This is a genomic window from Saccharopolyspora indica, from assembly GCF_027853965.1.
GTDB classification, from domain to species: domain Bacteria; phylum Actinomycetota; class Actinomycetes; order Mycobacteriales; family Pseudonocardiaceae; genus Saccharopolyspora; species Saccharopolyspora indica.
Window position 1 is genome coordinate 55405 of sequence record NZ_JAQGLB010000014.1, and the last position, 112464, is coordinate 167868.

At 70.5% G+C, this 112464-nt stretch carries 113 protein-coding genes (2 of these 113 cut by a window edge); 59 read left to right on the forward strand and 54 right to left on the reverse strand.

Translation table 11 applies throughout. The features are described 5' to 3' along the window. Window positions 1–294: the 3' portion of an RICIN domain-containing protein gene (locus tag OU416_RS26770; protein ID WP_270929787.1), read on the forward strand. 54 nt of this gene lie to the left of the window's left edge; only the last 294 of its 348 coding nucleotides appear in the window; the start codon falls outside the window, past its left edge; its stop codon occupies window positions 292–294. Between the two features lie 276 nt (window positions 295–570). Further along, on the forward strand, window positions 571–867 hold the full coding sequence (locus OU416_RS26775; RefSeq protein ID WP_270929788.1) for a hypothetical protein: 297 nt from the start codon (window positions 571–573) through the stop codon (window positions 865–867). Window positions 868–1047: 180 nt separating this feature from the next. On the opposite strand, the gene OU416_RS26780 is transcribed toward OU416_RS26775, so the two are convergent. Further along, on the reverse strand, window positions 1048–1338 hold the full coding sequence (locus tag OU416_RS26780; RefSeq protein WP_270929789.1) for a hypothetical protein: 291 nt from the start codon (window positions 1336–1338) through the stop codon (window positions 1048–1050). Between the two features lie 684 nt (window positions 1339–2022). On the opposite strand from OU416_RS26780, the gene OU416_RS26785 reads away from it, so the two are divergent. Beyond that, entirely contained in the window at window positions 2023–2415 is a 393-nt protein-coding gene (locus OU416_RS26785; RefSeq protein ID WP_270929790.1) for an SSI family serine proteinase inhibitor, read from the forward strand. 290 nt (window positions 2416–2705) lie between these two features. On the opposite strand, the gene OU416_RS26790 is transcribed toward OU416_RS26785, so the two are convergent. Then, window positions 2706–3101, reverse strand: a complete 396-nt coding sequence (locus tag OU416_RS26790; RefSeq protein ID WP_270929791.1) for a hypothetical protein — start codon at window positions 3099–3101, stop codon at window positions 2706–2708. A gap of 257 nt (window positions 3102–3358) precedes the next feature. On the opposite strand from OU416_RS26790, the gene OU416_RS26795 reads away from it, so the two are divergent. Together OU416_RS26795 and OU416_RS26800 are read left to right on the forward strand one after the other, a co-directional pair. After that, window positions 3359–3814, forward strand: a complete 456-nt coding sequence (locus OU416_RS26795; protein ID WP_270929792.1) for a hypothetical protein — start codon at window positions 3359–3361, stop codon at window positions 3812–3814. A 279-nt stretch (window positions 3815–4093) separates the two neighbouring features. Continuing rightward, window positions 4094–4411: a hypothetical protein gene (locus OU416_RS26800; protein WP_270929793.1), complete on the forward strand. Its 318-nt coding sequence runs from the start codon at window positions 4094–4096 to the stop codon at window positions 4409–4411. Between the two features lie 117 nt (window positions 4412–4528). Here OU416_RS26800 and OU416_RS26805 read toward each other — a convergent pair whose 3' ends face one another. From OU416_RS26805 to OU416_RS26820, 4 genes are all read right to left on the reverse strand, one after another. After that, window positions 4529–4813 (reverse strand): hypothetical protein, encoded by a 285-nt coding sequence (locus OU416_RS26805; RefSeq protein WP_270929794.1) that lies wholly within the window; start codon window positions 4811–4813, stop codon window positions 4529–4531. Window positions 4814–4821: 8 nt separating this feature from the next. Next, the gene (locus OU416_RS26810) at window positions 4822–5130 is read right to left on the reverse strand and encodes a hypothetical protein (RefSeq protein ID WP_270929795.1); all 309 of its coding nucleotides are present in this window, start codon (window positions 5128–5130) and stop codon (window positions 4822–4824) included. A 184-nt stretch (window positions 5131–5314) separates the two neighbouring features. Beyond that, on the reverse strand, window positions 5315–5614 hold the full coding sequence (locus OU416_RS26815) for a MoaD/ThiS family protein (RefSeq protein WP_270929796.1): 300 nt from the start codon (window positions 5612–5614) through the stop codon (window positions 5315–5317). Beyond that, window positions 5611–6726, reverse strand: coding sequence for a WD40/YVTN/BNR-like repeat-containing protein (locus tag OU416_RS26820; RefSeq protein ID WP_270929797.1), 1116 nt, complete (start codon window positions 6724–6726; stop codon window positions 5611–5613). Before OU416_RS26820 ends, OU416_RS26815 begins: the two co-directional genes overlap by 4 nt. 241 nt (window positions 6727–6967) lie before the next feature. Between OU416_RS26820 and OU416_RS26825 the strand changes: the two genes are divergently transcribed. Together OU416_RS26825 and OU416_RS26830 are read left to right on the forward strand one after the other, a co-directional pair. Beyond that, window positions 6968–7705 carry a GntR family transcriptional regulator gene (locus OU416_RS26825; protein ID WP_270929798.1) on the forward strand — a complete coding sequence of 246 codons (738 nt, stop codon included), beginning with the start codon at window positions 6968–6970 and terminating at the stop codon, window positions 7703–7705. Beyond that, complete coding sequence (locus OU416_RS26830; protein ID WP_270929799.1) at window positions 7702–8709, forward strand: nucleoside hydrolase; 1008 nt, start codon at window positions 7702–7704, stop codon at window positions 8707–8709. Before OU416_RS26825 ends, OU416_RS26830 begins: the two co-directional genes overlap by 4 nt. A gap of 80 nt (window positions 8710–8789) precedes the next feature. Here OU416_RS26830 and OU416_RS26835 read toward each other — a convergent pair whose 3' ends face one another. Next, the gene (locus tag OU416_RS26835) at window positions 8790–9905 is read right to left on the reverse strand and encodes a serine hydrolase domain-containing protein (protein ID WP_372907267.1); all 1116 of its coding nucleotides are present in this window, start codon (window positions 9903–9905) and stop codon (window positions 8790–8792) included. 180 nt (window positions 9906–10085) lie between these two features. Here OU416_RS26835 and OU416_RS26840 point away from each other — a divergent pair, with 180 nt between their 5' ends. Continuing rightward, a complete protein-coding gene (locus OU416_RS26840; protein ID WP_270929801.1) occupies window positions 10086–10793 on the forward strand; it encodes a MerR family transcriptional regulator in 708 nt (235 codons plus the stop codon). 130 nt (window positions 10794–10923) lie between these two features. Here the strand turns inward: OU416_RS26840 and OU416_RS26845 are convergent, their stop codons facing one another. From OU416_RS26845 to OU416_RS26855, 3 genes are all read right to left on the reverse strand, one after another. Further along, window positions 10924–11280, reverse strand: a complete 357-nt coding sequence (locus tag OU416_RS26845; RefSeq protein WP_093157305.1) for a hypothetical protein — start codon at window positions 11278–11280, stop codon at window positions 10924–10926. A gap of 59 nt (window positions 11281–11339) precedes the next feature. Further along, window positions 11340–11576 carry a DUF397 domain-containing protein gene (locus OU416_RS26850; protein WP_093157303.1) on the reverse strand — a complete coding sequence of 79 codons (237 nt, stop codon included), beginning with the start codon at window positions 11574–11576 and terminating at the stop codon, window positions 11340–11342. Window positions 11577–11863: 287 nt separating this feature from the next. After that, a complete protein-coding gene (locus OU416_RS26855; RefSeq protein WP_270929802.1) occupies window positions 11864–12730 on the reverse strand; it encodes a helix-turn-helix domain-containing protein in 867 nt (288 codons plus the stop codon). A 195-nt stretch (window positions 12731–12925) separates the two neighbouring features. Between OU416_RS26855 and OU416_RS26860 the strand changes: the two genes are divergently transcribed. Beyond that, a complete protein-coding gene (locus OU416_RS26860) occupies window positions 12926–13756 on the forward strand; it encodes an SAM-dependent methyltransferase (protein WP_270929803.1) in 831 nt (276 codons plus the stop codon). Between the two features lie 16 nt (window positions 13757–13772). Here the strand turns inward: OU416_RS26860 and OU416_RS26865 are convergent, their stop codons facing one another. Next, window positions 13773–14234, reverse strand: a complete 462-nt coding sequence (locus OU416_RS26865) for a hypothetical protein (RefSeq protein ID WP_270929804.1) — start codon at window positions 14232–14234, stop codon at window positions 13773–13775. Between the two features lie 122 nt (window positions 14235–14356). Here OU416_RS26865 and OU416_RS26870 point away from each other — a divergent pair, with 122 nt between their 5' ends. From OU416_RS26870 to OU416_RS26885, 4 genes are all read left to right on the forward strand, one after another. Then, the gene (locus OU416_RS26870) at window positions 14357–15034 is read left to right on the forward strand and encodes a response regulator transcription factor (protein WP_270929805.1); all 678 of its coding nucleotides are present in this window, start codon (window positions 14357–14359) and stop codon (window positions 15032–15034) included. Then, window positions 15031–16368 (forward strand): sensor histidine kinase, encoded by a 1338-nt coding sequence (locus tag OU416_RS26875; RefSeq protein ID WP_270929806.1) that lies wholly within the window; start codon window positions 15031–15033, stop codon window positions 16366–16368. Before OU416_RS26870 ends, OU416_RS26875 begins: the two co-directional genes overlap by 4 nt. Window positions 16369–16475: 107 nt before the next feature. Then, window positions 16476–19559 carry a discoidin domain-containing protein gene (locus OU416_RS26880; protein ID WP_270929807.1) on the forward strand — a complete coding sequence of 1028 codons (3084 nt, stop codon included), beginning with the start codon at window positions 16476–16478 and terminating at the stop codon, window positions 19557–19559. 116 nt (window positions 19560–19675) lie between these two features. Continuing rightward, window positions 19676–20470 (forward strand): exodeoxyribonuclease III, encoded by a 795-nt coding sequence (locus OU416_RS26885; protein WP_270929808.1) that lies wholly within the window; start codon window positions 19676–19678, stop codon window positions 20468–20470. A gap of 60 nt (window positions 20471–20530) precedes the next feature. Here the strand turns inward: OU416_RS26885 and OU416_RS26890 are convergent, their stop codons facing one another. From OU416_RS26890 to OU416_RS26900, 3 genes are all read right to left on the reverse strand, one after another. After that, window positions 20531–20971 carry an SgcJ/EcaC family oxidoreductase gene (locus OU416_RS26890; protein WP_270929809.1) on the reverse strand — a complete coding sequence of 147 codons (441 nt, stop codon included), beginning with the start codon at window positions 20969–20971 and terminating at the stop codon, window positions 20531–20533. 74 nt (window positions 20972–21045) lie between these two features. After that, the gene (locus OU416_RS26895) at window positions 21046–21630 is read right to left on the reverse strand and encodes a dihydrofolate reductase family protein (protein WP_270929810.1); all 585 of its coding nucleotides are present in this window, start codon (window positions 21628–21630) and stop codon (window positions 21046–21048) included. 14 nt (window positions 21631–21644) lie between these two features. After that, on the reverse strand, window positions 21645–22220 hold the full coding sequence (locus OU416_RS26900) for a dihydrofolate reductase family protein (RefSeq protein ID WP_270929811.1): 576 nt from the start codon (window positions 22218–22220) through the stop codon (window positions 21645–21647). A gap of 88 nt (window positions 22221–22308) precedes the next feature. Here OU416_RS26900 and OU416_RS26905 point away from each other — a divergent pair, with 88 nt between their 5' ends. Continuing rightward, entirely contained in the window at window positions 22309–22878 is a 570-nt protein-coding gene (locus tag OU416_RS26905; protein ID WP_270929812.1) for a TetR/AcrR family transcriptional regulator, read from the forward strand. Between the two features lie 16 nt (window positions 22879–22894). Here OU416_RS26905 and OU416_RS26910 read toward each other — a convergent pair whose 3' ends face one another. Both OU416_RS26910 and OU416_RS26915 read right to left on the reverse strand, forming a co-directional pair. Next, window positions 22895–24163, reverse strand: a complete 1269-nt coding sequence (locus OU416_RS26910; protein WP_270929813.1) for an NAD(P)/FAD-dependent oxidoreductase — start codon at window positions 24161–24163, stop codon at window positions 22895–22897. Between the two features lie 253 nt (window positions 24164–24416). After that, on the reverse strand, window positions 24417–25907 hold the full coding sequence (locus OU416_RS26915; protein ID WP_270929814.1) for a S8 family peptidase: 1491 nt from the start codon (window positions 25905–25907) through the stop codon (window positions 24417–24419). Window positions 25908–26080: 173 nt separating this feature from the next. Here OU416_RS26915 and OU416_RS26920 point away from each other — a divergent pair, with 173 nt between their 5' ends. The 4 genes from OU416_RS26920 (at window position 26081) to yhjD (ending at window position 31403) form a co-directional block, all read left to right on the forward strand. Further along, window positions 26081–28666: a bifunctional FO biosynthesis protein CofGH gene (locus OU416_RS26920; RefSeq protein WP_372907262.1), complete on the forward strand. Its 2586-nt coding sequence runs from the start codon at window positions 26081–26083 to the stop codon at window positions 28664–28666. 346 nt (window positions 28667–29012) lie between these two features. Next, window positions 29013–29237, forward strand: coding sequence for a hypothetical protein (locus tag OU416_RS26925; RefSeq protein WP_270929815.1), 225 nt, complete (start codon window positions 29013–29015; stop codon window positions 29235–29237). 49 nt (window positions 29238–29286) lie between these two features. Further along, window positions 29287–30324, forward strand: coding sequence for a tryptophan--tRNA ligase (gene trpS, locus OU416_RS26930; protein ID WP_270929816.1), 1038 nt, complete (start codon window positions 29287–29289; stop codon window positions 30322–30324). A 62-nt stretch (window positions 30325–30386) separates the two neighbouring features. Then, window positions 30387–31403 (forward strand): inner membrane protein YhjD, encoded by a 1017-nt coding sequence (yhjD, locus tag OU416_RS26935; RefSeq protein ID WP_270929817.1) that lies wholly within the window; start codon window positions 30387–30389, stop codon window positions 31401–31403. 58 nt (window positions 31404–31461) lie between these two features. On the opposite strand, the gene OU416_RS26940 is transcribed toward yhjD, so the two are convergent. The 3 genes from OU416_RS26940 to OU416_RS26950 all read right to left on the reverse strand — a co-directional run bounded on the left by OU416_RS26940 (window position 31462) and on the right by OU416_RS26950 (window position 34839). Beyond that, entirely contained in the window at window positions 31462–32061 is a 600-nt protein-coding gene (locus tag OU416_RS26940; RefSeq protein ID WP_333779662.1) for a TetR/AcrR family transcriptional regulator, read from the reverse strand. A 95-nt stretch (window positions 32062–32156) separates the two neighbouring features. After that, entirely contained in the window at window positions 32157–33596 is a 1440-nt protein-coding gene (locus tag OU416_RS26945) for an FAD-dependent monooxygenase (protein WP_270929818.1), read from the reverse strand. A gap of 79 nt (window positions 33597–33675) precedes the next feature. Next, window positions 33676–34839 (reverse strand): D-alanyl-D-alanine carboxypeptidase family protein, encoded by a 1164-nt coding sequence (locus tag OU416_RS26950; RefSeq protein WP_270929819.1) that lies wholly within the window; start codon window positions 34837–34839, stop codon window positions 33676–33678. A 151-nt stretch (window positions 34840–34990) separates the two neighbouring features. On the opposite strand from OU416_RS26950, the gene OU416_RS26955 reads away from it, so the two are divergent. Then, on the forward strand, window positions 34991–35227 hold the full coding sequence (locus tag OU416_RS26955; protein ID WP_270929820.1) for an SCO4848 family membrane protein: 237 nt from the start codon (window positions 34991–34993) through the stop codon (window positions 35225–35227). A gap of 6 nt (window positions 35228–35233) precedes the next feature. Here the strand turns inward: OU416_RS26955 and OU416_RS26960 are convergent, their stop codons facing one another. The 7 genes from OU416_RS26960 to sdhC all read right to left on the reverse strand — a co-directional run bounded on the left by OU416_RS26960 (window position 35234) and on the right by sdhC (window position 40486). Further along, complete coding sequence (locus OU416_RS26960) at window positions 35234–35623, reverse strand: hypothetical protein (protein WP_270929821.1); 390 nt, start codon at window positions 35621–35623, stop codon at window positions 35234–35236. Window positions 35624–35646: 23 nt separating this feature from the next. Next, complete coding sequence (locus OU416_RS26965) at window positions 35647–36426, reverse strand: hypothetical protein (protein ID WP_270929822.1); 780 nt, start codon at window positions 36424–36426, stop codon at window positions 35647–35649. Window positions 36427–36431: 5 nt separating this feature from the next. Then, entirely contained in the window at window positions 36432–36776 is a 345-nt protein-coding gene (locus OU416_RS26970; RefSeq protein WP_270929823.1) for a hypothetical protein, read from the reverse strand. Window positions 36777–36981: 205 nt separating this feature from the next. Then, entirely contained in the window at window positions 36982–37767 is a 786-nt protein-coding gene (locus tag OU416_RS26975; protein ID WP_270929824.1) for a succinate dehydrogenase iron-sulfur subunit, read from the reverse strand. Continuing rightward, window positions 37767–39557 (reverse strand): succinate dehydrogenase flavoprotein subunit, encoded by a 1791-nt coding sequence (gene sdhA, locus OU416_RS26980; protein ID WP_270929825.1) that lies wholly within the window; start codon window positions 39555–39557, stop codon window positions 37767–37769. The genes OU416_RS26975 and sdhA overlap by 1 nt, the downstream gene beginning before the upstream one ends. Before the next feature lie 69 nt (window positions 39558–39626). After that, entirely contained in the window at window positions 39627–40046 is a 420-nt protein-coding gene (locus OU416_RS26985) for a succinate dehydrogenase hydrophobic membrane anchor subunit (protein ID WP_093157274.1), read from the reverse strand. Window positions 40047–40051: 5 nt separating this feature from the next. Next, complete coding sequence (sdhC, locus tag OU416_RS26990) at window positions 40052–40486, reverse strand: succinate dehydrogenase, cytochrome b556 subunit (RefSeq protein ID WP_270929826.1); 435 nt, start codon at window positions 40484–40486, stop codon at window positions 40052–40054. A 436-nt stretch (window positions 40487–40922) separates the two neighbouring features. On the opposite strand from sdhC, the gene OU416_RS26995 reads away from it, so the two are divergent. The 5 genes from OU416_RS26995 (at window position 40923) to OU416_RS27015 (ending at window position 46667) form a co-directional block, all read left to right on the forward strand. Then, window positions 40923–42086, forward strand: coding sequence for a BMP family lipoprotein (locus OU416_RS26995; RefSeq protein WP_270929827.1), 1164 nt, complete (start codon window positions 40923–40925; stop codon window positions 42084–42086). 157 nt (window positions 42087–42243) lie between these two features. Then, window positions 42244–43782, forward strand: coding sequence for an ABC transporter ATP-binding protein (locus tag OU416_RS27000; protein WP_270929828.1), 1539 nt, complete (start codon window positions 42244–42246; stop codon window positions 43780–43782). Window positions 43783–43939: 157 nt separating this feature from the next. Then, on the forward strand, window positions 43940–45031 hold the full coding sequence (locus OU416_RS27005; RefSeq protein WP_270929829.1) for an ABC transporter permease: 1092 nt from the start codon (window positions 43940–43942) through the stop codon (window positions 45029–45031). After that, window positions 45028–46290, forward strand: a complete 1263-nt coding sequence (locus tag OU416_RS27010) for an ABC transporter permease (RefSeq protein ID WP_372907263.1) — start codon at window positions 45028–45030, stop codon at window positions 46288–46290. The genes OU416_RS27005 and OU416_RS27010 overlap by 4 nt, the downstream gene beginning before the upstream one ends. Then, window positions 46290–46667: a cytidine deaminase gene (locus OU416_RS27015; RefSeq protein WP_270929830.1), complete on the forward strand. Its 378-nt coding sequence runs from the start codon at window positions 46290–46292 to the stop codon at window positions 46665–46667. Before OU416_RS27010 ends, OU416_RS27015 begins: the two co-directional genes overlap by 1 nt. A 122-nt stretch (window positions 46668–46789) precedes the next feature. Here OU416_RS27015 and OU416_RS27020 read toward each other — a convergent pair whose 3' ends face one another. Beyond that, window positions 46790–47380, reverse strand: a complete 591-nt coding sequence (locus tag OU416_RS27020) for a hypothetical protein (protein ID WP_270929831.1) — start codon at window positions 47378–47380, stop codon at window positions 46790–46792. 243 nt (window positions 47381–47623) lie between these two features. Between OU416_RS27020 and OU416_RS27025 the strand changes: the two genes are divergently transcribed. Continuing rightward, window positions 47624–48904, forward strand: coding sequence for a thymidine phosphorylase (locus OU416_RS27025; RefSeq protein WP_270929832.1), 1281 nt, complete (start codon window positions 47624–47626; stop codon window positions 48902–48904). 288 nt (window positions 48905–49192) lie between these two features. Here the strand turns inward: OU416_RS27025 and OU416_RS27030 are convergent, their stop codons facing one another. Continuing rightward, window positions 49193–50386: a hypothetical protein gene (locus OU416_RS27030; RefSeq protein WP_270929833.1), complete on the reverse strand. Its 1194-nt coding sequence runs from the start codon at window positions 50384–50386 to the stop codon at window positions 49193–49195. 323 nt (window positions 50387–50709) lie between these two features. Between OU416_RS27030 and OU416_RS27035 the strand changes: the two genes are divergently transcribed. From OU416_RS27035 to OU416_RS27045, 3 genes are all read left to right on the forward strand, one after another. Beyond that, complete coding sequence (locus OU416_RS27035; protein WP_270929834.1) at window positions 50710–51798, forward strand: adenosine deaminase; 1089 nt, start codon at window positions 50710–50712, stop codon at window positions 51796–51798. 161 nt (window positions 51799–51959) lie between these two features. Continuing rightward, window positions 51960–52685 carry an IclR family transcriptional regulator gene (locus OU416_RS27040; protein WP_270929835.1) on the forward strand — a complete coding sequence of 242 codons (726 nt, stop codon included), beginning with the start codon at window positions 51960–51962 and terminating at the stop codon, window positions 52683–52685. A gap of 168 nt (window positions 52686–52853) precedes the next feature. Next, window positions 52854–53456 carry an RNA polymerase sigma factor gene (locus OU416_RS27045; protein ID WP_270929836.1) on the forward strand — a complete coding sequence of 201 codons (603 nt, stop codon included), beginning with the start codon at window positions 52854–52856 and terminating at the stop codon, window positions 53454–53456. Between the two features lie 142 nt (window positions 53457–53598). Here the strand turns inward: OU416_RS27045 and OU416_RS27050 are convergent, their stop codons facing one another. Further along, complete coding sequence (locus tag OU416_RS27050) at window positions 53599–54831, reverse strand: primosomal protein (protein ID WP_270929837.1); 1233 nt, start codon at window positions 54829–54831, stop codon at window positions 53599–53601. A gap of 258 nt (window positions 54832–55089) precedes the next feature. On the opposite strand from OU416_RS27050, the gene OU416_RS27055 reads away from it, so the two are divergent. Then, window positions 55090–55671, forward strand: coding sequence for an SMI1/KNR4 family protein (locus tag OU416_RS27055; protein ID WP_270929838.1), 582 nt, complete (start codon window positions 55090–55092; stop codon window positions 55669–55671). A gap of 1 nt (window position 55672) precedes the next feature. On the opposite strand, the gene OU416_RS27060 is transcribed toward OU416_RS27055, so the two are convergent. Further along, entirely contained in the window at window positions 55673–55843 is a 171-nt protein-coding gene (locus OU416_RS27060) for a hypothetical protein (protein ID WP_270929839.1), read from the reverse strand. 140 nt (window positions 55844–55983) lie between these two features. On the opposite strand from OU416_RS27060, the gene OU416_RS27065 reads away from it, so the two are divergent. Both OU416_RS27065 and OU416_RS27070 read left to right on the forward strand, forming a co-directional pair. Beyond that, the gene (locus tag OU416_RS27065; protein WP_093157256.1) at window positions 55984–56337 is read left to right on the forward strand and encodes a PadR family transcriptional regulator; all 354 of its coding nucleotides are present in this window, start codon (window positions 55984–55986) and stop codon (window positions 56335–56337) included. Beyond that, window positions 56337–56954 (forward strand): HAAS signaling domain-containing protein, encoded by a 618-nt coding sequence (locus tag OU416_RS27070; RefSeq protein ID WP_270929840.1) that lies wholly within the window; start codon window positions 56337–56339, stop codon window positions 56952–56954. Before OU416_RS27065 ends, OU416_RS27070 begins: the two co-directional genes overlap by 1 nt. 69 nt (window positions 56955–57023) lie before the next feature. Here OU416_RS27070 and OU416_RS27075 read toward each other — a convergent pair whose 3' ends face one another. The 3 genes from OU416_RS27075 to deoC are packed head-to-tail and all read right to left on the reverse strand — an operon-like array spanning window position 57024 to window position 60281. Continuing rightward, window positions 57024–57896, reverse strand: a complete 873-nt coding sequence (locus tag OU416_RS27075) for an aldehyde dehydrogenase family protein (protein ID WP_270929841.1) — start codon at window positions 57894–57896, stop codon at window positions 57024–57026. Beyond that, complete coding sequence (locus OU416_RS27080; RefSeq protein ID WP_270929842.1) at window positions 57889–59328, reverse strand: aldehyde dehydrogenase family protein; 1440 nt, start codon at window positions 59326–59328, stop codon at window positions 57889–57891. The genes OU416_RS27075 and OU416_RS27080 overlap by 8 nt, the downstream gene beginning before the upstream one ends. After that, the gene (deoC, locus tag OU416_RS27085; RefSeq protein WP_270929843.1) at window positions 59328–60281 is read right to left on the reverse strand and encodes a deoxyribose-phosphate aldolase; all 954 of its coding nucleotides are present in this window, start codon (window positions 60279–60281) and stop codon (window positions 59328–59330) included. Before deoC ends, OU416_RS27080 begins: the two co-directional genes overlap by 1 nt. A 128-nt stretch (window positions 60282–60409) precedes the next feature. Between deoC and OU416_RS27090 the strand changes: the two genes are divergently transcribed. Next, window positions 60410–61228, forward strand: a complete 819-nt coding sequence (locus tag OU416_RS27090) for an alpha/beta fold hydrolase (RefSeq protein ID WP_270929844.1) — start codon at window positions 60410–60412, stop codon at window positions 61226–61228. Between the two features lie 86 nt (window positions 61229–61314). Then, entirely contained in the window at window positions 61315–61659 is a 345-nt protein-coding gene (locus OU416_RS27095; protein WP_270929845.1) for a MerR family transcriptional regulator, read from the forward strand. A gap of 1 nt (window position 61660) precedes the next feature. Here the strand turns inward: OU416_RS27095 and OU416_RS27100 are convergent, their stop codons facing one another. Beyond that, a complete protein-coding gene (locus tag OU416_RS27100; protein ID WP_270929846.1) occupies window positions 61661–62458 on the reverse strand; it encodes an aminotransferase class IV family protein in 798 nt (265 codons plus the stop codon). 117 nt (window positions 62459–62575) lie between these two features. Between OU416_RS27100 and OU416_RS27105 the strand changes: the two genes are divergently transcribed. The 4 genes from OU416_RS27105 (at window position 62576) to OU416_RS27120 (ending at window position 66066) form a co-directional block, all read left to right on the forward strand. After that, on the forward strand, window positions 62576–63172 hold the full coding sequence (locus tag OU416_RS27105) for a nucleotidyltransferase domain-containing protein (protein WP_270929847.1): 597 nt from the start codon (window positions 62576–62578) through the stop codon (window positions 63170–63172). A gap of 44 nt (window positions 63173–63216) precedes the next feature. Next, on the forward strand, window positions 63217–63546 hold the full coding sequence (locus OU416_RS27110) for an ArsR/SmtB family transcription factor (RefSeq protein ID WP_270929848.1): 330 nt from the start codon (window positions 63217–63219) through the stop codon (window positions 63544–63546). Next, the gene (locus OU416_RS27115) at window positions 63543–63776 is read left to right on the forward strand and encodes a hypothetical protein (protein ID WP_270929849.1); all 234 of its coding nucleotides are present in this window, start codon (window positions 63543–63545) and stop codon (window positions 63774–63776) included. The genes OU416_RS27110 and OU416_RS27115 overlap by 4 nt, the downstream gene beginning before the upstream one ends. Window positions 63777–63927: 151 nt before the next feature. Then, window positions 63928–66066 carry an MMPL family transporter gene (locus OU416_RS27120; RefSeq protein ID WP_270929850.1) on the forward strand — a complete coding sequence of 713 codons (2139 nt, stop codon included), beginning with the start codon at window positions 63928–63930 and terminating at the stop codon, window positions 66064–66066. Between the two features lie 68 nt (window positions 66067–66134). Here the strand turns inward: OU416_RS27120 and OU416_RS27125 are convergent, their stop codons facing one another. The 5 genes from OU416_RS27125 to OU416_RS27145 are packed head-to-tail and all read right to left on the reverse strand — an operon-like array spanning window position 66135 to window position 71395. Next, on the reverse strand, window positions 66135–67304 hold the full coding sequence (locus tag OU416_RS27125; RefSeq protein WP_270929851.1) for a hypothetical protein: 1170 nt from the start codon (window positions 67302–67304) through the stop codon (window positions 66135–66137). A 30-nt stretch (window positions 67305–67334) separates the two neighbouring features. After that, window positions 67335–68747, reverse strand: coding sequence for a hypothetical protein (locus OU416_RS27130; protein ID WP_270929852.1), 1413 nt, complete (start codon window positions 68745–68747; stop codon window positions 67335–67337). Beyond that, complete coding sequence (locus OU416_RS27135; RefSeq protein ID WP_270929853.1) at window positions 68744–69220, reverse strand: hypothetical protein; 477 nt, start codon at window positions 69218–69220, stop codon at window positions 68744–68746. Before OU416_RS27135 ends, OU416_RS27130 begins: the two co-directional genes overlap by 4 nt. Then, the gene (locus OU416_RS27140; protein WP_270929854.1) at window positions 69217–70548 is read right to left on the reverse strand and encodes a hypothetical protein; all 1332 of its coding nucleotides are present in this window, start codon (window positions 70546–70548) and stop codon (window positions 69217–69219) included. The genes OU416_RS27135 and OU416_RS27140 overlap by 4 nt, the downstream gene beginning before the upstream one ends. Then, window positions 70532–71395: a hypothetical protein gene (locus OU416_RS27145; RefSeq protein ID WP_270929855.1), complete on the reverse strand. Its 864-nt coding sequence runs from the start codon at window positions 71393–71395 to the stop codon at window positions 70532–70534. The genes OU416_RS27140 and OU416_RS27145 overlap by 17 nt, the downstream gene beginning before the upstream one ends. A gap of 321 nt (window positions 71396–71716) precedes the next feature. Here OU416_RS27145 and OU416_RS27150 point away from each other — a divergent pair, with 321 nt between their 5' ends. From OU416_RS27150 to OU416_RS27160, 3 genes are all read left to right on the forward strand, one after another. Further along, complete coding sequence (locus tag OU416_RS27150; protein WP_270929856.1) at window positions 71717–72118, forward strand: helix-turn-helix transcriptional regulator; 402 nt, start codon at window positions 71717–71719, stop codon at window positions 72116–72118. A 98-nt stretch (window positions 72119–72216) separates the two neighbouring features. Then, window positions 72217–73671 (forward strand): alpha/beta hydrolase, encoded by a 1455-nt coding sequence (locus tag OU416_RS27155; protein ID WP_270929857.1) that lies wholly within the window; start codon window positions 72217–72219, stop codon window positions 73669–73671. A gap of 269 nt (window positions 73672–73940) precedes the next feature. After that, complete coding sequence (locus tag OU416_RS27160; protein ID WP_270929858.1) at window positions 73941–74567, forward strand: class I SAM-dependent methyltransferase; 627 nt, start codon at window positions 73941–73943, stop codon at window positions 74565–74567. Between the two features lie 104 nt (window positions 74568–74671). On the opposite strand, the gene OU416_RS27165 is transcribed toward OU416_RS27160, so the two are convergent. Continuing rightward, window positions 74672–74875 (reverse strand): DUF397 domain-containing protein, encoded by a 204-nt coding sequence (locus OU416_RS27165; protein WP_270929859.1) that lies wholly within the window; start codon window positions 74873–74875, stop codon window positions 74672–74674. Window positions 74876–74896: 21 nt separating this feature from the next. After that, on the reverse strand, window positions 74897–75757 hold the full coding sequence (locus OU416_RS27170; protein WP_270929860.1) for a helix-turn-helix domain-containing protein: 861 nt from the start codon (window positions 75755–75757) through the stop codon (window positions 74897–74899). Window positions 75758–75977: 220 nt separating this feature from the next. Between OU416_RS27170 and OU416_RS27175 the strand changes: the two genes are divergently transcribed. After that, window positions 75978–76214 carry a zinc finger protein gene (locus tag OU416_RS27175; protein WP_270929861.1) on the forward strand — a complete coding sequence of 79 codons (237 nt, stop codon included), beginning with the start codon at window positions 75978–75980 and terminating at the stop codon, window positions 76212–76214. Then, window positions 76211–76663, forward strand: coding sequence for a hypothetical protein (locus tag OU416_RS27180; protein WP_270929862.1), 453 nt, complete (start codon window positions 76211–76213; stop codon window positions 76661–76663). The genes OU416_RS27175 and OU416_RS27180 overlap by 4 nt, the downstream gene beginning before the upstream one ends. Here the strand turns inward: OU416_RS27180 and OU416_RS27185 are convergent. The 4 genes from OU416_RS27185 to OU416_RS27200 form a co-directional block, all read right to left on the reverse strand. Further along, window positions 76641–77792: an alkaline phosphatase PhoX gene (locus tag OU416_RS27185; protein ID WP_270929863.1), complete on the reverse strand. Its 1152-nt coding sequence runs from the start codon at window positions 77790–77792 to the stop codon at window positions 76641–76643. The genes OU416_RS27180 and OU416_RS27185 overlap by 23 nt on opposite strands. An 81-nt stretch (window positions 77793–77873) precedes the next feature. Next, window positions 77874–81878 carry an nSTAND1 domain-containing NTPase gene (locus OU416_RS27190; RefSeq protein WP_270929864.1) on the reverse strand — a complete coding sequence of 1335 codons (4005 nt, stop codon included), beginning with the start codon at window positions 81876–81878 and terminating at the stop codon, window positions 77874–77876. Beyond that, complete coding sequence (locus OU416_RS27195; protein WP_270929865.1) at window positions 81794–85612, reverse strand: nSTAND1 domain-containing NTPase; 3819 nt, start codon at window positions 85610–85612, stop codon at window positions 81794–81796. Before OU416_RS27195 ends, OU416_RS27190 begins: the two co-directional genes overlap by 85 nt. After that, on the reverse strand, window positions 85612–85929 hold the full coding sequence (locus OU416_RS27200) for a CU044_2847 family protein (RefSeq protein WP_270929866.1): 318 nt from the start codon (window positions 85927–85929) through the stop codon (window positions 85612–85614). Before OU416_RS27200 ends, OU416_RS27195 begins: the two co-directional genes overlap by 1 nt. A 194-nt stretch (window positions 85930–86123) precedes the next feature. Here OU416_RS27200 and OU416_RS27205 point away from each other — a divergent pair, with 194 nt between their 5' ends. Next, window positions 86124–87257, forward strand: a complete 1134-nt coding sequence (locus OU416_RS27205; protein ID WP_270929867.1) for a glutathione-independent formaldehyde dehydrogenase — start codon at window positions 86124–86126, stop codon at window positions 87255–87257. A 36-nt stretch (window positions 87258–87293) separates the two neighbouring features. Here the strand turns inward: OU416_RS27205 and OU416_RS27210 are convergent, their stop codons facing one another. Continuing rightward, window positions 87294–88112, reverse strand: a complete 819-nt coding sequence (locus OU416_RS27210) for an endonuclease/exonuclease/phosphatase family protein (RefSeq protein WP_270929868.1) — start codon at window positions 88110–88112, stop codon at window positions 87294–87296. Window positions 88113–88411: 299 nt separating this feature from the next. Next, window positions 88412–89974, reverse strand: coding sequence for an FAD-dependent monooxygenase (locus OU416_RS27215; RefSeq protein WP_270929869.1), 1563 nt, complete (start codon window positions 89972–89974; stop codon window positions 88412–88414). Window positions 89975–90080: 106 nt separating this feature from the next. Between OU416_RS27215 and OU416_RS27220 the strand changes: the two genes are divergently transcribed. From OU416_RS27220 to OU416_RS27230, 3 genes are all read left to right on the forward strand, one after another. After that, complete coding sequence (locus OU416_RS27220) at window positions 90081–90776, forward strand: TetR/AcrR family transcriptional regulator (RefSeq protein WP_270929870.1); 696 nt, start codon at window positions 90081–90083, stop codon at window positions 90774–90776. A gap of 114 nt (window positions 90777–90890) precedes the next feature. Beyond that, complete coding sequence (gene upp / locus OU416_RS27225) at window positions 90891–91514, forward strand: uracil phosphoribosyltransferase (protein ID WP_270929871.1); 624 nt, start codon at window positions 90891–90893, stop codon at window positions 91512–91514. A gap of 254 nt (window positions 91515–91768) precedes the next feature. Then, window positions 91769–93148, forward strand: coding sequence for a glycoside hydrolase family 18 protein (locus tag OU416_RS27230; RefSeq protein WP_270929872.1), 1380 nt, complete (start codon window positions 91769–91771; stop codon window positions 93146–93148). A gap of 88 nt (window positions 93149–93236) precedes the next feature. On the opposite strand, the gene OU416_RS27235 is transcribed toward OU416_RS27230, so the two are convergent. Then, window positions 93237–93824, reverse strand: a complete 588-nt coding sequence (locus OU416_RS27235) for a TetR/AcrR family transcriptional regulator (RefSeq protein WP_270929873.1) — start codon at window positions 93822–93824, stop codon at window positions 93237–93239. Between the two features lie 52 nt (window positions 93825–93876). Between OU416_RS27235 and OU416_RS27240 the strand changes: the two genes are divergently transcribed. Both OU416_RS27240 and OU416_RS27245 read left to right on the forward strand, forming a co-directional pair. Then, a complete protein-coding gene (locus tag OU416_RS27240; protein ID WP_270929874.1) occupies window positions 93877–94083 on the forward strand; it encodes a type II toxin-antitoxin system VapB family antitoxin in 207 nt (68 codons plus the stop codon). A gap of 15 nt (window positions 94084–94098) precedes the next feature. Further along, the gene (locus OU416_RS27245) at window positions 94099–94479 is read left to right on the forward strand and encodes a type II toxin-antitoxin system death-on-curing family toxin (protein WP_270929875.1); all 381 of its coding nucleotides are present in this window, start codon (window positions 94099–94101) and stop codon (window positions 94477–94479) included. Between the two features lie 67 nt (window positions 94480–94546). Here OU416_RS27245 and OU416_RS27250 read toward each other — a convergent pair whose 3' ends face one another. From OU416_RS27250 to OU416_RS27270, 5 genes are all read right to left on the reverse strand, one after another. Continuing rightward, window positions 94547–94882 (reverse strand): hypothetical protein, encoded by a 336-nt coding sequence (locus OU416_RS27250; RefSeq protein ID WP_270929876.1) that lies wholly within the window; start codon window positions 94880–94882, stop codon window positions 94547–94549. 286 nt (window positions 94883–95168) lie between these two features. Then, window positions 95169–95624, reverse strand: coding sequence for a flavodoxin family protein (locus OU416_RS27255; protein WP_270929877.1), 456 nt, complete (start codon window positions 95622–95624; stop codon window positions 95169–95171). 1 nt (window position 95625) lies between these two features. Further along, window positions 95626–97272 carry a phospho-sugar mutase gene (locus OU416_RS27260; protein WP_270929878.1) on the reverse strand — a complete coding sequence of 549 codons (1647 nt, stop codon included), beginning with the start codon at window positions 97270–97272 and terminating at the stop codon, window positions 95626–95628. Window positions 97273–97377: 105 nt separating this feature from the next. Beyond that, window positions 97378–98187, reverse strand: a complete 810-nt coding sequence (locus tag OU416_RS27265; protein ID WP_270929879.1) for a purine-nucleoside phosphorylase — start codon at window positions 98185–98187, stop codon at window positions 97378–97380. A 51-nt stretch (window positions 98188–98238) separates the two neighbouring features. Then, a complete protein-coding gene (locus OU416_RS27270) occupies window positions 98239–99951 on the reverse strand; it encodes a serine/threonine-protein kinase (protein WP_270929880.1) in 1713 nt (570 codons plus the stop codon). A 447-nt stretch (window positions 99952–100398) separates the two neighbouring features. Between OU416_RS27270 and mbhE the strand changes: the two genes are divergently transcribed. From mbhE to OU416_RS27325, 11 genes are all read left to right on the forward strand, one after another. Then, entirely contained in the window at window positions 100399–102762 is a 2364-nt protein-coding gene (mbhE, locus tag OU416_RS27275; protein WP_270929881.1) for a hydrogen gas-evolving membrane-bound hydrogenase subunit E, read from the forward strand. Next, complete coding sequence (locus OU416_RS27280) at window positions 102759–103304, forward strand: MnhB domain-containing protein (protein WP_270929882.1); 546 nt, start codon at window positions 102759–102761, stop codon at window positions 103302–103304. Before mbhE ends, OU416_RS27280 begins: the two co-directional genes overlap by 4 nt. Further along, complete coding sequence (locus OU416_RS27285; protein ID WP_270929883.1) at window positions 103301–103717, forward strand: Na(+)/H(+) antiporter subunit C; 417 nt, start codon at window positions 103301–103303, stop codon at window positions 103715–103717. The genes OU416_RS27280 and OU416_RS27285 overlap by 4 nt, the downstream gene beginning before the upstream one ends. Then, entirely contained in the window at window positions 103714–105246 is a 1533-nt protein-coding gene (locus OU416_RS27290; protein ID WP_270929884.1) for a Na+/H+ antiporter subunit D, read from the forward strand. The genes OU416_RS27285 and OU416_RS27290 overlap by 4 nt, the downstream gene beginning before the upstream one ends. Beyond that, window positions 105243–105797 (forward strand): Na+/H+ antiporter subunit E, encoded by a 555-nt coding sequence (locus tag OU416_RS27295; protein ID WP_270929885.1) that lies wholly within the window; start codon window positions 105243–105245, stop codon window positions 105795–105797. Before OU416_RS27290 ends, OU416_RS27295 begins: the two co-directional genes overlap by 4 nt. Before the next feature lie 214 nt (window positions 105798–106011). Then, window positions 106012–106278 carry a monovalent cation/H+ antiporter complex subunit F gene (locus OU416_RS27300; protein WP_270929886.1) on the forward strand — a complete coding sequence of 89 codons (267 nt, stop codon included), beginning with the start codon at window positions 106012–106014 and terminating at the stop codon, window positions 106276–106278. Continuing rightward, on the forward strand, window positions 106275–106622 hold the full coding sequence (mnhG, locus tag OU416_RS27305; RefSeq protein ID WP_093352759.1) for a monovalent cation/H(+) antiporter subunit G: 348 nt from the start codon (window positions 106275–106277) through the stop codon (window positions 106620–106622). Before OU416_RS27300 ends, mnhG begins: the two co-directional genes overlap by 4 nt. Before the next feature lie 125 nt (window positions 106623–106747). Further along, window positions 106748–107035 carry a hypothetical protein gene (locus OU416_RS27310; RefSeq protein ID WP_270929887.1) on the forward strand — a complete coding sequence of 96 codons (288 nt, stop codon included), beginning with the start codon at window positions 106748–106750 and terminating at the stop codon, window positions 107033–107035. Window positions 107036–107632: 597 nt separating this feature from the next. Continuing rightward, window positions 107633–108922, forward strand: a complete 1290-nt coding sequence (locus tag OU416_RS27315) for a M20 family metallopeptidase (protein ID WP_270929888.1) — start codon at window positions 107633–107635, stop codon at window positions 108920–108922. 205 nt (window positions 108923–109127) lie between these two features. Then, window positions 109128–110366 (forward strand): M20 family metallopeptidase, encoded by a 1239-nt coding sequence (locus OU416_RS27320; protein ID WP_372907268.1) that lies wholly within the window; start codon window positions 109128–109130, stop codon window positions 110364–110366. 79 nt (window positions 110367–110445) lie between these two features. Then, window positions 110446–111105 (forward strand): hypothetical protein, encoded by a 660-nt coding sequence (locus OU416_RS27325; RefSeq protein ID WP_270929889.1) that lies wholly within the window; start codon window positions 110446–110448, stop codon window positions 111103–111105. A 5-nt stretch (window positions 111106–111110) separates the two neighbouring features. On the opposite strand, the gene OU416_RS27330 is transcribed toward OU416_RS27325, so the two are convergent. Further along, window positions 111111–112464 carry the 3' portion of an FGGY-family carbohydrate kinase gene (locus OU416_RS27330; protein ID WP_270929890.1) on the reverse strand. 116 nt of this gene lie beyond the right edge of the window, so only the last 1354 of its 1470 coding nucleotides appear in the window; its start codon lies beyond the right edge, outside the window; its stop codon occupies window positions 111111–111113.

The window sequence follows — 112464 nt, forward strand, 5'->3', positions numbered from 1 at the left end:
GAACGGCAGGAGGACGGCACGGTCACCATCCGCAACATGGCGTCGAACCAGTGTGCGCAGACCTGGTCGGAGCCCAACGCGGTGGTCTTCACCGCGGAGTGCAACAAGTGGGACGAAGCTCAGCGGTGGAGCCTGACGCACCAGTGGGACGGCTTCGTCATCACGCCGGCGGCGACGCCGCACCTGGCGGTCGTCGCGAGCTCTGACGAGTACCGCAGCAGCCAGCTGGTGCTCGGCGTCCGGCCGTTCGGCGGCGAGGACACCCCCAACGCGGTGTTCCGCTTCAACTCCTGAGTTCTGCCCGCATTACCCCGGGGCGCTCCCGTTATCCGCCCCAGTCGGCTCTGAAGCCCGTTGGCCCGGCGCGGTCGTGCCGGACCAACGGGCTTCGTCGTGTCCGGATCACCGGTTGGAGTGATCACTGGTGTCGCTGCCGGGGCGGCGGCGGTGCTTCCCGGTACGGTCCTGCTGCCCGTTCGGCCGAATGAGGCGACCGGAATTCCATTGGCATATTCCTGCCGAGGCCGTTCCGGTAAATCGGAAGTGCAGTGCGATGAAGGGGAGCAATTGATGCTTACTGCCAAGCGCGTGGTCACCGCGGCGGTTCTGGGGCTGCCACTGCTGCTGGGCGTCGCGAGCCCGGCGCTGGCCGCCGACGGCAAGGCCCGGCCGCCGAAGGCGTCGGAAATCCTGAAGCAGCTGCAGTCGCAGGAGACGCAGAACCACACGGTGCAGAACAACATCAACGTCTCGCCGATCACCCAGATCAACAACGGCAAGGGCGAGCAGAACGCGGTGAACTGGGTCGACCAGAGCAACGAGAACGACACCGAGCAGAACGAAGCCGCGATCCAGGACGAATCCTGATTCGCGGCTCGGTTCGGTGAGTCTCGCTGCGCGGCGGTGACTGTTGCGAGTCGGCTACCGGCTCGGGCATCGGCCGTGGTGAGAAGGGCTCAGCACGCGAACTGCTTGGCCCGGCGATCTGTTTCGCCGGGCCAAGCAGTCATTACCACTGTGCTGACTCAGTGGCGGTCAGGAACGACCTCAGTCCTCGTCGTTCTCGTACGCACCGGCGTTCTGCTCCTGCCCGGTGTAGCTCGCGTTGGTCTGGTCGACCACGGGCACCGCGTTCTGCTCGCCGCCGCTACCGACGTGGAACTGGTAGATCGGGGAGTAGTTGGTGTTCGCCTGCTCGGTGCTGGCGCCCTGGTCCTGGTCCTGGACCTGGGTCTGGTCGTCGCTGTAGTCACCGTGGGCGAGCGCCATGGCCGGGGCGCCGAGCATGATCGGCAGGCCGAGGGCAGTAGCAGCAATGGCGCGCTTGACAGAACGCATATCAGTAAAACCTTTCCTGCAGAAATGCTGAATGGTGGCGGGTGAAAACCGCGCGGCAATGCGGTGGCACTGATCGCGCGGCTCCTGGGTTGGGATTCGAGAAATCCCGCAGGCGGCGGGATCACTCAAAACATTAGCGCCTCGTGATCCAGGTGCAACCCGGAAATAACTCCTCTCACCTCATGTGGTGATCGAGAAGCGGGATATTCCAGTGGTCATTTCGCGGTGATTACCGCCGTCCGAGGAGGGATGCTGGCGGTCCGCAGTCGCTGCCCGCGAAAAATCCGCCCCGCGTTCAGGCGATCGAAAATCCGTCACCGTGCTGGTGGGCGGGGTGATCACCGTGCGTCAACCGGGTGCGATGTGCATTCGATTTGCGTCCCGAAAGCTTCCGAAGCCGATTCGCGAATCCCTGGCCGGATTCCTCCCCGATCCCGCTATCGGGGTAGATTTGATCACCGGTTGTCGTTCCGGGCGCGGGATCCGCCGCTGGATCGGGTTGGTCGTCGTGCTCCTGGATGACGGACGGCGTCGGTCGGTCCGGCTGATTCTCGGCGGTGAGTTGCGATCACCGGATCGGGGCCGCTCGATCGGTGATCGTTTCTTGCTCACCCGGAGAGATCGTCTGCGGTGCGGTAGAGAAGAAAAGGGTTTCTTTTCCGCTCGGACGGAGGATGACGCGAAATGTCCGAAATTCGGTTGCTCGGCCGGGCCGCAGCGGGTGTGGCGTGCGCGGTGGCAGTGCTGATCCCCGGGGCCGCCGCGGCCGCCGGCGAGCAGAGCACGGTGACGCTGTCGGTCACCGAGACCAACCAGCAGACCAGGTCGGTGACGCTGAACTGCGATCCGGTCGGCGGCGACCACCCGCAGGCGGGCGCGGCGTGCCACCAGCTCCAGCTCGTCGACGGGAACTTCCAGCGCCTGGACGCGCGCACCGCGAGCAACTGCACGAAGGACCGCCGGGCCGTCAGCGCGGAGGCGAAGGGCAACTGGCGGGGGAAGCCGGTGGAATTCCGGCTCACGGCGGCGAACTCGTGCTCGCTCAAGGCGCGCACCGGCGCGCTGTTCGACTTCTGACCGACGCAATCCCCAGGCTTGCCGCGAACGGCAAGGAACGAGGCGTGAAAGCCGCCGTCCCGTGGGCCCCCCTCGCGCACTCCACGGGCCGGAGCCAAGGCGGGTTCCAGCGCCGGGCGTGACTCGGCCCGGCGAGCTGCCTGCGTCCCGTTCTCGGTGGCTCCACCGCGAGGTGGAGCCACCACCACTCGTCGTTCCCGGTGCGGTGGTGAGAGGAGAAGAGCCCGGTCACAACGCGAATCGGGGAGCAGATCCGTGGTCTGCTCCCCGATTCGCGTTGTCGTGCTGGATCAGCAGCGGCCGGTCAGCACCCGGTCGACGACGACAGCGCCGCCGCTGGTGACGACGAGCCGGGAATCCCGGCCGTTGTCGATGCTGATGGCGTTGACGGACGTTCCGCTGCCGGTGACCTCGCCCGCCGCGCGCTCGGTCCCGTCCACTGCGACCGAATAGCCGACCCGCTGATCGTCCCTGGCCGTGCTGTGCATCTTCAGCTCGACCGTCGGGTAGGTCTGCCTCAAGTGCTCCGGGATGAGCGGTGAGTCGAGGCGCAGGCACTGCACCTGGCCCACCTCGACGTGCAGCGGTGGTCCGACGGGCCCGGTCGTTGCGGCGAACGCCGAGCCGCCGGCGGTCAGCGCTCCCAACGCGGCCAGCAAGACTGCTGCCTCGCGGCGAATTCCCATGATCTGCCTCCTCGCAGTACGTCCGTGCCGGGATCGCTAACGAACGCTAGGGGCGCTCCGCCCGGCGCGCACGGCGAAATCGTTCGAGCTGCGTTCGCGCGAAAACCCTTGACCGAGGTGGATTTCCCCGTGATCCGTTCTTGATCGTTTCGTGATCGGGCGCGATCTTACTTCGTGATCTTTGTTGCGGCAGGCGGGTTTCTTCATCTGATCAGTTAACTCGTGCTCGCGAAAAGCGATGCGTTGAACGACGCAGGGTGATCGCGCAGCCGCCCGGGTGGCGACTGGTCCTCTTTGGTGTGGCAGGCAATGCGGAGCGGGCTGAATCGATGGCAACGTATGTCGTGCCGGTCGGCGCACCCCCCAAATCCCGGAAAAGCCCCGGGAATACTGCCGATCCGGTGATGATCAGATCATGGATGGGAGTCAAAGGAATGCGTACTTCGCTTCGTCTTATCGGTGTCACCGCTGCCTGCGCCGCTGCCCTCGCCATCGGTTCGCCGGCGTTCGCTGGTGGGCACGGAAAGGACCACGGCGACAACGCGTCGTCCGAGGCCGTCGGCGGCAGCGGCCAGGGCGGCAACGGTGGTGTGGGTGTGAACGTTCTCAGCGGTCTGAGCGTCCTGTCGAGCGGTGACGGCGGGAACGCCTCGGCCGGTAACGGTGGCGCGGGTGTCGGCGGCGACGCCTCCTCCATCGCGGGCAACGACTGACGCTGGCGGACATCGTCCTGGCGTCCGGTTGACGAGATGTGCCGATCCGCTCCGCGCGGGTCGGCACATCTCGCTTTTCCTGAAGCTCCTTGCGGTTTCGTTGCGGTGGCAAGGAAGATCGTTCGCTCCTACGGGTGATCGGCGCTGCGCGTCGCATGTCGATGTGCTTGTCCTGCGCGCTCCGGTGGGAAGGTCCACGCGTCGGTTCAGGTGGTTCCCGCGCCGAAGAGGTGCGGAGGGCCTGACGGCACGGGTCCCCAATTCGATTGGAGTCATGCAGTGCGCAGTTCTGTGCGTGTCCTGTTCGCCGGTCTCTCCGCTGCCGGAGTGCTCGTCCTCGCGGCGTCCCCGGCCTTCGCGGCGAAGAAGGACAAGGAGTCCGACGACGACTCCACGGTCACCGCGGCCGCCGAAGGCGGCAACGGCGGTCACGCGGGCAACGGTGGCTTCGGCATCAACGTCTGCCCGGCGATCGGTGTGCTGGCCCCGGCTTCTGCCGAGTGCGGCGCGGGCAACGGCGGCAGCGCCAACGGTGGCGACGCCGACGCCTACGCCGAGGACGACAGCAAGGACAGGGTGTACAAGCGCGGCAAGTGAGCGTTGCGACCCGGGTGCTGGTTCGCACTGTCCGCACCGGGCTCCGCAGCGGAAATGGGTCGGCCTCCCGTTGGGAAGCCGACCCATTCTCGTGTCGGGGCGCGGGAGTTCCGCGGTTCAGTCGTTCTCGTCGCCGCTGTGGGCGGAGCTCGACTCGGAGCCGTCCGCGCTCGTGCCGTTCGCCCCGCCCTCGCACTGGATCGTGATCGGGTTGCTGGACGAGATCAGCCGGCAGATGCCGAGCCCGCCGCCTTCTTCGCCGGGGCTGCCCGCGGTGCCGCGCTTGGCGTCGGCGGAAGACTCGGCGAGGCCATCAGGAGCGATGACGAGGCTCGGAGCGATCACACCGAGACCCAGCACAGCGGCGCTGCCGAGCAGGCGGAATGCAGTGGTTGCTCGCACGGGGAAGCTCACTCTTCCTCTTCTTCGTCGCGGCTGTCGTCCTCGGCGTAGGCGTCCGCGTAGCCGCCGTCGGCGCTGCCGCCGTTGCCCGCGCCGCAGCTGGCCTCGGCCTTGGCGAGCAGGCCGATCGCCGGGCAGACGTTGGCGCCGAAGCCGCCGTTGCCCGCGTGGCCGCCGTTGCCGCCCTGGGCAGCCGCGGTGACGGTCGAGTCGTCGTCGGACTTCTTGTCCTTCGCGGCGAGCGCCGGGCTGGCGCCCATCGCGAGCAGCCCGGTGGCGGCTGCGCCTGCGAGGAGGACACGAATCGTGGTGCGCACTTCGGAAACTCCGATCTGACTGAGTGCCGTTCGGTGTCGAACCGGCCGGGAGTCCCGGCTTCCGGGCCTGGCCGCGTGAGACGCGGACAACCTTCCACCGGCGCGATCGAGCGCCCGGCCAACACGCCGGTGCGCGTTGGCCGACCACACTTTCGTTTACCTGGTCGCGCTATGCGTAGCGGGCTCAGCCCCCGGCCATGGCGCCGACGATCAAGTACGGCTCCGCGCCGGTGGCGACCTCCGTCGGGAGCGGGGCGTCCGGTGATTCGTGCGAGAGGTCCTGCTCGCAGGCGAAGAAGCGGATGAACGCGCGGCGCTGCTTGGTCTCGCGATCGCGAACGGCGCCGCGCAGCACGGGATATCGCGATTCCAGTGCGTCGAGCACCGTGCGCTGCGTCGGTCGCCCGTCGACGTCCAGGACGACCTCGCGGTCGGTGATCCCGGCCAGCGTGCGCAGGTGGTTGGGGAGCCGGACGCGGATCATGGCAGCGTTTGCACCTCCACGGAGAGCACCGACGGCAGGTCGCGGACGATCGGCCGCCAGCTGTCGCCGGCATCGGCCGAGGCGTAGACCTGGCCGCCGGTGGTGCCGAAGTAGACACCGCACTCGTCGAGCGAGTCGACCGCCATCGCATCGCGGAGAACGTTGACGTAGCAATGGCTTTGCGGCAGCCCGTCGGTCAGCGGCTCCCACTCGCCGCCGCCGGTCCGGCTGCGGTACACGCGCAGCTTGCCCTCCGGCGGGTAGTGCTGCTCGTCGCTCTTGATCGGCACCACGTAGACGGTGTCCGGCTCGTGCGCGTGCACGTCGATCGGGAAGCCGAAGTCGGTGGGCAGATCGCCGCTGATCTCGTACCAGGACTCCCCGGCGTCATCGCTGCGCATCACGTCCCAGTGCTTCTGCATGAACAGCACGTCCGGGCGCTCGCGGTGCACGGCGAGGCGGTGCACGCAGTGGCCGACCTCGGCATCCGGGGACGGGATGCCCTCCGAGCGCAGGCCGCGGTTGATCGGCTTCCAGGTCCGGCCGCCGTCATCGGTGCGGAAGGCACCCGCCGCGGAGATGGCGGTGTAGAAGCGGTTCGCGTCGTCCGGCGCCTGGATGATCGTGTGCAGGCACATGCCGCCTGCGCCCGGCTGCCAGCCGGAGGCCGATCCGTGCTGCCGCAGGCCGGGCAGCTCGTGCCAGCTCTGACCGCCGTCGGTGGTGCGGAACAGGGCGGCGTCCTCGGCGCCGGCGTAGGCGGTGTCCGGATCGGTGGGCGACGGTTCGAGGTGCCAGATGCGGGTGAACTTCCACGGCTGCTGGCTGCCGTCGAACCACTGGTGGGTGCCGGGCGTTCCTTCGTAGGAGAAGTGGTTGTCGACCGGCTGCCAGCTCCGGCCGCCGTCGTCGGAGCGCTGGATCTGCTGGCCGAACCAGCCCAGCGACATCGCGGCGTAGAGCCGGTCGGGGTCGGCGGGGGAGCCCTTGAGGTGGTAGAGCTCCCAGCCGCCGAAGTGCGGACCGCTGATGTCCCACTCCCGCCGCTTGCCGTCCGCGGTCAGGATGAACGCACCCTTGCGGGTGCCCACGAGTACTCGGACGCGACTCATCGCTAGCTCCCTGGAAGCTCGTCGGCCCGAACGGTTCGGATCGATCAGACCGCTCGGGGGTACTGTCTACTCCGTTCGCGCGCATCTCGCGCGGTCGTTCCGCCCAGGTAGACCTGCTCCGGGTGCGTTTCTCATCGCTCTCCGTCGTTGTCAGACAAGTCGGCCGTGATGTGCCGCATACCTGTTTGACTGCTGGGAGAGGCCTCTCCTAACTTGTCTGACAACAGCGAGGGAGTTCGGCATGGCGGCCAGGCGTCCGCAGCGGCGACCGGTCGTGGAGCTCTACGAGCGGATCGTCGAGGCGATCCGGCGGGGGACCTACCCGCCGGGCTCGACGCTGCCCGCCGAACCGGAGCTCGCCGCCGACCTCGGGGTGAGCAGGCCTGCGCTGCGCGAAGCGCTGATCCTGCTGCAGGAGGACGGGGTGATCACCGTCCGGCGCGGCGTCGGGCGCACCGTCAACGCCCGCCCGGCCCGGCGCGGGTTCGAGCGGCTGCAACCGGTCGAGCAGCTGCTCGGCGGGGACGGCGTGGTGGTCCGGCCGCTGGTCCGGGCGGTGGAGGAGCCGACCGACCTGGTCATGCAGCACCTGCCGGTCCCGGGGCGCTGCGAGATCAGGTTCTGGGAGAGCGCCGTCGCCGTCGACGGGGTGCCGAGCTGCCTGGTGGAGGAGTGGTGCGTGCCCGATGCGGCGCTGGCCGCCGTCGACCCGGCCCTGCCCGGCGCGCTGATCGCCGCCGGTGCGCAACCGCGCACGATGCTGCACGCGGTCACCGCCCTGCACCTGCCGCTCAGCGGCACGAGCTCGCTGACGGCGACCGTGCTCGGACGGCGTCGCGGCGAGGTCCTGGGACGGTCGGCGGACACCCCGGTCGTGCTGATCACCCAGGTCGTGTCGGTGGAGAGCACTCCGCTGATCGCGGCGAAGTACGCGCTGCCCAGCGGCGCGCCGGGCATCCCGGTGCGCCAGTCCCGATGACCCGAAGCAGAAAGGCGCGGCAACCGATGGCGTCCGAGGAAACCCTGATCGTCGACTGCGACACCGGTATCGACGACGCGCTGGCGCTGCTGTACCTGCTCGCCGATCCCGGTGTGCGGATCGGCGCGGTGACCACGGTGTTCGGCAACACCGATCCCGCCACGGCGGCGCTCAACACGCTGCGGGTGCTGGAGCTGGTCGGCCGGTCGGACATCCCGGTGGCCGTCGGCGCCGAGCGCAACTGGCGCGGCACCAGGCACCTCGCGCCGGACGTGCACGGCGCGGACGGCCTGGGCAACACCGACCTGCCTGCGCCCCGGACCTCGCCGGTCGCGGAACCGGCCGCCGAGCTGATCGTGCGCACGGCCCGGGAGAACCCCGGCACCGTGCACCTGCTCGCGGTCGGTCCGCTGACGAACCTGGCCGCCGCGCTGCGGCTGGAGCCGGAACTGCCCCGGCTGGTCAAGCGCGTCACGATCATGGGCGGTGCCATGCTGCACCCGGGCAACGTCACCCCGGTCGCCGAGGCGAACATCAGCAACGACCCGGAAGCGGCGCGGATCGTGCTGCGGGCCGGCTGGCCGGTGACCCTGGTCCCGCTCGACGCCACGATGACCGAGGCGATCACCGAGGAGCAGCGGCGGCGACTGGCCGAGTTCGGCTCGCCGGTCACCAGCTTCACCGCCGCGATCCTGGACCTCTACCTGGGCTTCTACGCGCAGCACGCCTTCGGCGAGCGCAAGGCCGCCTGCCACGACCCGCTGGCCGCGGCGATCGCGGTGGGCGACGTCGAGCCGCTGCTGGCCCCGGTCGTGCCCGTCGACGTGGAGACCGGCGACGGGCCCGCGCGCGGGATGACGGTCGCGGACCTGCGCGGGCAGTACCGCGGCTTCCCGGAGAGCGGGGAGGCGACGGTGCGGGTGGTGCTGGAAACGGACCGCACCTTCGGCGACCGGCTGGTCGACCGGCTCTGCGCGGAGGCGCCGAACCTGGGCGCGGCGTAGCGGTTTCGCTGGTGGCGGCACGTGAGTGCTTTGGGGCGCTGGAGCACCCCGAAGCACTCACGGCACCTGACCAGCGCGGCTCAGCGGCCTTCGCACAGGGCGGTGTCGACCGCGGCGTGCACCGCTCGGAGGTTCTGCTCGGCGTCGTCCTCGCCGAAGGTGCCGGGGAGCGCGGTGACCGCGACGCCGGCCGAGCGACCGTCGTCGGTGACGCCACCGCGGGTCTCGTAGCCGAAGATGTCACCGCCGTGGCCCCAGTACTCGCCACCGCAGGACAGCGGCGTCTTCGACAGGCCGAGCCCGTACTCCGTGCCGTCCGCCAGGTCGGCGGGAACGGTGGTGCGCATCTGCGCGAGCTGCTCGGCGGGCAGCAGCTTCCCGTCGAGCAGGGCGCGGTAGAACTGGTTCAGGTCGCCGTTGGTGCTGATCAGCGCCCCGGCCGCCCAGGCCCAGCCCGGGTCGACCTCGGTGGCGTCCACGACCCGGCCGTCCGCGGTGGCGGCGTAGCCGCGCGGGTGCGGCCCCTGGACGGTCCGGTCCCCGATGCCGGGCCAGTAGGTGTCGCGCAGCCCGATCGGCCGGATCACCCGGTCCGTCACCTGCTCGGACACCGGTCGGCCGGTGACCCGCTCGATCAGCAGTCCCGCCAGCACGTAGTTGGTGTTGCTGTACTCCCAGCGCTCGCCGGGCGGGAAGCTCGCGGGGTGGGCGAGCGCGATGTCGAGCAGCTCCCGCGGCTGCAGGTAGCGGTCGCGCAGTTCTCCCAGGTCGCCGACGCCGAGGTACGCGGTGTAGTTCGGCACACCGCTGGTGTGTTGCAGCAGCTGGCGGACGGTGATCTGCCGCCCGTCCACGCCCTCGCCGCGGACGAGGCCGGGCAGGTGTTCCTCGATCGGCGCGTCGAGGCCGACCTTCCCCTCGGCGACCAGCTGCAGCACGACGACCGAGACGAACGCCTTGGTGTTGCTGCCCGCCCGGACCCGCCCGTCCAGCGGCGGCGGCGTCCGCCCGCCGAGCTCCGCGGTGCCCGCGACGTAGGACCGGGCCTGGTCGCCGATGCCCGTGGTGGCGAGCGCGGCGGGGAACTCCTCGTCGCGGACGAGCCCGTCCAGGCTCTGCTGGACCGGCGTGCTCTCGCCGGTGGTGGCGAGCGCGGGCACGATCGCGCCACCGGTCAGCAGGCTCGCGGCGGCCATCCCGGCGAGCAGTGTCTTCTTCACGTCGTCCTCCCTTTCGCTGCGTGCCGAGAGATTCGCAGCGCGGGCAGGTGCCGCACGATGGCGCGGGAACCCCGGTGCGAGGTGTCGTCGGCGACACCTCCGACCGGAGCGGCGAAACCCGTTGCCGGGGTGGCTTCGTTGGATAGCCTTCCACCGATGACGACGCCGAAGGAGCGGTTGCGCCCGGTCGACCTGGCCCGGGCGGCGGGCATCTCCACCCAGCAGGTCCGCAACTACCTGGACGACGGGGTGCTGCCGCCCGCGGAGCGCACCGAGGCCGGCTACCGCAGCTTCCGCCCCCGGCACCTGCGGGCGCTGCTCACCTACCGGGCGCTGGTCAGGGGATTCGGCATCGGTGCGGCGCAGGAGATCATGCGCGCGGTGCACGCGGACGAGCTGCCGAAGGCGCTGGAGCTGATCGACGCGGGGCACGCGGCCTTGCACGAGCAGCGGCGCGGCCTGGACGAGACCGGGGAGGCGCTGGAAGCGGTGGCCGAGCAGGTCCGCGCGCCGAAGGCGGATCTGCGCATCGGGGAACTGGCCGGTCATCTGGGCGTGCGCACCTCGGCGCTGCGCGTCTGGGAAGCCGAGGGGCTGCTGGCGCCGGACCGGGAGCGGGGCACCGGATACCGCTGCTACCGCGCCGCCGACGTCCGCGACGCGCAGATGATCAACATGCTCCGCCAGGGCCGGTACCCGCTCCCGCAGGTCCGCCACGTCCTGGACGAGCTGCGCCGGACCGGCAGCCGCGACGCCCTGCGCGATGCGATCGCCCAGCGCCGGGCGGAGATCACCGCCCGTGCCGGGGCGATGCTCGAAGCGGCGAGCCACCTGCACGCCTACACCACCGCGGCGGCCGACTAGTCCACTGCGGACCCCGATCGAGTTCCCGCGGCACACCGCGGGAACTCGATCTCTTCGGGGGTACCCGGTCGCAGTCCGCTGAGGACGCAGGCACCGGGGTCGGGGCGGGGTCTGTGCCGGCTTCGCCGGGTCAGGCGGGGACCGCGAGCCAGGTCGAGCGGCCGGCGTGCGTCGGCATCCAGCAGCCCGCGGCGGGCGAACCCATGTCCGGGGCCGGGTCGGCGAGGCCCAGCAGCTCGTTGATCACGTCGCGCGCCGAGCCGTTGGTGCGCCACAGCACCTTGCTCGGGAAGAGCACGTCCGGCTCGTCGCCGGGGACCCGGGCCGCGTCGGCGTCGTTCTCCCCGAAGAGCTGCAGGATGTCGAAAACACCCCGGTGCACCCGGATGCCGACCACGGCGACGAGGCCACCGTCGGCATCACGCGGGTGCGCGAACTGGAAGTCGCGCGCGACCAGCGCTTGCAGGCCGTTCGTAATGTCGTACATGGCGCCACCGATATCCGTCGTGCGGTTCAGGTTTCCGCTGCCGCGGAAGTCCTGATCCGTCAGGCGATCAGGTCGTCGAACTCGCCGTCCTTGGCTCCGTGCAGGAAGGCGGCGATCTCGTCCCGGCTGTAGACCAGTGCTGGTCCCTCCGGGTAGCGGGAATTCCGGACCGCCACCCCACCATCGACCAGTGGTGCCAGTTCGACGCAGTTGCCCACTGCTCCGCTGTGACGGCTCTTGCGCCACGCCGCGTTGGGCAGCTGCTTCGCGGGCATCCCGTTCTGGATGTTCGGCATCCGAACCCCCCGATTTCCCCGACTAACGCTGCACGATCATCTGCACGTGCAGTTGATCGTGCAGTCAAGTTAGCAGGTGCAGATGCACGATTGAATGCACGTGCACGTCAGTGAGACGTTGATCACTGTGGTCTAGACCGCGTTACCGATCGTGTGCTTGGTCGTTTGCGCGCGCGAGCATGCCCCATGACCTGCGCTTTTTCCGCGCACGACGAAGAGGGGTGCGGAGTCGGCTGTTCCAGGCGGGTGAACGGCGTGTCTAGAAGTGGCCAGCGCGGGCCGGTGGCTCAGGCCTGGGCGAGGGCGGCTTTGAGCGTCTTGCGGGTCTGCTCCGGGGTCTGCGCGTCGACCGCGAGCCGGTGGCTGACCTTGCTGTAGACCTCGACCTCGTCCGGTTTGTCCAGGTACAGCGCACCGCAGAGGTGCTCCAGGTAGACGATGTCCGGCAGCTCCGGTTCGGCGAAGCGCAGGATGGTGAACGCGCCCTCCGCGCCCGACCGGCCCAGCTCGAACGGCAGGATCTGCAGCGTCACCGAGGCCAGGCTGGTCGCTTCGAGCAGGAACTCGATCTGCTCGCGCAGCACCTCGCGGCCGCCGATCGGGCGGTGCAGCACCGATTCGTCGAGCACCGCCCACACCCGCGGCGCCTTGGGCTGGCTGAACAGCTTCTGCCGCTGCATCCGCAACCGGACCCGGCGGTCCAGCTCGTCCTCGGTGAACTCCGGACGGCCCTGGGTGGCCACCGCGCGGGCGTAGCCCTCGGTCTGCAGCAGGCCCGGCACGAACTGGATCTCGTAGGTCTGGATCCGGGAGGCCGATTCCTCCAGCCCGACGTAGTCCTGGAACCAGCCCGGCATCAGGTCGTTGTAGCGGTGCCACCAGCCCGGCTCGTTGGAGCGGCGCACCAGGTCCAAAAAGGACTCGCGCTCGGCGTCGTCGGAGATGCCGTAGAGCGTCAGCAGGTCGACGACGTCGCGTTCCTTGAAGCCGACCCGGCCGAGCTCCAGCCTGGAGATCTTCGAGCCCGAACCGCGGATCGCGTACCCGGCGTCCTCGCGGGAGATCCCGCTGGCCTCTCGCAACCGGCGCAGCTGGCTGCCGAGCACGAGGCGGCGCGCAGTGGGACCGCTGCTCGTGGCGCTGTCCGGGGCCACGCGAGACCTCCTGGGGAATGGACACTACGACGACTAGTCGCGATCCGGCTTGAGAACGTTACGGGACGGCATAGTAGTGGAATCGGGCCGCAGGTCGAGCGGCTTGCCCGGATTGGACCAGCCTACCCGGCCGTAACCAGGCGAAATCGATCAAATACCCTGAGTGCGTCGAGGCGCTGTCGATCGGGGGAGCTCATGACGCGGACCGGTGAGGCGATTTCCGGCGGAATCAACCCCGAGCGACCGAGCATCGCCCGGGTCTACGACGCCGTGCTGGGTGGCAAGGACAACTACGCGTCCGATCGAGCGGTGGCGGGCGAACTGCTCTCGGTCGCGCCGGGACTCGGCGAGCTCGCCCGCGACAACCGGGCCTTCCTGGTGCGCGCCACCCGGTACCTGGCCGGGACGGTCGGGATCGACCAGTTCCTGGACTGCGGCGGCGGGCTGCCCATGGACGACAACCTCCACCAGGTGGCGCAGCGCGCGAACCCGGACGCCACCGTGGTCTACGTCGACAACGATCCGATGGTGGTGGCGCACGGCAGGGCGCTGCTCACGGAGAACGAGGACGTCCGGTTCGTGGCCGGTGATCTGGCGGATCCGGCCGGACTGCTCGCCGATCCGGTCGTCGCCCGCGGGCTCGACTGGTCGCGCCCGATCGCGCTGCTCCAGCTCTGCACCCTGCACCACCTGCCGGACGAAGCCGGGGTGGCGGAGCTGATGGCGCGCTACTTCGACGCGCTGCCCGCGGGTTCCTACCTGGTGCTGAGCCACTTGTTCCGGCCCGGCGCGGAAGATCCGGAGGCCGCGGAGCTGGCCGAGCGGCTGGAACCGGTCTTCCTGCGCAGCGCGCTGGGCTCCGGCCGGTTCCGCACCCGCGAGGAGATCGCCGCCTGCTTCGCGGGCGCGGAACTCGTCGACCCCGGCTTGGTGACGCTGTCCGACTGGTGGCCCGACGGCCCGCGCGCGCAGCGGCCGACGCCGGTGCGGCGGCTCCTCCTCGGCGGCATCGCCCGGAAGCCGTGACCGCCGGGCGTTCCGCCTAGTGCTCGAAGATCTCGACGGTGGTCGGGCCTGCGTGCCAGGTGGCGATCAGCGTGGAGGCGTCCTCGGAGGCGGTGAACTCCACCCGCAGCCAGCCGTCCGGGTGCTCCCAGGTCTGCACCGTGTAGCCGCGGCGCGGCGTGGCCGAGATCAGCTCCGCTTCCTCCGGGCGCACCGCGAGGACGGCCGTGCCGCCGTCCAGCTCGAAGGTTCGCACGTCGTCGACGTCTTCGGCCTCCGGCACCGGTTCGGCATCCGGAGTGTCCACTGTGGTCGACGGTGCGGTGCCGGGTGGCGGGAGCGGGAGGCTGGGCGGCGTGACGACGGGGCGGGCCGACTTCGGCACCGGCTGGTCGAACACCGCGTCCTGGATGATGTCGCGCACGCCGAGCCAGGTCACCGTGACGGCGGCGGTGGTCGCCACCAGCCACACGCCGACGTAGGTGAAAGCTCGATGCATTCGCACGGGAGCGCAATCTTCCACGTCCGCACCGACTTCGCGCAACCACCCGGCCGAACCGGCGACGTGGCGAGGTTCACCGGAGCACGAACCGGTCCCACCGCCCGGTTATGGTGCCCGCCATGGCTGTGGTGCTGGTTGTCGAGGACGATCCGGTGGTGCGCGCTGCCCTGATCCGCGACCTGACCGCGCGCGACTGGGTGGTCCGCAGCGTCGGAACCGCGCTCGACTCGCTGCGGGAGGTCGCCGAGCACCCGCCGGACGTCATCATCCTCGACCTCGGGCTCCCGGACCTCGACGGCGGCGAGACCCTCAAGATGATCCGCGGCGTCTCCGACGTGCCGACCATCGTCGCGACCGCCCGCGACGACGAGACCGAGATCGTCCGCCTGCTGCGCGCCGGTGCAGACGACTACCTCGTCAAGCCGTTCTCCAGCGAGCACCTCAACGCCCGCATCGAAGCGGTCCTGCGCCGCGCTCGCGGTGCGCAGCCGACCCAGCTGATCACCGTGGGCAGGTTGCGCATCGACGTCGAGAGCCGGGTGGCGGTGCTCGACGAAGACGAGCTGGAGCTGACCCGCCGCGAGTTCGACCTGCTCAGCTACCTGGCTTCGCGGCCGGGGCGGGTGGTGCCGCGCCGCGAGCTGCTGTCCCAGGTGTGGCGGCAGTCCTACGGCGACGACCAGACCATCGACGTCCACCTGTCCTGGCTGCGGCGCAAGCTGGGGGAGAGCGCCGCCGAACCCCGCTACCTGCACACCGTGCGCGGCGTCGGGGTCAAGCTCGTGGAACCGGAATGAGGCGCACCGTCGTGCTGGTCGCGCTGGCGGTGACCTCGATGGTCGCGCTGGCGTTCCTCATCCCGCTCGGCCTGATGATCCGCGAGATGGCCCGGGACGAGGCGATGTCCGACGCCGACCGGCAGGCCGTCGCGCTCGCGCCGGTGCTGGCCACCACGGACGATCGCGGACTGGTCGGCAAGGCGGTGGCCAGCACCCAGGCCGGTCAGCTGCGGCGGATCGCGGTGCACCTGCCGGGCGTCGAGGTGGTCGGCACCACCCGGGTGAGCGCGGCCGAACTGGCGGAGGGCCGATCGCGCGCCGCGACCGTCGAGGTGCCGGGCGGGACGGCGTTCGTGCAGCCGATCGCGCTGGGCGGCGGGCGCACCGCGGTCGTCGAGGTCTTCGTGCCGGAGGACGAGCAGGTCCGCGGCGTGGCGCGGTCCTGGCTGGTGCTGGGCGCCGTCGGGTTGTTGCTGGTCATCGGTTCCCTGCTGGTCGCCGACCGGTTGGCGGCGCAGACGGTGCGCGCGACGATCCGGCTGGCCGACGCCTCGTCGGCGCTGGGCGCGGGAGACCTCGGCGTCCGGGTGGATCCCAGCGGCCCGCCGGAGCTGGTGGCGGCGGGCCGGGCGTTCAACACCATGGCCGACCGGGTGCGCCAGCTGCTGGCCGCCGAGCGGGAGATGGCGGCGGACCTCTCGCACCGGCTGCGCACCCCGCTGACCGCGCTGCGGCTCAACGCCGAAGCGCTCGGCGACGACCAGGCCGCGGAGCAGACCAGGATCGCCATCGACCGGCTGGAGCGCGAGGTGGACCTGGTGATCACCAGCGCCCGCCGGGCGGGACCGGGCGAGGACGCCGATTGCGACGTGGCGGCGCTGCTGCGCGAGCGGCTCGAGTTCTGGTCGGCGCTGGCCGAGGACCAGCAGCGGCCGTGGAACCTGCGCGGCGCGGACGGATCGGTCAGCGTCCCGGTGCCCGCCGCGGAACTGGCGGCGTCGGTGGACGCGGTGGTGGGCAACGTCTTCCGGCACACCCCGGAGCGCACCGAGTTCGTGGTGTCGTTGCAGTGCAACGACGGTGTGGTCGGCGTGATCGTGGAGGACGCGGGACCGGGCGTGGCGGAGCTCTCCGAAGCCGTGGAACGCGGCCGCAGCAGCGCCGGATCGACCGGCCTGGGCCTGGACATCGCCCGCCGCGTCGCGGAGTCCACCGGTGGCAGGCTCGCGGTGGACCGCTCCAGCCTCGGCGGTGCCCGGGTGTGCATGTGGCTCTGGCAGCGCCCGGCGGCACCGAGGGCCAACCGCCGCCGGGACCGGCGTCGCACCCGCTCGATCCGGGTCCCCCGGTAGTTGTCCGAAAGCGGACAGGTTCGGACCAGGACGTTGCTCCTGCGCTCCGGGGAGATCCAGAATCGGCGGTGGCCGCTGACACCGTTGTCAACCCCGGGTGGTGGGCATTGGGCACCGAGCACTCACGTCGACGGGTACTCCAGGCGCTCGGCGCCGGCGGACTCGCACTCGCCGCCACCGCACTGGTGCTGCCGCCGTCCTCGGCGCAGCCCCGAGGCGCCCCGGACGACGTGGCGGCGACGTACTGGGAGGTGCTGCTGCGGCACACCCGCTGGGTCGAGCGGCAATTCGACCCGACCGCGCGGATCTACCCGGCCCGGGACTTCACCTTCGCCGTGGTCCTCGGCAACGCCGTCCTGCTGACCGGGGAGGGCTACGACGCGACGCTCGCGGGCGTCGAGCGGGAGGTGCTGCACCGGCACACCGTCGACACGATCCGGCACTTCGCCGCCTCGAACGCGATCGCAGGCGGGACCGAGTGGGGCCGCCGGTTGTTCTTCGACACCACGTTCCAGTCCTACTTCCAGCTCGCGGGGCGCCTGCTGTGGAACGACCTGGACGGGGCCACCCGGGCGAACCTGGACCGGATCGCGATCGGCCAAGCGGTCTACACGGCGGGGCTGGGCCTGGGCGACGACCCGCTGTCGGGCGACTGGACGCCGAACGGATCGGCCGGCGGGTACGCCGGGGACACCAAGCTGGAGGAAATGGGCGTCTACGCCCAGGCGCTGAGCCCGGGAATCGCCTGGGCGCCGGGTGATCCGCGAGCGGCGGCGTGGCGCGAGTGGTTCGGCACGTGGAGCCGCAACGAGACGGGGCTCCCCGCCGCGGACCTGGCCAACCCGCGCCCGGTGGACGGCGCGCCGATCTCGGCGAACACCGCGGAGAACCTGCACGGCACGTTCCTGGTCGAGAACCACGGTTCGTTCGGCCCGCACTACCAGGAGGAGCTGTGGCGCACCTCCGGCCGCAACGCGATGCACTTCCTGCTGGCGGGGCAACCGCTGCCGGAAGTGCTCACCGCGCAGCCCAACGGCGAGCGGCTGTGGCACACCATGCTGCTGATGGCCAGCGACGCGGGAGAACCGCTGATGCCGATGGTGGCGGACCGCGAACACCTCTACGGCCGCGACGTCCTGCCCCTCGCCTTCCGCGCCCAAGTGCTCGGGGACCGGTTCGCCGCCCGGGCCGAGGCGCAGCTCGCCGAGCGGCTGTTGCCCTACCAGGCGTACCCGCCCGCCGAACGCGTCACGAAGTTCTCCGGTGAGCCGAAGTACGAGCCGGAGGCGCGCGCGGAGATCGCGATCGGCTACCTGCTGCACGAGTGGCGCGCGGATCACGGCGGCCCGGTCCGGCCGGTGAGCCAGGCCGAGTTCAACGCGCACGCGGTGGGCGTGCGCGATTTCGGCGCGGAGCCCGGGTTGCTGGCGCACCGGACGTCGTCGGCCTGGGCGGCATCGGTGAGCAAGCCGGGCTACGTCAAGTTCGCCTGGCAACCGCACCACGACGACTGGCTGTTCACCGTGAGCGGTGCGACGCCGATGCTCTTGCCGTCGACGGAGTTCGCGGCGCGGAACCGGAGCGCTGCGACCTGGACGAAGGTGCGCGACGGCTTCGACGCGACCGCGGCGGTGCTGGAATTCGACGGCGGCTACGCCGGTTTCGCTTCGCTGCCCTCGGGTGCCGCGGTGTACGCGACGACCGGTCTGGCCGCGGGCGAGGGCGTCGTATCGGTCCGCAACCTCGACATGCCCGGCGTGCCGGGGCTCAACGGGGAACGCACCTACCGCACCGCCGAAGGCGCGGTGACCGTCCCGGCCGCACCCGGCGGCGAGCGGACCGACGACGTCGTCTTCCCCGCTGTCACGGCACGCCACGTCCGGATGCTCGGCGTGCAGCCGGATCCGGCGTACGGCTATTCGGTGTGGTCCTTCGAAGTTCGCGACAGCACCGGTGGGACCGACCTCGCCCGCGCAGGTACCGCGTCGGCGGCGCCGGGCAGGGAGGCGCAGCGCGCGATCGACGGCGACGCGTCCACGCGCTGGGCGGTCGCCACGGCCGACCGCCCGCGCGCCGACAGCTGGCTCGCCGTCGACCTCGGTGCGGCGCAGCGCTTCGACCGCGTCGCGATCGCGTGGGAAGCGGCGGCCGGGCGGCGCTACCGCATCGAGACCTCGCAGGACGGGATCACCTGGACCGCCGTCGCAACCCACCCGCGACCGGCGGTCAGCACCGGCGGGGGCTGGCTCGACGTCGACGGGCGCGCCGGGTTCGTCGTGACCGGCTCGCCGAACCCGATCACCGTCACCGGCGACCAGATCCTGCTCTCCGACGGCAGGGCGGCGCCGCTGCTGGTCGAGTGCCACCCGGACCCGCGCGCGCTGGCCGCCGCGGCGACGGCCCCGCGTCCGGCCTCCGATGTCCCGGCGGTGCGCGCTTCCGCGGTCGACGGGCACCTCGTGCTGCTCAACCTGTCCGGCTCGGCGGTGCGCGGGACCGTCGCACTGCCCGGAACCGGGGGCGTCATCCCGTTGCACCGCGGCGTCCAGGTGATCACCGAGAGCGGCAGCGAACTCGCGATCTCGCTGGCCGGAGCGGAAGGGCGAGTCGAACCGGCTTGGTTCACCGCGGGCCCGGACCTGCCCGTCGGCCTGCGAGCGACCGTCACCGACGCCGCGACGCTCCAGCTCACCGCACCTGCCGGGCCGCCGCTGCGCCTCCGGGTGCAGCCCGCCGGGGAGCCCCCGCGCCACGTGGTGGTGCCCGGCGGCCGCACGACGACGATCAACGCGCGCCACACCCCGCCCTACCCGCTGGACGATCTCGCGCTCGGCGCGACGACGTTCCCGACCGAACCGCTGCCCGCGGGGATGTCCGCGCCGAGCGCGGCGGTCGACGGGGACGAGAGGACTTCCTGGTACCCGGGCTCCGACGGCCGGATGGTCGTCGACCTCGGCACCGTGCACCGGATCGGCGAGGTCGAACTGACGTGGGCCGACGGCCGGAGACCCACCGTCACGGTCGAAACGAGCACCGACGGGCGCACCTACGCACCGGCCCCGCCGACCTCGGGCACCGTGCTGCGCTCGGCCGTCGCCGCGCGCTACGTGGCGGTCCGCGCCCGCGGCGGCCGCGCCGGTCTCACCAGGCTGGGGATCCGCCGGGCAACCGCTCGATCAGGTGAGGGGTGAAGGGCACCTTTTAGCAAGTAACTTGCTGAAAGGTGCCCTTCACCACGATAAAGATCATCCGGGTGGGTGGTGGCCGCGTGAGTGGGTCGTCGGGGGTGGTGGTTACCCTCGCGGGCGTGCTGACTGTGTCGAGCGTGAACGTCAACGGCCTGCGCGCGGCCGCCAAGAAGGGTTTCGTGGAGTGGCTGGGCGCCACCGGTGCCGATGTCATCTGCATGCAGGAGACGCGAGCGGAGCCCGACCAGCTCACCGCCGCCGTCCGGGAGCCCGAGGGCTGGCACGCGCTGCTCGTGCCGAGCTCCGCGAAGGGCCGTGCCGGGGTGGCGATCTACAGCCGGACCGAGCCCGAGGCGGTGCGCACCGGCTTCGGCTCGGCGGAGTTCGACGAGAGCGGCCGGTACGCCGAGATCGACCTGCCGGGGCTGGTGATCGGCAGCCTGTACCTGCCCAGCGGCGAGGTCGGCACCGAGCGCCAGGACGAGAAGGAACGCTTCATGAAGGAGTTCCGCCAGTACCTGGACGGACTCCGCGAGCGCGCCGCCGCCGACGGTCGCGAGGTGCTGGTGTGCGGTGACTGGAACATCGCGCACCAGGAGGTCGACCTGAAGAACTGGAAGGCCAACCGGAAGGAAGCGGGCTTCCTCCCGGAGGAGCGGGCCTGGCTGACCGGCCTGTACGAGAGCGGCTACACCGACGTGGTCCGCCACCTCCACCCGGAGGGCCCCGGCCCGTACTCCTGGTGGTCCTACCGCGGCAAGGCCTTCGACAACGACTCGGGCTGGCGGATCGACCTCCACGTGGCCACCGACGGCCTGCTGGAGAGCGCGACCGAGGCGGTGGTGGAACGCGCCGAGACCTACGACCAGCGCTGGTCCGACCACGCCCCGGTCACCGTGACCTACCAGCTCTGACCGGGATTCGTCGCTCAACAGCGGGTCAGGTGCTGAGTTCCGCTGTTGAGCGGCGCTGGTTCAGGACCGGGTGGGGGTGTTCTGGCGGGCTGCGACCCACCAGCGGCCCTGCTCCTTAACCAGGACGTAGAGGGCGATCATCGCGGGGTCGACGTCGACGAGCTCGCCGTCGGCCGTGGCCGCCCGGGCGTGCTTGTGCGCGATGGCGACGTCCGGGCGCAGGAAGGTGATGTCGCTGACCTCGTACTTCGCGTACTCATCGCGCAGGAAACCGGCCAGGCCCTTTCGGTTGGACTCCAGCAGGGCGTCCCAGCCGGAGATCTGCACGCCGACGGCGTTGACGACCGTGGCGTTCCGGGTGAATTGCGCGGTCAGGAGATCGGGATCGTTGGTGTTGAAGGCGGTCTCGGTATCGGCGATCACCTGCTCGATCGCGGCCACGTCCTGTTCGTGATCGGTGGTGGTGTCCTCGATGACGGGGTTCGGAATCTCGTCGCTCATGGCACTGAGCTTGCGACTTCGAGCTATGTAGAAGTCTTTGTGATGTGTGCCAGGCCACTCCGGGTGTTCGCCGATCAGCGCTTGGCGTAGGTCAGGTGGACGACTCCGCCGGGGAGGGGTTCGGCGCTGGTCAGGTCGAACTGCTCGGGGCGGAATTCCCCGTCGAACAGCGGGATTCCGGCGCCGGCGACGACCGGGTTGAGCTTGATGATCAGCTCGTCGATCTCCGGGCGCAGGGCTGCCGCCAGCTTCGCGCCGCCGACCAGCCAGATCTTCTTGCCCGGCTCGGCTTTCAGCTCGCGGATCTTCGCGATGGGATCCGTCGCGACGAGCTGAACGCCGGGGTCCGGGCTTTCGGTCAGGGTTCGCGAGAACACGTAGTGCCTGAGGTGCGCGTAGGCGTTGGTCATGCCCGCGTTCAGGCCGTTCTCGTAGGACTTCCGCCCTTCGACGACGGTGTCGAAGTGCTTCGGTTCGACGTCGGCGATGCCGAGCGGTTCGCGCAGGTGGGTGGGCACGATCTCCGGCAGTTCGGCGAGCAGTCGCGGCAGGTATTCGGGTTTGGGCTCCATGAGGCCGGTGGTGCTCGGGTCCGAGCGGTCGGGTGCGGCGATGAAGCCGTCGATCGTCGTGGCGACGCAGTAGGTGAGCTTTCGCAAGGTGTCCTCCGGGTTCAGCGCTTGGTGTAGGTCAGGTAGACGACGCCGTTGTCGAAGACCTGGGTGTTGGCCAGGTCGAACTGCTCGGGGCTGAATTCGCCGTCGAACAGCGGGATTCCGGCTCCGGCGACGACCGGGTGCAGCTTGATGACCAGCTCGTCGATCTCCGGGCGCAGGGCTGCCGCGAGCTTTCCGCCGCCGCAGAGCCAGATCCCCATGCCCTCTTCCCGCTTGAGCGCGCGCACCTTCTCCAGCGGATCGGTGGCGACGAATTCCACCGTGGGGTCGGTGCTTTCGTCGACGGTGCGGGTGAACACGATGTTGCGCAGGTGCTGGTAGGCGTTCGTCATGCCGTCGCCCACACCCATCTCCCAGGTGTTGCGCCCCTGCAGGACGGTGTCGAAGTGCTTGTTCGGCACGCCTTCGAGCCCGAGCAGCGGGCGGAAGTGCGTCGGCATGATCTCCGGGTACTCCTCGCGGGTCGGCTGGGCGTGGGCGCCCTCGATCAGGAAGAAGTCCGGGTTGTCACCGGCCGGTCCGGTGATGAAGCCGTCGATGGTCGAGGCGATCAGGTAGGTGAGCTTTCGCATGGGTCCTCCGGTTAACCACTGTTCCTGTAGTGCTTCAAATGTAGTACTCTGACCGTAGTGGTTGTCAAGCGGCAATTCAGGAGGAGTCATGGTGCAGAACACGGAGCGGCGGATCGCCCTGGTGGACGCGGCGATCGAAGTGCTGGCGCGGGATGGCGCGCGCGGGCTGACCTTCCGCGCGGTGGACGCCGAGGCGGGCGTGCCGAAGGGCACCGCGTCCAACTACTTCGCCAACCGGGACGACCTGCTCAACCAGGTCGGCGCGCACATCCACCGGAAGCTGGCCCTGGACCCGGCGGATCCGGCCGCGACGCAGCTGCCGCCGTCACCGGAGCTGCTCACCGAGCTGATGCGCGCGCTCTACCGCATCATCTCCGAGGACCGCACCGGCTGGCTGGCGCTGCTGGAGCTCCGCCTGGAGGCCACCCGGCGGCCGGAACTCCAAGCAGCGCTGACGAAAACCCTGCGCGACAACCTGCGCCTCAACGTCGAAGGCCACCACGGGTCGGGCATGCCCGGCGACGAGATGACCACCGTGCTGCTCTACTACGCGATGTCCGGCCTGATCCTGGAGCACCTGACGGTCCCGGAGGTCCTGTCGTCCTACGACGAGGACGCCCTGATCGAAACCTTCGTCCAGCGCTCCATCGGGACCTGACCCGGTGGTTCCCGGGTCAGCGGGCGATGAGGTCGTTGAGCGCGGTGCCCGGGTCGGCGAGGGCTGCCGGGTCGACCGTGGTTCCCGAGGTGATCAGGGTTCTGAGCTGGTCCTGGACGTCCCAGACGTTCACGTTCATCCCGGCCAGGACCCGGCCGCCGTCCAGCCAGAAGGCGATGAACTCGCGGCCGGGCACGTCACCGCGGAAGACCACCTGCTCGTAGCCGCCCGGCTCGACGTAGCCGAGGTACTCCATGCCGATCCCGCCCGCATCGGGGCTGTACTGGTCGGTGAAGAAGTAGGGGAGCTCCGAGTACTCGGCGTCGCGGCCCAGCATCGCGGCCGCCGCGGTCGCCGGCTGGTTCAGCGCGTTCGCCCAGTGCTCGACGCGGATCTGCTTGCCCAGCAGCGGGTTGTAGGCGTTGGCCACGTCGCCGGCGGCCACGATGTTCGGGTCCGGGGTGCGCAGCGAGGCGTCGACCAGGATTCCGTTCTGCACCCGGAGCCCGGCCTGCTGGGCCAGCTCGACGTCCGGGTCCACGCCCACCGCGACCAGCACCGCGTCGGCCGGGAGCTCGGAACCACCGGTCAGCCGGACGCCGGTCGCGCGGCCACCGCTGGTGCGGATCTCGTCGACCGCGGTGCCGAACCGGAACTCCACGCCGTGCGCCCGGTGCAGGTCGGCGAACACCTGCGCTACCTCGGGACCGAGCACGCGCAGCAGCGGCAGCTCGGCCGTCTCGACGATGGTCACGGCCACCTCGGCGGTGCGGGCGGCGGCCGCGACCTCCAGGCCGATCCAGCCCGCGCCGACCACCACGAGCCGTTCGATTCCGGCCAGGGTCCGCTTGATCCGGTCGGAGTCCTCGACCCGCCGCAGGTGCAGCACGCCCTCGGCCTCGATGCCGGGCACCGGCAGCGACCGCGGGTGCGCACCAGTGGTGATCAGCAGTTTCTCGAAGTCGATGCGGGCGCCGTCGGCGAGCTCGACCTGCCGCAGCGACCGGTCGATCCGCCGCACCGACGCCCGGAGCTGGAGGTCCACCCGGTTCTCGGCGTACCAGCCCTCGTCGTGCACGTAGGCCGCGTCGAACCCGGCGTTGCCCAGCAGGTACTCCTTGGACAGCGGCGGCCGCTCGTAGGGCCGGTGCGGTTCGTCGCCGAGCAGCGCGATCCGCCCGTCGAACCCCAGCGCCCGCAACGCCTCGGCGCCCTTGGCCCCGGCCATCCCGGCGCCCACGATCACGAACCGCTCCGAATCCCCCACGACGACCTCGCTCCCCACCGGTTCTCCGCTCCGGTCGAGCGTCCGTCCCCGGCTTCCCCCGGGCAACCTGGCGAGAACAGGTGAAGGGCACCTTTCACCAACTGAGTCGGCGAAAGGTGCCCTTCGTTCCTACCTGTTCCGGTGACTCGTCCGCGTGGGAGCGCCCGTCGAGGCTCCGCCCCACCGTTGCGGGTGGGAGGTTTCGAGGTGAAGGGCACCTTTCGCCAAGTACCTTGGTGAAAGGTGCCCCTCGGTCGTCACCTGTTCGAGGTCAGCGGACCGCGTCGAGGGCGTCGATCAGGCCGGCGCCGTAGAAGCCCGCTCCGCTCTTGCCGCCGGTGCAGACCGCGTCCGGCTTGCCGTCGCCGTCCGGGTCGTAGTTCTCCGGGCACTCCAGGGCGTCCGCCTGGTTGGCCAGCGCACCGATCACCTGCTGGCCGTTCCACTCCGGGTGGGCGCTGCGCAGCAGCGCGACCACGCCGGCCGCGTGCGGCCCGGCCATCGAGGTGCCCTGCATCCAGCCCCAGCCGCCGCCGGGCACCGTGGACAGCACCCGGCCGTTCTTCGACGGGGTGTCCGGGATCTGGTTCTTGTCACCGCCGGGGGCGGTCACCGTGATGGAGCCCATGCCGTAGCTGGAGTAGTACGACTTCACCGCGTCGACGCCCACCGCGGACACCGAGACCACGCCCGGCAGCTCGCCCGGCAGGACGTGGCAGTCGTGCCCGGTCTGGCGGTCCTGCGTCGGGCCGCCGTTGTTCGGGCTGTTGGTGTCGCGGATCGGCTTGGACAGGTCCCAGTTGCTGTTGCCCGCCGACGTCACGGTCACGACGTCCTTGCTGTTGGCGTAGTCGACGGCGCGGCGCACCGCCTCCGCCGCGGCCCGCTGGTCCGGGTCGCTGTCGCACCACAGGTACCACGGGTCGACGAAGTAGGAGTTGTTGGTGACGTCGATGCCCTGCTCAGCGGCCCAGACGAAGCCGCAGATCGCGTACTCGGGGTAGATGAACCCGTCGGCGTCGACCACCCGCACGGCGGCCAGGTTGACCCCCGGGGCGACACCGGTGACGCCGACCCCGTTGCGCGCCGCGGCGATCGTGCCCGCCACGTGCGTGCCGTGGGCCGAGGTGTCGTCCTCCGGCTGCCAGGCCTCCGGCCGGGTGTCCGGGATGCCCTGGTTGACGCAGCCCACCGACTTGGACACGTCCAGGTTCGGGGCGAGGTCGGGGTGCGTCGGGTCGATGCCGGAGTCCAGCACGCCGACGGTGACGTCCTTGCTGCCCTGGGAGATCTGGTGGGCTTCGTCGGCCTTGATCTGCCGCATGTCCCACTGCTCGGGCTCCAGCGGCTCCTGGTCGGCCTGCGCGGCGAACGCGGCGGCGTTGACGGTGCCCTCCAGCGCCTCGAGCCGCGTCGACTGCGCCGGCGGGAGCTGCTCGGCGAGGTTGCGGGTGTTGCCCGCCTGCTCGACCGCGGGCTGGCTGCGCACCTGGTCGGCGAAGCCGGGATCGGTGGAGGTCGCCACGACGACCCCGATCTGCGGCCAGCTCTGCAGCACGGTGCCGCCGACGGCGCGGACCGAGTCCTCGGTCTGCTTCAGGCCGTCCCCGGTCGGTCCGAGCACGACGAAGTGCGCGGGCGCGGCGGTGCTCGCCGGGGCCGGCTCGGCGGTGCCGATGACACCAGCAGGTACCAGCAGCGCCAATGTGAGGGCCGATCCGGCGATGCGCGCGGTTCTCCCCCTCATTCCTTTGCGTGACACGTGTCCCTCCTATGGAGACAGAGTGTGATCCACCCAGTGGTATTCGTCGGATTCTGCGCCTGATCTGGGGAAGGTTGGTAGGGCGAAACGGAGTAATTCACTAGCCGAGAGTGAGCTGTGCACCACGTCGTTGGCGGCTGTGCGGCGCGGCGCATCCGACTTAGAGTCGGCAGGTGTCGGTCGTAGATCTGCAACTCGCCCAGCCGGAACCCACCCCGAGCGCATCGGCCATGCGCCGAGCGCTCCGCCGGGCCACCGACGGTGTTTCGCTGGACGCCGCCGAAGCCGCCGTGCTGCTGCACGCTCGCGGCGATGACCTGGAGAAGCTGCTGGCCGCGGCGGGTCGCGCGCGGGACGCGCACCTGGTCGCCGAAGGCCGGCCGGGGATCGTCACGCACGCCCGCAACGTGTTCATCCCGCTGACCCGGTTGTGCCGGGATCGCTGCCACTACTGCACCTTCGCCACCGTGCCGCACCGCGTCGAATCGACGTTCCTGGAGCGCGAGGAGGTGGTGGAGATCGCCCGGCAGGGCGCCGCGGCGGGCTGCACGGAAGCGCTGTTCACGCTGGGCGATCGGCCGGAGGAGCGCTGGTCGGCGGCCGCGGAGTGGCTGGAGGCGCGCGGCTACTCCTCCACTGTGGACTACGTGCGGTCCTGCGCGATCGCGGTGCTGGAGGAGACCGGGCTGCTGCCGCACCTGAACCCCGGAGTGCTGTCCTGGTCGGAGCTGACCAGGCTGAAACCGGTCGCGGCGAGCATGGGCATGATGCTGGAGACCACCGCCGAGCGGTTGTGGCGGGACAAGGGCGGACCGCACTTCGGCAGCCCGGACAAGGAACCCGCGGTCCGGCTGCGCGCGCTGGCGGACGCCGGGCGCGTCGCGGTGCCGTTCACCAGCGGGATCCTCATCGGCATCGGCGAGAACCGCACCGAGCGGGCCGAGTCGCTGCTCGCGCTGCGCGGCATCGCCCGCCAGTACGGGCACCTGCAGGAAGTCATCGTGCAGAACTTCCGGGCCAAGCCCGACACGGCGATGCGCGACGTGCCCGACGCCGACCTGCACGACCTGGCCGCCACCGTCGCGGTCGCGCGGCTGCTGATGCCCTCCGGCGTCAGCGTGCAGGCGCCGCCGAACCTGGTCGGCGACCAGCAGCTGCTGATGCTGCGGGCGGGCATCGACGACTGGGGCGGGGTGTCCCCGGTGACGCCGGACCACGTCAGCCCCGAGCACCCCTGGCCCCAGCTGGAGGACTTGGCCGCGACCACCGCGGAGGCCGGCTTCGAGCTGCGCGAACGCCTCACCGCCTACCCGCGCTACGTGCGCGCGGGGCTCGCGGGCGACAGCACGCAGTGGCTGGACCTGCGGGTGGCCGGGCACGTCGCGGCATTGGCCGCCACCGACGGCCTGAGGCGGCCGGACGCCGAGATCGTCGGTCGCGAGTGGCAGGAGCCGGACGGCGGGTTCGACTCCATCGGCCGCACCGACCTGCACCGCAGCATCGACACCACGGGCCGCACCGAGGACCGCCGCGGCGACTTCGACACCGTCTACGGCGACTGGGACGAGCTGCGCGCCCAGGTGCCCGCGAACGCCGCCCCGGAGCGGCTCGACGCCGACGTGCGCGCCGGGCTCCGGCTGGCCTCCTCCGACCCGGCCGCACTGCTCGACCGAGCGCACCACGACGCGGCAATGGCCTTGCTGACCTGCGACGGAGCGGCGCTGGACGAGCTCGGCCGGATCGCCGACGAGCTGCGCCGGGAGGTCGTCGGCGACGACATCACCTACGTGGTCAACCGCAACATCAACTTCTCCAACATCTGCTACGTCGGCTGCCGGTTCTGCGCCTTCGCGCAGCGCGAGCGCGACGCGGACGCCTACCGGCTCTCGCCGGAGGAGGTCGCCGACCGCGCCGACGAGGCGTGGCGGTCCGGGGCCACCGAGATCTGCATGCAGGGCGGCATCGACCCGCGGCTGCCGGTGTCCGGTTACGCCGACCTGGTGCGCGCGATCAAGCAGCGGGTGCCGGAGATGCACGTGCACGCCTTCAGCCCGATGGAGATCGTCAGCGCCGCGGCCAAGGCCGGGGTGAGCATCGCGGACTGGCTGACCGAGCTGAAGGAGGCCGGGCTGGGCAGCATTCCGGGCACCGCGGCGGAGATCCTCGACGACGAGGTGCGCTGGGTGCTGACCAAGGGCAAGCTGCCCGCCGCCGAGTGGGTCGAGGTCATCAGCACCGCGCACCGGCTGGGCATCCCGTCCTCGTCGACGATGATGTACGGCCACGTCGACGCGCCCGAGCACTGGCTGGGCCACTTCCGGACGCTCGCCGGGGTGCAGGACACCGCGGCCGAGCACGGCAACGCGGGGCTCACCGAGTTCGTGCCGCTGCCCTTCGTGCACCGCAACGCGCCGATCTACCTCGCCGGGCTCGCTCGGCCGGGTCCCACGAACAGGGACAACCGCGCGGTGCACGCGATGGCGCGCGTGCTGCTGCACGGCCGCATCGACAACGTCCAGTGCTCCTGGGTCAAGCTCGGCGACACCGGGACGACCGAGGTGCTGCACGGCGGCGCCAACGACGTCGGCGGCACCTTGATGGAGGAGACCATCAGCCGGATGGCGGGCTCCGAGCACGGCTCGGAGCGCAGCGTCGAGGAGCTGCACGAGCTGGCCGCCAGGGCGGGCCGCCCGGCCCGCCAGCGGACCACGACCTACGGCCGCCCGGGCCGCGTGCAGCTGGGCGTCAGCCCGGCGTGAACACCGCGCGACTTCCGTTGAAATCTCCCGTGCGATTTCAACGGAAGTTGCGTGTACCCGGCACCGAACCCGAAAGTGTGTGTCGTAAGTCACACCCTTCACCGGATCGGGTTGCCGACCGAGTGGCTGATCCAGCCGCTGGCCTGCGTAGTTCTACCTAGATCGGACCCGAATTCGCGTGCCTTCCGGCGGAAAATATGATCAATCCGTCGTGGTCGGGACACGCAAAGCGACCACGCGCGTAACGGTCGACCGGTACGGTCCGCCACCAGACTCGGACGAATGCTGACCCGATCGGGTCAACTGTCGTTAGGGAGACGCGCTCGTGCGTAGCCGAATATCTCGCGTGGTCACGCGAGTCTCCGCGCTCGGAGCCGCTGTCGCAGCGGCGTCGCTGGCGACCGCGACGGCGGCCACCGCCGAACCGCTGGCGCTGGCCGTGCGCGGACCGCTGGACTCGCTGGCCACCCCGGTCGGCCTCACCGCCGTCGGACTCGGCGTGGTCGGCATGGTCGCGGGCGCCTTCCGCAAGAAGAAGGTCCAGCCCGAGAACCAGCGCAAGACCTCCTGACCCGGAGGTCGCTCCCACCGGTGCGGCGGGACTTGCGAGAATCAGCTGCGTGAGCAGCGACACCGCACCTCAGAACAGCCAGTCCGCGGCTCGGCCGCGCGTGTTGTCCGGCATCCAGCCGACCGCCGACTCGTTCCACCTCGGCAACTACCTGGGCGCCCTGCGGGAGTGGGTCGCCATGCAGGACGAGCACGACGCCTTCTACTGCGTCGTCGACCTGCACGCCATCACCGTCGAGCAGGACCCGGCGCAGCTGCGCCAGCGCACCCGGCTGTCCGCCGCCCAGCTGCTCGCCCTCGGCATCGACCCGGACCGCTCCACGCTGTTCGTGCAGAGCCACGTCCCGGAGCACGCCCAGCTCAGCTGGGTGATGGAGTGCCAGACCGGCTTCGGCGAGGCCGGCCGGATGACCCAGTTCAAGGACAAGTCCGCGCGGCAGGAGGCCGAGCACGTCAGCGTCGGCCTGTTCACCTACCCGGTCCTGCAGGCCGCGGACATCCTGCTCTACCAGGCCGACGCGGTCCCGGTCGGCGAGGACCAGCGCCAGCACCTGGAACTCACCCGCAACCTGGCGCAGCGGTTCAACTCCCGCTACGGCGCCACCTTCACGGTCCCGGCCGCGCACATCCCCAAGGGCACCGCGAAGATCTACGACCTGCAGGACCCGACCGCCAAGATGAGCAAGTCGGTCCCGGCGGGCGTGGTCGAGCTGATGGAGACGCCGAAGCGCTCGGCGAAGAAGATCCGCTCCGCGGTCACCGACCTGGAGCGCGAGATCCGCTACGACGTGGAGAACAAGCCCGGCATCAGCAACCTGCTGGTGATCTACTCGGCGCTGACCGACCGCGGCATCCCGGAGCTGGAGGCCGCCTACGAGGGCAAGGGCTACGGCGACCTGAAGAAGGACCTCGGCGAGGTCGTGGTCGAGTTCGTGACGCCGTTCCAGGAGAAGGTCCACGGCTACCTCGACGACCCGGCGGAGCTGGACAAGGTGCTGCACCGCGGCGCCGAGCGGGCCCGCGAGGTGGCGAGCGAGACGCTGCGGACCGTGTTCGATCGGGTGGGCTTCCTGCCGCCGATGGGCTGAGCTGATCATCCGCGGGTAGCCTGCAGCCGTTCGGGGGAAGCCGTTGCGGCTGGAGGTGCACCGTGGCCGGGCAGCAGGACGAAAAACCGGGGCGGATGGCGCTGCTGCGCCGCAAGCACCCCTGGCTGGACCGGCTGATCCGCGCGTTCGAGCGGTACCAGAAGCAGTACGGCGACTACTACGCCGCGGCGATCACCTACTTCAGCGTGCTCGCGCTGGTCCCGCTGCTGATGATCGCCTTCGCGGTCGCCGGTTTCGTGCTGGCCGGAAATCCCGAGCTGCTCGGGCGGTTGCAGGACTCGATCACCTCGGCGGTGCCCAGCCCGGCGATGAGCCAGATGCTGACCGGCGTCGTCGACCAGGCGATCCGGCAGGCGGGCGCGGTCGGGGTGATCGGTCTGCTCACCGCGCTGTACTCCGGCCTGGGCTGGATGACGAACCTGCGCGAGGCGCTGACCGCGCAGTGGACCCAGGTGCCGGACCAGCAGCCGATGCTGCGCCGGATGGTCTCCGACCTGCTGTCCCTGATCGGCCTCGGCGCGGCGATGGCGCTCTCGTTCGGGATCAGCGCGCTCGGCGGCGTCGGGCTGGCGCTGTTCGAGCTGGTCGGCATCGAGCACACCGCGGCGGCGGTGTACTCGCTGCGGGCCCTGACCACGGTGCTGTCGCTGACGGCGAGCTGGCTGGTGTTCCTGTGGGTGCTGGCGAGGCTGCCGCGCAAGCCGGTCACGCTGCGCACGGCGGTGTGGGGCGCGCTGTTCGCCGCGATCGGGTTCGAGCTCCTCAAGCAGGTCGCGGTGATCTACCTGAACAGCGTGACCAGCTCCCCGGCCGGAGCGGCGTTCGGCCCGATCCTCGGTCTGCTGGTCTTCGCGAACCTGACCTCGCGGTTCATCCTGTTCGTCACGGCCTGGACGGCGTCGGCCCCGGAGAACATGGAGCTGACGCCGCCGCCCGCACCGGGCCCGGCGATCATCCGCCCGGTGGTCCAGGTCCGCGAAGGGGTCGGCGCCCGAGCCACGGCAAGCCTGCTCGGCCTGGGAGCGATCGCCGGCTGGGCACTCCGCCGACGCCGCTGACGGTTCAAAGCCCGTGAGTGGTTTGTGGGGCTATAGCGCCACAAACCACTCACGACAGTCAGTCGAGCAGCCCGGCCTGCCGGTACACCGACTCCAGGTACGCCGCAGCCCCGGCGACGTCGAGCGGTTCGGGCTGCACCAGCCGGAAGAGCACGGCGCCGACCATCATGTCGATCAGCACGTCCAGGTCGGCGTCGGCCGCGATCGCGCCCTCGGCCTGCGCGCGCTCCAGCAGCACCCGGGTGTTCCGCCGCCGGGGCACGACGTAGTTGTCCCAGTAGGTCGCCATCAGCTCCGGGTGGCTGACGCTCGCCCCGAAGATGCGGGCGATCATCGCGCGCAGCCGCGGTTCGGCGATCGCTTCGGCGAGACCCGGCAGCAGCTCCCGGACCAGCGTCGCCACCGGCACGTCGGCGAAATCGGCCGGGGCTTCGGGGATCCCGTCCCGGGCGGACTCGATCGCGGCGGCCAGCACCGCTTCCTTGGAGTCCCACCGCCGGTACACGGTCAGCTTGCCGACACCGGCGCGCTTGGCGATCTGCTCGATGCTGGCGCCCTCGACGCCGCCGTCGATGAACACCTCCAGCGCGGCCTGGAGGATCGCCTCGTCCGCCTCGGGACTGCGCGGCCGACCTCTCCGCCTCTCCGGGATTTTCAGTGGTGGTTGCGTTTCGGGGTCTTTCTCGCGTTCCGGGGTTTCTTGTGGCTGGGTTGCGTCACGTTCCCCTGAGGTGCGGTCGGGCGGGACTCGGCTCATGTCGTCCTCAGCAGGGTTGTTTCGAGCCAGCGGGTGAGTTCTGCCGGGTCCGTTCCGCGCCAGGCGAGGTGGGCGTCCGGGCGGACCAGCCAGATCTCGTCGCGCCGGGCTTGCGGTACGAGGTGCACGACGGCATCTCCGAGCGGGGTTTCGGGCTGCTGGCCGGAAAGCACCGCCCAGCGGCCGCGGAGCTCGGTGTGCAACCGCGTCGGACGGCCGTCCGCGTCCTGGCACACCAGGTCCGGCACCCGGTCGCCGGGCCGGGGCCGCGGGCCGCGGCGGGTGCCGAGCGGGCCGCTGCGGTAGTTCACCCACAGCTGCGAGGCCAGCCAGGTTCCGCGCCGCTGGACCGCGCCGAGGTTGGCCACCCGGGTGAACAGGTTGCGCACGGTTCGGCCGACGATCCCGTTGGCCAGCATGATCTTGGTGTTCGCGGTGGTGCCGCGCAGGACGTCCTCCGCGAGCGGCCGCCGCTCGGCCTGGTAGGTGTCCAGCAGCGCGGTCCCGGCCTGGCCCCGCACGACCAGCGCGAGCTTCCACGCCAGGTTCTCGGCGTCCCCGATGCCGGTGTTCATGCCCTGCCCGCCGAACGGGCTGTGGATGTGCGCGGCGTCCCCGGCGAGCAGGACCCGCCCGGCGCGGTAGCTGTCGGCGAGCCTGCGGTGGATGCGGAACGCCGAGGTCCAGGTGGCCTCGCGCAGCCGCGCGTCGGTGCGGCCGGTGCGCTCCGGGAGCAGGCGCCGCAGCTGCGCCAGGACGTCGTCCTCCGCGTGCTCGACGTCGGCCATCACCCGCCACCGGTCGTCGGTCTCGCTGCGCATCGGCATCGCGAGGAACAGCCCGTCCCCGGCGAACCAGCCGGAGGAGCCGAGCCGGTCCAGCTCCCAGTCGGCGTCGACGTCGGCGAGCAGCCACTGGTCCACCAGCTGCGCGCCGGGGAAGCCGATGCCGGTGAGCCCGCGGACCGCGCTGTGCGCGCCGTCGCAGCCCACCGCGTAGTCCGCGCGCGCGGTCTCGCCGGAGATCGTGGCGGTCACGCCGTCGGCGTCCTGCACCAGGTCGGTGAGCTCGCGATCCCACTCCACCGCGCCGCCGAGCTCGGTCAACCGGCGGCGCAGCACGGCCTCGACCTCGGCCTGCGACACCAGCAGCGCGGAGAGCTGATCGCCCTCGATCTCGCCGAAGCTGACGGTGGCCAGCGGTTTGTCCGCGGCGTGCAGGGTGATCCGGACGGCGTGCTGCGCGCGATCCGGCAGGTCGCCGAGCGCGCCCAGCCGGTTCAGCACCTCGACACCGCGCGCGTGCAGGATGTTCGCCCGCGACGTCGTCGCCGGACCGGCGGCCCGGTCGATGACGCGAACCGGCACGCCGTGCGCGCGCAAGCCGCAGGCCAGCGCCAAGCCGGTAGGTCCGGCTCCCACCACGAGAACGCTCATCGCCGCCCCCATTAGTTAACGATACGGGTCCGTTAACTAATTGAACCACGACCGGTGGCCGGCCGGTAGTGCGCTCGGATCAGGGGTGGTCGTCGCCGCCGCTGCGCCGCCGGCGGGCGAGAGCGGCCCGGCGCCGCTGCACCGCGATCGCGGCGAGCACGGCGACAGCCGCAGCTGCCAGCAGCGCGAGCGGCCCGCCGACCGTGCCGAACATGGGGTCGTCCGACTGCGCCTGCACCGGCTGTTCCGCCGGCCGGGCATCCGCGGGCGGTGCCGGGGAAGTGGTGACCAGCTCGCCGACCGGGGGACCGTTCAGCTCGAAGCCGTAGTCGAGCAGCCGCATGGTCTGCGCGGACAACCGCACCGGCTGGTTCTCGCCGCGCATCAGCACCGCCACCAGCCGCCGCCCGCCGTGGTCGGCCGCGCCGATGTAGGTGTGCCGGGCGTCGTCGGTGAACCCGGTCTTGCCGCCCAGCCCGCCCGGATAGGCCCGCAGCACCTGGTTGTCGCTCCAGACCTCCAGCGGGGGACCGCCCGGCGCGCCCGGCAGGAAGGCCTGGTGCGTGCTCACGATCTCGGCGAACACCGGGTTCTGCATCGCCACCCGGAAGACGACCGCCAGGTCGTAGGCGGAGGTGCTCATCCCCGGACCGTCCAAACCGGACGGCGTCGCGGCGCGGGTGTCCAGCGCGCCGAGCGATTCGGCGAGCGCGTTCATCTTCTCGACGGTGGCCTCGACCCCGCCCAGCTTCATCGCCAGCGCGTGCGCGGCGTCGTTGCCGGAGCGCAGGATCAGGCCGGTCAGCACGTCCCGGACGGTGTAGGTGGCGCCGGGAGCGAGCCCGACCCGGCTGCCCTCCTGATTGGCGTCCTCCTGGGTGGCCACGAGCGTGTCGTCGAGCTGGAGCTCGCGGAGCGCCACGAGCGCGGTCAGCACCTTGATGGTGGACGCCGGGCGGTGCCGGGCGTGCGGCTCGTGCGCGGCCAGCACCGCACCGCTGTCCAGATCGGCGACCAGCCAGCTGGCCGCGGTGATCTCGGTCGGCAGCGCGGGCGCGTAGAGCGGGAAGGCCGGTCCGCACCCGCCCAGCTGTTCGCCGCCGACAGGCGTTTCCGGCACCGGCACGGGCTCCGGGACCGGCTGACCGGGCAGCGGCACCTCGGAGGTGTCCACCGGCGGCGGAGGCGCGGCGATGTAGCAGTCCTCCGCGTGCGCGGTGCCGCTCAGGAGCGGGAGCGCCACGCCGAGAGCGCAGAGGGCGACCTTGGTGCGGATTACCGGACCGCGGGCACTTCGAGGCACACGCAGCAGGCTAGCCAATCCCCTGAACCCGCGTGTCGGCAACATCCACCCGGACAGGTGGGTGAGGCGGCTTACAGCGGATACTGGCCCCGTGACGATTTCGCGACGTGTTGCGCTGTTCCTGCTGGCCTTCGGCGTGTGGTCCTACCTGCTGTGGCCGAACTTCGCGCGCAACATCTGGAACAGCGACCGCTCCTGGGCCGACGGCTCCCCGACGAGCTACCTGATCGTGCACCTGGTGATCGCGGTGGTCTCCCTGGTCCTGGGCACCATCATCGGCATCATCGGCTGGCGCGCCTTCCGCGCCACCCGCAAGACAGCGGACTGACACCGGTCACCGCAGGAAGCGGATGTCGTCGAAGTAGTCGTCGTCCTCGTCCCAGTCCGGGACGCCACGGCCCGGCGGCTTCTGCCGGGCGGCCTCGCGCTCGGCCCGCAGCTCGCCCGCGATCGCGCGCTCCTGCTCCTCGGCCATCGCCATCGCCTGCTCCCGCTGCTCATCGGTGAGCGAGCGGTAGGCATCGGCGGCCTCGTCCAGGGCGGGGCCGACCGCGCGACCGAAGGCCTCCGAGCGCGCCACGTCGCGCAGCTGCCGCTTGCCCGCCAGCACGTCGTCCAGCAGCTGGGCCAGCTCGGGGTCGCGGGCCCGGTCGCGAGCGGCCTGGATGGTGCGGGTGAGCCGACGGTTGCGCACCGCGTCGCTGCCCGCGACGTCGATCTGCACTTCCGCTCCTCCGGCAGGGTTGCTCACGCCTGCACCCCCGGGTGGTCGTAGCCGCCGCCTGGCAGCTGGAGTTGCTCCAGGTCCGGGATGCTGGTGGTGAACGCCGACACCGCAGCGGTGAGCCCGTACACAGCGGTGACCATGTGGCCGATCGCGGCGATCGCGGCGGACCACTGCCCGATCGCCTTGGCGATCGTGGCCACGAGCGCGACCACGGCGGCCACCGTCGTGGTGCCTCCGGTCACCAGTCCACCCGCACCGCCCAGCGCTTCGACGCTGAGCTCGATCAGCAGGTCGACCAGGCTGGTCAGGATGTTCTCCAGTGCGGCGATCGAGAAGAAGATGGTGTTCTTGAGCTGTTCGACGGCGTCGGCCAGTTCGCTGATCCCGTCGCTGTGCTGGGCGAGGGCCTGGGCGACCCTGCCGAAGTACTCGTCGGCCGCCGAAGCGGCGTTGCCCGACCAGCCCAGCCCGCCGACGAAGCCTTCGAGGTTCTCGGCGTAGAGCTCGTAGAACGCCTTCAGGTTGCGGAGACCGGACTCGACCTTCGCGAGCACCTCCCAGTCACCGGTGAACACCTGGGCCAGGTCGGTGATGGGGTCGTAGCCGGTGAACTGCTTGGACGCCTTCCGGACCCAGGCGGTGATGCTGAAGTAGTCGGTGAACCCGAGAACGCTGACCGCCCACTGCGGCATCGGGCTGTCCGCGGTCGGTGCGGTCAGCTCCTGCACCGGACGGCCCTGCGGAGGGCTGTACTCCTGGGCGTAGTCGTCCATCGCTGCGGTGTAGTCGGTGTCGCCCATCGGTCCTAGTCCCTCCCGCTCGTGAAGTCGTATTCGGGCGAGTAGGAGCTGTCCAGCTCCGCTGCGTTCGACTCGTCCACGGCTTCGTATTCCTCGCCCGCGGCCTTGATCTCGTTCGCGGAGTCCCGCATGAGCCGAACGAGCGCGCTGGAGACGTCGTTGAGGCTTTGCGTCGTCGTCGTGAGCTGCTCGACGAAGGTGGCGAAGATGCCGAAGCTCTCGCCCTCGGTGGTCTTGATGTGCTCATTGGTGTACTGGCTGGCCACATCGGCCTCTTCGGACAACTGCTTCAGCACCCCGTGCCCCCAGTTGGTCAGTCGTCCCGGGTTCTCCAGCGAGTAGTCGGCCATTCCGGCAGTGCGCTCCTCACGTGCTCGACCTCGTCGCCCACGGCGACGTCCTTGCGCTCCAGCGAACATCAGCTCCGGGCGCATGTGGCCTGGAACCGGTGTTCGGAACGGTGTCGAACACGCTCCTGAACAGCACGAACAACGAACCGAAGCAAAAACCGGCGCCCACCCCGAGGGGTGAGCGCCGGTTCAGGTGTCCGGAGCCTCAGCGGCGGCGGAACATCAGCGCGCGCTTCACTTCCTGGATCGCCTTGGTGACCTGGATGCCACGCGGGCAGGCGTCCGTGCAGTTGAAGGTCGTGCGGCAGCGCCACACGCCGTCGACGTCGTTGAGGATGTCCAGGCGCTCCTCGGCACCCTCGTCACGGCTGTCGAAGATGAAGCGGTGGGCGTTGACGATCGCCGCCGGGCCGAAGTAGTTCCCGTCCGACCAGTACACCGGGCACGACGTGGTGCACGCCGCGCACAGGATGCACTTGGTGGTGTCGTCGAAGCGGGCGCGCTCGGCCACCGACTGGATCCGCTCGCGGGTCGGCTCGTTGCCGGAGGTGATCAGGTACGGCTTGATCGTCCGGTAGGCCTCGAAGAACGGCTCCATGTCGACGATCAGGTCCTTCTCCACCGGGAGGCCCTTGATCGGCTCGATGGTCAGCGTCGTCTCGCCGCCCTTGGTCAGCAGGTCCTTCATCAGGACCTTGCAGGCCAGCCGGTTGACGCCGTTGATCCGCATCGCGTCGGACCCGCACACGCCGTGCGCGCAGGACCGGCGGAAGGACAGCGAACCGTCGATGTACCACTTGATGTAGTGCAGCAGGTTCAGCACGCGGTCCGAGGGCAGCGCCGGGATCCGGTAGGACTCCCAGTGCAGGTCCTCGTCGGTCTCCGGGTTGTACCGCAGGATCTTGACGGTCACCATCGTGGCGTCGTCGGGGATCGGCGGTGCGTCGTCCGGGATCTGGTTCGTCTCTGGGGTGGTGGTGGCGGCGGTCATCAGTACTTACGCTCCATCGGCTGGTACCGGGTGACGACGACGGGCTTGTAGTCCAGCCGGATGTCGGCCTGGAAACCGGTCAGCCCCAGCGGGGCGTCCGGGTCCTCCTCCTCGGGCAGCACCTTGTACTGCATGCTGTGCCGCATGAAGTTGACGTCGTCGCGGGCGGTGTAGTCCTCGCGGGCGTGTCCGCCGCGGGACTCCTTGCGGGCCAGCGCGGCGTTGACCAGCGCTTCGGCCAGGTCGAGCAGGAAGCCCAGCTCGATGGCCTCCAGCAGGTCGGAGTTGTACCGCTTGCCCTTGTCGTGCACGGAGATCCGGCCGTAGCGCTCCTTGAGCGCCTGCACGTCCGACAGCGCCGTCTTCAGCGTCTCCTCGGTGCGGTACACCGAGGCGTTGGCGTCCATCGTCTGCTGCAGCTCGGTGCGGATCGTGGCGACCCGCTCGCCGCCGTGCGCGGTGCGCAGGTGGTCGACCATGCCCTCGACGAGCTTGGTCGGGTTCTCCGGGATCTCGACGTGCTCGTGGGCGAGCGCGTACTCCGCGGCGGCGATGCCGGAGCGGCGGCCGAACACGTTGATGTCCAGCAGCGAGTTGGTGCCCAGGCGGTTCGAGCCGTGCACCGAGACGCAGGCGCACTCACCGGCGGCGTAGAGGCCGGGGATGACGTTCTCGTTGTCCCGCAGCACCTCGCCCTCCACGTTGGTCGGGATGCCGCCCATCGCGTAGTGCGCGGTCGGGTAGACCGGCACCGGCTCCTCGGTCGGCTCCACGCCCAGGTAGGTGCGGGAGAACTCCATGATGTCCGGCAGCTTCGCCTCGAGCAGCTCTTCACCGAGGTGGGTGACGTCGAGCAGCACGTAGTCCTTGTTCGGGCCGGCGCCGCGGCCCTCCAGGACCTCCAGGGCCATCGACCGGGCGACGATGTCGCGCGGCGCGAGGTCCTTGATGGTGGGGGCGTAGCGCTCCATGAACCGCTCGCCGTCGGCGTTGCGCAGGATGCCGCCCTCGCCGCGGACGCCCTCGGTGATCAGGATGCCGAGGCCGGCCAGACCGGTCGGGTGGAACTGGTAGAACTCCATGTCCTCCAGCGGCAGGCCCTTGCGGTAGATGATGCCCATGCCGTCGCCGGTCAGGGTGTGCGCGTTCGACGTGGTCTTGAAGACCTTGCCGAAACCGCCGGTCGCGAAGATGACCGCCTTGGCCTGGAAGACGTGGATCTCGCCGGTGGCCAGCTCGTAAGCGATGGCGCCGGTGCAGACCTGCTGCCCGTCGGGGCCGTCGCTGAGCATGATGTCCAGGACGTAGAACTCGTTGTAGAACTCCACGCCGTGCTTGACGCAGTTCTGGTACAGCGTCTGCAGGATCATGTGGCCGGTGCGGTCCGCGGCGTAGCAGGCGCGGCGCACCGGCGCCTTGCCGTGGTCGCGGGTGTGGCCGCCGAACCGGCGCTGGTCGATCTTGCCCTCGGGGGTCCGGTTGAACGGCAGCCCCATCTTCTCCAGGTCGAGGACGGCGTCGATGGCCTCCTTCGCCATGATCTCGGCGGCGTCCTGGTCGACCAGGTAGTCACCGCCCTTGATCGTGTCGAAGGTGTGCCACTCCCAGTTGTCCTCTTCGACGTTGGCCAACGCCGCGCACATGCCGCCCTGGGCGGCACCGGTGTGCGAACGGGTGGGGTAGAGCTTGGTCAGCACGGCGGTGCGGGCGCGCTGCCCGGATTCGATCGCGGCGCGCATCCCGGCGCCCCCAGCGCCGACGATGACCACGTCGTACTTGTGGAATTGCATGGTCGCCTCCTCGGGCGGCGGCGAGGTCCGGGGTAGGCGACGACCTCGCCGCGATGTGGTCGTCTGCGGCTAGCCGATGTTCGGGTCGAAGGTGAACAGGACGAAGGTGCCCAGACCCACGGTCAGCAAGACCGAGACGTACAGCAGCATCTTCAGCCAGAAGCGCGTGCCGTCCTTGCGCGAGTAGTCGTTGATGATGGTGCGCAGTCCGTTGCCGCCGTGCAGGCCGGCCAGCCAGAGCATCGTCAGGTCCCACATCTGCCAGAACGGGGACGCCCAGCGGCCTGCGACGAAGGCGAAGTTGATCCGCTGCACGCCGCCGTCCAGGAACAGCATGATCAGCAGGTGGCCCAGCACCAGGAACAGCAGGACCACACCGGACAGCCGCATGAACAACCAGCTGTAGAGCTCGAAGTTGTTGCGGCGGGCGGCCGGACGGGAAGGGGAGCGCGGCTTCTCCACGGAAAGCGGTGCGTCGGTGACGGTCATTGCGCTCAACCCCCGAGGAATTCCGTGACCGCGCGGCTGAGCAAGCTGATCGCCGCCGGGATGATCAACACCAACCAGAGCACCACGACCGTCCACAGCATCGGCTTCTGGTACTTGGTGCCCTTGGACCAGAAGTCGACCAGCATGACGCGGATGCCGTTGAACGCGTGGAACAGCACCGCCGCCAGAAGACCCAGCTCGAAGAGGATCATGATCGGGTGCTTGTAGGTCTCGATGACCGTGTCGTACGCGTTCGGTGAGACCCGCACCAGGGCGGTGTCCAGAACGTGCACGAACAAGAAGAAGAAGGTGAGTACGCCCGTGATCCGGTGGGCGACCCACGACCACATGCCCAGATCGCCGCGGTAGAAACGCCCCTTAGCGCGCGGCGCGGTGGCGCGCTCCGGTGCGTCGGCCGCGGAGGCGGTGGTGCTGGCCATGGTGGAAGGCCTCCAACCTCGCTGGTGGACTGACGGCCCCCGTCCGGGAACAAGAGCGACCGGCCCCGAGTCGCAGTTGGTCCCAATTGGCATTGGGTGCAGCACGCCCGTCACCGGCCACGAACTGGGGCCTTGACGCATCGGATGCTAGACCCGACCAATCGCCCAGGCCTACTCGCCCGTGCCCTCTGTGATCGACCAGACAAGCACGTCGGCCCTGTTGATCGATGTAGAAATCATTTCGTGACACGCGAGCAATGCTCATACAGCAGCGTCAAGGCTTAATTTCGAGAGCCACGTCACCGAATGGCGTGCGCCGCGGACCGGACGAACAATTCACCGAGGACGACACCATCGGGTGGCGTTCGGCCGGCACCACCGTGCTCCGGCACGGCGGTTCGGGGGAGCGGCGGGACCGACAGGAAAGGGGAACGGCATGCGGCGGACGCCGATCTGGAGGCGCTCGGGTGCCGGAGGTTCACGAACGGGCATCGCGGTGGCCGTGCTGCTCACCGGCTCGCTGGTGCTGGCCGGCTGCGCGAAGGACGGAGGCGGCGGGGGCACCGCCAACAACGCCGAGGGCCAGGGCTGCCAGCTCAGCACCCCGCCCGCCGCGGCGGCGCCCCCAGTGCAGCCCACCCAGCCGCAGGCCCCGCCGGACGCCCAGCAGATGCGGGTCGGGCTGGCCTTCGACATCGGCGGGCGCGGCGACGCCTCCTTCAACGACGCCTCGGTGGCCGGGCTGGACCGGGCCAAGGCGGAGATGGGCTTCTCCGACGTCAAGGAGCTCGACGCGGGCGCGGGCGAGCCCGAGGACGCCAAGCAGACCCGTCTGCGGCAGCTGGCGCGCGAGGGCTACAACCCGGTGATCGCCGTCGGCTACGCCTACGCCGACTCGGTGAAGGTCGTCGCGCCGGAGTTCCCCGGCACCAAGTTCGCGATCATCGACGAGCAGGTCGACGGCCTGCCCAACGTCACCTCGCTGGTCTTCGCCGAGGAGCAGGGCTCGTTCCTGGTCGGCGTGATCGCCGCGCACCGGTCGAAGAACTGCCAGGTCGGCTTCGTCGGCGGCGTGGAGACGCCGCTGATCCAGAAGTTCCAGGCCGGGTTCGAGGCGGGCGCCAAGGCCGCCGCGCCGGAGATCGAGATCGACAGCAAGTACCTGACGCCGGCCGGTGACTTCAGCGGCTTCCAGGACCCGAACAAGGGCGCCGAGGTCGCGACCGGGCAGCTGGAGTCCGGTGCGGACGTCGTCTACCACGCGGCGGGCGCGTCCGGCAAGGGCGTGTTCTCCGCGGTGAAGCAGGTCGGCGCGAAGGCGATCGGCGTGGACTCCGACCAGTACAACCAGCCGACCGTGGCCGAGTACAAGGACGTGATCATCTCGTCCATGCTCAAGCGCGTCGACCTGGCGGTCTACGACTACATCTCGGCGGTCGCCCGCGACGACCTGGGCTCGCTGCCGAAGAAGTTCGACCTGGCCATCGACGGCGTCGGCTACTCCACCTCCGGCGGGATGGTCGACGACCTGAAGCCGGTGGTGGACGCCTACAAGGCCGCCATCGCCAACGGTGACATCAAGGTCTCCGACAAGCCGTGACGTCCCGGCGCAGGGCACCCCGTCCGCGGGGTGCCCTGCGCGTTCCGCCCGGGGCGGTTGGCGGTTTCGCGCCAAGACCGTCCCAACCGGACCGAATCCGTCCATTGTTGAGCGTCCGTCCGCTTCGCTGCCGCGAGACGACGTCACCTGGAGCACCATGAACACCGCCACCGAGCCGGGATCCGGCGATCCACCGGCCGTCGAGCTGACCGGCATCACCAAGACCTTCCCCGGCGTGGTCGCCAACTCCGACGTGAACCTGTCGGTGCGCGCGGGCGAGGTGCACGCGCTGTGCGGCGAGAACGGCGCGGGCAAGTCGACGCTGATGAAGATCCTCTACGGCATGCAGGCCCCGGACTCCGGCACGATCCGGGTGCGCGGCGCGGAGGTGCGGCTGCGCACCCCGGCCGAGGCGATCCGGGCCGGGATCGGCATGGTGCACCAGCACTTCATGCTGGCCGACAACCTGACCGTGCTGGAGAACATCGTGCTCGGCGCGGAGGGCGTGCACGGCATCGGCGCCAAGGCCCGCCGCGCGGTGCTGGAGCTGGCCGCGAAGGCGGGCTTCGAGGTGCGCCCGGACGTGCTGGTCGAACGGCTCGGCGTGGCCGACCGGCAGCGCGTGGAGATCCTCAAGGTGCTCTACCGCGGCGCCCGGATCATCATCCTCGACGAGCCCACCGCGGTGCTCGTGCCGCAGGAGGTCGACGAGCTGTTCACCACGCTGCGCACCATGCGCGAGCAGGGCTTCACGTTCCTGTTCATCTCGCACAAGCTCGACGAGGTGCGCGCGATCGCCGACACGATCACGGTGCTGCGGCGCGGCACCACCGTCGGCACCGTGCCCACCGACGAGGTCACCAACCAGAAGCTGGCCGAGATGATGGTCGGCAGCGAGCTCCCGGTCCCCGAGCGCGGCGAGTCCACGGTGACCGACCGCCAGGTGCTCGTCCTGTCCGGACTGTCCGCATCGGAGCAGGACCGCGTGGTGCTCTCCGACGTCGACCTGGTGGTGCGCGCCGGTGAGGTCGTCGGCATCGCCGGGGTGGAGGGCAACGGCCAGACCGAGCTGGTCGAGGCGATCATGGGCATGCGCCCGCTCGACGCGGGCCGGATCGGCCTCGGCGAGCGCGACCTGACCGGGCTGCCCACGCTGGCCCGCCGGGAGGCCGGCATCGGTTACGTGCCCGAGGACCGGCACCGGCAGGGCCTGCTGCTCGACGAACCGCTCTGGTACAACCGCATCCTCGGTCACCAGACCCGCCGCCCGGTCGCCCGCGGCAGGTGGCTGGACCGGCAGGGCGCGAAGGCCGACGCGACGCGCATCGTCGAGCAGTTCGACGTGCGCACGCCCGGCATCGACACCGACGCGTCCGCGCTCTCCGGCGGGAACCAGCAGAAGTTCGTGGTGGGCCGCGAGCTCTCCGGCGATCCGGTGCTGCTGATCGCGGCGCACCCGACGCGCGGTGTGGACGTCGGAGCGCAGGCGGGCATCTGGGACCACCTGCGCGCCGCCCGCGCCGAGGGCCTGGCGGTGCTGCTGATCTCCGCCGACCTGGACGAGCTGATCGGCCTGTCCGACACCATCCGGGTGATGCTCCGAGGCCGGCTGGTCGCCGAGGCGGACCCGCGCTCGGTGACCGCGGAGGAACTCGGCGCGGCCATGACCGGCGCCCAGGACGGTGAGGTCGCATGAGCAGCCCTGTGTCAACCCGAGGCCTGCGCAACCGCACCTCAGGGGAACGTGACGCAACCCGGCCACAAGAAACCGCAGAACGTGAGATCGCTCCCGGACGGGACCACCTCTGTGAATCGCGGAGAGGCGGGGCAGTCGCCCAGGACGGTGAGGTCGCATGAACAACTGGCGAGTACGCCTGCTGCCTGCGGCTTTGGCGATCGTCTTCTCGGTCGTGCTGTGCAGCGCGGTGCTGCTGATCTCCGGGGCGAACCCGATCGCCACGCTGCTGGAGATGATCGCCCAGGTCGGGCGCGGCATGACCGCGGTGAACATCGTCAACACCGCGGGTGCCTACTACCTGGTCGCCATCGCCGCCGCGATCGGGTTCCAGATGAACCTGCTCAACATCGGCATCGAGGGCCAGTACCGGCTGGGCGCCTGCGTGGCGGCGATCGTCGGCGGCGCGGTCAGCCTGCCGTTCGGGCTGCACGCGGCCCTGATCGTGGTGATCGGTGCGGTCACCGGCGCGCTGTGGTGCGGGATCGCCGCGGTGCTGAAGGTCTACCGCGGGGTGTCCGAGGTGATCTCCACGATCATGCTCAACACCCTGTCCATCGGGCTGATCGCCTTCCTGGTGGCCACCTTCGGCGAGATGCGCGGCAACACGCAGGGCACCGTGCCCATCGCGCCGAGCGGCCAGGTGCCGGGGATCCCGCTGGGCGGGGCCGGGACGATGTTCGGGCTGGTGCTGCTGTCGGTGGCCGTCGGCGTCGGGTACGCGGTGCTCGTCGACCGCACCCGCTACGGCTTCCAGCTGCGCGCCTCGGGGCTCTCGCCGACCGCCGCGCTGGCCGGTGGCGTCGACTCCAAGAAGATGATCATGTCGGCGATGCTGATCTCCGGCGCCATCGCCGGGGTGGCCGGGCTGCCGGAGATCCTGAGCCGCGACCACACCTTCACCATCAACTTCCCGACCGGCTACGGCTTCGCGGGGCTGGCCATCGCGCTGCTCGGCCGCAACCACCCGATCGGCATCGCCTTCGGCGCGCTGCTGTGGTCCTTCCTGGACAAGAGCTCGCTGACGCTGGACAACATCGGGGTGCCGAAGGAGATCGTGACCATCCTGCAGGGCACCATCGTGCTCTCCGTGGTGGTCGCCTACGAACTGGTGCGCCGTCGCGAGCTGGCCGCCGAGCAGCGGCGCGTCGGGCGGGCGCTGGGCACTGAAGCACCGGCCGCCGCCGCAACCGGAGGTGACCGCTCGTGACGACCACGGTGACCAGCGAACCGACGAAGGTTCCGCAGCAGTCCGCCGGGCGGCGGATGCCGGGCTGGGCGCGCGTCCTGCTGTGGGTGGTGGTCGCGTTCGTGGCGGTGTCGATCGCCTCCTACCAGACCGGCGTGCCGCAGCTGACCTCCTCGGGAACCATCCAGTCCGCGGTGCGGCTGGGCATCCCGATCCTGCTGGCCGCGCTGGGCGGGCTGTGGGCCGAACGCGCCGGGATCATCAACATCGGCCTGGAAGGCATGATGATCCTCGGCACCTGGGGCGGCGCCTGGGCCGGCTACCAGTGGGGACCCGTCGCCGGGCTGGTCGCGGCGGCCGTGTTCGGCGCGCTGGGCGGCCTGGTGCACGCGATCGCCACGGTGACCTTCGGGGTCAACCACATCGTGTCCGGCGTGGCGATCAACCTGCTGGGCGCGGGCATCGCGAAGTACCTCTCGACGCTGGTGTTCGAACCGATCTCGCGCAACCCGCGGGAATCGCCGGCGGTGCCGAAGTTCGACACCTACTCGGCGGAACCGCTGGGCAGCTGGCTGCAACAGCTGGAGGACATGCAGCGGGTGGGCATCTCCGACGTGGCGGGCATCCTCGGCGGCCTGGTCACCGCGGTATCGCCGCTGACCATGCTGGCCTACCTGCTGGTGCCGGTCAGCTACCTGGTGCTGTGGCGCTCGCCGTTCGGGCTGCGGCTGCGGTCCTGCGGGGAGAACCCGGTCGCGGCGGAGTCGCTCGGGGTCAACGTCTACCGGTACAAGTACCTCGCGGTGATCGTCTCCGGGGCGCTGGCCGGGATCGGTGGCGCGGCGCTGATCCTCAACCCGGGCCAGGCGGGCTACCTGGAGGGGCAGACCAACAACCGCGGCTACATCGGCCTGGCCGCGATGATCTTCGGCAACTGGCGGCCCGGCGGCCTGCTCGGCGGCGCGGCGCTGTTCGGCTACTCCGACGGCCTCCAGCTGCGCAGCGGCGGGACCAGCGTGCACGCGCTGTTCTACGGTGCGACGCTGCTGCTCGTGGTGGTCGCGGCGGTGCAGGTGTGGCGACGCAGCTGGTTCGCCGCCGGTCTCTCGCTGGTCGCGGCGGCGGCGATGTACGCGGTGTACTGGTACACCGACGAGCTGCCCACGGAGCTCACGGCCTACACGCCGCACCTGGTGACGCTGGTGGTCTTGGGCGTGGCATCGCAACGACTGCGACCACCCGCGGCCAACGGCCTGCAATACCGCAGGGGAGTCGATTAGTGACCGCAGTGGACTGGGAAGCGCTGCGCGCGGCGGCGGTGGAGGCCGCCGCTCTGGCGTACTGCCCGTACTCCGGCCTGCAGGTCGGCGCGGCGGCGTTGTGCGACGACGGCCGCATCGTGACCGGCTGCAACGTGGAGAACGCCTCCTACGGCATCACCCTGTGCGCCGAGTGCACGATGGCAGGCCAGCTTCGCCTGACCGGCGGAGGCCGCTTCGTCGCGGTGGCCTGCCGGAGCGGCGCGGGAGACCTCTTGATGCCCTGCGGTCGCTGCCGCCAGATCCTCCAAGAACTCGGCGGCCCGGACTGCCTCGTCGACACACCCCGGGGTGTCCTCCCCATGACTGAAGTCCTCCCCGACGCCTTCGAGCTGTAGGCGAACTTTGCAGACGCCGTGTATGGTTGGCCCCGAGAGTTCGGCACCGTGGGTGTCGAGCGAGTCGTAGCGGCAGGTGCACCCGGGGCAGACCGGGACCCTGCCGTTGCGCATTTCTGGAGTCAGCACTCGATCGCTAATTCGATCTCGTACAGTCGCTTGGCTAGCAGATCACGGTAGTCGTTGAGTCCTTCACGACTTGATCGCACTGCACCGGCGATGATGTCAGCGGCCCAGAACAGCGCGTCACTCTTCCCGGGAACATGTTCGACGTGAAAGACGGCACCAGCAGGGAGTTGGTGTCGAGCAGCGCGCACGGTCGTCACATCACGTTCGTTCAGGCTCGGTGTACGACTCTCCATCAGCAGGTGGCTGACCTCGTAGCTGTAGAGCTCGTGGACGAGTCCGGTAAGGCAAAGGGCGCGGGCGCGCTCTTGGCGGCGTGCGGGCACCGGAGACCCGACTGTGACGATGTGAAAACCATCCAGATCGGCCACGGTCTTGGCTGCGTTGTGCTTCTCCTGGGCGGTCATTTCATGCCAGTGCAATTTCTTCGTCTTACGACTACCACGAAGCTCGTGCATCGCTGCTCTGACCTCGTGATGTGTCGCGTTCTCGAAGATCACGGTCGCGATGATGTAGTAGCCACCGAGTGCAGCTTCGCGAAACGACTCGTCGGCAAATGCTTGTCTGCCTGCCTCGGTGGAGAACATCTCGCGCAGCCTAGCGGTTGGGGCCGACTGCGGGAGTTCAGCGGGCACTCTGCTCTGCGTGCGGTGAACGCCTGAAAGTGATGTTTCAACTGGGGTTTCGGGCCGCTTCGCGTGGCAGCAGCGACTTCGATCGCTTCGGCCGGGCCGGAACTTTTGCAGACTTCACCCGTTTGCGGTGTATCTGTTCGGAGGGTTCGGTTCTCTATATATACGAGAGGATTCCGACGGGCTGAGGAGGCTGGCATGCATTCTGCGGTCGACGTGATCCGGGTGAAGCGGGACGGCGGTCGGCTCAGCGATGAGCAGATCGACTGGGTCGTCGACGCCTACACGCGCGGGCAGGTGGCGGACGAGCAGATGGCTGCGTTGGCGATGGCCGTGCTGCTGCGCGGCATGACACCGGAGGAGACCGCGCGGTGGACCGCGGCGATGGTCGCCTCCGGCGAGGTGTTAGCGCTCGGTTCGGTTCGACGGCCCACTGTGGACAAGCACTCCACCGGTGGTGTCGGGGACAAGATCACCTTGCCGCTGACGCCGTTGGTGGCCGCGTGCGGTGCCGCCGTGCCGCAGCTGTCCGGGCGCGGATTGGGGCACACCGGCGGGACTTTGGACAAGCTGGAGTCCATTCCCGGCTGGCGGGCGCAGCTCTCGGTGGCGGAGGTGCGCGCGCAGCTCGACGAGGTCGGGGCGGTGGTGTGCGCGGCGACGGAAGGACTGGCGCCTGCCGACCGGAAGCTCTACGCCCTGCGCGACGTGACGGGCACCGTCGAGTCGATCCCGCTGATCGCCAGCTCGATCATGAGCAAGAAGATCGCCGAAGGCGTGCAATCGCTGGTGCTGGACGTCAAGTGCGGCTCCGGCGCGTTCATGAAGGATCTCGACCAGGCGCGGGAACTGGCCACCGCGCTGGTGGAGATCGGCAGCGCCAGCGGTCTGCGCACCAGCGCGCTCATCACCGACATGTCCGTGCCGCTGGGCCGGGCCGTCGGCAACGCGCTGGAGGTCGCCGAAGCGGTCGACGTGCTGCGCGGCGGTGGCCCGCCGGACGTCGTGGAGCTGACGCTGGCTCTGGCCCGCGAGATGCTCGACCACGCTGGTCTGTCCGATGTGGACCCGGCAGATGCGCTGGCGGACGGCCGGGCGTACGACTCGTGGCGCCGGATGATCGAGGCGCAGGGCGGTGATCCGGCGGCGGAACTGCCGCGGGCGCGGCACATCGACGTGCTCACCGCGCCGCAGAGCGGAGTGCTGACCGGGCTCGACGCGTTCGCCGTCGGCATCGCGGCCTGGCGACTGGGCGCTGGCAGAGCCCGCAAGGAGGACGACGTCGACCACGCCGCAGGCGTCCTGTGCCTGGCCAAGCCGGGCGACACCGTGACCGCGGGGCAGCCGCTGCTGGAGCTGCACACCGACCGGCCGGAAACCGTTGCGGGAGCTCGTGAAGCGCTGCGGGGCGCATACGAGATCAGCGGCGCCGACCGGAGGTCGACGCCGCTGATCCTGGACCGGGTGGTCGCGAGCTGACGAGGGGCGGCCCGGAGGACTGTTCGTGGTCGCCGCGACGGAGCCACGTTCATCAGTCAAACCGCGGCCGCGAAGCCTGACCGGCACCGCGCTGCGCGGGTCGCATGCGCCGCAGGCGCATAACCCACCTACGGCGCTTGCACCGCCGCGGGTTCTCAGCGTTCGCCTGGCGAGGACAGCCCGTTCGTCGTGTATTTGGACATACATGAGAACGGGATCCCGGAGCCAGGCGGGCGCTGAGGTTCCGCTACCCGCATCGCTAAGCAGGGCGAGCCTGGAAACCGCTGGTCAGGCGCTTTCGGCGGTGAAGTCGTCTTCGCCGTCGGTGATCGCCTTGTCGGTGGTGTCGCGCTTGGCGCTCTTCGAGCGGCCGCGGCGCTGCTGGCGGGGCAGCGTGGTGGGCGGCGGCGGGGCCGAGGGCGCGCTGCCGCCGAGGATCAGCTCGGCGAAGGTCGCCATGGCCTCGTCGAGCTGCCCGGCGTGGCGCCGCTCGCTCTCCTCGTTGGCCTCGCGCACCAGGGCGTTCAGCGCGTCGCTGTCCGGGCGCGACGAGAGCGTGCCCGACAGCTGCGTGAGGTTCTTCGACAGCGTGCCGCCGAGGTCGCCGAGACCGGTCTTGACGCCCTCTTCGACGGTGTCGAGGCGGTTGGTGAAGCCCTGTTCGACGGTGTCGATCCGGGTGTTGACGTTGTCCTCGACCTGGTCCAGGCGGGAGGAGACCTCGCCCAGCCGGTTGGTGAGGTGCTCCAGGCGGTCGGCCAGCTTGTCCAGCTTGTCGGTCGGGTCCACCGCGGGGCGGGCCGCGAGCTGGTCGAGCTTGGCGTCCAGCTGGTCGCGGGTGCCGGAGACGGCGTCGGCGAGCACGTTCTGCGCGCTGCCGGTGGACTCGGCGACCGCGCGCTGCAGGGCCTCGCGGGTGCCGTCGAGGTGCTCGTGCACGCCCTCGTCGATCTCGGCGAAGCGGCCGCGCAGGCTGGTCTCCAGGGAGTCGATGCGCTCGCGCACCGGGCCGTGCACGGTCGCGGGCAGCGACTCCAGCCGGCCGTCCTGCTTGTCCAGGTGCAGCCCCAGCTCGTCCAGGCGCTTGTGGATGTGGCCGAGCTTGTCCTCCAGGCCGTCCATCCGGCCGACCACGCCGTCCATCCGCCCGGAGACCCCGTCGAGTCGGCCGTCGAGCTGGGCGAACGGTTTGGCCAGCTTGTCCACCAGGCCGTCGACCGAGCCCTTCAGCTCGAGCAGCGCGCCGTCGTGCGCTTCGAGCTTGGCCAGGGCTTCGTCGAGTCGTTCGGCCAGCACGCTGACTTCGGTGCGGTCCGGCAGCTCGGACAGGCGCTTGCGCACGGAGCCCAGGGACTCCAGCGGCGAGAGCCGGGCGTGGATCTCGTCCAGGGCGTCGAAGATCTGCTGTTGTTCGCTCTCGCGGATCTCAGCCGCACGCGTGAGCATGTTCCGCATGCGGTCGAACGACATGTTCTCGGTCACGGCTAGGGGCGTCCTTCGTCGAGGGGAGGTGAGGACTCACCGAGCCTAGCCATTCACTTCTCGTGTTCCCAGGCACCCCCCGATACATTGCGTCACCACTTCCCGGGAGTTGACTCCATTCGGAGCAGCATTATTCGGCCAAGAAGTCCAGTCGACTCGCCGCCGATTGCGTTAAGCGTTGTAATTGGGTCCATCCGGGTGAGTTTTGCGTGACGGTCGTCCGGCTTGCCGAACTCCGGAAACCCGGAGTTCTCGAAGTTGTGACCAGGTTTTCGCTGGTAGCTGACAGTGAACCCGATACTCGCCCCCTGTAACGTGGATGCATGTCGACTCCGGTGAACCTGAACACCATCCGGCAGGCGCCCAAGGTGCTGCTGCACGACCACCTCGACGGTGGGCTGCGGCCGCAGACCGTGATCGATCTGGCGCAGGCTGCCGGGTACTCCGAACTCCCCCACGAAGACCCCGTTGAGCTGGGCAACTGGTTCGAAGCGGCGGCGGATTCCGGATCGCTGGAGCGGTACCTGGAGACCTTCGCGCACACCGTGGCGGTGATGCAGACGGAGGAGGCCCTGGCCCGCGTCGCGGCCGAGTGCGCCGAGGACCTGGCCGAGGACGGCGTGGTGTACGCCGAGGTCCGCTACGCCCCGGAGCTGTTCCAGGAGGGCGGGCTCACCCTGGACCAGATCGTGCAGGCGGTCCAGGACGGATTCCGGGCGGGCGAGCAGCGCGCCGCGGCCGCCGGGAAACGTATCCGAATCGGTACCTTGCTGTGCGCGATGCGGCAGAACGCGCGCTCGCTGGAAATCGCCGAGCTCGCCGTCCGGTACCGGGACGCGGAAGTCGTCGGCTTCGACATCGCTGGTCCGGAAGCCGGATTCCCGCCCACCCGAAACCTGGACGCGTTCGAATACCTGCGCCAGCAGAACGCGCATTTCACCATTCACGCCGGTGAGGCCTTCGGGCTCCCGTCGATCTGGGAGGCCATCCAGCACTGCGGTGCGGAACGGCTCGGGCACGGCGTCCGCATCGTCGACGACATCAAGGTCGACGAGGACGGGTCGGTGCACCTGGGCCGGCTGGCGTCCTACGTGCGGGACCGGCGGATCCCGCTGGAGATGTGCCCGTCGTCGAACCTGCAGACGGGGGCGGCCGCGTCGATGGCCGAGCACCCCATCGGACTGCTGGCGAAGCTGCGCTTCCGGGTCACGGTGAACACCGACAACCGGTTGATGAGCCACTGCTCGATGTCCGGCGAGTTCGCCGCGCTGCACGAGGCCTTCGGCTACGGCTGGGAGGAGATGCAGTGGTTCACGGTGAACGCGATGAAGTCGTCGTTCATCGGCTTCGACGAGCGGTTGGCGCTGATCAACGACGTGATCAAGCCCGGCTACGCGGCGCTGCTGGGCTGATCGGGCGTCGCGCATCGTCCGAAAGGGGCTGCGCGGGCGTCGTCGTCGGTGGATACTGCCAGGCCTGAACGCGATTCGTGTATGGCGCGAGAACTGCGGCGCCGCGCAGAGCCCGGGAGGGAACCGTGGCACGGGGTGGCGAACCAACGCTGATCACGTCGGTGCAGCGCGCTCTTCGGTTGCTGGAAGCGGTCAGCGAGCAGGCGTCGGGCACCACCGCGAAGCACCTGTCCAGGCGGACCGGCATCGCGCTGCCCACCACCTACCACCTGCTGCGCACCCTGGTGCACGAGGGATATCTCGAAAAGCTCGACGACGGGGCGTTCATCATCGGCGAGCAGGTGGCCGGACTGCACTCGGCTGCGCAGGACCAGGGCCTGCGCAGCCGGATCCGCTCGGTGATGACCCAGCTGCGCGACGACCTGAACGCGGCGGTCTACCTGGCCCACTACAGCGACGGCGAGGTGGTGGTGACCGACATCGTCGACAGCCCGCGCATTCCGCGGGTGGACACGTGGGCCGACTTCAAGCAGGCCGCGCACGCCACCGCGATCGGGAAGTGCCTGCTGTCCGGGCTGAGCCGGGCCGAACGCGCGGACCACTTCGACCGCTACCCGCCCGCGGACCTCACCCCGCGCACGATCACCCGGATCCACGACCTGATCGACAGCCCGGAGCACCCGGTGGTCGCCGACACCGAGGAGTACTCGCTGGGCACTGCGTGCTTGGCGGCGCCGGTCCTGGGCGCCGGTTCGCCGATGACGCTGGCGATTTCGTTCCCGGCGCGCAAGCTCGCCGCGGCTTCCTACGAAGCGCCGCTGCGCGTGGCGGCCGGCGAGGTCTCCAGGAAGATCGCGGTGACCGGCGAGTTTCCCACTGCTGGGTGATCTTCGCGCGGTGGTGCTCAACCCACCTGCGCGCAATCACTATCTGAAATATTCCACCTTGTTCGAGGCCGGGCACTTCGCGAGCATCTTTCGCAGCGGGGGCGTATTCGGTGAGGGGCGTCAACCCCTCGGCGACGTCCCTCACCGGTGCAAAGGCTGAGGGGAACCATGTACGCGGGCGACGACGGGGCACTGCTCGAAGCGGTCCGGATCGGCTCGTCCGAGGCATTCGCCGAACTGTACGCCCGGCACCGCGCGGCTGCGCGGACGATGGCCAAGCAGGTCGCGCCGACTCCGGCCGATGTGGACGACCTGGTCGCCGAGGCCTTCGCGAACATCCTGGACGTCCTGCGGCGCGGGGCGGGACCGGACACGGCCTTCCGCGCCTACCTGCTCACCACCATCCGGAACCTGGCGGCCGCGGCCAGCAGCCGCGAGCGCCGCGTGCACCTGGCCCCCGAGCTCGACGGCCTGCACCCGGAGGAAACCCTGCCGTTCGTCGACCCGGCGGTGGCGGAGCTGGAGCGGAACCTGATCAAGCAGGCCTTCTCCCGGCTGCCGCGGCGCTGGCGCCACGTGCTCTGGTACGTGGAGGTGGAGAAGCAGACCCCGGCCGAGGTGGGCAAGCGCTTCGGGATCAGCCGCAACAGCGCGGCGGCGCTGACCTACCGGGCTCGAAAGGGCTTGCGCGAGGCCTACACCCAGGTGTGCCGCGGCGAACCGGCCCAGCGCCGCCTCGCGGCCCCGGGCCAGCTCCTCGCCGCAGCCTGATTCCTGCGGTTCCCAGACCTGTCTTGCGCGGCAACACCGGTCTGGTCATGCATCAGGCCGGGCACCCGGAGTCCAGGCGGGCGCTGTAACTCCCGCAGGGGGCCGCCACCCGCACCGCCACCCAAAACGAGCCTGGAACCGCTTAATGGGTGCGGAAGCGCTCTTCGAGGGATTCGACGAGCTTGCGCCAGACCTCGACCTCGGCGTCGAACGGTCCGCTCGGGGGCAGCCGGTTCGGGCTGGGGCGCAGGACGAAGGAGACCAGCCAGCCGAGCCGCTCCGACGGCTGGAGCGCCTTCTCCACGCTGTTGTCGCCCGCCCAGGCCGCCGCGTCCATCAGCAGCTCCTCGGCCAGGTCCAGCTGCGTCGGGTCCACTTCGGACGGTCCGCTGCCGAGGTCGGCGTCCAGGCCGGTCAGCACGTAGGTGTTGTCGTCGTCGACCTCGACGTCGAGCTCGCCGGCGGTCGCCTTCTCCCGCACCTGCGCCCAGGTCGAGACCCGCTCCAGGTCGGTGCCGGTGATCGCGTCGTCGTCGGCGACGAACCGGGCCAGCGCGCGGGCGCTCGGGAACACGTCGATCTTCCCGTCGCTGCCCAGGAAGACCGGGTCGTCGTCGAGGTAGCAGCGCAGCGAGTAGTGCTCGCCGGTGCTGGTGATGATGCGGATCGGGTCGATGCCGACTTCGCCCCAGAAGCCGAGCTCGGCCTCGTCGAGCTCGTCCACCTCGGACTCCTCGGCGGTGCCCGCCGCGTCCTCGTCCTCCGCGTCGGCCTCCAGCACCTCGGCCAGCTCGGCTTCGGCGGTGGCGACCGCATCGGCGGGCACGTCGGGGGTGGTGACCACGGCGTCGATGGCGTCGAGCACCTCGTCCCAGCGCTCCACGACGACCTTGCACAGCTCGGTCCAGCGGCGCTGCCCGTCCTTGCCGGAGAAGGCGAAGGTGCCCTGGTCGAGCAGGGCGAACCCGTCGGCGGAGTCCAGCACCTCGTGCACCGCGTCCAGCTCGCAGACGTCGGCGAGCGAGCGGGCGATCTCGACGATGTCGGCGAGCTCGCCGACGGTCCAGGTGTCCAGCGGCTCCGCCACCAGCTCCGGAACGCCGACCAGGTCGTACTGGTGGTCCTCGTCCGGGCTCAGGTCCTCGGCGGCGAGCTGGGGCACCACGTGCCACGCCGGGTGGTCGTCGAGGTCGTGCTCCCGGGCGGTGCGCACGAACGCCGCCAGGTGAGCGGGGTCGGGGAATGCGTAGAGGTCGTCCTCGTGTCCGAGGAACGCCTCCCACTCCTCGCCGTCCTCGCGCCAGCGCGGCGCCCACAGGGTGACGACGTCGCCCTGCGGCAGCCCGAGCTCGATGGGGACGATGTCCTGCGCCATCTCTCTACCTCCGGTCACCGAACCAGACCTCGCGGAAGCCTACGGGTTGTCCGTTCACAGCGTGTTCCCCGGTCCGGCTGTCACCGTATCGAGCCCGTGGTGTGCAACGGTCGACGGAACAATTCGTAACGATCAGTCGTCGGAATGGCGATCGTGTCCCAATGGTGTTGCTCTGTTCGGCTCAGCGATGGCCCCGGTCGGGGGTGAGGTCACCTTTGGCGGTACCCCTCCGGAGCCTTCCCGGTGACCATGATCGGAATGGATGTCGCGGAACTGTGGTCCGAAATCGTGCGCTGGTTGTCCGAGCACGCACCGGTCACCGCAGCGGCCTTGCGCCCGCCCGTGCCACCACCGGACCTGGCCGAGCTGGAGGCGGAGTTCGCCGTCGAGCTGCCCGCGGAGCTGCGTGAGCTGTGGCTGTGCTGCGGCGGCACCGGGGCGGACGTGCTCGCCGACGTCCTGCCGCCGTTCTACACGCCCTACAGCGCGCTCGAAGCGCGCCAGGCGTGGCGCGACCACCGCAAGCACTGGGCGGCGCAGTGGGAGCGCCCGGCCTGCGACTACTACGCCGGTTCACCGGGCTCGAGCTTCCACCCGGCCTGGATCCCGATCGCCGGTGACGGCTTCGCCGACGAGCTGGTGGTGGATCTGCGCCCGGGGCCGCTGCACGGCTGCGTCCTGGAGTGGGAGCAGGAGGCGTCGCAGGTCCTCCGCCCGGAGTGGAAGGGAGTCGCGGCGATGCTCGCCGACGTCCGCCGCTCCCTCGTCGAAGGGGTCCCGGCGGGCCACAGCTACCCGACGGTCACCGAGGACGGCCGCCTCGACTGGCAGATCCGCTGACTCACCCGGCCTCGGTGCGATCGCCCAGGGGTGAGCGGAGTGACCCGTTGATCGTGAGCGGGCGCGTGATCGTGAACTCGACCTCTTCTCCGTCCATTTCGGGGTCGTCCCGGTGGGCGTAGTGGAAGTCGGCGAGCTCGGCGTCGGTCATTTCTTCGGGGTGCTTCGACACGGTTGAACCTCCTGTGCGCTGGTGGTGGGGCCTCGTTGAGCTGCGGTTATGACAGCGCAAGGCCTGGTTTCCCGGTTGGGTGCTGGTTCGGCGTTGCCCACTAGTTTGCGACGCCTACTAGTTGGTGTTACGTTGTTGGCATGGCGGACAGGACGATCTCGGGGCGGCAGGCGCAGTGGCTGCGCGGCGTGCTCGACCTCGCCGTGCTGGCCCTGCTGGCCGAGGGCGGCGAGGGCTACGGCTACACGCTGCTGCAGCGGCTCGCCGAGGCCGGGTTGCCGGGGATGAAGGCCGGGACGCTCTACCCGCTGCTCAACCGGCTCGCGGCCGATGGGCTGCTGAGCGCCGAGTGGCGGGCTGGGGAAGGCGGTCCCGGGCGCAAGTTCTTCGCGCTCACCGACGAGGGGCGCGCGGCGCTCGCCGAGCAGGGACCGAAGTGGGTCGAGTTCGCGAAGAACTCGATCTCCGTTGTGGAACGAGGGGTGCAGTCTTGATGACGTTGGACGCGAAGTACCGCGACGAGTTGCTGCTCGCGCTGCGGATGCACGAGATCTCCGGTGAGCGCGTGGGGGAGGTGCTGGCCGAGGTCGAGGCGCACGTGCGGGAGACCGGGGAGGACCCGGTGGAGGCATTCGGCAAGCCCCGCGAGTACGCCGTGCAGGTCGCCGCGCAGCTGGACAGCAGCACCGGCAAGCGGTCCACGATGGAGGTCGCGATCAGCGCGCTGGCCACCGCGGCGCTGGTCATGTTCGGCTCGGAATTCCTGCTGGAAGCGCTGTTCGAGCCCTCCGGCGTGGTCACCTACACGATGAAGGACACCGTCGCGCTGGTGTCCTTGCTGGTGCTGATGGTCGTCGGCGTGATGCTGATGTTCAAGGCGTACACCGCGCAGCGCGGGAACAAGGTCTACGGAGGTGCCGCGGTGGCAGCGTTCGCCCTGGGGATTCTGGTGCAGTTCGCGTCCGGCCGGTTGCTCGACGACGTGACACCGCTGTACGAGCTGCCGAGCTGGCTCGCGATCGTGCTCGGCTCAGTGCTGCTCGTGGGTGCGATCACGCTCCTGGTGCGTGCCACCCGCCGGGGCCGGGTGGTGTACCCGAAGGTCAGGTGAGCGCGGAGACCTCCGGCGTGTCGGGCACCCGACACGCCGGAGGTGTCTTCGACCTCCCTTGAGATCGCGTCAGGTGCCGACGGGGTGCCAGACGGTCTTGACCTCGGTGAAGGCGCGGAGGCGCTGGAGGTCCGGCTCGCGGGTCCAGTCCGGTTCACCTCGCACCGGCAGGACCCGCTTCACCGTGTCCGCCGCCGCGCGGGCCAGTTCGGGGCGCAGGTCCGCCGGGGCCCCGGTGGGGTCGAGCGCGTTGACGTCGGCGTGCGAGGCCAGCCACGGGCCTAGTTCGGCCGCCCGGCCGGTGAGCACGTTGACCACGCCGCCCGGCACGTCGGAGGTGGCCAGCACCTCGGCGAAGGTGACCGCGGGCAGCGGCTTGTCCGCGCTGGCCACCAGCACGCAGGTGTTGCCCGCCGCGAGCACCGGCGCCACCACGCTGATCAGGCCGAGCAGCGCGGACTCCTGCGGCGCGAGCACGCCGACCACGCCGGTGGGCTCCGGGACGCTGAACGAGAAGTACGGGCCGGCCACCGGGTTCGCCGCGCCGAGCACCATCGAGATCTTGTCCGTCCAGCCCGCGTACCAGACCATCCGGTCGATCGCGGTGTCCACCGCGGCGTTCGCCTGCGCGGTGGAAAGCCCCTCGGCGGCGGCGATCTCGGCGGCGAACTGGTCGCGCCGCCCCTCCATCACCTCCGCGACGCGGAACAGCACCTGGCCGCGGTTGTAGGCCGTCGCGCCCGACCAGCCGGCGAACGCCTTGCGCGCTGCGGCGACCGCGTCGCGGACGTCCTTGCGGGACGCGTGCGCGGCGTTGGCCAGGAACCCGCCGTCGGCGCCGTGCACCGGGTAGACCCGGCCGGACTCCGAGCGCGGGAACGACCCGCCGATGTAGAGCTTGTAGGTCTTGGCCACGGCCAGCCGCTCCGGGGTGTCAGACATCGAGGTACGCCTCCAAACCGGCCCGGCCGCCCTCCCGGCCGAATCCGGACTCCTGGTAGCCGCCGAACGGGGCGGTCGGGTCGAAGCGGTTGAAGGTGTTGGCCCACACCACGCCGGCCCGCAGCTGCTGCGCCGCCCACAGGATCCGGGAGCCCTTCTCCGACCAGATCCCGGCCGACAGGCCGTACGGGGTGTTGTTGGCCTTGGCGATGGCCTCGGCCGGGGTGCGGAAGGTCAGCACCGACAGCACCGGGCCGAAGATCTCCTCGCGGGCGATCCGCATCGACTGCTGCACGCCGGAGAACACCGTGGGGGCGAAGAAGAACCCGCGTTCCGGCAGCGGGCACGGGCTGGTCCAGCGCTGCGCGCCCTCGGCGTCCCCGCTGTCGGCCAGCTCGGTGATCTTGGCCAGCTGCTCGGCGGAGTTGATCGCGCCGACGTCGGTGTTCTTGTCCAGCGGGTCGCCGACCCGCAGCGTCCGGACCCGCGCCCGCAGCCGCTCCAGCAGCTCCTCGGCGATCGACTCCTGCACCAGCAGCCGGGAACCCGCGCAGCAGACGTGGCCCTGGTTGAAGAAGATCCCGTTGACGATGCCCTCGACGGCCTGGTCCAGCGGCGCGTCGTCGAAGACGATGTTGGCGGCCTTGCCGCCCAGCTCCAGGGTCAGCTTCTTGCCCGTTCCGGCGACGGTGCGCTGGATCTGCTTGCCGACCTCGGTGGAGCCGGTGAAGGCGACCTTGTCGACACCGGGGTGGTCGACCAGCGCCGCACCGACGTCACCGGCGCCGGGCAGGATGTTCACCACGCCCGGCGGCAGCCCGGCCTGCTGGCAGATCTCGGCGAACACCAGCGCGCTCAGCGGCGTGGTCTCGGCGGGCTTGAGCACCACGGTGTTGCCGCAGGCCAGCGCCGGGGCGATCTTCCAGGCCAGCATCAGCAGCGGGAAGTTCCACGGGATGACCTGCCCGGCCACGCCCAGCGGGCGCGGGTCCGGGCCGTACCCGGCGTGGCCGAGCTTGTCGGCCCACCCGGCGTGGTGGAAGAAGTGCGCCGCGGCGGTCGGGATGTCGGCGTCGCGCGATTCCTTGATCGGCTTGCCGTTGTCCAGCGTCTCCAGCACCGCGAGCTCGCGGCCGCGCTCCTGGATCAGCCGGGCGATGCGGAACAGGTACTTCGCGCGCTCGGCGCCCGGCATCGCCGACCAGGTCGAGTCGAAGGCGCTGCGCGCCGCCCGCACCGCGGTGTCCACATCGGACTCGTCGGCGCTGGAGACCTCGGCGAGCACCTCACCGGTGGCCGGGTCGACGCTCTTGAGCGGCTCGCCGCCGCCGTCGGTGAACTCGCCGCCGACGAACATCCGGTAGCTGGGCTTGAGGTTCGCGACGTCCCGCGATTCCGGGGCGGGTGCGTACTCCCATGGGCTTTCGGTCATCAGTCCACCGCCACGTGGTCGGGGCCGCTGTAGTGGCCGTCGAGCTGGGTGCGCCGCTGCATCAGCAGGTCGTTGAGCAGGCTGGACGCGCCGAAGCGGAACAGCTCCGGGGTGAGCCACTCCGGACCGGCGACCTCGTGCACGGCCACCAGGTAGCGGATCGCGTCCTTGGTGTTGCGGATCCCGCCCGCCGGTTTGACGCCGCGCAGCTCGCCGGTGGCCTCGCGCCAGTCGCGGACCGCCTGCAGCATCAGGTGCGTCACGGGCAGGGTCGCGGCCGGGGAGACCTTGCCGGTGGAGGTCTTGATGAAGTCACCGCCCGCCAGCAGCCCGAGCCAGGACGCGCGCCGCACGTTGTCGTAGGTGGCCAGCTCGCCGGTCTCCAGGATGACCTTCAGGTGCGCGTCCCCGCAGGCCGCCTTGACGGCCCGGATCTCGTCGAAGACCTGCCCGTAGCGGCCGGCCAGGAACGCGCCGCGGTCGATCACCATGTCGATCTCGTCGGCCCCGGCGGCCACCGCGTACTCCACGTCGGCGAGCTTGACCGCGCGCGCCGCGCGGCCGGACGGGAAGGCGGTGGCGACCGAAGCGACGTGCACGCCAGTGCCCTCCAGCGCCTGCACCGCGGTGGCGGCGAGGTCGGAGTACACGCAGACGGCGGCGACCGGTGGGGTGTCCGGCCGTTCCGGGTCGGGGCGGCGGGCCTTGGCGCACAGCGCCCGGACCTTGCCCTCGGTGTCGGCGCCCTCCAGCGTGGTCAGGTCGACCATCGAGATCGCGGTGTCGATCGCCCAGCGCTTGGCGTCCTTCTTGATGCTCCGGGTCGCGAGCCCCGCGGCCCGCTGCTCCAGCCCGACCTGGTCGACGCCGGGCAGGCTGTGCAGGAACCGCCGGAGCGACCGGTCGTCCCGGACCGCATCGGAGAGCTCGGATGAACTCGGCGACTGTGCCATGCCCGGGAGTCTAGGTGCCCGGCTCGCCGGACCGCCGGGCCTGGAGCGATCACGCCAGCTCCGGCGTCAGCGACCGCGTCAGCGGCACGTCAGGGCGGTGTCACGAGCGGCGCCCAGAGTTGGGGGGCATGACGACGAAGAACAGCGCCCGGACGACCACCTCGACCTGGACCGGCGTGGTGCCGGTGGACGACACGGAGCTGGCGGTCACCGACAGCGGCGGTAGCGGTGTCCCGGTGGTCTACCTCAACGGCCAGTTCGCCACCCAGGGCTACTGGCGGCGGGTCCTCGCCGAGCTGGGCCCCGGCTTCCGGCACATCACCTACGACGAGCGGGCCAGGGGCAAGTCGAAGCGATCGGCGGACTACTCCTTCGAGACCGCCGTCCGGGACGTCGACGCCGTGCTCGCGGCCAGGGGCGTGGAGCGGCCCCTGGTGGTGGGCTGGTCCTACGGGGCGTTCGTCGCGGCGCACTGGACCAGCCGGAACCCGGACCGCGCACTGGGCGCGGTCATGGTCGACGGTGCTCAGCCGTACGACTGGCTGGACGAGGCCATGGAGCAGCGGATCCGGAAGCTGTTCAAGCGGCTGAGCTGGGTCATGCCGCTGGCGCGCCCGACGGGCCTGGCCCCGCGGATGTCCGCCGAGCAGATGGCGGAGACCAACATCGAGCTCGGCCAGGTGGCCCGCGAGCGCGCGCTGGGGCCGGTGCTGGACGGCATCACCGTCCCGGCGCGGTACGTGCTCGCTTCGGGCACGTCCTTCGGGAGCAGGGGCGACGAGCAGGAACGGCTCCGCGTGGCGCTCGGCGCGGTGACCGCCCGCAACCCGAACATCGAGATCAGCGCGAAGGTCGCGAGCAACCACGGTGCGATCCTGCGCAAGGACTCCCGGGCCATCGCCGACGCCGTGCGCGAGATCGCGGCCCTCGACCGCGCAGGTCGCTGAGCCGGTCAGCGCCCTCCGTCCCGCGGCGCGGAAGAGGCGGTCGGCCCCGGCATACTGGGCGCAGGCTCGGACCGGACGGAGGGCGCATGCTGATCGGAGAGCTGGCGCGGATCAGCGGGGTCGACGCGCGGTTGCTGCGGTACTACGAGGCCCAGGGGCTGCTCGAACCCCGGCGGGGCGCGAACGGCTACCGCGAGTACGACGAGAACTCGGTCGTCGTGGTGCGGCAGATCCGCGCCCTGCTGGAGGCGGGGTTGTCCACCGAGGTGATCCGGGCGGTGCTGCCGTGCGTCCGCGGCGAGCTGCCGGAGTTCGACTGGTGCGTGGACGTGCGGGCCATCATGGACCGGGAGCTGGCCATCGCCGAGGAGCGGATCGCCGAGATGGAGCGCAGCCGCAGCAACCTGGCCGGTTTCCTCGAGAAGTCCTGAATCACGGAGCGACCAGCGGTTCCGCCTGGTGCGCCCGGTGCAGCAGCTCCAGGAACTCCGGCGCCGCCGGGAGGTCCGCGCCGTCGATCCGGTGCACCGCGATGCCCGGCGTCCAGGAGTTCATGACCACCGCTCCGGCCAGTTCCGGGAGGTCGGCGGGCCGGATCTCCGCGGTCCGCTGGGGCGCGCCGAGGTTCTCCAGCTGCCTGCGGACGGTGGCCATCATGGTTCCGCCCAGCATGTCGGCCTCGGGCCACACCACCGCTTCGCCGTCCCAGAAGGCCAGGTTCCAGATCGACGCCTCGCTGAACCGGCCCCGGCGGTCGAGGAAGGCCGCGTCGTCGAAGCCCTGCGCCACGGCTCGCCGCAGGTAGTGCGTCTTGGCCACCTCGCCCACGTGCTTGAGCTCCGGCAGGGCGCGTTCGTGCTCGACGGTGATCAGCGACAGCGGGCCGGTGGGGCCGGAGGCCGCGGGCGAGGTGCGGACCAGGACGTCGAGCGTCCCGTCGGCCGCGGTGAACTCGCCCGCGGTCGAGTAGACGGTGGCGAGCAGGGAGTGGTCGGCGGGCGAACCTTCGACGGCCGTCCGCAGGTGGGCGCGGACCTGGTCGTCGGGCAGCGCCTGGCCGAACATCGTCAGCGAAGCGTTCCGCAGCCGCTCCAGGTGCAGGTCGAGTCCGCGCACGCCGCCGTCGCGCACCTGCATGGCGGTCATGTGCGCGAATCCGGCGAAGGCCAGCGGCGCCAGCTCCTCGGCGGTGGCTTCCCGTCCGTTGCGCTGAACGACGAAGAACGACATCGGTGACTCCTGAGCTCGTGTTTCCCGTTTGGGCTCGGGGAGGACGCTAGGGCCTCCAACCGGTTGGAAGGTCAACCCGCGGTGCGCCGGATCACAGCTCGGGCATGCTGGTCACCGATGCACACCTCGTGGGATCCGGCCGCACCGGAAGAAGTGCACGAGCTGTTCGCCGGTCTGGCGGCTCCGTGGTGGCTGGCCGGCGGCTACGCCGTCGAGCAGGCGCTCGGGCGCTCGCTGCGCGAGCACGGCGACATCGACGTCCTGGTGCTCCGCCGCGATCACGTGGCCGTGCAGGAAGTCCTGCGCGGGTGGGAGTGGTGGGCCGCCGATCCGCCGGGAGTGCTGCGGCCGTGGCGAGCCGGGGAAGTCCTGCCCACCGAGGTCTGCGACGTCTGGTGCCGTCCGGCGGCTGACCGGCCGTGGCGGATCCAGGTCATGATCGACGAGTCCGACGGCGAGTGCTGGACCTCGCGGCGCAACCCGCGCGTCCGCCGCGAGGTGCGCTCGATCGGCCGCACCGGCGCGAGCGGAATCCCGTACCTGGCGCCCGAGATCCTGCTGTTCTACAAGGCGAAGGACACCCGGCCCAAGGACGAGACCGACTTCGCGGCCCTGCTGCCGCTGCTCGGTCCGGATCAACGCCGTTGGCTGGCCCGGGCGATCAGCCAGACCTGCGGGGACCATCCTTGGCTGGCGCACGGCAGTCTCGGCTGACATGCGAAGGTGGGAGCTGACGGGCCGGAACCGGGGGTGGGGCGATGAACAGCGAGCAGTTGCTGGCGCTGCTGTCCGCCGTGGGGCACGCGCAGCGCCTCCGGATCATCGCCGAACTCGCCGACGGGCGGCTGTACGTCAGCGAGCTGGCGCGCCGCCTCGGCATGTCGCGGCCCCTGCTCTACATGCACCTGGAGCGCCTGGAGAAGGCGGAGCTGGTCGCCGGCAACCTGGAGCTGTCCGCCGACGGCAAGGCGCTCAAGTACTTCGAACTGCGTCCGTTCGAGTTCACCCTCGACGTCGACGTCATCCGCGCGGCTTTGCAGGAGTCCGACAGCTCGGAGCGGTCGGACGGGAAGGGGACCCGGACATGACCGGAGAGGTCGTCGGCATCGTCATCACGCTGATCGCTGTGGCCGGCATCACCACGATCTTCGTCGCCTACTTCGGTCTGCAGCGGCACCGGGCGGACGCCAAGGCGCTCGCCGAGTACCGGGAGTTCGCCGAGCAGGCCGTTGCCGAGCAGGAGGAACTCCGCGCCGAGCTGGCCGAGGTGCACGAGCGCCTCAAGTCCGTCGAGGGGCTTTTGCGCAGCATCGACTGAAAGCGCCGAGCGCGCAGCACGTCGAGCGGGAGGAGCCGGGGCCGGCTCCTCCCGCTTTTTCATCCCCGCAGGTCAGCAGGTGAGTTGACGGCCCATGCCGTCACCTGTAAGTCTCAGATTACAGGTGAAAACCGACTGAGGGGTTGAACGGGTGAAGAGGCCGTCGGTCACCGTTTCGGTGGCGAGGTGGAGCGCAGCGCACCCGGGGCGCGCGCTGATCGGCTGGGTGGTGTTCGTCGCGCTGTGCCTCGGGATCGGGAGCCTGGTCGGCACGAACAGCGCGACCAGCGAGGACTACCGGGTGGGAGAGGCCGGGCGGGCCGAAGAGCTGGCCTCCGGGGCCGGATTGCAGCGCCCGGCGACCGAGTACGTCACGATCTCCGGCGGTCCCGAAGCGCCCGCGGCGGCCGAGGAGCTGACCGGTCTGCTGCGCGCGCAGCCGGTGGTCGCCGGAGTCGCGGCGCCGATCCGCTCCGCCGGCGGCGTGCTGGTGGTCGAGGTGTCGATGCGGGGGCCCGAGCTGGAAGCCCGGAAGCACCTCGACCAGCTGACCGCGCAGACCGAGCGGGTGCAGCGGAACTACCCGGGCCTCGACCTGGAGCAGACCGGCAGCGCCTCGATCAGCAGGGGCGTGGACGAGCAGCGCGGCAGCGACCTCGCGCTGTCCGAGGCGATCACGTTCCCGGTCACGCTGATCACGCTGCTCGCGGTGTTCGGCTCGGTGCTGATGGCCGGGGTTCCGCTGCTGCTCGCGATCACCTCGATCGTGTCCGCGATCGGCCTGTCGATGGTGGTGTCGCACCTGATCCCGGACGCCGGGGTGGGCAACAACGTGATCATCCTGATCGGCATGGCGGTCGGCGTGGACTACGCGCTGTTCTACCTCAAGCGGGAGCGCGAGGAACGGGCGAGAGGGCACCTCGATCCGGCGGTGGTGGTCGGGCTGGCCGCCGAGACCGCGGGCCGGACGGTCGTCGTCTCCGGGCTCGCGGTGATCGTCTCCACCGCGACGCTCTACCTGGCCACCGACATCGTGTTCGCCTCGCTGGCCACCGGGACGATCACCGTGGTGCTGGTCGCGGTCGTCAGCTCCATCACCGCGCTGCCCGCGCTGCTGGTGCTCATCGGCCGCCGCGCCGCGAAGCGCCCCGCCAAGCCGGAGAAGGTCCGAAGTGGACGCGTGTGGGACGCGATCTCCCGGCCGGCGGCGGAGTACCCGGTGCGCACGCTGTGCCTCTCGGTGCTGGCGATGCTGCTGCTCGCGCTCCCGCTGCTGGGCATGGAGATGCGGGTGCTCAACCGCGACAGCCACTCCCGCGACATCCCGGCGTTGCAGGTCTACGACCGGTTGACCGCCGAGTTCCCGCAGCTGCGCACCCGGCACGACGTGGTCGTGGCGGCGGCGCCGCAGGACGCGGCGGACGTGCGCGCCGCGCTGGTCGACCTCGGGCGCCGGGTCCAGGGAGATCCGCTGTTCGGCGAGGTCACCGCCCCGAAGACCGGGCCAGGCGGCCGGGTGACCGCGGTGCAGGTGTCGGTCCCGTTCAACCCGAGCGCCGAGCAGGCGGCGCGGTCGTTGACGCACTTGCGCGCGGACTACCTGCCCGCCGTGACCGGGCGCGTGCCCGGCGCGGAGGTCGTGGTCACCGGGGACGTCGCGCGCGACGTGGACTACCTGGCGCACCAGAACGACAAGCTGCCGGTCGTGGTGATCGCCTTGCTGCTGCTGACGTTCGCCGTGACGGTGCTGGTGTTCCGCTCCGTGGTGATCGGGCTGGTCGGCGTGGCGCTGAACCTGCTGTCGGCCGCCGGCGCGATGGGACTGCTGGTGGTGTTCTTCCAGCACGGGCTGGCCACCGCCCTGTTCGGCTTCGATCCCAGCGCGACCAGCGCGATCGGCTCGCGGGTGCCGCTGTTCCTGTTCGTGATCCTCTTCGGGCTGTCGATGGACTACCAGATGTTCGTGGTGAGCCGGATCCGCGAAGCGGTGCTGCGCGGGGTCCCGGAGCGCGACGCCGTCCACCTCGGCGTGCACCAGTCGGCCAAGGTGGTGACCAGCGCGGCGATCGTGATGACGACGGTGTTCGCCAGCTTCGTGTTCCTGCACCTGGCGGAGATGAAGCAGATCGGCTTCAGCCTCGCGGTGGCGGTCCTGCTGGACGCCTTCGTGATCCGCGTCCTGATCCTCCCGTCGGTCCTGACGCTCCTGGGCCGAGCGGCCTGGTGGCCCTGGAAGCCCGGCGCGCACGAGGAACCCACCACGGTCCGCACGCCACTGCCGATCAGTTGAACCGGGCCCGTGAGCACTTTGTGGGGCTATCACCCCGAAAAGTGCTCACGGGCTTGTGACCAGGCGTGTCACCGCCGAGCTCGGCGCGTGGTGGCCGGGCGGCGAGGTGCCGGTTGGCGGTCGCCGCGCTGCGGTGTGGTGACTCCCGCCGTTTGCTGGCGGTCCCAGGGCAGCAGCTGCTTCGAGCTGCTCCGGTCGGCCAGGCGGAGGGACTGGGCCGAGGTGAGCCACTCCTCCGCGGGTTCGGCGATCTCCAGCAGCAGGGCCTCGAACTCCGAGCGGGTCGTCTCCAGGATGTGCGGGGCGGCCAGCCAGCGCAGGACCTTCCGCCCGGTCACCGCCATCCGCTGGCGGGGCGAGGAGACCAGCTGCTCGCCGAAGTAGCGGACCAGCACCTCGTCCATCACGTCCCACGCGTTGGCCGCGCCGAACAGGTCCTTCACGTCCTCGGCGTCGAGGATGCGGAAGCACTCGTCCAGCAGCTGCATGACCTCCACCCGCAGCACGTTCAGGTGGCCGTAGGAGGTGAACTTCAGGTTGTTGCGCAGGTCCAGCCCGCTGCGCCGGACCACCGCCATGCTGCCGAAGGACGGGTCGTGCGCGCGCTCCCGGATCACGTCGGAGACCCGCTTGTCCCGCCAGAACAGCGCGGTCTGGTTGTTGAACTGGGTGAACAGCCGGTGGAAGTCGGTGTTCGGCCGCGAGTTCCCCGATCCCAGGCCGCGGCCGTAGCCGAGCACTCGGCGGTAGGCGCTGATCCGGTCGCGCTTGGTGTAGCGCAGCACGTCCCGCCGGTCGAAGCGGTACAGCCCGAACGCGCCCTCACCGTCGAACAACCGGATCGCGCCGCGCTCGAAGAGCTCCCGGAGCTTCTGCACCACGCGGAACATGCCCATCCGCTCGTGCTGGTACAGGTAGTACACGTCGGCCACCGCGATGAGGCGCTCGGAGGCGATGGTCTCGTCGTAGTTCTCGATGCCGTGCGGCATGCGGGTCGCGCCGACGTCGCTGGCCGCCTCGCCGCCGATGCCGACCAGCTGGGCCAGCCCGCCGTCGGGTGGTCGCGGCTGGCTCTGGTCCTCGGTCTCGACGGCGAAGAGCATGTCGTCGATCTGCTTCAGCAGCGCCTCGCCGACCTGCGGGTTGCTGCCGAGCTCGTTCGACAGGTTGCCCGCGACCTCGCGGCGCAGCGCGGCGACCCGGTCGAACAGTTCCCGGTACTGCTTTTCGGTGGCCATCATTCCTCCGTGCGGGGCGCGGGCGGACCGCTATTCCGGCCGCGGGGCGGGCTTGGGCTCGGGACGCGGTTTGCGGGTCCGCGGCTTGGCCGCGGAGACGGTCTGCTCCGCCGCACCTGGAGCCGCGCCCGACGTCGGTGCCGGGCCGGGAGTGGTTCCCGTTGCCGCTCCGGGCGTACCTGACCTCGGTGCTGCGCCGAGCGGTGGTGCAGCCGCCGCTCCGGCGTCCGGCGGTGGTGGACCGGGCGGGTCCTCGGGCTTCGCGCCGTGCCGGATCGGCCGGGCCACCCGCACGATCTCCTGCAGGTGGTCGTGCAGCTCGTCGACGGCGCGCTGCACCCGGGAGCTGAAGAACCCGGCCGGGAGCGTGGCGCGGTAGTTGCCCGCCACGTCCTCGGTGCCGCCGTCGGTGCGCCGCGGCAGGTGCCCGACGATCCGCTCCAACCGCACCGCGACCTGGAGGAACGCGCTGTCCACCCCGTCCTTGCCCGCGGATTCGATCAGCGTGCGGCCTTCGAAGCAGGCGAAGTCGTGCACCCAGCGCAGCAGGCCGCCCAGCGCCATCGACCCGCCATCGGGGTCGGGAATCCGCAGGACCTCCCGGTCACCGCGGTGGATCCGCACCGAGCTCAGCTCCGCGACCAGCTCCTCGACCTGCACCGCGGTCGCCGACAGCAGCTGGGACAGCGCCACCACGGCCGGCCCGAAGAACGGCGCCTGGCCGGTCTCCGGCTGCGCGAACGGGTCGATGCGGTCGCGGGAGTCCAGCCAGCCCCGGTACAGCGAGAGCACCCAGTCGACCAGGGTGATGAACGAGGTCTGGACGCGCTCTTCCTCTATGGTGTTGACCTGCCCGCCGACCAGCCCGAACTCATCGCGCAACTCGCCGAGGTGGCCGCGCACCCGGTCGGCGTCCACGGCCGCCGACGGGCTCCCGAGCAGCAGCAGGAAGAGCTGGTCGATGCGCGGCACGCGGAGCAGCGCGGACTCCAGCTCCTTGCGGATCTCCTCCAGACCGTGCCGGACCAGGCTGCGGAAGCCCTCGCCGTTCTCCGGATCCGCACCCGGTCGCAGCGGTCGCAGCGAGTCCAGCAGCTCGGTCGCGTCCTTGATCGCGCTGCGCGCGCGGGCGGCCAGCGACGCCTGCCCACCCGTGACCGCGCCCAGGTCGGCCTGCACCGCGTAACCGCGCGGCGTCCACCGCGCTTCGGTGTGCCCCTCGACGCGCTTGAGCTCGAAGCTGCCGGTCAGCGCGGAGGTGAAGCCCTTGGTGTCGCCCTCGCGCCACTTCCAGCCGAGCACGTCGCTGATCGCCTTGTTCGCCAGCTTCCCCGGGTCCCACCACGGCGGGCAGGGTGGTTCGTGCCGGTGGACCAGCGGGTACGCGCTGTCCACGTCCTGGGCCGGGGGGAGCGCGGCGCCCCTGTCGTCGTTGATGCTCATCGCCTGCCCTCGCCGCCTTCCTCGATGCCGAACCGCAGCGCGAGTTCGGCGGTTTCGCGCCAACATCGCAGCATGGTGTTCTCCGTGCTGCGCAACGAATCCACGCATCCGTCCACACCGGACCGGATGCTGCGGGCCCAGCCGAGCCACTCCGGTCCGCGCCCCTGCACGGCCCGCGCCAGCTCGTTGGCCGCGTGGTGGCACCGGAACTCGTCGTCCAGCCGCCGCTGGGTGCGCAGCAGGGCCAGCGCGGTGGTGTGCAAGGCGTCGGCCTCCGGCCGCCCGCGCACCGCGCGCAGCGCCGGCTGGAGTTCCGCGGTGCCGTCGGTGACCACCTCGGCGAGCCGGTCGGACACCGCCGGGCGCTCACCGCCCGGGCGGTCCTCGACCACGCTCACCTCCAGTGCGCGCCACGCGGCCGCCAGCTGCCGGATCTTCCGCGCCAGCACCGGGAATTCGCCGCGCAAGGTCATCGGGCCCGCCTCCCCAGCTCCTCCACGAAGAACCGCGCCAACCGCTTCGGCGGTGCCATCCGGTTCTCCAGCGCGTGCCGGACCGCCCCGATCAGGAACCGCTCCGGCACGACGCCGGGCGCCACGCCGTCGGCCAGCCGCTCGGCGGCCTCCTCCACCATCCGCTGTTCCTTGGGCTCGAACCGCAGGACCCGCGCCAGCTTCCGATCGCCCAGCGACGGGTACGAGGTGAAGCACATCGCCCGCACCACGGCGGGGATCGCCTTGTCCGCCGTGGCCAGCAGCTCCGGCGGTGCACCGATGAGCTTCGGCCGCGGGTACATCGCGTGCCACGCGCGTTCGTGCTGCTCGGCGCGGCGTGGAAAGCCCATCCGCCGCAGCAGCTCGACGGAGAGCTTCCCGCGCACGTAGGACGACGGGTGCGGGTCGGCCGGGCGGAACTTCGCCGCGGCGCGCGGATCGCGGGCGATCACGTCGAACAGCGAGCCCACGACCATCGGCCCGCCCAGCAGCAGCCCGGCCAGGTCGGCGAAGGTCTCCCGGTTCCACCGCACCCACTGCGAGACGATCGCGGGCGGCAGCCCGAGCTCGGTGAGCCTGGCCGCGACCTGCATCGGAACCGCTCTGGCCAGCCCCAGATCGTTCTGCAGGTTGTGGCTGACCTCGTGCAGCACGGCACCGAGCGTCCACGGGTTGATCAGCCGGTGGAACGGCAGCTGGATCAGCGGGAACGGGTTGATCCGGTGGCTCAGCCGCTGCAGCGGGATGCCGCGGCGCGAGGTGGCCGGCCCGTGGCTGGGTTCCAGGTAGCAGAACGGTGGTGGGGTCGGGATCGAGCGCCACCGCCCGATCCCCAGGTAGGCGTACTGGTAGCAGTCGAGCGCAATCCGGTCCGCGGCGACCAGCCACGGCGCGAACGAGCTCTGCCGCTGGGTGAACAGCTCCAGGTAGAAGTCCCACAACCGCTCGGTGTCGCGCACCCGACGGTACGCCCGGGACTTCGCCCGCAGCACGCTCTGCAGGCGCTGGGAGTTCGGCAGCCGGGCGGCCTGCTCGGCGACGCGGCGCAGCTCGCGGGTGGCTTCGTGCAGCGGTTCCCGGAGCCCGGCCATGGTTTCGTTGACCGCGACGAGGTGCGCCCGGCTGGGGCCGGTGGCGGGATCGCCGAACTCCGTCCAGCTGAACGGCCGGAGCGCGGCGAGGTGGCGTTCGCTGCTGGTGGCCTGAGTGCGCACCCAGGTCGCCAGCAGGTGCGCGGTCGCGCGGTCCATCGGCTGGGTCGGCCGGGAGCGCGCCGCGGCCGACCGCAGCTCAGCGGCGGCGGCCACGGCCTCTGCTCCGGCGGCGGGCCTTCGGACGTCCCCTGGCCGCGCGGGCCTTGCGCATCTGCGCGGCGCGGCGGGCTTGGACGGCGCGGCGGTTCTTCGGCGGTGCGGAACGCGGCCGCTTGGTGGGGCGGCGTCCGCGCACGGCCTTGCTGCGGCCGACCGCCTTGGCGGTGTGCCCGGCCAGCGAGCGCGCGATGTGCTTGCCGGAGACCTTCTGGCCTCGCGCGACGCGGCGGCCCATGTCCCGCGCTGTGCGGCCGGCGATCTTGGGCACCTGGCGGACCGCGCGACGGGCCGTCCGGCTGCGCCACAACCTCTTGCCGACCTTCTTGACGCCCTTGATGATCTTCGGGGCGAACTTCTTGGCCAGCGGCAGGGCCTTGGGCGCCATCTTGATCGCCAGCGGCGCCAGCGCGCCGAGCAAGCCCTCCACCTCGGCCTCGGATTCGGCGCGTTCGGCTTCGAAGGCGAGCTTGGCCATGGTCTCGGCATCGGGGTAGAGGCGGCGGACCGGGTTGGCGAAGGACTCGTACTCGTCCTCGAACTCCGCCTCCAGCTCGCGGACCAGCTGCTCGAACTCCGCCTCCAGCTCGTCCTCGTCCTCGTCCTCATCTTCGAATTCGTCCTCGAACTCGAGCTCGTCCTCCAGCTCCTGGACCAGCCCTTCCAGCTCGTCCTCGAGTTCGTCTTCGAATTCGTCCTCGAACTCGTCCTCGTCCTCCAGCTCGTCCTCGAGCTCCTGGGCGAAGTCCTCGAATTCGTCCTCGAATTCGTCTTCCAGCTCGTCCTCGAGCTCGCGGGCCAGCTCGTCCTCCAGCTCGCCGTCGACCGCTCGGTAGCGACTCATGGTGGCTCCTCCTGTCCTGCGCCGCGGCCGGCGGAACTTGCGGCCGGTCGTCGGTGAGCGCGTGGGGTCAGTCCAGTTCAAGAGGGCATTCGGGTGGTAGTCACACGTTTTGACGTCGTTATTGGGAATTAGTCAGGGCGCGTGTCACACGAATCGACGATGCGCATTCGGACGATGTTGGATTTGCTGGTACCGACCGCGGCGAACGCCGCACCGGCCTGCCGTGGGGACGCGGGCCACGGCGTCGATCCGCCGCCCGGACTGGTTGCTGGGGAGGCCGGTGGCATGGTGAGAGAAGCGACTGCGACGACGGTTCCGCGGGTGGACCGGCCAACGCCGGAGCCCGCGTGGCACACCGCCGACCTGCAGGCGGACGAGCTGGTCCAGCACCTGGTCCGGGCGCTGGTGCGCCGGGTCGGCGAGATAGCCGGGCCGAACACGGGAACGCGCAGACCGCTGCTGGACATCACCGACCTCGGCGTGCGCTGCCTGCTCGTCCCGGTCGCGCCGAAGGTCGACGAACTGCTCAGCCCGCGGGAGCGGGAGATCGCGCGGATGGTCGGGCTGGGCTACACCAACCGCGCCATGGCCGCGGTCCTGGAGATCAGCCTCTACACGGTTTCGGCGCACATGCGGCGCATCTTCACCAAGCTCGGCGTCGGATCGCGCGCGGCGATGGTGGCCGCGCTGTCGGACAATCCGGACCTCTACACCGCGGATTGAGGGCTGCCCGGCGGAATCCGGATGCTCCGAACGCGCCGTCCGGAGCGACCACCGGTCACTAGCCTCGTGAACGCCAACGGCTCACACGAGGAGATCTGGTGCGCAGAATTCCGTTGTACGCGGCAGCATCCGCCGCGCTAGTGCTGTCCACCCTGACCGGCGCGCAACCCGCGCTGGCCGGTGGCTCCGACCTCGCCTGGGAACCCTGCGGCGAGCAGCAGGGCGAGTGCACGTCGGTGGAAGTCCCGCTCGACTGGCAGGACCCGGACGGGACGAAGATCGAGATCGCCATCGGGCGATTACCCGCGACCGAGCCGGAGAACCGCATCGGCGTGCTGTTCGCCGCGCCGGGCGGGCCGGGTGCCTCGGGCATCGACATGTACGTCAACAGCCCCGACGCGCTGTCCGTCGGCGAGCTGCGCAAGCGCTTCGACATCGTCAGCTGGGACCAGCGCGGCGTCGTGCGCAGCAGCGAGGTGCGGTGCAGCGCCGAGCTGCTGAAGCAGAAGCCCAGCAGCTTCCCCGAATCCGAGCAGGAGTACCAGGACCTGCTGGACTACAACGCGAAGCTGGGCGAGGACTGCGAGCAGAACAGCCCGGCCTTCGGCCTCGTCGACACCGTCAGCGCGGTGCGCGATCTCGACGCGATCCGCGCGGCGCTGGGCGAGGAGCAGCTGAACTTCTACGGCGCGTCCTACGGGACGCAGGTGGGGCAGCAGTACGCGGAGCTGTTCCCGGACCGGGTGCGCGCGATGGTGCTCGACTCGAACATGGACCACAGCATGAGCTCGGGTGGCGACTACATCGCGACGACCACCGAGGACCAGGAGGGCGCGTTCAACGCCTTCGCGGACTGGTGCGAGCGCACGCAGAACTGCGCGCTGCACGGCTCTGACGTCCGCGCGCTGTGGGCCGACCTGCACGGGAAGGCCGAAGCCGGGACGCTGACCGACCCGGTGACCGGCAAGCCGCTGAGCGCGGAGTTCCTCCGCCGCGAGCTCAAGGCCGCGATGTACGCGCCGGAGGAGCGGTGGTTCCCGCTGGCGGAGCGGTTCCAGGCGCTGGCCGGCGGCGGCCCGGCGATCGCCGCGCAGGCCGCGCCGGTGGAGCTGGCGCAGAACTCCTACCAGGCGATCTGGTGCGACGACTGGCGCTGGGACGTCGGGAACTTCGCCGAGCTGCAGAGCTACCGGGACCGCGCGGAGCAGCTCGCACCGCAGACGAAGCTCTCCCCGTTCTGGAGCGATGTCGCGACGTGCCTGAACTGGCCGGGCGAGGTCAGCAACCCGCAGCACCGGCCGGAGATCGCCGGAACGCCGCCGATCCTGCTGGTCACGGCCCGCTACGACGTGGCGACGCCGAACGCCTGGAACCGGACGGTGGCGGACCAGATCGAGAACTCGGTCCTGCTGCACTACGACGGCGTCGGTCACGGGCAGTACTACCACAGCCCCTGCGTCACCGACTACGTCGACGACTACGTGACGACGTTGCGAACACCGGCCCCCGACACCCACTGCGAAGCGGTCTGGCCGACCCAACCGGCAGGCTGACGGGAAGGCCGTCCGCGGAGCGCGCGGCTTCCCGGTTCCGGGAAATTCGCGGCTTCGCGGACGGCCAGGCGCGGCGCCCGGCGGTTCGGATGGCGATTTCGCGCGAAAACGGCGATGGCCAGGCGTGGAAGCGTTCGATTTCGCGCGAAATCGCCAACATCACCCTCCGACGTTCCGGGTGCGGCCTCCCGGCCCCGGGGAGCAACGACAGCTCCTTCGGCAGAATCGGGGAGGCTGGGCGGTCCGAGGAGTGCGATCTGGAGGTTCGAGTGGTTCAACTACCGCAGTCGTTGCTGTGGGATCACAACGCGCACTACCACTCGTGGCTGCTGCGGAAGTTGCCGCAGCGGAGCGCGCGGGCGCTCGACGTCGGCTGCGGCACCGGCGCGTTCGCGCGGGAGCTCGCGGAGCGGGCGGAGCACGTCGATGCGGTGGACGTCTCGCCGGAGATGATCGAGCGCGCCAGCGGTGCGCCGGCGAGCAACGTCAGGTGGCTGTGCGGCGACCTGCTGGATCTCTCGCTGGACGCGTCGGGATACGACGCGGTGACGGCGATCTCCAGCCTGCACCACATGCCGCTGCGTCCGGCGCTGCGCCGCCTGGCCGAGCTGGTGAGACCGGGCGGAACCCTCGCTGTCGTCGGCCACTACCGCAAGCAGACACCGACGGACTTCGCCCTGGACGCGGTGACCCTCCCGGCCAACGCGGCGGTCGGCGCCTACAAGGCGGCCCGTGGCCGCGCGGGCAAGCCCCACGACGAAGGCATGCCGGTCAAGGACCCGGCGAACACGCTCCTGGAAATCCGCACCGCAGCGGCGGAAATCCTCCCCGGAGCAGTGGTCCACCGCCGCCTCTTCTGGCGCTACACGCTCCTGTGGCGCAACACCCACCACTGATCGCCAGGTGGAGCGGCCGTCTTGGCAGGTGATGGCCCGTGAGTGCTTTGGGGCGCTATAGCACCCCAAAGCACTCACGCCGCCTGAACTGCGGAGACGCAACCTCAGGAGTCCCGCCGCAGAGCGGACAGGAACCCGCCCCACTGCGAGCGGCTGAACACGAGCGCGCCGCCAGCGCGGTCCTTGGTGTCGCGGACTCCGACCACGTCAGGGGTGACGGCGACCTCGACGCAGTAGGAGTTGTCGGAGCTTCGCGTGGACTTCCGCCACTTCGCTTCGTCCAGCGCACTGGGGAAGACGTCGTTCATGTTTTCGACTGTAGTCGGAAGTCAGCTGAGGCTGAACCCTTGTTTGATCAGAGCAAACGAGTCTTCCCTGCTCAGTGCGCTGGTCGTTGCTTCGGCATGTGCGAGGCCGTATTCGCGCGTGGTCAAGGGATCCATGGTGAGCTGTGTCGACGTCACGGTCTCCTGCCAGAGCAGCGTTGGAAGCCGACCGCTTGGGAACGTCATCAAGTGGAAGCCGGATCCGCCCATCGCTGGATGTCCAGTCGCTTCGAACGGAACGATGCGGACGTCGAGGTGATCGGGGTTCTGCTCGATTAGGTCTGCGAGGTGCTTGAGCTGAGCGAGATGCACTTCCTTGCCGCCGATCTGTTGCCGAACAGCTGCTTCGCTCATGACGGCCATGATCTGGAGCGGTTCATCTCCGGCTAGGCGCTTCTGCCGGGCGAGGCGGCATTGGACGCGGCGATCCACCTCGGCGAGCCGCAAGTTCGGTGCACCTGACTCGATGATTGCCCGTGCGTAGTCCTCAGTCTGCAGAAGGCCGTGGAGGAGGTCGTTTCCGTAGATACGCAGGCTTTCCGCGCCGTGCTCGAATCCGAAGAAGCGGAGCAGGTCTTCGCTGAACAGCGCTGAGTACTTCGTCCACCAGCCTCGATGGGTGGCCTGCTCGCGAAGGAAGCGTAGTTCATCGGCTTCTTCGGCGTCGAACTCGTAGATACCGATGAGCTTCTCCAGCCGGTCTGCCGCAAGGTTCTTCTTGCCGTGCTCGACGTCGGACAGGTACGCGGCGGCGATGCCGAGCTGTTTGGCGGCTGTCGCGGCGCTGAGGCCTAGTGCGCCTCGCTTCTCGCGAATCCGCAGGCCGACATCCCATGCTGCGACGGTGGGAGAAACCGGTGCCACAGTGCCCCTCCTGAGTGATCGGTACGCACAAGACTCGAACTCGTTAGGTGGACATAGGTGGTCATCCATAGGTAATTACCTTCGGATGCTCTACCTTGATCTCAGGCGGTAACGATAGCAACACGTGCTGTTGCCGTCCGGCGGTGGTCCTGGTCGCCCCCTCCCCGACCGCGGGCCCGGACCACCGCCTTCCCCTCTTCGATTTCCCTTGGGAGGCAACGTGTCCGACTTGTTCCAGCCGCAGGGGCTGATCGCGTACTGGCGTCCCGCCGAAGGCCTCCGGCACGGCTTGGAGCCCGATGCGCCGCCGCAGGCGGGTCAGGAGCGGAACACCTTGTGCGAGCGGAGCATCACGATCGGTTCGCCGAACGAGCTCGACTGGCTCGCACCCACTTGCGAAACCTGTTGGGCGGAAGCCTGTTCCCGCCGCGATGCGGCAGCCAGGAGGGCCCGATGACCTTCCTCGACGTCGCGCTGGCCCCGAACACCTACTTCACCATCTTCGTCGTTTCCGCAGCAGTGCTGGGAATCCTCGCGCTGACCCCGATCCGCGGCGGCAACGGCCAGCACGCGGGAGCAGGCCCAGGCACGGTCATGGTCTGGCAGCTCCGGGAAGCCCTAGCCGCCGAGCCGAAGCCCAGACCCGCAGTTCCAGCGAAGGCCGAGGTCGAGTCCTCCGCTGAAGCTGCGCTTCGAAGCATGCTGCTGGAGGAGATCCGGTGGCCGGAACAGCCGGTGGCGGAGTACGTGGGCCGCCACCGGCTGCGCTGGGACATCGACGAGCACCCGCCGTGCCCCGTCGACCTCCGGCTCAGTCCAGGTTTCGCCTGGTCAGAGGCCGTGAGCGGTTTGGGGTGCCATAGCGCCCCGAACCGCTCACGGGTCAGTGGCGGAACGGGCCGGTGATCTCGTAGGTGATGCCGCCGGAGGACTCGCCCGAGGTGCCGCGCTGGGAGGAGAAGTAGAAGCGGTCGCCCGCCGGGTTGAACGCCGGGCCGCACAGCTCCGATCCGTCCTGGTCGTTCACCCGCACCACCGGAGCCACCACGTCGTCCGGTGTGATGATGCAGACCTCCATGTTGCCGCCGTCCTCGGCCACGTAGAGGTCGCCGAAGTCGCTGCTGGTGATGTTGTCCACGCCGCTCAGATCACCGCCGCCGTCGTAGGCCAGCTCGAAGGTGTCGTCGGCGGCGTTGAACTGCCACACCCGGTCGTCGCCCTTGGTGGTGAACCAGCAGCGGTCGTTGGCGTAGTGGCAGCCTTCGCCGCCGTCGAAGTGCTTGGCCTCGGAGACCTGCTCGCGAGTCGGGGTGTCGCCGTCGGAGGGCAGCGGTTCGGGCACCTCCACCCAGGTGGCCTTGCCCGAGGTCTCCGACCCGGCGACCAGGACCTCCAGCAGACCGCCCGCGCCGAGGTCGCCCCAGTTGTTCGGCCGGAAACGGTAGAAGCAGCCGTCGGGCTCGTCCTCGGTCAGGTAGATGACCTTGCGCACCGGGTCGCACGCGGCGGCCTCGTGGTTGAACTTGCCCATGGCGTCCCGGCGCACGGCCTCGTTGCGCCCCCACGGGTCGGTCTCGAAGACGTACCCGTAACCGACCTCCTCGCAGGACAACCAGGTGTCCCAAGGAGTTTTGCCGCCAGCGCAGTTGCGCCGGGTGTCGTCCAGGATCCGGTAGGCGTCGGCGATGTTCCCACCGGCGTCGAACCGGACCGCCCCGACCCCGCCACCGGGCTCGATCTCGGAGTTGGACACGTAGATCCAGCCGTCCCCGTCGGCGAAGCAAGCCCCGCCGTCAGGAGCGTCGTGCCAGGTGTAGGAAGTGCCCTCGACCTGATCCCCGGACCGAGCGATGATCCGGCTGGTGAAGCCCTCCGGCAGTTCCAGCCCGTTCCCGTCGGCAGGCAGCAGCGGCCCGTACGGCCCCTCGGCCAGCCGGTTCGGCGCGGACACAGCAGCCCCGGTCCACAACCCGCCGGAAAAGGCGGCAACCCCACCACCGACCACGGCAGCCCGGAGAAAAGAACGACGCCGCACAACGACTCCTCTCAGTCCGTCGGCGGCGGAACCCCATCCTCCCGGGTAGCTCGCACCAAGCGGCACCTCCGAACGGTCGAATCACCCGCACGGCGGGTCAGTGCTCGCTCCTGGTGGGAGCATGCTGAGCTCTTGGTCGGTGAACTTCCGACCGGACAGCTCGCACAGGTGCGCGAACCACTCCTCGGGATCCAGCGGGACAGGCTTCTGCTGCCGCGGACCCGGCTTGATGACGAACGAGTCACCTTCGAGCGTGGCCCCGTCGACATTGGGTTGGAGCGGCGTCTCGCTGGTGATCGAGCGCTGTTCTCGCCAGTTCCAGACGCCGACCACGCCACCGGAGCTGGTGAACAGGTAGGGGCCGGACAACCCGATCACCTCGTCCAGCTCGGCGTTGACCTCCGCTTCCACCTTCAGAGAATTCAGGTTGATAACGCTCATCGGCGGCGAGTGCTCCCCGACGACGGCGTACGCGCCGTCTGCCGAAACCGCTGGTGGGGAAGCCTGCACCTCCCCTTGAGGGAGCTGAAGCTCTCCCAAGGGCTTGCGCGCGCGGAGATCCCAGATCGTCAAGCGGCCCTCGGAGGTAAGGAGTACCTGTTCCGGATAGCCTGGCCGACCCGTCAGAACAGCAGTTTCCGGGAGGAAACCGCGTGGACCGGACTTCGCCAGGACGATCGGTGGCGCAATCTGCATCCCGGTGGTGGGATTCCAGAACGACAGCATTCCCCAGGCGCTGATCACCAGTTCACCTCCGGGACCTCGGACCAGCGACACCTGGTGGGCATCGCCTAGTTCGGAGACGTCATGCCCGGGCGGGACGGGGAGCTGGAGTTCGTGATCCAGGACCAGGTCCTCGGCGCGGTAGACGTACAACTTGGGCCCGTTCGCCAACACGATCCGGTCCCCGGTGACATCGAACAACACCTTGAAGTTGCTGTACCAGTTCGCGGCTGGCACAGGAACAATCGTCGAGGCAAGAACGGCACCGGATTCGTCCAGCAGGGCGAGTTCAGGGCCTGCACCGTCGCCGGTTTTGCTGATCGCAGCCCAGGAACTCTTGTCCGGCGCGGGAGTGAACTGGTCGTAGTGGCCTAGGTCTCCGAGTGCGGTATCCACGTTTCGGACCGTCATTGCCTCACTGTTGTCCTCGATGGTGGTCAGGCTTCGGCCGTCTCGCGGTATCAGCACCACACCCGTCTCGGAATTAATGGACTTCTCGATGAAACCCCTTTGCCAGGTTGCCCAGTTGATGACCTGGTAGTACTGGTCGGCGAACCCGTCGGGATTCGTGCCGGACAACATGAGGTATTGCCCGGACACGTCGGTGCCGAGGGGGGCCGCGCACGGTTCGCCGGGGAGGCTGCCGGTGGTTCGGCCGGTGAGCGGATCAACGCCTCGCAAACCGGTGGCATCGCACTGGATCAGGAGCGTTCCGCCCCCGACGAGCTTGTTGATGCCCGGATAGCTACGGATGATCTCACCACTGGCTCGATCCCGGACCACGACGTCCGACTTGTACGAGCCGTCCGGGAGTGCGCGGTTCTCCTCGGTGATCAGCGATCTTCCGTCAGGTGATGGGAAGAAATCCGTGAAGTTTCCCGAACCGGGCGCGCCTTCGTACGCCACCCGGCTGGGGAGTTCGCGCATATCAACCAGGTCCCAAACTCGGACCGGCTGAGAGGCGTCGGCCGTGATGATGCCCAGGAAGCGTCCGTTCCAGCTGAAGCGGACGGCATCGACCTTTTCCCGCGGGACCAGCTCGATCGGCTTGTCCGGGTCGGCGAGCTCTAGCAGGCGCAGTCCGGTGCCCTCGTCCATGGTGTCCACCGCGAGGAAGCGACCGTCCGGGCTCAGCGTTGTCGAGGCGGGTGGTGAGATGGCCGGATCGATCGGAAGTTCGCGTTTCCGCGGATTCGGCCCGTGCACGTCCCACAGCGCCACCGGTTTTTGCGACCGGTCGACGGGGTAGACGACCAGAACGCGGCCGTCGGCACTCGAACGAATCGACCAGAAGCCGGCGCTCGGCAGCATTTCGGGCGGAACGACTCGATCCACGCCCTGCCAGAACAGGCGCTGCCGGAACAACGCCCCGTAAGCCTCGGGACTGTCGGATTTCTCGTGATAGGCGGCCAAGGCGAGTTGCAGTCCTTGCCGCGGATCAATCGCGGCAGCGCGTTCGGACGCTTGCGCGAGCTGGGCGGCGTTGGCAGTGCGCAGCTGGTCGCTGATCTGCGCGGCGTAGCGGGTAACGACACCGGTCAGCAGCAGTGCGACAAGCGCCAGCGCGACCGACACAGCGGTGATGGTGCGCCAGCGGCGTTGGGTTCGGCGGTGCGCTGCTTCGCCTTCTTGGATGTACTCGCGGAGCTGTTTGGGGATGTCGCGGCGCGGCCCCGCCGCCCAGGAGGATGCTTCGGCCAGCAGTGCTCCGGTGAGCTGGGCTCCGGAGCTCTTGAGGTCGTGGAGCTTCGTCTGCCAGGCGAGGAAGTCGGCGTCCTCGGCGAGCCATTTCCGAAGCCTCGGCCAGTGGTCGATCAGGGCTTGGTGGGGCAGCTCGACCCGGCCGTCGTGCACGACCACCAGCCGCTCCTTGGCGAACTCCAGCGCGAGATCCTGGAGCTCGAACTCCAGGTCCGCGAGGTTCGCGCTGCGCCGGACGTGGCCGGTTCCGCCGTCGGGGCGGGTGAGCCCGGTGAGCAGCCGCCGGGCTTGACGGATCCCATCGGTTCCCAGCATGGAGAGAACGTCGTCAGCGCGTTTGCCGAGCGCGCCCGAGACCCGGCCCAGCTGCTGGTAGGCCTCGTGGGTGAGCCACACGCCCTGCTTGTCCTTGCAGAGCTGGTCGAGCACGGCGGAGAGCAGCGAGAGCTGCCCGGGCGGGCAGTCGTGCACGATCGCCTCCGGCAGCCCGGCCTCGAACGCAAGACCCGCGCGTTCCGCCGGTAACTCGATCGCTTCGCGGAGCTTGTCCGGGCGCATCGGTTTGAGCAGCCAGACAGCCTCTCCGAGCTGCTGTGCGGTGTCCGGCGTGATCAGGTCGTCCAGCGACTGGGACCGCAGCGTGAGCACGACCCGCAGTGGGTGCTCGGCGATGTGCTGGATGATCTGCTCCAGCTTCGCCTGCGCGGCCGCGCGGTCCGCGACGACCTCCTCCTCGAACTGGTCGAGGAAAAGCACCCCGCTGGTCGGGATCGGATCGCCTTCGCCGAGCTCGGTGACAGCGGTCCCGGCCTGCTTGAGACGGGGGATCAGCCCGGCGCGCACGAGCGAGGACTTCCCGCTGCCGGACGGCCCGGAGATGGCGACCATGCTCTGCTTGCCCAGCTTCTTCAGCAATTCGGCGACATCGTCGTCCCTTCCGTAGAAGCGGTCGGCGTCGGATTCCCGTAACGGGTCGAGCCCGCGGTAGGGGTTGCGGTCGGAGTCCACCCACTCGCGGAACGCTGAGATCGACAGCAGGTGTGCGGTGGTCTCGTTGCTGCCGGACCTGGTGACGACCATCCCGACGACGCCGCCCAGCTCCCGGTCCCACACCGGGGCCCCGCTGAATCCGGGCGCGATCTGCTCGTGGTCCGGGTCGACGGCCATCTGGACGCGGCCCGCGCCCTGCACCCCGGCCAGCGTGCCGGACACCCAGACGCCGTCGGGCTCGGCGGCGGTGAAGCCCATGACGCGGAACCGGTGGCCGAGCACGTCGAGGTCGAGCCGGACCGGTGCGGGCCGGACGCCGCTGGGTGCGGATTCCATCCGCAGCACGGCGATGTCCTTGGCCTCGTCGAGCTTGTCCACCACCACCGCGACGCCGCTCGTGCCCAGCAGCGGGAAGTCGGCACTGATGTCGTCGGCACCCGCCACGACGTGCGCGCAGGTGGCGATGCGGTCGCCCGGCAGCACGAATCCGGTGCCGAGCAGCCGCCCTCCGGCGGTGAGCCGGGCCAGCGATGCGGCGAGCGGCTCCGACGCGGTCAGATCGGGTGAGTCCGGCACGTCGCCCCTCCTCACCGGCACGGCCGTTCGGTGCTCGCGCCGAGTGGCAGGCTCTTCTTCTCCAGCTCGGTGAACTCCCGGTCCGAGATCCGGCACAGGTCCCGGAACATCTCCGCACCGCCGAGCGGCATCGGGGCCCAACCGCCCGGGGTGTCGGAGGCGACGAACGCGTCGCCCACCACGGCGTTCTCCTCACCTCTGAACCGGTCGACGGCCAGCACCCGCCGCTGACCGGCGATGTCCCACACCTCCAGCGCCTCGCTGTTGCTGGTGAAGAGGTAGTTGCCGGAAATGCCGTGGATGAAGGAGAAGCTGCCGTTGAGCTCGGTGCGCACCGTCCTGGTGGTCAGGTCGACGAACGAGGCGGTCGCGGTGTCGTTGGTGAGGACCACGGCCGTCGCGCCGTCGGGCGACACGTGCAGATCGTTGTCGTAGGACATGCCAGGTAGTGGGAGCGTCCAGAGCGGCGTCCAGGTGCGGGGGTCCCAGGCCTGGAGTGCTTGGGCGGTCTGGACGAGCAGCTCATCCGGGTGGCCTGGGCGCGCGGTGATGGACGCCTGGTCGAACTTCAGCTGCGGTGCGACCTGCTCGCCGGTCCGCACATCCCAGGACTGCACCACGCCGTCCAGGTTCACCAGCAACCTGTCGCCCGTGATCACCAGCTGCGTGGCGGAATCGCTCAGGTTCCCGGGGACCGGGATCCACATCTCGTGCACCACCGACAAGTCCGAGGTCCGGTGGACGCGCAGCACGCCGTCGGTCAGGACAGCGGCGCGCTCGCCCGACCGGTCGATGGCGATGCCGAGCGGCATTCGCCCGGCCGGGATGCGGGCCAGCTCCGTCCCTCGCTGGTCCTGCACGACGATCGCCCCGTCACCGGCCTCGGGCACTCCGTCGTGGTGGGTGGAGTTCGACGCGTAGGTCACCCACTTCCGGCCGTCGGGGGTCCGGGCGTTCGGGGAGCTGGCGCGGCTGGCCCGCGCTGGTGGATCCTCCTGCACCTCGGTGGACGAGAGCTGCAGATCCGCACCGTTGACCGACAACACCGTCAGCCGGCCGTCCGGTTCGATCCGCAGCACCGGATCGCTGGCGTTCCAGGGCTGCACCGCGGGGTCGCTCGGGATGAATCGCCTCCCGCTGGCGGGGTGGATGATCTCGGTGCCCTCCGCCTTGTCCAGCAGCACGTACTGCCCGCTGACGTCGAGCTTCGTCCCGCACGACGGCGATGCCGGAAACTCCGCGGTGATCACGCCGGTGAGGGCGTCCGCGATCCGCAGCACGCCATTGGCGCAGCCGACGACGTGCGTGCCGTTGCCGACCAGTTCGACGTCGTCGTCGATGCTGAAGTCCGATGTCCTGGTCACCGCTCCGGTCGCCAGGTTCCGGACCACGGGCTGGTACTCGGCTCGCCTGCCGTCGACCGGGCGGTGCTCCGCGGTGATCAGCGATGTCCCGTCATCGGAGGGGAAGGCGGACAGGTAGGAATCCGGCCCCGCGATCGGGAACCGCACGTTGCTCGGGAGTTCCCGGCCACTGCCGAGGTCCCAAGTCCGCATTCGCTTCCACTCGTAGTCGCCCTCGGCGTCGGGCAAGGTGAGGAAACGTCCGTTGGCGCTGAAAGACGGTGTTCCGTAAGGCGCTGCGGTGCCGAGCACTCTCGGCGGTGCGCTCAGGTCGGACAGATCCCGCAGCTGAAGCACGCCGGATTCACCGCTGACGGCCAGGAACCTGCCGTCCGGGCTGAGCGCGTGCGCGGCGGACAGCTCCGGCATCTCGCGGACCACCGGGTCCGGGCCGGTCAGGCCCCGGCCGACGACGAGCCGGGCTTGGAAGTCCCTCGGCTCGACGACCACGACCTGGCCGTCGGCGCTCGACTGGACGCCCCGCACCGGACCGGCCGAAACCGGTGGCAGCAGGCGGTTCACGCCGTTCCACGCGAGGCGCTGCTCGAACAACGCACCGTAGGCGTCGGGGTTTCCGGGCTGCTCGTGCCAGGCCGCCAAGGCCAGCTGCAACGCCTGTGCCGGGCTCCCGAAGCTGAGCTGACCGGCCTGCTGCGCCAGCTGCGCGGAGAGGTTCGCGCGCAGCTGCTCGTCGCGCACGCTGTAGCTGTACCAGGCCACACCGGCCAAGACCACCGCTACCAGGGCGAACGCCGTGACCGCGACGATCACCGCACGCGCGCGGCGTTGACTGCGGCGGATGAACTCCCGCTGCGCTGCCGGGATGTCCTCGGGCCGGTCGCGCAGCCAGTCGGACGCCTTGGCCAGCGGGCCACCGGTGAGCCGGCCACCGGAGTTCCGCAGGTCGTCCAGCTTCGCCCGCCAGTCGAGGAATTCCGCGTCTTCGGCGAGCCAGTTCCGCAGGGTCGGCCAGTGGTCGATGAGCGCCTGGTGGGCCAGGTCGACGCGCTCGTCCTGCACGGTGATCAGGCGTTCGGCGGCCAGCGCGTCGGTGATCTGCGCGAGCTGCGGGTCGAAGTCCGCGAGATCGGCGCTGCGGCGGGCATGGCCGCCTTCGCCGTCGGGGCGGGTGAGCAGCGTGAGCAGCCGCCGGGCAGCGGCGCGCTGGTGGGGGCTGAGCGTCGCGAGCGCTCCGTCGGCCGCGGTGCTGAGCGCACCTGGGAGGCGGCCCAGCTTCTCGTACGCTTCGTGCGTCAGCCAGCCGCCGTGGCGGTGCTGCCAGAGCTGGTCGAGCACCAGGGAGAGCAGCGGCAACGTGCCCTCCTCCGCGTCGTCCAGGATCCTCTGCACCAGGCCGGATTCGAAGGCCAGGCCACCGACCTCGGCTGCCGGGCCCGCCACGGCTGCCGCCAGCTGGTCGCGGGACATCGGTTCGAGGAACCACACCGCGCGGTTGAGCTCCGCAACGGTGTCCCGCGTGATCAGCTCGTCCAGCGAGCGCGAGCGCAGCGTCAGCACCGTCCGGGCCGTCCCGGCGAGCCGGATCACCGCGGCCAGCTTCTCCCGCGCTGCGGCGGGGTCGACCACCACGGTCTCCTCGAACTGGTCCAGCACCAGAACGGTGCCGGGCGCGGGAGATCCGGGTACCTCATCACCGATCTCGAGGTAGACGACGGTCGAGCCGTGCTGCTTGAGCTTCGGGACCAGGCCCGCGCGGACCAGCGAGGACTTGCCGCTGCCGGATGGCCCGGCGACCGCGACGATGTCCCGACGTCGCACCAGGTCGAAGAGCCTGTCGGCGTCGGCGTCCCGGCCGTGGAACAGCTCGGCGTCCTCCTCGCGGAACGACCGCAGGCCGCGGTAGGGGTTGCGGGCCGGAGTCGTCCAGGCGGCGCCGAGCGCGGTGGTCGGCACCAGGTGCGCGGTGGTCCCGCTGCGGGCCGAGACGGTCACCACCATGCCGACCACACCGGCCAGCTCCTCGTCCCAGACCGGGGCGCCGCTGAAGCCCGGCTCGACGTGCCAGTGGTCCGGGTCGACCGCCATCTGGATGCGGCCCGCGCCCTGCGCGCCGAGCAGGCGGCCGGTCACCCAGACGCCGTCCGGCATGTCGCGCGGGAAGCCGAAGGTGCGGAAGCGGTGGTCGCGCACCTCGCCGGAGATGCGGGCCGGGACCGGCAGCGCACCCGGTGGTGGATCGGGCAGCCGCAGGATCGCCACGTCCAGCTCGTCGTCGCGCTCCAGGACCTCCACGGCGTGTCCGTGACTGGGCAGGAGCGGGAAGTCGGCGACGAGCTCGTCATCGAGGACGTGCGCGCAGGTGGCGATCACATCGGGTGCGATCAGGAACCCCGCCCCCAGAACGCTCCGGCCGGCGCGCAACCGGACGAGGGCGGGGTCGAGCGGACCCGCCGCCAGACCGTCCATCAGGACTTGTCGACGCCGTTCCACTCGATGGTGACGTTGAAGTTCGCCTCGCCCGCCGACTTGGCCACCGCGAGGTTCGCCTCGCCGGTCACCTTGATGCCGAACTGGACGTTGACCTTCGACGGCGGCTGCTCCATCGCGCGCAGCTCGCCGAGCACCGCCTCGGCGGCGGAGCGGATGCTGCCCATCGCCTTCTGCACGGTCTCCGACGCCTGCACGACGCGACCGCCGGCACCCACCGGGATCGAACCCCGCTCCTCGACCGACTCGATGAGCAGTTCGCCGCCGTCCTCGAGCGGCATCTTCACCAAAGCCATCGGTAACCCCCAGCCCGCTGCGGATGTGATCGAAGTTACCCGGAGATTGACTGCCGGTGTTGCGGGTTCCGGCAACTCCGCGTAAGGCCCTCGTTCGGGTGACGCCTGTCCGGGTCTTGCGTCGCCCGGTGCGGGGTAGCCGGGAGGCGGCATGCACAGGGGAAGCGCGCGTCCTCACCCGGAGGTGGTCCGCCATGAAGGCAGTCGTGTACCAGGAACCCTTCTCGGTCGCGGTCGGCGAGGTGGACCGGCCGAGCATCCAGCACCCCAACGACGTGATCGTGCGGATCACCTCGACCGCCATCTGCGGCTCCGACCTGCACATGTACGAGGGGCGCACGGCGGCCGAACCGGGCATCGTGTTCGGCCACGAGAACATGGGCATCATCGAGGAGCTCGGCTCCGGCGTGACCAGCCTGAACCGCGGCGACCGCGTGGTGATGCCGTTCAACGTCGCCTGCGGGTTCTGCAAGAACTGCATGGCGGGCAACACCGGGTTCTGCCTGACCGTCAACCCCGGCTTCGCCGGCGGCGCCTACGGCTACGTCGCGATGGGGCCCTACAGCGGTGGCCAGGCGGAGTACCTGCGGGTGCCCTTCGCCGACTTCAACTGCCTGACGCTGCCCGCCGACGGCAGCCACGAGGCCGACTTCGTGCTGCTCGCCGACATCTTCCCGACCGGATACCACGGCTGCGAGCTCGCGCAGGTCTCGCCGGGGGAGAGCGTCGTGGTGTACGGGGCCGGGCCGGTCGGGCTGATGGCCGCCTACTCGGCGCTGCTGCGCGGTGCCGCGCGGGTGTTCTGCGTCGACCGGATCCCGGAGCGGCTGGCCAAGGCCGCGGAGATCGGGGCCGTCCCGATCGACTTCTCGCAGGGCGACCCGGTCGCGATGATCAAGGACCAGACCGATGGGGAGGGCACCGACAAGGGCATCGACGCGGTCGGCTACCAGGCCCAGGTCGGCGACGGCAGCAAGGAAGAACCCGCGGTGGTGCTGAACTCGCTGATCGACACGGTCCGCGCGACCGGGCGGCTGGGCGTGCCGGGGCTGTACGTGCCCGCCGACCCGGGCGGCCCGACCGACGAGGCGAAGAAGGGCATGCTGCTGGTCTCGGTCGGCCGGATGTTCGAGAAGGGGCAGGTCATCGGCACCGGCCAGTGCAACGTCAAGCGCTACAACCGGCAGCTGCGCGACATGATCATCGCGGGCCGGGCGGAGCCGAGCTTCGTGGTCTCCCACGAGCTGTCGCTCTCCGACGCCCCGGACGCCTACCGGAAGTTCGACCAGCGGATCGAGGGCTACACCAAGGTCGTCCTGCACCCGTGAACCGGTGCGCGCCGGCGGCTGCCGGGGCGCTTCCGGCTACCGCAGCGTGATGTCGACGACGACCGGCCGGTGGTCGGACACCGTCGTCGAGATCACCTCGGCGCGGTGCGCGTCGATTTCCCGCGAGGCCAGGACGTAGTCGATGCGCATCGTCGGCTTCGCCGCGTCGAAGGTGAAGCCGTCGCCCCGCCCGGCGGTGGGCCAGGTGTCGGCGAGGCGCTCGGTGAGCTCGGCGATCTCGGGCGCCTCCGGCGTGGCGTTGAGGTCCCCGGTGAGCACGGTGGGGAGGTTCCGGCCGTCGATGATGGCGTTGATCGCGGCCACCTGCTCCGAGCGCTCGGCCGACGAGCTGTGCTGCAGGTGCGTGTTCAGGAAGAGCATCTTCTTGCCGCGCACGTTGATCCGCGCCTCCAGCAGCCCGCGCTGCTCGCCCTGCTCCGCCCGGGGGAGCAGCGTGTTGCGGGAGTCGAGGATCGGGAAGCGGGACAGGATCGCGGTGCCGTACTGGCGTCGCGGCTCACCGGGGTTCGCCGGGTCGAGGTCCAGGTTGGCGCCGTAGGCCACGTGCATCCCGAGGCGGCGGGCCAGCCACCCGGCCTGGTCGGCGAAGTCGCTGCGATCGGACCAGTGCCGGTCGACCTCCTGCAGGCCGATGACGTCGGCGCCGGACTTCTCGACGACGCCCGCGGTGCGCTCGAGGTCGAGGACGTCGTCCATCCCCGCGCCGTGCTTGATGTTGAACGTCGCAACGGTGAGCTGCCGCGGCGGGACATCGGCGAACGCCATCGGCGCGAGCACGATCGCGACCAGGGCCAGGACGGCGGCCAGCGCGGACCGGCCGAACGAATGCTTCACGAAGTACCTCCGAATCGGTCGAACGAGGCATTCCTACCGGCCGTTGTTGAACTCGCCTGGCCTGCACCCGAACACCCGGACCAACCGGAGGTGTACGTCGCCCTGCACCAGGTGAGTCGGGGAGGTCGCGTCAATTTCGTACGAAATTGACGTTCACCCGGGTGACGGTCAATTTCGTGCGAAATTGACCGCCGCTCTGGGCGTGGGACGGCCTTTGCGCAGGTGGTGGCCGTGTGTGCTTTGGGGTGCCGGGACACCCGGAAGTGGGTGCGGGGGATTGGGCGGGTGAAAGGGCTTGCTCAGCGGTCGAGGACCGTGCGGAGGGCGTGCTCCAGGTCGGCCGCGGAGCCGGTGCCGCGGCTGCGCCAGGCGATGAAGCGGTCCGGGCGCACCAGAACCGCTCCGTCGGTGGTGACGCCGTACCTGGCGGTCCAGTCGCCGGTCATCTCGCCGCCGAGCAGGTGCGCCCGCAGGCGGACGCCGAGGTCCGCGGCCAGCTGCTCGGCTGCCTTCGCCCACGTCTCAGATCCGGTCAGCAGCACGAACTCCCGGCCGAACAGGTCGATCGTGGACAGTTCACCGTCCGAAGTGGTCAGTCGGGCGTGCGGGGCGCGCGAGCCGGGACGTCCGGTCGGCTCGGTCGGGTCCTCCAGGAGCTCGCCGTCGTCGCCGGGCTCCGGGACGACCGCGCCGTTGTGCCGGTAGCCGAACAGCAGCATGCCCGGGTCCTCGATCGGCGGGGTGTCCTCCGGTCGTTTCAGGTGCGGCATGCTGCGCGCGATGGCGTTCTTGAACTGGTTCTCCGCGATCAGCTCGCCGACCGGGCGCCGCTCGGCGTCGTGGCTGTCCAGCAGGCCCGGCCCGGCCTCGCCGCGGAGCACGGCGGCCAGCTTCCACGCCAGGTAGAAGCCGTCCATGATGGCGGTGTTGCCGCCGAGGCCGCCGTGCGGCGGCATGGTGTGCGCGGCGTCGCCGACCAGGTGCACCCGTCCGCTGGAGAACCGGTCCGCGACCCGCATGCCCGCCACCGTGGTGTCGGCGGCCACGATCTCCGCGGCGAGGCCGGGCACGCCGGTGGCCAGCCGGATCTGCTCCAGGGCGCGGTCTTCCGGGAAGTCGTCGATGCTCTCGTGCTCCGGGTCGTAGCCGACGCCGACGACGAACAGGTCCGGCTCGTCGGTGCTGACCACCGTGCCGCTGCCGCCGGAGAGCCGCGGGTTCTGCAGGTAGTAGAGGACCTGGCGGTCGCCGACGGCGGGTGCGAGGTCGGCGCGGATCAGCCAGTGGATCGAGCGCCCGATCGTGCCGCGGCCGTGGGTTCCGATGCCCAGCCGCTCGCGGATCGGGCTGCGGTGGCCGTCGGCGGCCACCAGGTGGTCGGCGTGCGCGGTGCGGGTCCCGGTGGCGTCGGAGAGGACCGCGCGAACCCCGGAGTCGTCCTGCTCGAAGGACTCCAGGGTGGTGGCGAAGCGGATCTCGGCGCCCAGTTCGCGGGCGCGCTCGGCGAGGATGCGCTCCGCGGCGGCCTGGCTGGCGTCCGCCGAGCGAGCGGGTGTCAGGCCCTCCAACGGCAGGAACGTGGCGTGCAGGATCTCGCGGAACACCGGGCCGCTCGCGCTCTCGGCTATGCGGATCAGGAATCCGGTGTCCTTCGGAGACGCCTCGACCATCGCTTCGGCCAGCCCGGCCAGGTGCAGCGCTTCCATCACGTGGTGCTGCTGGCCGCGCGCCTTGGGGTGCGTGGAGGTGCTCGGGTGGCGTTCGACCACCAGCGACGGCGTGCCGTGCAGGCCCAGGAAGACGGCGGTCGACAGCCCGGCCAGCCCGGCGCCGGCGATCAGGACGGGGGTGCTCTCGGACATCGCGACGGCTCCTTCGAACGGTGTTCGTTCAACGAACGCTGTTCTACCCACGAACAGTGTTCGTGTCAAGTACGGTGTTCGCAGCAGCGATCGAGTGGGGAGAGCGATGTCCGTGCCCGTCCCGCCCTGGCGGCAGCGCGTAGCGCGCGAGCGATCGGTCAAGCAGCCGTTGAGCCTGGAGCTGATCGTGCGCACCGCGCTCGAACTGCTCGACGCCGAAGGGCTGGACGCGGTCAGCATGCGCAAGGTCGCGCAGCGGCTGGGCACCGGCGCGGCCTCCCTGTACGCCTACGTGCGCAACAAGGACGAGCTGCACGAGCTGATGCTCGACCTGGTGATCGGCGAGATCGCGCTGCCCGAGCCCGATCCGGCCAAGTGGCAGGAGCAGCTCAAGGAGCTGATCCGCCAGCAGGTCGCGGTCTTCGGCGCGCACCCCGGCATCGCCCAGGTCGTCATGCGCACCCCGGCGCCCACCGGGCCCAACGCGCTGCACCTCAGCGAGGCGATGATGGCGATCCTGCGCGCGGCGGGAAAGCCGGACCGGGTGGTCGCTTTCGCGGTGGACGTCCTCGCCCTCTACACCACGGCGGTGTCCATGGAGCGCACCGCGGACTTCGGGCTCAGCGACGCCGAGCGCGGTGAGCGGATGGCGCAGGTCCAGCAGTACTTCGCCGAGCTCCCGCCGGAGCGCTTCCCGTCGATCACGGCGCTGCTCCCGGCCCTGATGTCCGGCACCGACGAGGAGCGCTTCGAGTTCGGCCTGGACCTCCTGATCAAGGGCCTCGCCGCCACCGACGGCTGATTCCCACGCCGAGTGATCGGCGGCCGACGTTCCGCAGTGGACCGCTGCGACCGGCGACACGTTCGCGAGCAGCTGCGACGTGGATCGGGGAGTCGGCCGTTACTGTTGTCGGTCATGGATGTTCGGGTCGTGGACCACCCCCTGGCGAAGGCAAGGCTGTCCACCATGCGCGACGCGCGCACCAACAGCGCTGCGTTCCGCGCCGCCTTGCAGGAGCTCACGCTGATGCTCATGTACGAGGCCACGCGGGACGCCGAGGTCGCGGTGGAGCCGATCCACACCCCGGTGGCGCGCACCGACGGCTACCGGCTGGCCCACCCGCCGCTGCTGGTGCCGGTGCTGCGGGCCGGCCTGGGCATGGCCGACCAGGCGCACCGGCTGATCCCGGAGGCGCAGATGGGCTTCGTCGGCCTGGCGCGGGACGAGACGACGCTGCAGCCCACGCCGTACCTGGAGTCGCTGCCCGCCGACCTGTCCGGTCGCCCGGTGTTCGTGCTCGACCCGATGCTGGCCACCGGCGGTTCGATGGTGCACACGATCCGGATCCTGACCGAGCGCGGCGCCAGCGACGTGACCGCGATCTGCACGCTGGCGGCGCCGGAGGGCGTGCGGCGGCTGGAGGAGTCCGGCCTGCCGGTCCGTGTGGTGACCGCGAGCATCGACGAGCGCCTGAACGAGTCGGGCTACATCGTCCCCGGTCTCGGCGATGCGGGTGATCGCGAGTACGGCGCGGTCTGATCCCGCGGGCCTTTCCCGGATTTCCCGCCGACCGCGAACCTCCTCCGCTCGGGGCTGAGCCCCGATGCGGGGGAGGTTTCGTTCTGCGCCGGAAACTGGGAATTCCCTGGTCCGAGGCATCTTCGCGGCGGGTTGCGGCCGGGGCTGAGCGCAGCAGCAGTTTTCGGCCGAACAGGCGATAGCTGGTCTAGACCTGATCGGAATATGGTCTATACCACACATGGAGCGATCCCCCCGATGAAGTAGGAGTCGCCATGTCCTCTCGAAGTCGCAGATTCCCGTTCCGGCTCCCGGTGCTGCTCGCCTCGGTACTCGCACTGGGACTGCCCCTGCTGGCCTCCCCGGCGGGCGCCACCGACGCCCCGGCGGCCCCCCGGCCGCAAGCCGTCGACGAGGTCCAGTCGCAGGCCGCCGCCCGCAAGGTCGGCTACTTCACCCAGTGGTCGATCTACGGCCGCAACTACTTCGTCAAGAACCTCGACACCTCCGGCACCGCCGCGAAGCTGACCCACATCAACTACGCCTTCGGCAACCTGAACACCGCGGGCCAGTGCTTCCAGGTCAACCAGGCCGGTGAGGGCGACGCCTGGGCCGACTACCAGCGGCGGTTCACCGCCGAGCAGACCGTCAGCGGCCAGGCCGACGCCTACGACCAGCCGCTGGCGGGCAACCTCAACCAGCTCAAGCAGCTCAAGGCGAAGTACCCGCACCTGAAGGTCTACATCTCCTTCGGCGGCTGGACCTGGTCGAAGAACTTCCACAACGCGGCGGCCACCCCCCAATCGCGCGCCGCGCACGTGAAGTCCTGCATCGACATGTGGATCCGGGGCAACATGCCCAAGATCGGCGGTGAGCCGCAGGGCGGCGACGGCGTCGCCGCGGGCGTCTTCGACGGCGTCGACCTCGACTGGGAGTGGCCCGGCTCCGAGGGCGGCCCGGGCAACGTGGTCGACCCGGCCGACAAGCAGAACTTCACCGCGCTGCTGCAGGAGTGGCGCACCCAGCTCGACGCCGTCGGCAAGGAGACGGGCAAGAACTACGACATCAGCGCCTTCCTGCCCGCCGACCCGGCGAAGATCGAGGCCGGGTTCGAGGTGCCCAAGGTCTTCAACCTGCTGACCTTCGGCACCATCCAGGGCTACGACCTGCACGGCGCCTACGACCCGACGACCAACCACCAGTCGGCGATCCTCAGCCCGCAGGGCGACCCGTCGCCGGAGAAGTGGAGCATCGACCAGACCATCAACGCCTGGCGCACGGCGGGCGCGCCGAACGACAAGATGGTGCTCGGCGTGCCGTTCTACGGGCGCGGCTGGACCGGCGTGACGAACCAGAACAACGGCCTGTTCCAGAACTCGACCGGACCCGCGCCGGCGACCTGGGAGGCGGGCATCGAGGACTACAAGGTGCTCAAGTCCAAGGCCGGCCAGTACACCCTGCACCGCGACGAGCAGGCCGGTTTCGCCTGGCTCTTCGACGGGACCACGTTCTGGACCTACGACGACCCCACCGAGATCAAGCGCAAGGTCGACTACCTCAAGAAGCAGGGCCTCGGCGGCGCGATGATCTGGTCCTTGGACGGCGACACCCCGGAGGGCGAGCTGATGACCGCCCTGCACACGGCCCTCGGCTAGGGGCCCGAGAACGGTCGTGCCCGGTGTGGTGACGCCAGGTCGGGCACGACGCGCTGGCCCCGGGACAACACCCCCCGTCGCTCCGGGGTCAGCGCCTCCAACCCGCGATACCGTTCACCAGCGCCCGCTCGTAGCGGGCGCTGGTGTCGTCTCGGGGCAGCGGGGAGTTCAGCTCCAGCGAGACCAGGCCGTGCACCAGGGCCCAAGCGGCGAAGACGATCTCGTCCGGGTCGGTGTCGGCCAGCGCGCCCCGCTCGATGCCCCGCGCGACGGCGTCCTGCAGCGGTCGCATGCTGAGCAGGGCGGCGTTCACCGAATCCTCGTCCGGGACGAAATCGGGCACCGCCCGGCCGAACATGATCGAGTAGAAGTGCGGGTTGGCCAGGGCGCTCTCCCGGTAGGCCAGGCCGAGCGCGCACATGTCGGCCACCGGGTCGCCGGTGCTGGGGACCTGCGCCATCCGGTCGCCGAGCCGCTGGAAGCCCTCCGCGTACAGCTCGCGCACCAGCCCCGGCTTGCCGCCGAACAGCGAGTACACCGCCGTCGTGGAGGTGCCGACGTCCGCGGCCAGCCGCCGCAGGCCGAGCCCCTCCGGACCGTGCGCGGAGAGCAGTTCGCCCGCTCGATCCAGCAGCCGGATGCGCAGGGCGTCGTCGTGCGCGCGCGGTCTAGCCATCCTCCGAAACTAGCGCCTGCCGCGAGTGGTATCAGCGCGATACCATCGCGGCATGGCCATGACCCTGCGTCTCACCGATGAAGAGAACGAGCGGCTCGCCGAGCTGGCGGCGGCTGAAGGGCGCTCCAAGCAGGAGGTCGTGCGCAGCGCGCTGGCCGATCGCTGGGCGCGGCAGCAGAAGGAGCAGCAGCTGGACGAGGTCGTGCAGCGGGTGCTGCCCCGCTACCGGGGCTTGCTCGACAAGCTCGGCACGGCATGATCGACCATTGACCGCGTGATCGTTTACCTCGACACGTCGGATCTGCTCCTGCTCGCCACGGCGGTGACCGACGGCGACCTGATGGTGCGGGACGGCGGCCTGCTCGACGCGGCCGCGTACCGGCCGCACGCCGAGGTGTTCGGCGTGCCTGCCTACGAGACGTTGTGGCTGAAGTCCGCCGCGCTGCTGGACTCGATCGTCCGCACCCGCCCGCTGGCCGGGGGCAACTGGCGGCTGGCGTGGGTGGCCGCGGTGGCGATGTGCGACCTCAACGGCTGGTGGGTGGAGGCCGCCGACGACGCGGCGCTGGAGATGGTCCGCGAGGTCGGCCGCGACCAGCTGGAGCTCCCCGAAGTCGCTGGTCACCTGGAATCCTGGGCGAAGCCGAAGGCGTGAGAGGGGCCTGGAGACGGCGGTGGCCCGGCCGGTATCTCCGGCCGGGCCACCGCGATCGTTGTGCGGGTCAGGCGGCGGGTCCGCTTTGCAGCTTGCGCAGTGCGATCGGTGCGCCCGCCAGATCCTCTTCGTTGCAGAGCAACTTCAGGTCGTAGTAGGGAGCACCCTCGCGATCGTCGTAATCCAGGTGGACTGCGATGACGTCGAGCGGTTCCCCCAGCCAGTCCTGGGCTGCGCGGAGCCACTTGGCGGAACGCTCCAAGGCGGCCGGTAGGTCGTTGTCGCGGAACTCGACAGGTCGGTAGGGAACGCCCTGAACCTGATCGTGTGAACCAGGGGGCTGTGGGAGATCCACGGAGACGCCGGAGTCGTCGAGTTCGAGTCGGATCGATTCCTCACTCACTGTCGCAGCGTAACCCCTCGGGCCCCGCAAATGCTGCCGGAGTCCCTGGGGAGATGTCTTCCGACGGCCTGGATGGGGTGGTTCGGGGGATCTGCGCCGTTACCGAGCGCGAGGAGGAGGGCGCCCCGAACATCGCACGTTGATGAGGGAAGGCGGGCTTTGCCCAGGGCGCCCCGTGTCGTCAAGGGGCGCGCCCCGACGACACGATCAGGTTACTCCGCGACTTCCGACCAAGATCAACTGGGGTTCTTCTGCTGTTGTGCAACCGGAAACCCGGGGCCCGCGCTCACTCGGTCATGAGCCCGGCCGCGACGGTCGCGCCGAGCTCCCAGCAGGCCGCCAGCTCGGCCTTGCCGGGCGTGCCCAGGACGGTGACCGGCTCGGCGGCCTGCTGCCAGGAGAGCCCCGTGGTGATCGAGCGGATCGCGCGCTGCGCGCCCTCCACGCCCTCGTTGCCGTGCACGTAGTAGCCGAACGGGCGACCCGCGGTCGAGTCCAGGCAGGGGTAGTAGATCGTGTCGAAGAAGTGCTTGAGCGCGCCGCTGATGTAGCCGAGGTTCGCCGGGGTGCCCAGCAGGTAGCCGTCGGCTTCGAGGACGTCGCTGGCGGTCGCGCTCAGCGCCGCGCGGCGCACCACCTCGACGCCTTCGATCTCGTCGGTGGTCGCGCCCGCGACGACCTGTTCGAACAGCGCCTGCATCCCGGGTGACGGGGTGTGGTGCACGATCAGCAGCCGGGGCATCTCAGCCTCCTCGCACGAGTTCGGACACGGCGCGCTCCAGCGCGGCGAGGCGGTCCGCGGCGCGCCGCTTCGCGGTGGGCAGGTCGTCGACCTGCTCGACGACCTGCAGGTAGCACTTGAGCTTCGGCTCGGTCCCGGACGGCCGGATGACCACCCGCAGGCCGCCCGCGCCGGTGACCACCAGCGCGTCGGTCTCCGGCAGCAGATCCCGAACGTCCACAGTGGTCCCGGCGAGCCGAGCCGGGGGCTGGGCGCGCAGCCGCCGCATGATCCGGGGGATCACGCTCAGGTCGGAGACCCGGACCGAGATCTGCCCGGTCTCGTGCAGGCCGTGCGCGGTGGAGAGCTCGTCGAGCAGCTGCGGGAGGCCGCGCCCCGCGGCCTTCAGCGCCGCGGCCAGGTCGGCGGCCAGCACCGCGGTGGAGATGCCGTCCTTGTCGCGCACGAAATCCGGGTCGACGCAGTGGCCGAGCGCTTCCTCGTAGGCGTAGACCAGTCCGGTGCCCGCACCGTCCCCGGCGCGCACCAGCCACTTGAAGCCGGTCAGCGTCTCGTCGTAGCGGACGCCGAACTCCGCGGCGATCGAGCGCAGCATGGTCGCGGACACGATCGTCGTGGCCACCAGCGGATCCGGCGCCACCTCTCGGTCCAAAGTGGACAGGATGTGCCAGGCGAGCAGGACACCGGTCTCGTCGCCGCGCAACATCCGCCAGACGCCGTCCACCGGCACGCCGAGCGCGCACCGGTCGGCATCCGGGTCCAGCGCGATCGCCAGGTCCGCGCCGACCTCCGCGGCCAGCGCCAGCAGCGCGTCCGTCGTCCCGGGCTCCTCGGGGTTCGGGAACCCGACGGTGGGGAAGTCCGGATCCGGATCGGCCTGCGACGCGACCAGGTGCACGTCGTCGAATCCCGCGCGGTGCAGCGCTTCCCGGAGCGGCTGCGCGCCGACGCCGTGCAGCGCGGTCGCCGCGATCCGCAACTCGCGGGCGCTGCCGCGCGGCAGCGTCGCGACCCGGGCGAGGTAGTCCTCCAGCGCCGCGGAGTGGACCGACCAGTTCTCCGCGCGCGGCACGGAGTTCGCCGCCGGAGTCGCGGCGACGGCGGCCTCGATCTCGCTGTCGGTGGGGTTCACCAGGTGGATGCCGCCCCGCAGGTACAGCTTGTACCCGTTGTCCTGCGGCGGGTTGTGCGAGGCGGTGATCTGGATGCCCGCGACGGCCTCCAGCGCGCGCACCGCGTGCGCCAGCACCGGCGTCGGCAGCGGCTCGGGCAGCACCCGCACGTCGAAACCGGCCGCCGCCAGCACACCGGCGGCATCGGCGGCGAAATCGGCCGACCCGTGCCGCGCGTCCCGGCCGACGACCACGACACCGCCGCCGTGGCCGTGCTCGGTGAGCCACGCCGCGACTCCGGCGGTCGTGCGCACGACCACCGCGCGGTTCATGCCGTTCGCCCCAGCGCGCACCGCGGCGCGCAGGCCCGCGGTGCCGAATCGCGGCATCCCGGACATCCGGTCCGCCAGCTCGGGCGAGTCGGCGTCGACCAGCCGCTGCAACTCCGCCCGCGCGCCCGGGTCGACGTCCTCCGCGATCCACCGCTGCGCCGCGGCCCGCGCGCCCGTCCCGCACACTTCCACCGATTCGCCCACGAGGCCTCCGATGCGAATGCCAACACCCGAGCGGAGATCATCCCAGCTCCGCCGCGATCCCGTGGGGTCGTGAGCGCGAAAACCCCGCGCTCACGACCCGCGAGATCAAGCGGCTTCCACCACCGAGCGCAGGAGTTTGCCCATGCGGGTGGCCGATGCGCGGCCCGCTTCCAGGACTTCCTCGTGGTTCAGCGGTTCGCCGCTGAGCCCCGCCGCCAGGTTCGTCACCAGGGACAGGCCGAAGACCTCGGCGCCCGCGGCGCGGGCCGCGATCGCCTCCAGCACCGTCGACATGCCGACCAGGTCGACGCCCATGGTGCGCAGCATGCGGATCTCGGCGGGCGTCTCGAAGTGCGGGCCGGGCAGCCCGGCGTAGACGCCTTCCTCCAGCGTCGGGTCGATGCCGCGGGCGAGCTCCCGCAGCCGCGGCGAGTACAGGTCGGTGAGGTCCACGAAGTCCGCGCCCACCAGCGGCGACCGCGCGGTCATGTTGACGTGGTCGCTGATCAGCACCGGCTGCCCGACCTGCATGCCTTCGCGCAGGCCGCCCGCGGCGTTGGTGAGCACCACCGTGCGGCACCCGGCGGCGATCGCGGTGCGCACCCCGTGCGCCACCGGGTCGATGCCCTTGCCCTCGTAGAGGTGCGTGCGCCCGAGCATGACGAGCGCCCGCTTGTCGCCCACCGGCACGGACCGGATCTTGCCGCTGTGCCCGATCGCGCCCGGTGCGGCGAAGCCCGGCAGCTCGGCCATGCCGATCTCGGCGGCGGGCGAGCCGATCTCCTCGGCGGCGGGCTGCCAGCCGGAGCCGAGCACGACGACCAGGTCGTGGCGCTCGACGCCGGTGGCCTCGGCGAGTGCCGAGGCGGCGGCCGAAGCGGTGGCGGACGGGTCGGAAGCAGTACTAGAGGTCACGGCCGCGCAGCTTAGAGGCTTTTCCGCGTCCGCGTCGCGCTCGGGAGCCCGTCAGGGAGTGGTGGTATCGAGGGTCGGTGCGATCTCGTTGAGCATCGCCTGGCTCTGCGGGCTGCGCCCGGGCGGCCCGGTGACCCGCACGATCCACAGGTCGTCATCCCGGCGGACCAGCTCCGCCGCCGTGGTGCGCGGGTGGGGGTTGGCCTGCCCGTTGAGCATCGGCCGCACCGTCGTCGTGTAGACCAGCCGCTTGCCGTCGCCGTTGTCGGTCACCTCGTCGACCTGGACCTGGCTCCCCCCGCTCACGCTCAGCGGCAGCTTGTCCAGGTAGTCGTCGATGTCGTGGCCCGAGCCGAAGAAGTTCCCGTAGCGCTGCACGGCGATCTCGAAGAGGCCGTCCGGGGACACGTAGGACATCACCAGGCTGTTGGCGACATCGGTGCGCTCGCTCTGGAACACCTGCCAGCCACCGGGGCTCGGCGCAGGCGCCAGGATCTGGAACTTCCCGCCCGTGGGAGCCGCGGTGTGCTTGGCGTTCCCGGTCGTCTCGACCAGGCTGAGCTGCTCGGCCAGCGGCCGCTCCGCGGTGGGGCTCGCCGGTGTCCCGGACTCGGGCAGCACGGACTTGCCCACGGCGAGGCGGGTGACCGCGAATCCGCCTGCCAGCGCGGCGGCGAAGAGCACGACGGCGGTCACGCCCAGTGCGACCGCGGTCCACGGCGAGCGGCGGCTCGGCGGCGGGTCCTTCAGCGCGAACGGCGGCAGCCCGGGATCGCTGGCCAGCGGGGCGGCCGGCGCGCCGAGCGTGGGCTGCTTCGGCCGCGGCGGCGGCGGGTTCGACGGCGTCGGCGGGACCAGCGAGCGAACCCGCACCGTGGGGGCCTCGGGATCGAGCAGCATCGCGAACGGGCGCGCACCCGGCGGCGGCAGCAGGTGCTGCACCCGGCGGCGGACCTCGGTCAGCGACATCCGCCGCGTCGGGTCCTTGACCATCAGCCCGGTGATGATCTCGCCGATCGGGCCGGAACGGCTCACCTGCGGGACGGGGCCGCGCACCACCTCGGTCACGGTGGCCAGCGGATCGTCGCCGACGTCGTAGGGCGCCCGGCCCTCGACGACGGCGAACAGCGTCGCGCCCAGCCCCCAGAGGTCGGCGGCCGCCCGGACGCCCTCGCCCGCCGCGACCTCGGGCGCGATGTAGGCCGGGGTGCCCAGCAGGATCCCGGTGCTGGTGAGGGTGTGCTCGGCGATGTTGCGGGAGATGCCGAAGTCGCTGACCTTGATCCGGCCGTCGTCGCCGATGAGCACGTTGCCTGGCTTGACGTCGCGGTGCACGATGCCGGCCCGGTGCGCGGCGTCCAGCCCGGCCGCGACGCCGTCGACGATCACCGCGATCTGCTGGTCGTCGAGCGCGCCGTGCTCCCCGAGGATCGCCGCGAGGCTCTGCGACGGCACCAGCTCCATGACCACGAACGGCTCGCCGCCCTCGCGGGCGACGTCGTAGAGGGTCACCACGTTGGGGTGCGACAGCACCGCGATCGCCCGGGCCTCGCGGAGCGCGCGCTCGCGCATCTCGGCGGCTTCCTCGTCGGGCATGCCCGGCGGGAGCTTGACCTCCTTGACCGCCACCGGGCGGCGCAGCAGTTCGTCGGTGCCGGCCCACACGGTGCCCATCGCACCGCCGCCGAGCTTGCGTTCCAGGCGGTACCGGTCACCGATCAGCCGACCGGCGCCGGCGAGGGTGTTGTTGTCGTTCGCGGGCACGATCACATTCTCCACGGACGACCGCGGCCGCGAGGCCGAACGGGCCGATCGTTGCGCAGCTGGGACGACGTCATCGCCGCGGGGCGATCAGCGGCGATCGTTCGTATCAGCGTTACAAAACGTGAGTAATCCCACCCGGAGCGGCGTCGGGGGAGCGTTGTTGTCGCGGCTAACGTTATTTCGTCGCAACGAAAAAACCGGCGAGGATCGGCTGCTGTCCGCAAGATCGCGGATTGGCCCGAATACGTGTGTTTCGGATAAGTTGGGCGCCGATCGGACCTCGCTGACATCGGTGGCCCGAGCCTTCTCAACGCCGATATTCGCAGCGTCGCGCGCAAGGAAGCAACATACATGCGTCATGGTGCGTCCGCGATGACGGTGGCGAACAACCCCGGCTCGCCGGGTGTCGGCGGGTCGAGCTGACCACGACCTATCGGCGTCGAGGAGGTGCCCTTGCTCGCGTTCGTCGTCGTGCACCTGCTGGTGGCCCTGGCACTGCCGTTCCTGGCCCGGCGCAGCACCCGAGCCGCATTCCTGACCGCAGCCGTTCCACCGGCTGCGGCTCTGCTCTGGGTGCTGGCGCAGGCCGGACCGGTGCTGTCCGGGCGGACGATCAGCGAGACCGTCGAATGGGCACCGCTGATAGGCCTGCAGTTCGCCTTCCGGCTGGACGCGCTGGCGCTGCTGATGACCGTCCTGGTCGCCGGCCTCGGCGCCGTGGTGCTGGTCTACGCCGACTCCTACTTCACCCGCGGCGGCGGCGACGCCCGGCGCTCGGCCCCGCTGCTGCTGGCCTTCGCCGGGGCGATGCTCGGGCTGATCTTCTCCGACGACCTGATCACCGTCTACGTCTTCTGGGAACTGACGACGATCTGCTCGTTCCTGCTGGTCGGGCAGGCCGGGCTCAGCCGCGAATCGCGCCGGTCGGCGCTGCAGGCGCTGATGATCACCAGCCTGGGCGGGCTGGTGATGCTGCTCGGCTTCGTGGTGCTCGGCGAGACCGCGGGCACCTACCGGATCTCCGAGCTGGCCGCGAACCCGCCGGGCGGGGCCGCGACGGCGGTCGCCGCGCTGCTGATCCTGGTCGGCGCGTTCACCAAGTCCGCGCAGATCCCGTTCCACAACTGGCTGCCCGCGGCGATGGTCGCGCCGACGCCGATCAGCGCCTACCTGCACGCCGCGTCGATGGTCAAGGCCGGTGTGTTCCTGGTGGCCCGGCTGGCGCCGGTGTTCACCGACGTGCCGGAGTGGAAGCTGGCCGCCATCGCCTTCGGCCTGGTCACGATGCTGGTCGGCGGCTGGCGGGCGCTGCACGAGTACGACCTGAAGAAGCTGCTGGCCTACGGCACCGTCAGCCAGCTCGGCTTCCTGATGGTGCTGTTCGGCGCGGGCACCCACACCGGCGCGATGGCCGGTGCCGCGATGCTGCTCGCGCACGGCATGTTCAAGGCCACGCTGTTCCTGGTCGTCGGCATCATCGACCACCAGGCGGGCACCCGCGACATCCGCAAGCTCTCCGGGCTGGGCCGCGAGCTGCCGTGGCTGGCGGTGATCGCCACCCTCGGCGTGGCCTCGATGGCCGGGCTCCCGCCGATGCTCGGCTTCATCGGCAAGGAAGCGGCCTTCAGCGCCTTCCTCACCGGCGGCCGACCGGACCTGCTGGTGGACGCGGTGCTGGTGCTCGGCTCGATGCTGACCGTCGCCTACAGCCTGCGGATGCTGTGGGGCGCCTTCGCGGACAAGCCGGAGCTGCCGCGCACCAAGGCCAAGAAGCCCAGCCCGGAGGCGCTGATCCCGGCCGCGCTGCCCGCGCTGGCGGGCATCGTGCTGGGCATCGGCTACCCGGTCGCCGACAAGCTGGCCGGTTCCTACGCCGAGGTCTTCGCACCGGTCGCCGACCCGTACCACCTGGCGCTCTGGCACGGCTTCAACCTGCCGCTGCTGCTGTCCGCCCTCGCGGTCACCGGCGGTGTCGCGCTGCACCTGGGCCGGGTCCAGCTGACCGCGGCGCGCAACAAGCTGCCGCGGCCGCTCGACGCGCAGCGCGGCTACGAGCGGATCATGGCGCTGCTGGAGCGGGTGGCGGTCGGCGTCACCGGCCGCTTGCAGGTCGGTTCGCTGCCGACCTACCTCGGCATCGTCCTGCTGACGATGCTGGCGATCCCGGGCTCCGCGCTGCTGCTGCGGGCCGCGGTGCCGGACGACCTGCGGGCCTACGACAACCTCCTGCAGATCCCGCTGGCCGTCGTGGTGATCGTCGCGGCGATCGCGGTGCTGCGCTCGCGCCGGCGGCTGACCGCGGTGCTGCTGGTCGGCGTGGTCGGCTACGGCATCGGCGGGCTGTTCATCGTGGACGGCGGCCCCGACCTGGCGCTGGCCCAGTTCCTGGTGGAGACGCTGACGCTGGTGGCGTTCGTGTTCGTGCTGCGGCGGCTGCCGGTGCGCTTCACCCAGTCCGACACCGCGAAGGCCTGGCAGGTGCCCAAGGCGGTCATCGCGGTCGCCGCCGGGACCTTCATCTCGCTGGCCGCGGTGATCTTCAGCGGTGCGCGCCAGGCCCCGCCGGAGGCCAGCGAGGCGTTCATCGCCAACGCGGAGAAGGGCGCGGGCGCGACCAACGTGGTCAACGCGATCATCGTCGACTTCCGGGCCTTCGACACCGTCGGCGAGATCGCGGTGCTCGCGATCGCCGCGACCGGGGTGGCCAGCCTGATCCTGGCCTCCCGCCACGAACGCCGGAAGCGCAGCACGCGGGTGCGGTCGGTACCCGTGAAAACGCCGGTCAAGCTGCAGGAGGAGGTGCGCGAATGACGACGACGCCGATGAAGCGTCCGTCCTGGACGACCTGGGACGCGCCGGCCGAACGCTGGCTGCTGTCCGGTTTCTGCCGTGACGGCAAGCAGCGCACCGTGCTGCTCGAACTCGCCGCCCGCATCATCTTCCCGACCGTCCTGGTGCTGTCCATCTACCTGCTCTTCGCCGGGCACGACCGGGCGGGCGGCGGGTTCAGCGGCGGCCTGGTCGCCGGGCAGGCGTTCGTGCTGCGCTACCTCGCCGGTGGCCGGATGGACGACAGCGCGATCGTCTCGATGCGGCCGCCGGTGCTGATCGGCATGGGCCTGACCATCGCCACCACCTCGGCCTTCCTGCCGCTGCTGTTCGGCGGCGAGCTGCTGGAGACGGCGATCTACAAGTTCACCGCGCCGCCGCTCGGCGAGATCAAGTTCGTCACCAGCGTGCTGCTCGACAGCGGGGTGTACCTGCTGATCGTGGGGGTGGTGCTGGACCTGCTGCGCACCTTGGGCTCGGGCATCGAGGCCGACGTCGACGCGGCGGAGCGGGGGCAGCGATGACGATCAACCTGACCATGGCGGTGGTGCTCGCCGTCCTGTACTCGGTCGGCTTCTACCTGCTGATGCAGCGCTCCCTGATGCGGATCCTGCTCGGCATCGTGATCCTCGGGCACGGCTCGAACCTGCTGCTGCAGACCGCGGGCGGCCCGCCCGGCCGCGCACCGATGCTCGGTTCGGCGCAGCCGGAGCAGATGACCGACCCGCTGCCGCAGGCGATGGCGCTCACCGCGATCGTGATCACCTTCGCGCTGACCACGTTCCTGCTGGCGCTGGCCTACCGCTCGTGGACGCTGCTCGGCCACGACGAGGTCCGCGACGACTTGGAGGACCGGCGCATCCAGCGGTTGGAGCGGCGGCTGGCCGAGTCCGAGGAGGACGGCGCCGAGGAGCTGGAGAAGGAGGCCACCCAGTGACGGTTCTCGTGGCCCTTCCCGTCCTGCTGCCGCTGCTCGCCGCCGGGTTGTCGCTGGCGCTGGGGCGCTTCGCGGACATCCAGCGCGCGCTCGGGCTGCTGGTGCTCGGCGGGATCATCGTGGACGCCGCGGTGCTGCTCCACGTCGCCGACCGGTTCGGGCCGGTGGTGCTGCAGATGGGCGCCTGGCCGGCGCCGTTCGGCATCACGCTGGTCGCCGACCGGCTCTCGGCGCTGCTGCTGCTGATCTCCTCGGTGGTGACCTTCGCGGTGCTGATCTACTCGATCGGCCAGCGCATCACCGACTACGGCCGGGAGCGCTCCAGCACCACGTTCCACCCGATGTACCTGATGCTGTGCGCGGGCGTCTCGCTGGCCTACCTGACCGGCGACCTGTTCAACCTGTTCGTCGCCTTCGAGATCATGCTCAGCTCGTCCTACGTGCTGATCACCCGGCGCACCACCGCCACCCGCGTCCGCGCGGGCATGACCTACGTGATCGTCAGCCTGGCGTCCTCGCTGCTGTTCATCACGATGATCGCGCTGGTCTACGCCTCGACCGGCACGGTGAACCTGGCCGACCTGGGCGAGAAGGTGCACCAGCTGCCGGACGGGCTGCAGATCGCGCTGGCGCTGCTGGTGGTGGTCGTCTTCGGCGTGAAGGCGGCCATGGTGCCGCTGCACTTCTGGCTGCCGGACAGCTACCCGACCGCGCCCGCCCCGGTCACCGCGGTGTTCGCCGGGCTGCTCACCAAGGTCGGCATCTACGCGCTGATCCGCACCCAGACGCTGGTGTTCAGCCATTCCGAGAGCTGGAACCTGATGCTCGGCATCGCGCTGATCACCATGATCGTCGGCGCGCTGGGCGCGCTGGCCCAGAACGACCTGAACCGGCTGCTGTCCTTCCTGCTGGTCAGCCACATCGGCTACATGCTGTTCGGGCTCGGCGTCTACGACGTGATCGGCCTGACCGGCGTGATCCTCTACGTGGTGCACCACATCACCGTGCAGGCCGCGCTGTTCCTGGTCAGCGGTCTGATCACGCGGCACACCGGCACCGTGGCGCTGACCCGGATGGGCGGGCTGGCCAAGGCCGCGCCGATGATCGCGGTGCTGTTCGCGCTGCCCGCGCTGACGCTGGCCGGGGTGCCGCCGTTCTCCGGCTTCGTGGCCAAGCTGGCGCTGCTGCAGGCCGGTGTCGGCGCCGGGACCTGGACGGCCTACGCGGTCACCGGCGGCCTGGTGCTGACCAGCCTGCTCACCCTCTACGCCATGGCGCGGGTGTGGACGCGGGCGTTCTGGGGGCAGGTCAAGGCTCCCGAGCAGGACCCCGACCCGACCGACGAGCTGGTGGTCGGCACCGCCACCTCGAACCGCCCGATGGTGGTGGCCAGCGGCGTGCTGGTGGCGACCAGCGTGGTGATCGCGCTGCTGGCGGGTCCGCTGGCCGAGGTCAGCGGGCGGGCCGCGGAGGACCTGATGCACGGCGAGACCTACCGGAGCGCGGTGTTGGGAGGTGCCGTCGAATGACCGAGCGGATCACCCGTCGCGGCAGGCTGCTGCGGCGGTTGCCGATGGTGGCCTGGCTGACCCTGGTCTGGGTGATGCTGTGGGGCACCTTCGACCTGGGCACCCTGTTCTTCGGCCTGGTCGTGGCGGTGTTCGTCGCGACGCTGTTCCCGAACCCGGCCATCCGCACCAACATCGCGGTGCGCCCGCTGCGGGTGCTGCAGCTGGCCGGCTACCTGGCCTGGGACCTGGTGATCTCCACCGGGCGGGTCTCCTGGCAGGCGGTCACCCAGGGCCCGAACGCGCCCGCCGGGATCGTGGCGGTGACGCTGCGGACCGACTCCGACCACATCACCGCGATGGTGGCCAACGCGCTGTCGCTGGCCCCGGGCAAGTTCGTGCTGCAGATCGACCGGGCCAACCGGATCTGCTACGTCTACTCGCTCGGCATGCGCGCCGCCGACGCCGAATCGGTGCGCCAGGAGGTGCTGGCCCTGGAGCGCCGAGTGGTCCGAGCGGTCGGCTCACCCGCCGAACTCGTCCTGGTCAGCGGAACGGAGGAACGCGCATGACTTCCTCTGTGCGAGTTCGCTCGCGGGCGCAACCGTCACTGAAGATCGTGGAGGGGCGGTGCAGGGGTGCGTGCATGACTTCCTTTGTGCCAACTGGAGTCCTGCTCAACAGCACCTCAGGGGACCGTGATGCAACCCAGCCACAAGAAACCCCCCAAACGCGAGATCACTCAAGGACGCAACCACCACTGAAAATCGCGGAGAGGCGGGACCGTTGACCTGGGTCTTCATCGTGACCATCGGCCTGCTGAGCGTGGCCGGGCTGCTGGTCCTGGTGCGGTTGATCCTCGGCCGCACCACGCTGGACCGGATCGTGGCGGTCGACGTGTTCGTCACCGTGATCATCGCCGGGACGTGCGCGGGCATGGGCTGGTTGCAGGACGGCTCGAACATCGCGCTGCTGGCCGCCTTCGCGCTGCTGGCGTTCATCGGGTCGGTCAGCGCTGCCCGGCTGGTCGAGAAGAAGGAGCCGTACCGATGAGCCTGCTGGACGTCTTCTCCGCGGTCTGCCTCATCGGCGGCGCGCTGTCCTGCCTGCTCGGGGCCATCGGCCTGCTGAGCTTCCCGGACGTGCTGGCCCGCCTGCAGGCCGCCACCAAGCCGCAGACGCTGGGGCTGATGCTGATCCTGATCGGCACCGCCGTGCAGCTGGACTTCATCTACGCGTCGGGCCTGATCCTGGTGGCGCTGTTCCAGATGCTCACCGCGCCGGTGATGGCGCAGCTGGTGGGCCGGGCGGCCTACCGCGCGGACAGCATCCGGCGGGACACCCTGGTGGTGGACGAGCTCGGGGACCGGATCGAACGGGAGCGCCGGGACCGCTGATCCGATCCGGCACACCTCGCACGCGACCGGTCACACTGCGCGCCGACTATGATCAAATGGTCCTGTACGGGTGACCACGAAAGTGTCGGTAGTCCGACGCGGCTGCAGAAGGATGTGGAGCCATCATGTGGCGGACCGGCCGCGTGCTCGCTGGCCTCGCGATCGCGTTGTCCCTGTTCCTGGTCCCTCCGGCGGCCGTTGCCGAGGAGGCCGCCGCGCCGCCGACGACCATCGTGGTCGCGCAGGAACCGCCGCCCGCACCGCCCGCCGAGCAGCCGCCCGCGGACGCCGGTGCCGACGCGCGCCAGCGGATGGGGATCGGCATCGCCGGATTCGTGCTGATCGGTCTGGTGCTGCTGTCGCGCCGCCTCCGCAAGAAGCCGGTCTTGTTTGTCAAGTGGAAAAAGTCGTAAACCGCCCGGAAACCGGGTGACCGGTCTGTTCTTTGCGGAATAATTTCGTTGTCAATTCTCGCCATGGACTAGACCTGACGGCGAACCTGTGGGATTTTCACAACTGACTACGTGCGTAGGCGCAAGCCTCACGAGGTGACGACCGTCCCTGACGTGCGGAGATCGGGGCGAACGCCCCCCACGAACGTGGGCCGGCACCGGGAAGCCCCCCGACCGGTGCCGGCCCACACCCTTCTGTCCCGCCTCTCCGCGATCTTCAGTGGTGGTTGCGTTGGGGGGTGATCTTGCGTTTCGGGGGTTTCTTGTGGCTGGGTTGCGTCACGGTCCCCTGGGGTGCGGTTGAGCTGCGGTTGACGCGAGGGGTGTTCCGCATAAGGTCGGGTGCCCGGAGTCCGGGCGGGGGCTGTCACTCCTGTAAGAGGGTGCCATCCGCGTCGCTACGTGGAACGGACCTGGACATTCTCAATGCGCGTTGAAAACAATTCTTCGGTCGGGCTGAATGAGCGCCACCCGTTCGTCGCAGTGTGCGTACCGGTCGGCTAGACGTTCCGCATCGGTGCAGTGCCGCTGTTCCGGATGATGCAGGATGGGCGCCAAATGAGTACTGCGCCCGCCCCGCACCGCGATCACGACCGTTCCGCCGCCGCGCGCTGCCGCGCCTCGGTGCAACGCCACGAGCGCGAGCTGGTCGAGCTCTCCCGCAGCATCCACGCCGAACCGGAACTCGCCTTCGCCGAGCACCGCAGCGCGGCCAAGGTCGCCGACCTGCTCGCCCGGCACGGCTTCGAGGTCCGCACCCCGGTGGCCGGCCTGGACACCGCGCTGGTCGCCGAGCGCGGCAGCGGCGAGCTGGTGGTGGCGGTCTGCGCCGAGTACGACGCGCTGCCGGAGGTCGGTCACGCCTGCGGGCACAACGTGATCGCCGCGGCCGCGGTCGGCGCCGCGCTGGCGCTCGCCGAGGTCGCCGACGAGCTGGGCATCACCGTCCGGCTGATCGGTACTCCGGCGGAGGAGACCGGCGGCGGCAAGGTGCTGATGCTGCAGCGCGGCGTGTTCGACGACGTGGCGATGGCGATGATGGTGCACCCCGGCCCGGAGGAGGTCTGCCGCCCGGTCTCGCTGGCCATCACCGACCTGGAGGTGCGCTACACCGGCCGCGAGGCGCACGCCGCCTCGGCCCCGCAGCTGGGCCTCAACGCGGCCGACGCGCTGACCGTCGCGCAGGTCGCCATCGGCCTGCTGCGCCAGCACCTCGAACCGCAGCAGATGGTGCACGGTATCGTCACCGCAGGTGGCGCGGCGCCGAACATCGTTCCCGCGCGCACCGCGGCGGTCTACAACTTGCGCGCTGCCGAAGCGCGTTCCCTGCAGCGCCTGGAGAACCGCATCCGGGCCTGCTTCGAGGCGGGCGCGACGGCGACCGGGTGCACGCACGAGGTCGTGCAGATCTCCCCGGTCTACGCGGAGCTGGACCCCGACGACTGGTTGTCGGAGGCCTACCGCCGCGCGATCACCGAGCTCGGGCGGGAACCGCTCGACCGAGGTGCCGAGCAGAGCCGGGTCATCGGCAGCACCGACATGGGCAACGTGACCAGGGCCCTGCCCGCGATCCACCCGATGATCGCGATCGACTGCGGCGGCGCGGTCAACCACCAGGTTGAGTTCGCCGCGGCCTGCGCGACCCCGACCGCCGACCGGGCGGTGCTGGACGGGGCGCTGGCGATGGCCTGGACGGCGGTGGCCGCCGCCGCGGACGGCGCGCAGCGGGACCGCCTGCTGGCCGCCGCGCGCGCTCGGAGTTCGTCGGAAGAGTTCTGCACACCGGTCGGCGGCGCGCACCGCGGGCCGGGTGCGGGTGCCCAGCAGGATGCCGGGGGCGTGGCGTGAGCGGTGCTGCCGCTTGCCGCTCGTTCCGCGCACCGGATCCGGACGCCCCGCAAGACACTGGAGGAATGGCGTGACCGTGGTGGATTCTCGTGGCTCGGACCCGGGGCGGCCCTCGAACGGCGGTTCGGCGGTGGAGGAGGCGGGCTGGCCCGCGGCGGCGCCGGGCACGCTCCTCGCGCCCGACGTGGACGGGCCGTCCGCGCCGATCGGCAGCACCATGTCGAGCGTGGACACCAGTCTCGGGGCCGTGGCGGACCTGGGCGCCGGTCGCGGGCCGGCCTGGCTGGACTCCTGGTTGGCGGCGAACGCCCAGCGGGTGGTGGCCTGGCGTCGGCACCTCCACGCCTACCCCGAGCTCTCCCGCGCCGAGCACGAGACCACGGCCTTCCTCGTCGAGCAGCTCACCAGGGCCGGGCTGAAGCCGCAGGTGCTGCCGGTGGGCACCGGCCTGGTCTGCGACATCGGCGAGGACCGGCCCGGTGCCCGCACCGTGGCGCTGCGCGCGGACATCGACGCGCTGCCGCTGACCGAGGCCACCGGTCTCCCGTACGCCTCCACCGTGGACGGCGTCGCGCACGCCTGCGGCCACGACGCGCACACCACGGTCGCGCTGGGCGCCGCGCTGGCGCTGGCCGCCGCGCCGGAACTGCCCGGCCGGGTGCGGCTGATCCTCCAGCCCGCCGAGGAGGTGATGCCCGGCGGCGCGCTGGACGTGCTGGCCGCCGGAGCCCTCGACGGGGTGGACCGGATCTTCGGGCTGCACTGCGACCCGCGGCTGCCGGCCGGGCAGATCGGCACCCGCGTCGGTGCCATCACCTCCGCCAGCGACCTGCTGGAGCTCCGCCTGACCTCGCCCGGCGGGCACACCTCGCGCCCGCACCTGACCGCGGACCTGGTGCACGCGCTGGGCACCGTCATCACCGGTCTGCCTACGCTGCTGTCGCGCCGCGTGGACCCGCGCACCGGAACCGTCCTGACCTGGGGCGCGGTGCACGCCGGGGAAGCGCCGAACGCCATCCCGCAGGACGGGGTGCTCACCGGCACGCTGCGCACCGGCGACCGCGACACCTGGGCGAAGCTGGAACCGCTGGTGCACGAGCTGGTGCACAGCCTGCTGGCGCCGCTCGGCGTCGGGTTCGACCTGCACCACCGGCGCGGCGTGCCGCCGGTGGTCAACGACCAGGAGAGCACCGAGCTGTTCCGGGCGGGCATCGAGGCGGCCCTCGGCGAGGAAGCCCTGGCGAGCACCGCGCAGTCCTCGGGCGGCGAGGACTTCGGCTGGTACCTGGAGCACGTGCCGGGCTCGTTCGCGCGCCTGGGCGTGCACTCCGGAACCGGCCGGGTCAAGGACCTGCACCAGCCGACGTTCGCGCTGGACGAGCGGGCCCTGCTGGTGGGCGTCCGGGCGATGGTCCACACGGCCCTGCGGACCCTCCGGGACTGACTTCCGCGGATTCGCACCTGATCGAGGTGTATCCGCTCGCAGCTGTATCCGTGGACGGGGTTCGCGCCTCTGTATGGGTATGAGAACGAACATCATCTGCCCTGGACGACGAACCCCGGACCACGTCGTGGAGTGGCCGCCCTCGGCCCGGCACGGCGCGATGACCTGCCTGGACGCGGAACGGCTGCTCGGCGCGGACGAGCTCGCGGCAGGTCTGGCCGCCGGTGAGTGGGTGCAGCCCTGGCACGGCGTGGTGGTGCCGGCGGCCCGCGCCGGCGACCCGGTGACCCGCGCGGCCGCCGCGCTGCTGCGGGCCGGGCCGTACTCGGTGCTGTCCGGCCCGACGGCGGTGGCGATGCACGGCTGCGGCCCGGCCGACGAGATCGTGGACGTGACCATCCCCTACGGCCGTGAGGTGCGCTCGCAGCCGGATCTGACGATCCACCAGGCCTGGGTCCGGGAGTGCGACGTCGTGGAGCTGGACGGCCTGCGCACCCAGGCCCTGGACGTCGCGATCACCGATCTGCTGTGCACCGGCGATCAGCGCCAGGCCCTGGACTGCCTGGAGCAGGCGCTCGGCAGGCTCGGCGAGGGAGCCGAGCGCTTCCGCGCGCTGGTCGCCGAGCGGATCGCCCGCCGCCGGGATCGCCGCGGCACCCGGCGGGCGAACGCGCTGCTCGGGCTGGCCTGGGCCAAGCCGCGTCCCGCGGTGGCCGCCGGGATCGGAGGTGCGCGGTGAGGACGTCAGCGCTGGAACCAGGCGGTGGCCTGAGCCGCTTCCCGCGCGGCGATGAACCGCGCGTAGGCATCGTCGTAGGTGGCCCGGTTGGCGTCGAGGGGCTCCAGCGGCGCGGACGTCCCGACCAGTTCGCGGGCGACCTCGGTGATGCTGCGGCCGGTCAGCAGGGCCTGCGCGGTCACGGTCGCGCCGCGGGCACCGGCCTGCTCGTCGGTGGTGCGCACGACCGGCAGCCCGGTCACGTCCGCGATCACCTGCCGCCACAACCGGTTCGCCGAACCACCGCCGGTGAGCCGGAGCTCGGTGGGCTGCGCGGCGCTGGTGCGCAGGCAGTCCCGGATCGTCATGGCCAGCCCTTCCAGGCAGGCTCGCGCGATCTCGGCCGGACCGTGCTCCAGGCTCAGGCCGTGCAGGCTGCCGCGCGCGGCCGGGTCGTAGAACGGAGCGCGCTCCCCGGCCAGCGAGAGGTAGGGCAGCATCAGCAGGCCCTTGCTGCCGGGTTCGGCCTGTTCGGCGAGGTCGGTGAGGTCTTCGGGGTTGGGCAGGCCGAGCATCCGGCAGGTCCACTCCACGACCTCGGTGCCCGAGAGGGTGGCGCTGGCGAGCATCCACCGGCCCGGCTCCGGCGTGCGCAGCGACATGCCGACGGGGGTGCGGTCGAGCCGCGGGCTGTCGCTGATCACCTCGGTGCAGATCGTGGTGCCCAGGATCGTGCAGGCCTGGCCGGGCTCGGTGACACCGGCGCCGATGGCCGTGGAGATCACGTCGTACGCGCCGAGCACCACCGGCGTGCCCGCCGGGACGCCGAGCCGTCCGGCCGCGGCGTCGTGCAGCGGTGCGATCCGCTGCTCGCCGTCCACCACGTCGGGCAGCAGCGGCTGGGCCCAGTCCAGCCCGAGCTCGGTGAGCACGGTCGGGGAGTACTGCCCGGTCCGCGCGTCGAGGAACGGGTTCGAGGCTTCGGAAACGTCCCAGGCGAGGCGTCCGGTCAGGCAGTGGAACAGCCAGCCGCCGCAGGTCAGGACCTTCGCGGACCGCTCGATCCGGGCCGGGTCGTGCTCGGCGAGCCAGCGCAGCTGCGCGTGCGGCAGACCGCCGAAACCGACCGATCCGTTGATCTTGAACAGCTCGGCGAGCACCCCGGAATCGGCCCAGTCGGCGGCGATCCCGGAAGCGCGGGCGTCGTTCCAGAGCAGCGCGGGACCGGTCGGCCGACCGGTGTCGTCGACCAGCCAGCAGCCGTCGCCCTGCGCGGTGAGCGCGAGCGCTGCGACGTCGGATCCCGCGGCAGCGGTGAGCTCGGCGACGGTGTCGGCGACCGCGCTCCACACCTCCTGCATGTCCTGCTCGGCCCAGCCG

Coding starts and splice junctions, on each gene's coding strand:
- OU416_RS27000 (WP_270929828.1), top strand. CDS start 42,244: ATGAACACCGCCACCGAGCCGGGATCCGGCGATCCACCGGCCGTCGAG.
- OU416_RS27050 (WP_270929837.1), bottom strand. CDS start 54,831: ATGGCGCAGGACATCGTCCCCATCGAGCTCGGGCTGCCGCAGGGCGAC.
- OU416_RS26845 (WP_093157305.1), bottom strand. CDS start 11,280: ATGTACGACATTACGAACGGCCTGCAAGCGCTGGTCGCGCGCGACTTC.
- OU416_RS27095 (WP_270929845.1), top strand. CDS start 61,315: ATGCTGATCGGAGAGCTGGCGCGGATCAGCGGGGTCGACGCGCGGTTG.
- sdhC (WP_270929826.1), bottom strand. CDS start 40,486: ATGGCCAGCACCACCGCCTCCGCGGCCGACGCACCGGAGCGCGCCACC.
- OU416_RS27090 (WP_270929844.1), top strand. CDS start 60,410: ATGACGACGAAGAACAGCGCCCGGACGACCACCTCGACCTGGACCGGC.
- mnhG (WP_093352759.1), top strand. CDS start 106,275: ATGAGCCTGCTGGACGTCTTCTCCGCGGTCTGCCTCATCGGCGGCGCG.
- OU416_RS26815 (WP_270929796.1), bottom strand. CDS start 5,614: ATGATCCGCGTCCGGCTCCCCAACCACCTGCGCACGCTGGCCGGGATC.
- OU416_RS27235 (WP_270929873.1), bottom strand. CDS start 93,824: ATGGCTAGACCGCGCGCGCACGACGACGCCCTGCGCATCCGGCTGCTG.
- OU416_RS26945 (WP_270929818.1), bottom strand. CDS start 33,596: ATGAGCGTTCTCGTGGTGGGAGCCGGACCTACCGGCTTGGCGCTGGCC.
- OU416_RS26875 (WP_270929806.1), top strand. CDS start 15,031: ATGAGGCGCACCGTCGTGCTGGTCGCGCTGGCGGTGACCTCGATGGTC.
- OU416_RS26850 (WP_093157303.1), bottom strand. CDS start 11,576: ATGCCGAACATCCAGAACGGGATGCCCGCGAAGCAGCTGCCCAACGCG.
- OU416_RS27080 (WP_270929842.1), bottom strand. CDS start 59,328: ATGACCGAAAGCCCATGGGAGTACGCACCCGCCCCGGAATCGCGGGAC.
- OU416_RS27025 (WP_270929832.1), top strand. CDS start 47,624: ATGCATTCTGCGGTCGACGTGATCCGGGTGAAGCGGGACGGCGGTCGG.
- OU416_RS26790 (WP_270929791.1), bottom strand. CDS start 3,101: ATGGGAATTCGCCGCGAGGCAGCAGTCTTGCTGGCCGCGTTGGGAGCG.
- OU416_RS27240 (WP_270929874.1), top strand. CDS start 93,877: ATGGCCATGACCCTGCGTCTCACCGATGAAGAGAACGAGCGGCTCGCC.
- OU416_RS27115 (WP_270929849.1), top strand. CDS start 63,543: ATGACCGGAGAGGTCGTCGGCATCGTCATCACGCTGATCGCTGTGGCC.
- OU416_RS27195 (WP_270929865.1), bottom strand. CDS start 85,612: ATGGACGGTCTGGCGGCGGGTCCGCTCGACCCCGCCCTCGTCCGGTTG.
- OU416_RS27130 (WP_270929852.1), bottom strand. CDS start 68,747: ATGAGCATCAACGACGACAGGGGCGCCGCGCTCCCCCCGGCCCAGGAC.
- OU416_RS26870 (WP_270929805.1), top strand. CDS start 14,357: ATGGCTGTGGTGCTGGTTGTCGAGGACGATCCGGTGGTGCGCGCTGCC.
- OU416_RS27230 (WP_270929872.1), top strand. CDS start 91,769: ATGTCCTCTCGAAGTCGCAGATTCCCGTTCCGGCTCCCGGTGCTGCTC.
- OU416_RS26860 (WP_270929803.1), top strand. CDS start 12,926: ATGACGCGGACCGGTGAGGCGATTTCCGGCGGAATCAACCCCGAGCGA.
- OU416_RS27310 (WP_270929887.1), top strand. CDS start 106,748: ATGTGGCGGACCGGCCGCGTGCTCGCTGGCCTCGCGATCGCGTTGTCC.
- OU416_RS26825 (WP_270929798.1), top strand. CDS start 6,968: ATGGCGGCCAGGCGTCCGCAGCGGCGACCGGTCGTGGAGCTCTACGAG.
- OU416_RS27005 (WP_270929829.1), top strand. CDS start 43,940: ATGAACAACTGGCGAGTACGCCTGCTGCCTGCGGCTTTGGCGATCGTC.
- OU416_RS27285 (WP_270929883.1), top strand. CDS start 103,301: ATGACGATCAACCTGACCATGGCGGTGGTGCTCGCCGTCCTGTACTCG.
- OU416_RS26835 (WP_372907267.1), bottom strand. CDS start 9,905: ATGGCCGCCGCGAGCCTGCTGACCGGTGGCGCGATCGTGCCCGCGCTC.
- OU416_RS26970 (WP_270929823.1), bottom strand. CDS start 36,776: ATGGCCGACTACTCGCTGGAGAACCCGGGACGACTGACCAACTGGGGG.
- upp (WP_270929871.1), top strand. CDS start 90,891: ATGGATGTTCGGGTCGTGGACCACCCCCTGGCGAAGGCAAGGCTGTCC.
- OU416_RS26780 (WP_270929789.1), bottom strand. CDS start 1,338: ATGCGTTCTGTCAAGCGCGCCATTGCTGCTACTGCCCTCGGCCTGCCG.
- OU416_RS27200 (WP_270929866.1), bottom strand. CDS start 85,929: ATGGCTTTGGTGAAGATGCCGCTCGAGGACGGCGGCGAACTGCTCATC.
- OU416_RS27065 (WP_093157256.1), top strand. CDS start 55,984: ATGGCGGACAGGACGATCTCGGGGCGGCAGGCGCAGTGGCTGCGCGGC.
- OU416_RS26785 (WP_270929790.1), top strand. CDS start 2,023: ATGTCCGAAATTCGGTTGCTCGGCCGGGCCGCAGCGGGTGTGGCGTGC.
- OU416_RS27020 (WP_270929831.1), bottom strand. CDS start 47,380: ATGTTCTCCACCGAGGCAGGCAGACAAGCATTTGCCGACGAGTCGTTT.
- OU416_RS27135 (WP_270929853.1), bottom strand. CDS start 69,220: ATGACCTTGCGCGGCGAATTCCCGGTGCTGGCGCGGAAGATCCGGCAG.
- OU416_RS27165 (WP_270929859.1), bottom strand. CDS start 74,875: ATGAACGACGTCTTCCCCAGTGCGCTGGACGAAGCGAAGTGGCGGAAG.
- OU416_RS27110 (WP_270929848.1), top strand. CDS start 63,217: ATGAACAGCGAGCAGTTGCTGGCGCTGCTGTCCGCCGTGGGGCACGCG.
- OU416_RS26965 (WP_270929822.1), bottom strand. CDS start 36,426: ATGGGCGACACCGACTACACCGCAGCGATGGACGACTACGCCCAGGAG.
- OU416_RS27145 (WP_270929855.1), bottom strand. CDS start 71,395: ATGAGTCGCTACCGAGCGGTCGACGGCGAGCTGGAGGACGAGCTGGCC.
- OU416_RS27125 (WP_270929851.1), bottom strand. CDS start 67,304: ATGGCCACCGAAAAGCAGTACCGGGAACTGTTCGACCGGGTCGCCGCG.
- OU416_RS27055 (WP_270929838.1), top strand. CDS start 55,090: ATGGATGTCGCGGAACTGTGGTCCGAAATCGTGCGCTGGTTGTCCGAG.
- OU416_RS27180 (WP_270929862.1), top strand. CDS start 76,211: ATGACCTTCCTCGACGTCGCGCTGGCCCCGAACACCTACTTCACCATC.
- OU416_RS26890 (WP_270929809.1), bottom strand. CDS start 20,971: ATGAGCGACGAGATTCCGAACCCCGTCATCGAGGACACCACCACCGAT.
- OU416_RS26900 (WP_270929811.1), bottom strand. CDS start 22,220: ATGCGAAAGCTCACCTACCTGATCGCCTCGACCATCGACGGCTTCATC.
- OU416_RS26975 (WP_270929824.1), bottom strand. CDS start 37,767: ATGACCGCCGCCACCACCACCCCAGAGACGAACCAGATCCCGGACGAC.
- OU416_RS27075 (WP_270929841.1), bottom strand. CDS start 57,896: ATGTCTGACACCCCGGAGCGGCTGGCCGTGGCCAAGACCTACAAGCTC.
- OU416_RS27295 (WP_270929885.1), top strand. CDS start 105,243: ATGACCGAGCGGATCACCCGTCGCGGCAGGCTGCTGCGGCGGTTGCCG.
- OU416_RS26840 (WP_270929801.1), top strand. CDS start 10,086: ATGACGACGCCGAAGGAGCGGTTGCGCCCGGTCGACCTGGCCCGGGCG.
- OU416_RS27220 (WP_270929870.1), top strand. CDS start 90,081: ATGTCCGTGCCCGTCCCGCCCTGGCGGCAGCGCGTAGCGCGCGAGCGA.
- OU416_RS27315 (WP_270929888.1), top strand. CDS start 107,633: ATGAGTACTGCGCCCGCCCCGCACCGCGATCACGACCGTTCCGCCGCC.
- OU416_RS26820 (WP_270929797.1), bottom strand. CDS start 6,726: ATGAGTCGCGTCCGAGTACTCGTGGGCACCCGCAAGGGTGCGTTCATC.
- OU416_RS27070 (WP_270929840.1), top strand. CDS start 56,337: ATGACGTTGGACGCGAAGTACCGCGACGAGTTGCTGCTCGCGCTGCGG.
- OU416_RS27100 (WP_270929846.1), bottom strand. CDS start 62,458: ATGTCGTTCTTCGTCGTTCAGCGCAACGGACGGGAAGCCACCGCCGAG.
- OU416_RS27205 (WP_270929867.1), top strand. CDS start 86,124: ATGAAGGCAGTCGTGTACCAGGAACCCTTCTCGGTCGCGGTCGGCGAG.
- OU416_RS27045 (WP_270929836.1), top strand. CDS start 52,854: ATGTACGCGGGCGACGACGGGGCACTGCTCGAAGCGGTCCGGATCGGC.
- OU416_RS26905 (WP_270929812.1), top strand. CDS start 22,309: ATGGTGCAGAACACGGAGCGGCGGATCGCCCTGGTGGACGCGGCGATC.
- OU416_RS26985 (WP_093157274.1), bottom strand. CDS start 40,046: ATGACCGTCACCGACGCACCGCTTTCCGTGGAGAAGCCGCGCTCCCCT.
- OU416_RS27280 (WP_270929882.1), top strand. CDS start 102,759: ATGACGACGACGCCGATGAAGCGTCCGTCCTGGACGACCTGGGACGCG.
- OU416_RS27215 (WP_270929869.1), bottom strand. CDS start 89,974: ATGTCCGAGAGCACCCCCGTCCTGATCGCCGGCGCCGGGCTGGCCGGG.
- sdhA (WP_270929825.1), bottom strand. CDS start 39,557: ATGCAATTCCACAAGTACGACGTGGTCATCGTCGGCGCTGGGGGCGCC.
- deoC (WP_270929843.1), bottom strand. CDS start 60,281: ATGGCACAGTCGCCGAGTTCATCCGAGCTCTCCGATGCGGTCCGGGAC.
- OU416_RS26830 (WP_270929799.1), top strand. CDS start 7,702: ATGACCCGAAGCAGAAAGGCGCGGCAACCGATGGCGTCCGAGGAAACC.
- OU416_RS26775 (WP_270929788.1), top strand. CDS start 571: ATGCTTACTGCCAAGCGCGTGGTCACCGCGGCGGTTCTGGGGCTGCCA.
- OU416_RS27255 (WP_270929877.1), bottom strand. CDS start 95,624: ATGCCCCGGCTGCTGATCGTGCACCACACCCCGTCACCCGGGATGCAG.
- OU416_RS27325 (WP_270929889.1), top strand. CDS start 110,446: ATGAGAACGAACATCATCTGCCCTGGACGACGAACCCCGGACCACGTC.
- OU416_RS27105 (WP_270929847.1), top strand. CDS start 62,576: ATGCACACCTCGTGGGATCCGGCCGCACCGGAAGAAGTGCACGAGCTG.
- OU416_RS26995 (WP_270929827.1), top strand. CDS start 40,923: ATGCGGCGGACGCCGATCTGGAGGCGCTCGGGTGCCGGAGGTTCACGA.
- OU416_RS27035 (WP_270929834.1), top strand. CDS start 50,710: ATGTCGACTCCGGTGAACCTGAACACCATCCGGCAGGCGCCCAAGGTG.
- OU416_RS26865 (WP_270929804.1), bottom strand. CDS start 14,234: ATGCATCGAGCTTTCACCTACGTCGGCGTGTGGCTGGTGGCGACCACC.